Source organism: Pseudomonas sp. NPDC090203, assembly GCF_044746765.1.
Classification (GTDB): domain Bacteria; phylum Pseudomonadota; class Gammaproteobacteria; order Pseudomonadales; family Pseudomonadaceae; genus Aquipseudomonas; species Aquipseudomonas putida_AD.
In genome coordinates this window covers 1-112049 of sequence record NZ_JBIVCV010000001.1, presented here as the reverse complement: position 1 = coordinate 112049, position 112049 = coordinate 1, and the positions used below count along the sequence as shown (strand labels likewise).

The 112049-nt window shown below is 62.8% G+C and carries 95 protein-coding genes, 4 tRNA genes and 1 pseudogene; 59 read left to right on the top strand and 41 right to left on the bottom strand.

What is annotated here, in order from left to right:
• Window positions 1-134 precede the first annotated feature (134 nt).
• Window positions 135-1448 (bottom strand): ATP-binding protein, encoded by a 1314-nt coding sequence (locus ACIPO9_RS00500; protein ID WP_400778154.1) that lies wholly within the window; start codon window positions 1446-1448, stop codon window positions 135-137.
• Entirely contained in the window at window positions 1445-2185 is a 741-nt protein-coding gene (locus ACIPO9_RS00495; protein ID WP_400603534.1) for a response regulator, read from the bottom strand. Before ACIPO9_RS00495 ends, ACIPO9_RS00500 begins: the two co-directional genes overlap by 4 nt.
• Before the next feature lie 305 nt (window positions 2186-2490).
• Between ACIPO9_RS00495 and ACIPO9_RS00490 the strand changes: the two genes are divergently transcribed.
• The 5 genes from ACIPO9_RS00490 to ACIPO9_RS00470 all read left to right on the top strand — a co-directional run bounded on the left by ACIPO9_RS00490 (window position 2491) and on the right by ACIPO9_RS00470 (window position 9040).
• Entirely contained in the window at window positions 2491-2754 is a 264-nt protein-coding gene (locus ACIPO9_RS00490) for a DUF2790 domain-containing protein (protein ID WP_400603532.1), read from the top strand.
• Between the two features lie 212 nt (window positions 2755-2966).
• Entirely contained in the window at window positions 2967-4919 is a 1953-nt protein-coding gene (locus ACIPO9_RS00485) for a hypothetical protein (protein ID WP_400778152.1), read from the top strand.
• A gap of 268 nt (window positions 4920-5187) precedes the next feature.
• On the top strand, window positions 5188-6240 hold the full coding sequence (locus tag ACIPO9_RS00480) for a LacI family DNA-binding transcriptional regulator (RefSeq protein WP_400778150.1): 1053 nt from the start codon (window positions 5188-5190) through the stop codon (window positions 6238-6240).
• A gap of 178 nt (window positions 6241-6418) precedes the next feature.
• Window positions 6419-7579, top strand: coding sequence for a mandelate racemase/muconate lactonizing enzyme family protein (locus ACIPO9_RS00475; protein WP_400778147.1), 1161 nt, complete (start codon window positions 6419-6421; stop codon window positions 7577-7579).
• A 93-nt stretch (window positions 7580-7672) separates the two neighbouring features.
• The gene (locus ACIPO9_RS00470; protein WP_400778146.1) at window positions 7673-9040 is read left to right on the top strand and encodes an MFS transporter; all 1368 of its coding nucleotides are present in this window, start codon (window positions 7673-7675) and stop codon (window positions 9038-9040) included.
• A gap of 123 nt (window positions 9041-9163) precedes the next feature.
• Here ACIPO9_RS00470 and ACIPO9_RS00465 read toward each other — a convergent pair whose 3' ends face one another.
• The 3 genes from ACIPO9_RS00465 to ACIPO9_RS00455 all read right to left on the bottom strand — a co-directional run bounded on the left by ACIPO9_RS00465 (window position 9164) and on the right by ACIPO9_RS00455 (window position 12586).
• On the bottom strand, window positions 9164-9865 hold the full coding sequence (locus tag ACIPO9_RS00465; RefSeq protein WP_400778144.1) for a FadR/GntR family transcriptional regulator: 702 nt from the start codon (window positions 9863-9865) through the stop codon (window positions 9164-9166).
• A 65-nt stretch (window positions 9866-9930) separates the two neighbouring features.
• Window positions 9931-11244, bottom strand: a complete 1314-nt coding sequence (locus ACIPO9_RS00460; protein WP_274130270.1) for a C4-dicarboxylate transporter DctA — start codon at window positions 11242-11244, stop codon at window positions 9931-9933.
• Between the two features lie 283 nt (window positions 11245-11527).
• The gene (locus ACIPO9_RS00455) at window positions 11528-12586 is read right to left on the bottom strand and encodes an AraC family transcriptional regulator (RefSeq protein ID WP_400778142.1); all 1059 of its coding nucleotides are present in this window, start codon (window positions 12584-12586) and stop codon (window positions 11528-11530) included.
• 427 nt (window positions 12587-13013) lie between these two features.
• Between ACIPO9_RS00455 and eat the strand changes: the two genes are divergently transcribed.
• From eat to eutC, 3 genes are read left to right on the top strand one after another with little or no spacing between them, the layout of a single operon-like run.
• Window positions 13014-14366, top strand: coding sequence for an ethanolamine permease (eat, locus tag ACIPO9_RS00450; protein WP_400778140.1), 1353 nt, complete (start codon window positions 13014-13016; stop codon window positions 14364-14366).
• Window positions 14367-14393: 27 nt separating this feature from the next.
• Entirely contained in the window at window positions 14394-15785 is a 1392-nt protein-coding gene (locus ACIPO9_RS00445) for an ethanolamine ammonia-lyase subunit EutB (protein ID WP_400778137.1), read from the top strand.
• A gap of 21 nt (window positions 15786-15806) precedes the next feature.
• Window positions 15807-16625: an ethanolamine ammonia-lyase subunit EutC gene (gene eutC / locus ACIPO9_RS00440; RefSeq protein WP_400778134.1), complete on the top strand. Its 819-nt coding sequence runs from the start codon at window positions 15807-15809 to the stop codon at window positions 16623-16625.
• Between the two features lie 186 nt (window positions 16626-16811).
• Here the strand turns inward: eutC and ACIPO9_RS00435 are convergent, their stop codons facing one another.
• Together ACIPO9_RS00435 and ACIPO9_RS00430 are read right to left on the bottom strand one after the other, a co-directional pair.
• A complete protein-coding gene (locus ACIPO9_RS00435; protein ID WP_400778131.1) occupies window positions 16812-17966 on the bottom strand; it encodes a gamma-butyrobetaine dioxygenase in 1155 nt (384 codons plus the stop codon).
• A gap of 17 nt (window positions 17967-17983) precedes the next feature.
• Complete coding sequence (locus tag ACIPO9_RS00430; protein WP_400778129.1) at window positions 17984-18955, bottom strand: DMT family transporter; 972 nt, start codon at window positions 18953-18955, stop codon at window positions 17984-17986.
• A gap of 208 nt (window positions 18956-19163) precedes the next feature.
• Between ACIPO9_RS00430 and ACIPO9_RS00425 the strand changes: the two genes are divergently transcribed.
• Window positions 19164-20072: a LysR substrate-binding domain-containing protein gene (locus tag ACIPO9_RS00425; protein WP_400778127.1), complete on the top strand. Its 909-nt coding sequence runs from the start codon at window positions 19164-19166 to the stop codon at window positions 20070-20072.
• A gap of 12 nt (window positions 20073-20084) precedes the next feature.
• Here the strand turns inward: ACIPO9_RS00425 and argC are convergent, their stop codons facing one another.
• Window positions 20085-21008, bottom strand: a complete 924-nt coding sequence (gene argC / locus ACIPO9_RS00420) for an N-acetyl-gamma-glutamyl-phosphate reductase (RefSeq protein ID WP_400778124.1) — start codon at window positions 21006-21008, stop codon at window positions 20085-20087.
• 114 nt (window positions 21009-21122) lie between these two features.
• Between argC and ACIPO9_RS00415 the strand changes: the two genes are divergently transcribed.
• Window positions 21123-22007: a LysR family transcriptional regulator gene (locus ACIPO9_RS00415; RefSeq protein WP_400778121.1), complete on the top strand. Its 885-nt coding sequence runs from the start codon at window positions 21123-21125 to the stop codon at window positions 22005-22007.
• A gap of 184 nt (window positions 22008-22191) precedes the next feature.
• Here the strand turns inward: ACIPO9_RS00415 and ACIPO9_RS00410 are convergent, their stop codons facing one another.
• Window positions 22192-24324: a cytochrome-c peroxidase gene (locus ACIPO9_RS00410; protein WP_400778118.1), complete on the bottom strand. Its 2133-nt coding sequence runs from the start codon at window positions 24322-24324 to the stop codon at window positions 22192-22194.
• A 764-nt stretch (window positions 24325-25088) separates the two neighbouring features.
• Here ACIPO9_RS00410 and yghX point away from each other — a divergent pair.
• The 10 genes from yghX (at window position 25089) to ACIPO9_RS00360 (ending at window position 40213) form a co-directional block, all read left to right on the top strand.
• Window positions 25089-25976, top strand: coding sequence for a YghX family hydrolase (yghX, locus tag ACIPO9_RS00405; RefSeq protein WP_400778116.1), 888 nt, complete (start codon window positions 25089-25091; stop codon window positions 25974-25976).
• An 89-nt stretch (window positions 25977-26065) separates the two neighbouring features.
• The gene (locus tag ACIPO9_RS00400) at window positions 26066-27190 is read left to right on the top strand and encodes a saccharopine dehydrogenase family protein (RefSeq protein WP_400778113.1); all 1125 of its coding nucleotides are present in this window, start codon (window positions 26066-26068) and stop codon (window positions 27188-27190) included.
• Between the two features lie 54 nt (window positions 27191-27244).
• Complete coding sequence (locus ACIPO9_RS00395) at window positions 27245-28123, top strand: hypothetical protein (RefSeq protein ID WP_400778111.1); 879 nt, start codon at window positions 27245-27247, stop codon at window positions 28121-28123.
• A 560-nt stretch (window positions 28124-28683) separates the two neighbouring features.
• Window positions 28684-29916, top strand: coding sequence for a non-hydrolyzing UDP-N-acetylglucosamine 2-epimerase (gene wecB / locus ACIPO9_RS00390; RefSeq protein ID WP_400778108.1), 1233 nt, complete (start codon window positions 28684-28686; stop codon window positions 29914-29916).
• A 159-nt stretch (window positions 29917-30075) separates the two neighbouring features.
• On the top strand, window positions 30076-32286 hold the full coding sequence (locus ACIPO9_RS00385) for a cellulose biosynthesis cyclic di-GMP-binding regulatory protein BcsB (protein ID WP_400778106.1): 2211 nt from the start codon (window positions 30076-30078) through the stop codon (window positions 32284-32286).
• An 11-nt stretch (window positions 32287-32297) separates the two neighbouring features.
• Entirely contained in the window at window positions 32298-34418 is a 2121-nt protein-coding gene (locus ACIPO9_RS00380; RefSeq protein WP_400778105.1) for a glycosyl transferase family protein, read from the top strand.
• Window positions 34415-36382 carry a tetratricopeptide repeat protein gene (locus tag ACIPO9_RS00375; RefSeq protein WP_400778103.1) on the top strand — a complete coding sequence of 656 codons (1968 nt, stop codon included), beginning with the start codon at window positions 34415-34417 and terminating at the stop codon, window positions 36380-36382. The genes ACIPO9_RS00380 and ACIPO9_RS00375 overlap by 4 nt, the downstream gene beginning before the upstream one ends.
• 19 nt (window positions 36383-36401) lie before the next feature.
• Entirely contained in the window at window positions 36402-37247 is an 846-nt protein-coding gene (locus tag ACIPO9_RS00370) for a hypothetical protein (protein WP_400778102.1), read from the top strand.
• A gap of 279 nt (window positions 37248-37526) precedes the next feature.
• The gene (gene atzF, locus ACIPO9_RS00365; RefSeq protein ID WP_400778099.1) at window positions 37527-39344 is read left to right on the top strand and encodes an allophanate hydrolase; all 1818 of its coding nucleotides are present in this window, start codon (window positions 37527-37529) and stop codon (window positions 39342-39344) included.
• A gap of 161 nt (window positions 39345-39505) precedes the next feature.
• On the top strand, window positions 39506-40213 hold the full coding sequence (locus ACIPO9_RS00360; protein ID WP_400778096.1) for a GntR family transcriptional regulator: 708 nt from the start codon (window positions 39506-39508) through the stop codon (window positions 40211-40213).
• 53 nt (window positions 40214-40266) lie between these two features.
• Here ACIPO9_RS00360 and ACIPO9_RS00355 read toward each other — a convergent pair whose 3' ends face one another.
• Both ACIPO9_RS00355 and ACIPO9_RS00350 read right to left on the bottom strand, forming a co-directional pair.
• The gene (locus ACIPO9_RS00355; RefSeq protein ID WP_274130239.1) at window positions 40267-40470 is read right to left on the bottom strand and encodes a DUF2790 domain-containing protein; all 204 of its coding nucleotides are present in this window, start codon (window positions 40468-40470) and stop codon (window positions 40267-40269) included.
• A gap of 833 nt (window positions 40471-41303) precedes the next feature.
• The gene (locus ACIPO9_RS00350; RefSeq protein WP_400778093.1) at window positions 41304-42515 is read right to left on the bottom strand and encodes a CynX/NimT family MFS transporter; all 1212 of its coding nucleotides are present in this window, start codon (window positions 42513-42515) and stop codon (window positions 41304-41306) included.
• Between the two features lie 152 nt (window positions 42516-42667).
• On the opposite strand from ACIPO9_RS00350, the gene ACIPO9_RS00345 reads away from it, so the two are divergent.
• Window positions 42668-43474 carry a helix-turn-helix domain-containing protein gene (locus ACIPO9_RS00345; protein WP_400778091.1) on the top strand — a complete coding sequence of 269 codons (807 nt, stop codon included), beginning with the start codon at window positions 42668-42670 and terminating at the stop codon, window positions 43472-43474.
• A 143-nt stretch (window positions 43475-43617) separates the two neighbouring features.
• Here ACIPO9_RS00345 and ACIPO9_RS00340 read toward each other — a convergent pair whose 3' ends face one another.
• Window positions 43618-44745 (bottom strand): alkene reductase, encoded by a 1128-nt coding sequence (locus tag ACIPO9_RS00340; protein ID WP_274130233.1) that lies wholly within the window; start codon window positions 44743-44745, stop codon window positions 43618-43620.
• A 133-nt stretch (window positions 44746-44878) separates the two neighbouring features.
• Here ACIPO9_RS00340 and ACIPO9_RS00335 point away from each other — a divergent pair, with 133 nt between their 5' ends.
• A complete protein-coding gene (locus ACIPO9_RS00335; protein WP_400609989.1) occupies window positions 44879-45808 on the top strand; it encodes a LysR family transcriptional regulator in 930 nt (309 codons plus the stop codon).
• 45 nt (window positions 45809-45853) lie between these two features.
• Here the strand turns inward: ACIPO9_RS00335 and ACIPO9_RS00330 are convergent, their stop codons facing one another.
• Both ACIPO9_RS00330 and ACIPO9_RS00325 read right to left on the bottom strand, forming a co-directional pair.
• On the bottom strand, window positions 45854-46741 hold the full coding sequence (locus ACIPO9_RS00330; RefSeq protein WP_274130229.1) for a dihydrodipicolinate synthase family protein: 888 nt from the start codon (window positions 46739-46741) through the stop codon (window positions 45854-45856).
• Between the two features lie 26 nt (window positions 46742-46767).
• Entirely contained in the window at window positions 46768-47550 is a 783-nt protein-coding gene (locus ACIPO9_RS00325) for an aldolase (protein ID WP_274130227.1), read from the bottom strand.
• A 151-nt stretch (window positions 47551-47701) separates the two neighbouring features.
• Between ACIPO9_RS00325 and ACIPO9_RS00320 the strand changes: the two genes are divergently transcribed.
• Window positions 47702-48253, top strand: a complete 552-nt coding sequence (locus ACIPO9_RS00320) for a helix-turn-helix domain-containing protein (protein ID WP_274130225.1) — start codon at window positions 47702-47704, stop codon at window positions 48251-48253.
• A gap of 1 nt (window position 48254) precedes the next feature.
• On the opposite strand, the gene ACIPO9_RS00315 is transcribed toward ACIPO9_RS00320, so the two are convergent.
• From ACIPO9_RS00315 to ACIPO9_RS00290, 6 genes are all read right to left on the bottom strand, one after another.
• Window positions 48255-49172: an NAD(P)-dependent oxidoreductase gene (locus tag ACIPO9_RS00315; RefSeq protein WP_400609985.1), complete on the bottom strand. Its 918-nt coding sequence runs from the start codon at window positions 49170-49172 to the stop codon at window positions 48255-48257.
• 65 nt (window positions 49173-49237) lie between these two features.
• On the bottom strand, window positions 49238-50077 hold the full coding sequence (locus tag ACIPO9_RS00310) for an ABC transporter ATP-binding protein (protein WP_400778087.1): 840 nt from the start codon (window positions 50075-50077) through the stop codon (window positions 49238-49240).
• Window positions 50065-50868: an ABC transporter permease gene (locus ACIPO9_RS00305; protein WP_274130219.1), complete on the bottom strand. Its 804-nt coding sequence runs from the start codon at window positions 50866-50868 to the stop codon at window positions 50065-50067. Before ACIPO9_RS00305 ends, ACIPO9_RS00310 begins: the two co-directional genes overlap by 13 nt.
• 15 nt (window positions 50869-50883) lie before the next feature.
• Window positions 50884-51870 (bottom strand): ABC transporter substrate-binding protein, encoded by a 987-nt coding sequence (locus tag ACIPO9_RS00300; RefSeq protein ID WP_274130217.1) that lies wholly within the window; start codon window positions 51868-51870, stop codon window positions 50884-50886.
• A 368-nt stretch (window positions 51871-52238) separates the two neighbouring features.
• Window positions 52239-53882, bottom strand: a complete 1644-nt coding sequence (locus tag ACIPO9_RS00295) for a GMC family oxidoreductase (protein WP_400778084.1) — start codon at window positions 53880-53882, stop codon at window positions 52239-52241.
• Window positions 53883-54080: 198 nt separating this feature from the next.
• Entirely contained in the window at window positions 54081-55571 is a 1491-nt protein-coding gene (locus ACIPO9_RS00290) for an aldehyde dehydrogenase (protein ID WP_400778082.1), read from the bottom strand.
• Between the two features lie 281 nt (window positions 55572-55852).
• Here ACIPO9_RS00290 and ACIPO9_RS00285 point away from each other — a divergent pair, with 281 nt between their 5' ends.
• Window positions 55853-56758: a LysR family transcriptional regulator gene (locus ACIPO9_RS00285; RefSeq protein WP_400778079.1), complete on the top strand. Its 906-nt coding sequence runs from the start codon at window positions 55853-55855 to the stop codon at window positions 56756-56758.
• A 101-nt stretch (window positions 56759-56859) separates the two neighbouring features.
• On the opposite strand, the gene argE is transcribed toward ACIPO9_RS00285, so the two are convergent.
• The 3 genes from argE to ACIPO9_RS00270 form a co-directional block, all read right to left on the bottom strand.
• Window positions 56860-58032, bottom strand: coding sequence for an acetylornithine deacetylase (gene argE, locus ACIPO9_RS00280; RefSeq protein ID WP_400778077.1), 1173 nt, complete (start codon window positions 58030-58032; stop codon window positions 56860-56862).
• Window positions 58025-58699, bottom strand: a complete 675-nt coding sequence (locus ACIPO9_RS00275) for a DUF1028 domain-containing protein (RefSeq protein WP_400778075.1) — start codon at window positions 58697-58699, stop codon at window positions 58025-58027. The genes argE and ACIPO9_RS00275 overlap by 8 nt, the downstream gene beginning before the upstream one ends.
• Before the next feature lie 165 nt (window positions 58700-58864).
• A complete protein-coding gene (locus ACIPO9_RS00270; protein ID WP_400778073.1) occupies window positions 58865-60259 on the bottom strand; it encodes an aspartate aminotransferase family protein in 1395 nt (464 codons plus the stop codon).
• Between the two features lie 156 nt (window positions 60260-60415).
• Between ACIPO9_RS00270 and ACIPO9_RS00265 the strand changes: the two genes are divergently transcribed.
• From ACIPO9_RS00265 to ACIPO9_RS00250, 4 genes are all read left to right on the top strand, one after another.
• Complete coding sequence (locus ACIPO9_RS00265; protein WP_400778070.1) at window positions 60416-61021, top strand: TetR/AcrR family transcriptional regulator; 606 nt, start codon at window positions 60416-60418, stop codon at window positions 61019-61021.
• 147 nt (window positions 61022-61168) lie between these two features.
• The gene (locus tag ACIPO9_RS00260) at window positions 61169-62215 is read left to right on the top strand and encodes a class I SAM-dependent methyltransferase (protein ID WP_400778067.1); all 1047 of its coding nucleotides are present in this window, start codon (window positions 61169-61171) and stop codon (window positions 62213-62215) included.
• Between the two features lie 152 nt (window positions 62216-62367).
• A complete protein-coding gene (locus tag ACIPO9_RS00255; protein ID WP_400778065.1) occupies window positions 62368-63678 on the top strand; it encodes a flavin-containing monooxygenase in 1311 nt (436 codons plus the stop codon).
• Between the two features lie 66 nt (window positions 63679-63744).
• Complete coding sequence (locus ACIPO9_RS00250; protein ID WP_400778062.1) at window positions 63745-64179, top strand: RidA family protein; 435 nt, start codon at window positions 63745-63747, stop codon at window positions 64177-64179.
• 119 nt (window positions 64180-64298) lie between these two features.
• Here the strand turns inward: ACIPO9_RS00250 and ACIPO9_RS00245 are convergent, their stop codons facing one another.
• From ACIPO9_RS00245 to ACIPO9_RS00235, 3 genes are all read right to left on the bottom strand, one after another.
• Window positions 64299-64892, bottom strand: a complete 594-nt coding sequence (locus tag ACIPO9_RS00245; protein WP_400778059.1) for a TIGR00730 family Rossman fold protein — start codon at window positions 64890-64892, stop codon at window positions 64299-64301.
• 12 nt (window positions 64893-64904) lie between these two features.
• Window positions 64905-66341 carry a PLP-dependent aminotransferase family protein gene (locus ACIPO9_RS00240; protein ID WP_400778058.1) on the bottom strand — a complete coding sequence of 479 codons (1437 nt, stop codon included), beginning with the start codon at window positions 66339-66341 and terminating at the stop codon, window positions 64905-64907.
• 89 nt (window positions 66342-66430) lie between these two features.
• Window positions 66431-67045, bottom strand: a complete 615-nt coding sequence (locus ACIPO9_RS00235) for an FMN-dependent NADH-azoreductase (protein WP_400778056.1) — start codon at window positions 67043-67045, stop codon at window positions 66431-66433.
• A 198-nt stretch (window positions 67046-67243) separates the two neighbouring features.
• Between ACIPO9_RS00235 and ACIPO9_RS00230 the strand changes: the two genes are divergently transcribed.
• Window positions 67244-67696: a carboxymuconolactone decarboxylase family protein gene (locus tag ACIPO9_RS00230; protein WP_400778055.1), complete on the top strand. Its 453-nt coding sequence runs from the start codon at window positions 67244-67246 to the stop codon at window positions 67694-67696.
• 93 nt (window positions 67697-67789) lie between these two features.
• Window positions 67790-68110: a multidrug efflux SMR transporter gene (locus ACIPO9_RS00225; RefSeq protein WP_274130201.1), complete on the top strand. Its 321-nt coding sequence runs from the start codon at window positions 67790-67792 to the stop codon at window positions 68108-68110.
• A 185-nt stretch (window positions 68111-68295) separates the two neighbouring features.
• Here ACIPO9_RS00225 and ACIPO9_RS00220 read toward each other — a convergent pair whose 3' ends face one another.
• The 3 genes from ACIPO9_RS00220 to ACIPO9_RS00210 form a co-directional block, all read right to left on the bottom strand.
• Window positions 68296-68550 carry a hypothetical protein gene (locus tag ACIPO9_RS00220; protein ID WP_400609957.1) on the bottom strand — a complete coding sequence of 85 codons (255 nt, stop codon included), beginning with the start codon at window positions 68548-68550 and terminating at the stop codon, window positions 68296-68298.
• A 200-nt stretch (window positions 68551-68750) separates the two neighbouring features.
• Window positions 68751-70241, bottom strand: coding sequence for a DHA2 family efflux MFS transporter permease subunit (locus tag ACIPO9_RS00215; RefSeq protein ID WP_400778768.1), 1491 nt, complete (start codon window positions 70239-70241; stop codon window positions 68751-68753).
• A 49-nt stretch (window positions 70242-70290) separates the two neighbouring features.
• Window positions 70291-71346, bottom strand: a complete 1056-nt coding sequence (locus ACIPO9_RS00210) for an HlyD family secretion protein (RefSeq protein WP_400778052.1) — start codon at window positions 71344-71346, stop codon at window positions 70291-70293.
• A 385-nt stretch (window positions 71347-71731) separates the two neighbouring features.
• Here ACIPO9_RS00210 and ACIPO9_RS00205 point away from each other — a divergent pair, with 385 nt between their 5' ends.
• The 10 genes from ACIPO9_RS00205 (at window position 71732) to ACIPO9_RS00160 (ending at window position 77772) form a co-directional block, all read left to right on the top strand.
• Window positions 71732-72661 carry a hypothetical protein gene (locus ACIPO9_RS00205; protein WP_400778050.1) on the top strand — a complete coding sequence of 310 codons (930 nt, stop codon included), beginning with the start codon at window positions 71732-71734 and terminating at the stop codon, window positions 72659-72661.
• A gap of 78 nt (window positions 72662-72739) precedes the next feature.
• Window positions 72740-74221: a glutamate--tRNA ligase gene (gltX, locus tag ACIPO9_RS00200; RefSeq protein ID WP_400778047.1), complete on the top strand. Its 1482-nt coding sequence runs from the start codon at window positions 72740-72742 to the stop codon at window positions 74219-74221.
• Between the two features lie 234 nt (window positions 74222-74455).
• Window positions 74456-74531: transfer RNA gene (locus tag ACIPO9_RS00195), tRNA-Ala, on the top strand.
• Between the two features lie 85 nt (window positions 74532-74616).
• Window positions 74617-74692, top strand: a tRNA-Glu gene (locus tag ACIPO9_RS00190).
• Window positions 74693-74745: 53 nt separating this feature from the next.
• Window positions 74746-74821 (top strand) — tRNA-Ala (locus ACIPO9_RS00185).
• A gap of 52 nt (window positions 74822-74873) precedes the next feature.
• Window positions 74874-74949, top strand: a tRNA-Glu gene (locus ACIPO9_RS00180).
• A gap of 167 nt (window positions 74950-75116) precedes the next feature.
• Window positions 75117-75656, top strand: a complete 540-nt coding sequence (locus tag ACIPO9_RS00175) for a TetR/AcrR family transcriptional regulator (protein WP_274130197.1) — start codon at window positions 75117-75119, stop codon at window positions 75654-75656.
• A gap of 83 nt (window positions 75657-75739) precedes the next feature.
• Window positions 75740-76180: a thioesterase family protein gene (locus ACIPO9_RS00170; RefSeq protein ID WP_274130196.1), complete on the top strand. Its 441-nt coding sequence runs from the start codon at window positions 75740-75742 to the stop codon at window positions 76178-76180.
• A 74-nt stretch (window positions 76181-76254) separates the two neighbouring features.
• Window positions 76255-77214 (top strand): tRNA-dihydrouridine synthase, encoded by a 960-nt coding sequence (locus ACIPO9_RS00165; protein WP_274130195.1) that lies wholly within the window; start codon window positions 76255-76257, stop codon window positions 77212-77214.
• 114 nt (window positions 77215-77328) lie between these two features.
• Entirely contained in the window at window positions 77329-77772 is a 444-nt protein-coding gene (locus ACIPO9_RS00160) for an Hsp20 family protein (RefSeq protein WP_274130194.1), read from the top strand.
• Between the two features lie 148 nt (window positions 77773-77920).
• Here the strand turns inward: ACIPO9_RS00160 and ACIPO9_RS00155 are convergent.
• Together ACIPO9_RS00155 and ACIPO9_RS00150 are read right to left on the bottom strand one after the other, a co-directional pair.
• Window positions 77921-80008 (bottom strand): annotated as a pseudogene (locus ACIPO9_RS00155) (putative bifunctional diguanylate cyclase/phosphodiesterase); the annotation flags it as partial.
• Between the two features lie 87 nt (window positions 80009-80095).
• Complete coding sequence (locus tag ACIPO9_RS00150) at window positions 80096-80989, bottom strand: LysR family transcriptional regulator (RefSeq protein WP_400609946.1); 894 nt, start codon at window positions 80987-80989, stop codon at window positions 80096-80098.
• A 158-nt stretch (window positions 80990-81147) separates the two neighbouring features.
• On the opposite strand from ACIPO9_RS00150, the gene leuC reads away from it, so the two are divergent.
• The 4 genes from leuC (at window position 81148) to asd (ending at window position 85638) form a co-directional block, all read left to right on the top strand.
• Window positions 81148-82572, top strand: a complete 1425-nt coding sequence (gene leuC, locus ACIPO9_RS00145; RefSeq protein ID WP_400778045.1) for a 3-isopropylmalate dehydratase large subunit — start codon at window positions 81148-81150, stop codon at window positions 82570-82572.
• Between the two features lie 10 nt (window positions 82573-82582).
• The gene (gene leuD, locus ACIPO9_RS00140; RefSeq protein WP_400778042.1) at window positions 82583-83221 is read left to right on the top strand and encodes a 3-isopropylmalate dehydratase small subunit; all 639 of its coding nucleotides are present in this window, start codon (window positions 82583-82585) and stop codon (window positions 83219-83221) included.
• 141 nt (window positions 83222-83362) lie between these two features.
• Window positions 83363-84445: a 3-isopropylmalate dehydrogenase gene (gene leuB / locus ACIPO9_RS00135; RefSeq protein ID WP_400609942.1), complete on the top strand. Its 1083-nt coding sequence runs from the start codon at window positions 83363-83365 to the stop codon at window positions 84443-84445.
• A gap of 80 nt (window positions 84446-84525) precedes the next feature.
• The gene (asd, locus tag ACIPO9_RS00130; RefSeq protein ID WP_274130189.1) at window positions 84526-85638 is read left to right on the top strand and encodes an aspartate-semialdehyde dehydrogenase; all 1113 of its coding nucleotides are present in this window, start codon (window positions 84526-84528) and stop codon (window positions 85636-85638) included.
• Window positions 85639-86436: 798 nt separating this feature from the next.
• Here asd and ACIPO9_RS00125 read toward each other — a convergent pair.
• Both ACIPO9_RS00125 and ACIPO9_RS00120 read right to left on the bottom strand, forming a co-directional pair.
• Entirely contained in the window at window positions 86437-86763 is a 327-nt protein-coding gene (locus ACIPO9_RS00125) for a hypothetical protein (RefSeq protein ID WP_274130188.1), read from the bottom strand.
• Window positions 86764-86846: 83 nt separating this feature from the next.
• On the bottom strand, window positions 86847-87758 hold the full coding sequence (locus ACIPO9_RS00120; protein WP_400778040.1) for a LysR substrate-binding domain-containing protein: 912 nt from the start codon (window positions 87756-87758) through the stop codon (window positions 86847-86849).
• Window positions 87759-87877: 119 nt separating this feature from the next.
• Between ACIPO9_RS00120 and ACIPO9_RS00115 the strand changes: the two genes are divergently transcribed.
• From ACIPO9_RS00115 to pstB, 9 genes are all read left to right on the top strand, one after another.
• On the top strand, window positions 87878-89002 hold the full coding sequence (locus ACIPO9_RS00115) for an NAD(P)/FAD-dependent oxidoreductase (RefSeq protein ID WP_400778038.1): 1125 nt from the start codon (window positions 87878-87880) through the stop codon (window positions 89000-89002).
• Window positions 88992-89333: a (2Fe-2S)-binding protein gene (locus ACIPO9_RS00110; RefSeq protein WP_400778035.1), complete on the top strand. Its 342-nt coding sequence runs from the start codon at window positions 88992-88994 to the stop codon at window positions 89331-89333. Before ACIPO9_RS00115 ends, ACIPO9_RS00110 begins: the two co-directional genes overlap by 11 nt.
• Window positions 89326-90750 (top strand): FAD-dependent oxidoreductase, encoded by a 1425-nt coding sequence (locus tag ACIPO9_RS00105; protein ID WP_400778033.1) that lies wholly within the window; start codon window positions 89326-89328, stop codon window positions 90748-90750. The genes ACIPO9_RS00110 and ACIPO9_RS00105 overlap by 8 nt, the downstream gene beginning before the upstream one ends.
• A complete protein-coding gene (locus tag ACIPO9_RS00100; RefSeq protein ID WP_400778030.1) occupies window positions 90747-91103 on the top strand; it encodes a RidA family protein in 357 nt (118 codons plus the stop codon). The genes ACIPO9_RS00105 and ACIPO9_RS00100 overlap by 4 nt, the downstream gene beginning before the upstream one ends.
• Before the next feature lie 133 nt (window positions 91104-91236).
• A complete protein-coding gene (locus tag ACIPO9_RS00095) occupies window positions 91237-92013 on the top strand; it encodes an ABC transporter substrate-binding protein (RefSeq protein WP_274130182.1) in 777 nt (258 codons plus the stop codon).
• A gap of 405 nt (window positions 92014-92418) precedes the next feature.
• Window positions 92419-93435 (top strand): phosphate ABC transporter substrate-binding protein PstS, encoded by a 1017-nt coding sequence (gene pstS, locus ACIPO9_RS00090; RefSeq protein WP_274130181.1) that lies wholly within the window; start codon window positions 92419-92421, stop codon window positions 93433-93435.
• A gap of 73 nt (window positions 93436-93508) precedes the next feature.
• On the top strand, window positions 93509-94504 hold the full coding sequence (gene pstC / locus ACIPO9_RS00085) for a phosphate ABC transporter permease subunit PstC (protein ID WP_274130180.1): 996 nt from the start codon (window positions 93509-93511) through the stop codon (window positions 94502-94504).
• Window positions 94501-95379 carry a phosphate ABC transporter permease PstA gene (pstA, locus tag ACIPO9_RS00080; RefSeq protein WP_274130179.1) on the top strand — a complete coding sequence of 293 codons (879 nt, stop codon included), beginning with the start codon at window positions 94501-94503 and terminating at the stop codon, window positions 95377-95379. Before pstC ends, pstA begins: the two co-directional genes overlap by 4 nt.
• The gene (gene pstB / locus ACIPO9_RS00075; RefSeq protein ID WP_274130178.1) at window positions 95379-96158 is read left to right on the top strand and encodes a phosphate ABC transporter ATP-binding protein PstB; all 780 of its coding nucleotides are present in this window, start codon (window positions 95379-95381) and stop codon (window positions 96156-96158) included. Before pstA ends, pstB begins: the two co-directional genes overlap by 1 nt.
• A gap of 262 nt (window positions 96159-96420) precedes the next feature.
• Here pstB and ACIPO9_RS00070 read toward each other — a convergent pair whose 3' ends face one another.
• Window positions 96421-97353: a LysR family transcriptional regulator gene (locus tag ACIPO9_RS00070; protein WP_274130176.1), complete on the bottom strand. Its 933-nt coding sequence runs from the start codon at window positions 97351-97353 to the stop codon at window positions 96421-96423.
• A gap of 1159 nt (window positions 97354-98512) precedes the next feature.
• On the opposite strand from ACIPO9_RS00070, the gene ACIPO9_RS00065 reads away from it, so the two are divergent.
• The 4 genes from ACIPO9_RS00065 to ACIPO9_RS00050 all read left to right on the top strand — a co-directional run bounded on the left by ACIPO9_RS00065 (window position 98513) and on the right by ACIPO9_RS00050 (window position 100624).
• Window positions 98513-99313 (top strand): glucose 1-dehydrogenase, encoded by an 801-nt coding sequence (locus tag ACIPO9_RS00065; protein WP_400778028.1) that lies wholly within the window; start codon window positions 98513-98515, stop codon window positions 99311-99313.
• Window positions 99314-99325: 12 nt separating this feature from the next.
• The gene (locus ACIPO9_RS00060; protein ID WP_400778025.1) at window positions 99326-99535 is read left to right on the top strand and encodes a DUF2945 domain-containing protein; all 210 of its coding nucleotides are present in this window, start codon (window positions 99326-99328) and stop codon (window positions 99533-99535) included.
• A 148-nt stretch (window positions 99536-99683) separates the two neighbouring features.
• Window positions 99684-100178 carry a type VI secretion system amidase effector protein Tae4 gene (locus tag ACIPO9_RS00055; RefSeq protein WP_400778022.1) on the top strand — a complete coding sequence of 165 codons (495 nt, stop codon included), beginning with the start codon at window positions 99684-99686 and terminating at the stop codon, window positions 100176-100178.
• Window positions 100175-100624 carry a type VI secretion system amidase immunity protein Tai4 gene (locus tag ACIPO9_RS00050; protein ID WP_400778020.1) on the top strand — a complete coding sequence of 150 codons (450 nt, stop codon included), beginning with the start codon at window positions 100175-100177 and terminating at the stop codon, window positions 100622-100624. Before ACIPO9_RS00055 ends, ACIPO9_RS00050 begins: the two co-directional genes overlap by 4 nt.
• A 62-nt stretch (window positions 100625-100686) precedes the next feature.
• Here ACIPO9_RS00050 and ACIPO9_RS00045 read toward each other — a convergent pair whose 3' ends face one another.
• The 5 genes from ACIPO9_RS00045 to ACIPO9_RS00025 are packed head-to-tail and all read right to left on the bottom strand — an operon-like array spanning window position 100687 to window position 106671.
• Window positions 100687-102114 carry a DUF2723 domain-containing protein gene (locus ACIPO9_RS00045; protein WP_400778017.1) on the bottom strand — a complete coding sequence of 476 codons (1428 nt, stop codon included), beginning with the start codon at window positions 102112-102114 and terminating at the stop codon, window positions 100687-100689.
• 40 nt (window positions 102115-102154) lie between these two features.
• Window positions 102155-103135 (bottom strand): YbhN family protein, encoded by a 981-nt coding sequence (locus ACIPO9_RS00040; protein WP_400778015.1) that lies wholly within the window; start codon window positions 103133-103135, stop codon window positions 102155-102157.
• A complete protein-coding gene (locus tag ACIPO9_RS00035) occupies window positions 103132-103878 on the bottom strand; it encodes an SDR family oxidoreductase (protein WP_400609920.1) in 747 nt (248 codons plus the stop codon). The genes ACIPO9_RS00040 and ACIPO9_RS00035 overlap by 4 nt, the downstream gene beginning before the upstream one ends.
• 28 nt (window positions 103879-103906) lie before the next feature.
• Window positions 103907-105223, bottom strand: coding sequence for an FAD-dependent oxidoreductase (locus ACIPO9_RS00030; protein WP_400778014.1), 1317 nt, complete (start codon window positions 105221-105223; stop codon window positions 103907-103909).
• Window positions 105220-106671, bottom strand: a complete 1452-nt coding sequence (locus ACIPO9_RS00025) for a UbiA family prenyltransferase (protein ID WP_400778012.1) — start codon at window positions 106669-106671, stop codon at window positions 105220-105222. The genes ACIPO9_RS00030 and ACIPO9_RS00025 overlap by 4 nt, the downstream gene beginning before the upstream one ends.
• A gap of 316 nt (window positions 106672-106987) precedes the next feature.
• Between ACIPO9_RS00025 and norR the strand changes: the two genes are divergently transcribed.
• On the top strand, window positions 106988-108547 hold the full coding sequence (norR, locus tag ACIPO9_RS00020) for a nitric oxide reductase transcriptional regulator NorR (RefSeq protein ID WP_400778011.1): 1560 nt from the start codon (window positions 106988-106990) through the stop codon (window positions 108545-108547).
• A 115-nt stretch (window positions 108548-108662) separates the two neighbouring features.
• Here norR and ACIPO9_RS00015 read toward each other — a convergent pair whose 3' ends face one another.
• Entirely contained in the window at window positions 108663-110099 is a 1437-nt protein-coding gene (locus tag ACIPO9_RS00015; protein ID WP_400778008.1) for an MFS transporter, read from the bottom strand.
• A gap of 128 nt (window positions 110100-110227) precedes the next feature.
• Here ACIPO9_RS00015 and ACIPO9_RS00010 point away from each other — a divergent pair, with 128 nt between their 5' ends.
• Window positions 110228-111547, top strand: a complete 1320-nt coding sequence (locus ACIPO9_RS00010) for an Nramp family divalent metal transporter (RefSeq protein WP_400778006.1) — start codon at window positions 110228-110230, stop codon at window positions 111545-111547.
• A 64-nt stretch (window positions 111548-111611) separates the two neighbouring features.
• Here the strand turns inward: ACIPO9_RS00010 and ACIPO9_RS00005 are convergent.
• Window positions 111612-112049: transposase (locus tag ACIPO9_RS00005; protein ID WP_400778004.1), on the bottom strand; the 438-nt coding region annotated here is incomplete at its 5' end.

Here is a 112049-nt window from a genome sequence, read left to right as displayed (position 1 = left end):
CAAACAGTTCTGTAGGAGCGGGGGGGGGGGGGGGGGGGGGGGGGGGGGGGGGGGGGGGCCCCCCCCCCCCCCCCCCACCCCCCCCCCCCCCCCCCCCCCCCGCCAAGCCGTGCTGCTACGAGGTGAGGAGATACCTACTTCACACTCGCCGGCAAATCCAGCTGCGCGCACAGCCCGCCGCCTTCGCGGTTGGACAGGCTTAGCGAGCCGCCCAGGGCATGGGCCAGTTGCTGGGAAATCGCCAGGCCCAGGCCCGTGCCGCCGGTTTCGCGGTTGCGCGAGCTTTCCACGCGGTAGAAGGGCTTGAGCACTTCCGGCAGTTCCGCTTCGGCAATCCCCGGGCCGCGGTCGAGCACCTGAACTGCCAGACTTTGATCGGCATTGACCTGCACTTTGATTTCCGCTGCCCCGGCGAATTTCAGGGCGTTGTCGGTCAGGTTCACCAGCACTCGGCGCAGGGCGTGGGGCCGGGTCTGGATCACCGCGCCGGTCTTGCCGCACAGATCCACCTGCTTGTTCATGTCCTGATAGTCGAACATCAGGCTGTCGAGGAACGAGTCCAGGTCCACCCGGCGGCTGGCTTCGGTGGAGGTATCCATGCTGCGGGCATAGGCCACGCCTTCCTGCACCAGATGCTGCATCTCGCTGAGGTCGCTCCACAGTTTCTCTTTCTCGACGCCTTCATCCATGAACTCGGCGCGCAGTTTCATGCGGGTGATCGGCGTTTGCAGGTCGTGGGAAATCGCCGCGAGCAACTGCATGCGCTCCTTCACGTACGTGGCGATGCGCTGCTGCATGGTGTTGAACGCCACGGCGGCATAGGCCACTTCGGTAGGGCCGCTTTCGTCCAGGCGGATGCCCTCGCCGTTGGGGTCCAGGTTGTCCACGGCCTGTGAAAGCCTTGTCAGCGGGCGAATGGCCGTGCGCACTGCAAGCCAGGTGCAGATGCCCAGCACCACCAGTTGCGCGATCAACAGCAAGGGCAGCCACGGCGACAGCGGGCTGATTTCCGGACGCACGTCGATGGTCAGCGGCGTGCCGTCCTTGAGGGTCAGGTGTGCCTGATAGTGCGGGCGCACATCGGGAATGTCGTTGAAGGTCAGGGTGTATTCGCGGCCCAGGGTGGCCTGCATCGAGGACACCGATTTCGAGGCCTTGGCCATGTTCATCGTGGTGCCCGTCTGGCCCTTGCCCAGCATGTAGCTGTAGGTCGGGTGGGCGAAGCGCGGCAGCCAGTCCTGGCGCTCGTCGGCGGGCAGGCGTTCGAGCACCGCGACGGTGGTGGTCAGGTCCTGTTCGAGGTTGCCGAGCATCAGGTTCATCGCGCTTTGATAGCGCTCGTAGAACTGCAGGCCGAAGGACATGCCGTGGGCCAGCGCAAGGCTTATCAGGAAGATCAGCGAAAGCCGCGACGCGAGGGTGCGTGGCCAGCCGAAGCGCAGCTTCATACGGCGTCCCCGAGAATTTCCACGGCGTAGGTGAAGACGTAACCTTCGCTGCGAACCGTCTTGATGTAGGCAGGGTCCCGGGCGTCGTCCTGCAGGCGTTGACGCAGGCGACTGACCAAGAGGTCGATGGAGCGGTCGAACAGGTCGGCGTCGCGGCCCTGGGTCAGGTTGAGCAACTGGTCGCGGCTGAGCACGCGCTGCGGATGATCGAGGAAGGTGCGCAACAGGCGGTATTCGGCGCCGCTCAAGGTGACCACCGTGCCTTCGGCATCCAGCAGGTGGCGGGCAGTGGTGTCCAGCTTCCATTTGCCGAAGGCCAGCAGGCGCCCGGCTTCGGTGACGATCAGATTGGGCGGCAGCATGCGTGTGCGGCGCAGTACCGAGTTGATGCGCGCCAGCAGCTCGCGGGCGGCGAAAGGCTTGACCAGGTAATCGTCGGCACCCATTTCAAGGCCGATGATGCGGTCGGTTTCGTCGCTGCGGGCGGTGAGCATCAGCACCGGGGTGGTCTTGTGCTTGCCGGTGCGCAGCTCGCGGCACAACTGCAGGCCGTCGTCGCCGGGCATCATGATGTCCAGCACGATCAGATCCACGGGCGTGGACTCCAGGAACGAGCGCATCTGCCTGCCGTCGGCAACGACTGTGGTGCGCAGGCCGTTCTTCTTCAGGTAGTTGCCTACCAGTTCGCGGATCTCGCGATCGTCATCGACGATCAGAATGTGATCTACGTGCTCCATTGCCTCGACTCCCCGTATTCATTGACGTGTGACGCATCTTACCCAGCCGCGCACGGCTTGCGTGCCAGCTTTTGTATTGCACTGTATCTGGCACCGGGCCGCATACATCCGGATGCAAAAAGCGGATTTTTCAGCGGGAATGTATCGCTGTGTATCCAGGCAGCGCTATGACACTTAGTGATTACTTTCCGGCGTTTGGCGACACATCCGGGATACCTGCCGGGCGTTCAATGGGACCCATCGAGACAACGCACAGCGCCTCGAACCCATCACTGAATCAGCCCTTTGAAGACCCGGAGACGACCATGAACATGAAGACCCTCAGCATCGCCACTGTATTTGCCGCCCTGAGTTTCGGTGCCCTGTCGGCCCAGGCTCAGGACAGTGTTCAGGCGCACAATTTCATGTACGGCGAGCACCTGGACATCGCCCGTTCGCTGTCCACCGAAGTCGATGCCAGTCCTAACTGTGGTGTGGTCGGCAGCCATCTGAACTACGTCGATTCCCATGGCCAGAAGCAGACCCTGAACTACCTGACCGTGGCTCAGGGTTGCGCCAACGATAATTGATTCTGGTGGCGCATAAACTGTAGCAGCACGGCTTGCCGGCGGGGGCGTCCTTGAGATCGCTCCCGCCGGCAAGCGGTGCTGCTACGGGGCGGTGGGTCAGGACGCCGGCAAGCCGGACTGCTACGGGGTTATTCAGATCGGGGATCGGGACGTGGCGGCGCGTTTGGCCTATTATCCACGGCCTATGCGTATCCCTGGATAATCCTGCGCCAATGAGTTCCGATTTCGCGCCACCGCCGTCGCTGTTCCTGCCGCTGTCCGAAGACCCCCTCAAGGCCCTGATCGCGGGCGAGCCGCTGGACGACTTCCTGACCCAGGCCAGCCGTGCCCAGTTGGCGGCGCTCATGCTGTTGCTCAACTTCGAGGCCCTGGCCGCGCACGACACCCCCATCGAAAAACTGGAACGCATGCTCGACGACGTGATGCGCGCCGGGCAATCGATGGAGGAGGCCGGTGGCAGCCTCGCCGATCTGTTGCGCGGACGGTTCAGCGCTGAGCAGTTGGCAAAGGGCATGGCGCAACTGGAAGTGCTCGGCGTCAGCCTGCTCGAAGAACATGAGGTTCAGGATCAGGACTATCTGGACGCAGAAGGCCAGTGGGACTTTGGCTTTGGCAAGCGTCAGCAGCAAAAGCTCGAACCGCTGACCCGCGAGATCGTGCTGCCCACCGGTGATCTCTTGCGCCTGACCGATCAGCAGAGCCGGATCTTCGACGAATTCCAGGTCTGTCGCGACGAGTCGTTTCATCTGCAGGCCTATGCCGGCGTGGGCAAGACCTACCTGCTGGCCAAGTTCTTCGAAATGCTCGACCCGCGCACCACCTTGCTCATGGCGACCTTTCCGGCCCAGGTCGTGGCCTTGCAGGCGCGCATCCGCCAGAGCCTGCCCACCGGCACCCTCAATGCCTACACCTTCGGTCACGTTGCCAATCAGTTGCTCAACCGCGACCTGACCTCCCGAGGCTGGCGCAGCAGCGACATGCAGCGCACTGGCGCAAGCTCGCTGGTGGATGACCGGCAAGTGGCCCAGTGGCTGAGCCTGCAAGCGGTGGGCAAGCTTGCGCCCCGTGACGTCGCGCGGGTCTGCCGCAGCACGCTGCACAGCTATTGTCTGTCAGCCTCGAAGGACATCGAGGCGCGTCACCTGCCTTCGCTGGGTTACGCGGCCAATCAGGCGGACATCGCCATGCTGCTGGAATACACGCGCCTGTTGTGGCGTGAAACGGTTCGCCCGTCCGCACCGCATATTCGCCTGCCGATCCGCAACAGCCAGCGCATCAAGTTCCTGTCGTTGACCGACGAAGTGATTCCCGAACACTTCACCCATATCATCGTCGACGAAAGCCACGAACTGACCGCGCCCATGGTGCAGATCCTCGACCGCAGCCCGCAGGCGGTCATCACCCTGGGCGACGAACTCCAGCAACTGGGCGGCAGGACCCCGCGCCACAGCGGTTTCGTTCGCCAGCGCTTCATGACCCAGTCGATGCGTGCCGGGCGGCAGATGGCCGATGTCATCAACCCGCTGATCCAGTTGCACCCCAGCGACATCAAGGAAGGTTTCGTCGGGCGCGCGCCTTATCCGACGCGGATCATCGGGCACAGCGTCATGCCGATCCCGGAAAAACCCACGACGATTCTGGTGGCCAACGAATGGGGTCTGTTCGCCTGGTTCAAGCGCCTGACCGACGCCGGTGCGCGCCTGCAGATGCCGGCCAGCACCCTTGAGCAGCTGACCCTGTTCGTCAAAGGCCTGGACCAGTTGTACCGCGAGGACCTGCGCCCGCAACACCGGCTGATTTTCCGCTTCGCCTACTGGGACGCGCTGGCGACCGCCATGGGTGGCAGCCATGAGTTCAAGGCCGTCCACGAATGGCTGGGGCAGGGCAACCGCCTGGAGAACTTCGTCGAAACGGCGCAGCGCTGGTGCAGCGATCCGGCGGCGATCATTAAGCTGGCCAGGGTCGAAGACGTGAAGAACCAGGAGTTCGACACTGTGTTGCTGTCCCGCGATCTCATGCGCCCACCCCGCACAGGCTCGACCCACTCGATGGCCAGCGTCTGCTCCCTGCTCTACACCGCCAGCTCCCGCGCGCGTCACGAGTTGTTGTTGCCGGGGAACATGAGCGACTGGCTGCAGGATCTGGGGCGCCAATCCACCCCGTAGCAGTCCGGCAGTCGGCGCAAGGGCTCTTGTAGGAGCGCGCTTGCCCGCGAATACGTCGGACCAGGCGCCTCAACGGTGCCTGACCCACCGCCGTCGCGGGCAAGCGTGCTCCTACAGGTCCATGATCCCGGGATATCCACACGCCCCGTAGCAGCCGGGCTTGCCCGCGGGAGCGATCCTGCGGGCGCCGCGAACGTATTCGAGTGCTTGTCCCCTCAGGCTTTGTTAAATTCCCTTCCTTGCGTTCTCCCTGTCACCGGAACCCTTCATGCCGAAAAAACCAGGCAAGCCTGCCGGGCTCGCGTCGTCCACTGTGCCGAAGAAGGCCTCCAGCCTTACCTTGATCGATGTCTCGAAAGTCGCGGGTGTTTCGCCCATGACGGTGTCCCGGGCCTTGAACCGGCCTGATCTGGTGACCGAAGAAACCCGGGCCAAGGTGCGTGAGGCGGTGCGCCAGACCGGTTACGTGCCGAACATGATGGCCGGCAGCCTGGCGAGCAACAAAAGCCGGCTGGTGGCGATTTTCCTGCCGACCATCGCCAACTCGATCTTCGCCGACACCGTGCAGGCCCTGATGGACCGCTTGACCCAGGCCGGCTACCAGACCCTGCTGGGCCTGACCGGCTACGACCCCGATCAGGAAGAGAAGCTGCTCGAAGCGGTGCTGGGCCGGCGTCCCGACGGGATCGTGTTGACCGGCACCCTGCACACCGAATCCAGCCGCGCGCGCCTGGCCCAGGCCGGCATCCCGGTGGTCGAGGCGTGGGACTTGAGCGAAGACCCCATCGACATGCTGGTGGGATTCTCCCATGAGAAGGTGGGTGAAGAAACCGCCCGCCATCTGCTGGGCAAAGGCTACAAGCGCTTCTCCATCGTCGCCATCGGCGACCCCCGTGGGTTGCGCCGCTTGAACAGCCTGACCGCCGAACTCAAGAACCACGGCATCGACGATGTGCCGATGGAGGTCCTCGCGCCACCGGCCACCTTGCAGGTGGGCAGGGAAGGGCTGGCCGGATTGCTTGATCGTGGCGTGTCCACCGATGTGGTGGTGTGCAGTTCCGACACCGTCGCCCAAGGCGTACTGGCCGAGGCGGCGAGCCGTGGCCTGCGGGTGCCCGAGGATCTGGCGGTGATGGGTTTCGGTGACCTGAGCAGTGCCGCCCAGGTGTACCCGGCGCTCTCCACCGTGCGAGTCGATGGCAACCGCATCGGCCTGCAGGTTGCCCAGGCCTTGCTCGACCGTTTTCAGGACCACAGCTCAAGCGCCTCGGCCGTGCGGGTCGATACCGGGTTTACGCTGATCGACCGCGCCAGTACCTGATCCCCGATTTTTGCCTTCAGCCGACCAACGCACCCTTGAATGATTGCGCAATCAGTGTAAGATCCAGTCCATGGTGATCCGCTTTTCCCGTGCGATCGCCTTTTTTACCGACTCAGATGATTGCGCAATCATAGCCTTTCATTTTCACATGCGACACACAGATCAGGGGCGCGAATCCATGCTCGTACAACAAGAAAACAACCACAGCGGCGACAACGACCAGATCTCCTGGGTCCAGGTCTCGCTGGTATTCCTTCCGCTGGCCAACCCGATCAGCGACGCCAAGGTACTGACCGGGCGCCAGAAGCCCATGACCGAAATCGCCATTCTGGTGGCTGAAATCGAAACCAGAGACGGCCATCGCGGCCTGGGCTTCAGCTACTCCAAGCGCGCAGGCGGTCCGGGCCAGTTCGCCCACGCCAAGGAAATCGCCCCGGCGCTGATCGGCGAAAACCCCAGTGACATCGCCAAGTTGTGGACCAAGCTGTGCTGGGCAGGGGCTTCGGTCGGTCGCAGCGGCATGGCGACCCAGGCCATCGGCGCCTTCGATGTGGCGCTGTGGGATCTGAAGGCCAAGCGCGCCAACCTCTCGCTAGCGCGTTTGCTGGGCGCCCATCGCGACTCGGTGCGCTGCTACAACACCTCCGGCGGTTTCCTGCACACGCCGCTGGACCAGTTGCTGCACAACACTGACATGTCCCGGGAGAAGGGCATCGGTGGCATCAAGCTGAAAGTGGGCCAGCCCGACTGCGCCATCGACCTGCACCGCGTGGCGACCGTGCGCAAGCACCTGGGTGATGACTTCCCGCTGATGGTCGACGCCAACCAGCAGTGGGACCGCCCGACCGCCCAGCGCATGTGCCGCCGCTTCGAAGAATTCAACCTGATTTGGATCGAAGAGCCGCTGGACTGCTACGACGCCGAAGGCCACGCCGCACTGGCCCAGCAGTTCGACACGCCGATTGCCACCGGTGAAATGCTCACCAGCGTGGCCGAGCACGCCGAGTTCATCAAACTGCGCGGCGCCGATTTCCTGATGCCTGACGCCCCTCGGGTTGGCGGCATCACCCCGTATCTGAAAGTCGCGGCCATGGCCGAGCAGGCCGGTGTGATGCTCGCGCCGCACTTCGCCATGGAACTGCACGTGCACCTGGCGGCGGCGTACCCGACCGAGCCGTGGGTCGAGCACTTCGAGTGGATGGAGCCGCTGTTCAACGAACGCCTGGAAACCCGCGACGGCCGCATGCTGGTGCCGACCCGTCCGGGCCTGGGGCTGTCGCTCAGCGAGCAGGTCAAGGCCTGGACGGCACAGACCGTCGAGGTCGGTTCTCGCCCCTGACTGAACCCGGCAACAACCTTTGTGCATGACCGGGAGCGCCTCCTGTGGGGCGCTCTTGTGGCCGATCTATAACAACAAGATGAGGGCTTTCATGTGGAACATACCAACACCGCAAGTGCAGCCGCCCCGGCTGCCGCTGCTGCAACCGCCGTGCGCAGCAAGGTGCGTTTCGGCATTCTGGCGATGCTGTTCATCGTCACCGCAATCAACGTCGGCGACCGCGCCACGCTGTCGATCACAGGCTCTGCGCTAACCGAAGTGCTGGGCATCAACTCCGTCACCCTTGGCTATATGTTCTCGGCGTTCGCCTGGGCCTATGTGCTCGGGCAGTTGCCGGGCGGCTGGTTGCTCGACAAGTTCGGCTCGGTGCGGGTGTACGGACTGTCGCTGTTTCTCTGGTCAACCATCACCGTGGCCCAAGGCATGATCGGCTTCTTCTCGGTGCCGGTGGCCATCGGCACGCTGTTCGTTCTGCGCTTCCTGCTGGGCTTGATCGAGGCCCCGGTGTACCCGGCCAACAGCCGCATCGTCGCGGCGTGGTTTCCGTTGCAGGAACGCGGATTGGCGACGGTGATCTTCAACTCGTCGATGTACATGTCGGTCGTGTTGCTCGCGCCGGCCATGGGTTTCATCGCGCACCGCTACGGTTGGGAGCATGTGTACTGGTTCATGGGCGGGTTGGGGATAGTGGTCAGCCTGATCTGGTTCAGGTTCGTGAAAAACCCGACCGAGCATCCCTCGGTCAACCGCGCCGAGCTTGAGCACTTGCGTGAAGGCGGCGCTCAGGTGGACATGGACAAACCCAGGGAAAAGGGCGCGTTCGTGCCGCGTTTCTCGGACCTCAAGGTGCTGCTGAAAAGCCCGATGATGTGGTCGATTTACCTGGGCAAATACTGCGACACCTCGCTGCAGTATTTCTTCCTGACCTGGTTTCCGGTGTACCTGGTCAAGGGCCGCGGGCTGAACATCATGGAGGCGGGTGCCATCGCCGCGATCCCCGGTATCTGTGGCCTGCTCGGCGCGCTGTGTGGCGGGGCGGTGTGCGATTTCCTGATCCGCAAGGGCTTCTCGCTGTCGGTGGCGCGCAAGATTCCGCTGGTGTGCGGCATGACCATGGGTGCCACGTTGGTGTTCTGCAACTTCACGGAATCGATGTGGGTGGTGACGGCGCTGATGTCCCTGGCGATCTTCGGCAAGGGCGTGGTGGCGGTGGACTGGACGCTGGTGTCGGACACCTCGCCCAAGGAAATCACCGGCATGGCCGGCGGCCTGTTCAACATGTTCGGTAACTTCTCGGGGATCTTCACCCCGATCGTGATCGGCTACATCGTGCAGTCCACCGGATCGTTCTCCGGGGCGATGTACGTGGTGGCGGCCCACGCGCTGGTCGGGGCGCTGGCGTTCCTGAGCATGGGCAGCCTGCGGCGGCTGGAGTTGCAGCGTAAGGTGACAGGGGCTTGAGGTCACCCTCTATCCGTAGCAGCACGGCTTGCCGGCGGGGGCGGTGTGTCAGGCACCACAGATGTGACTGATCCACCGCTCCCGCCGGCAAGCCGTGCTGCTACGGGGCGTTGTGGCGTGAGGTCAATCCTGCCGTGGGATATCCAGCTCGATCTCCATGCGCTGGCCTTCCTGCAGGATATGTTCGCGCATCAGCTCACTGGCACCGGCGCTGTCCTTGTTGCGGATGGCGCGCACCAGCGCTTCGGTTTCCTTGAGCCGTGCGGCCAGGTGTTCCGGGGTGTTGCGCAGGGTTGGCGCGCATTGCTTGAGGGCCTGGCTGGTCTGCTGGACCATGTTGTGGAAGATCGGGTTGGACGTCAGCGCGAACAGCTGTTCATGGAAAGCGATGTAGGCATTGCTGCCCGATTCGCTGTCCTGGTCTTCCAGGGCATCGCGCATGTCCATCAGGGTCAGGCGCAGCTCGGCGATTTCCTTCTGGCTGATCGACTGCGCCAGCAGGCTGACGATGAAGGGCTCCAGCGTGTAGCGCAGCTGCATCACATCGGCCAGCGTTGCGTCGGCCACCCCGTTGGCGGCCATCGGCTGGGTGGTCTGAGCTGACGGCTCGTCCAGCACCACCACGCCTTTGCCCGGCATTGAGCGTACCAGGCCCAGGGTTTCCAGCACGATCACCGCTTCGCGCAGGCTCGGCCGGCTGATGCCCAGTTGTTCGGCCAGTTCGCGCTGGCCCGGCAGCATGTCGCCGGAGCGCCATTGCCCGCGGGCCAGTGCCGCCCGCAATTTTTCTACTACGCCGTTAACCACGGTCGATGAACTGGTCATCCTGTTGTTCCTGATCGGTCAGTGAAGCGTCAGAGGGCGTCTTGTGGACGCCCGCTGCGGGCGCTTCAGAATTCCTGTTGGTGAAGGGGATTGGGCGTTTTCTTCGCTTGAAAGACAAAGCCCTGTTTACTGGCCAATACGTTGTTGGCGCGTTTCACGTCGATGTCTCGCTCCCAGCGCGCAATGGCCACCGTGGCCACGCAGTTGCCGATGAGGTTGGTCAGCGCCCGGCCGATGCCCATGAACCAGTCTACGGCCAGCACCAGTACCAGGCCCACCACCGGAATCGCCGGCACGGCGGTCAGTGTTGCCGCCAGAATCACCAGCGCCGACCCCGGAATCCCGTGGGCGCCTTTGGAGGTAATCAACGACACCAGCAGGATCGTCAGCAGGTCGGTGAACGCCAGCGGCGTGCCGGTGGCATTGGCGATGAAGACGATGGCCAGGGTCAGGTAGATCGAGAAGCCGTCCAGGTTGAACGAATAACCGGTTGGAATCACCAAGCCCACGGTCGAGCTGCCGATGCCCATGTGCTCCAGTTTGCGCATGATCTGTGGCAGTACGGCGTCGGAGGAGGCGGTGCCCAGCACGATCAGCAATTCTTCGCGCAGGTACTTGAGGAACGGCAGGATTTTCAGCCCCGAGGCGCGCATCACGCCGCCCAGGATGATCAGCACGAACGCCGAGCAGGTGAGGTAGAACAGCGCCACCAGGCTGCCCAGGTGCTGCAGCGACTGCACGCCGTATTTGCTGGTGGTGAACGCGATGGCGCCGAACACGCCAATGGGCGCCAGGCGCACGATCATGCCCATGATGCGAAACACTACGTGGCTCAGTTCGTTGATCAGCCGCGAGATGCCGCTGGCCGACTCGCCCACCAGGTTCAGGGCGCTGCCGAACAGCACGGCGAACAGCAGCACTTGCAGGATGTTGTTGTCGGCAAAGGCGCCGATCACCGAGGTCGGGATCAGGTCCATGAGGAAGGTCGATGCGCCATGAATCTGCTTGGTGCGCTCGGTGAGGTCGCCCATGTCGGCCACGGAGAGCTGATCCAGGTGGATGTTGGCGCCGTTGCCCAGGCCCGTGCCGTAGGCGACGATCAGGCCGATCACCAGTGCGATGGTGGTCAGCACTTCGAAATACAGCACGGATTTGAGGCCGATGCGGCCGACCTTTTTCAGATCGCCTGCGCCGGAAATGCCGCTGACGACCACGCAGAACACGATCACCCCGATGAGCATCTTGATCAGCTTAATGAAGCCGTCGCCCAGGGGTTTGAGCTGCGAGGAGAATTCGGGGAGGGCCAGGCCGCAGATGATGCCGAGCATCAATCCGATGACGACCTGAAGGAATATCGAGCGGGAGCACCATTTAAGCATGATGAGGATCTCTAGTCGGTGTCCTGACCGGGCGCGGATGCCTCTGGCCGGACTTAATTATTGTGGTCTTACCGGTATGTCCAATGCAGGGTCAGTCTATGCGCTTATTCACGGTTTCAACAAGAGGGTGGCATGAAAGATCTTACCGGTCTGACCAGTGGTTGCGCCGCGACGTCTGTGTAGGAGCGCGCTTGCCCGCGAATGCGGTGGATCAGATAAGTAGACGCCCAATGACACACCGCCATCGCGGGCAAGCGCGCTCCTACAGGGGAAATGCGGTGGGTCAGATGGACGCAACTGCCCCGCGCCACTGCTTGGGACTCACCCCAAACCAGCGCTTGAACGCGCGGGAAAACGCGCTGGTTTCCGAATAGCCGAGCAGGGAGGCCAGTTGGGTGACGCTCATGTGGCCTTGCTTGAGGTGGGCGATGGCCGAGTCCTGGCGGATCTGGTCCACCAGTTGGGTGAAGCTCAGGCCCAGGTCGCGCAGCTTGCGTTGCAGGGCCCATTCGGACAGGCCCAGGTGATGGGCGATCTCGTCGAGCACCGGTTCGCCCAGGTGCAGGGTGGCGAGAATCGATTGGCGGGCGCGCTCCAGCAGAAGCGGCTCACCGCCGGTATCGCCCAACTGGCGAATGGCGTCCTTGATCAGCATCAACAGGATCGGATCGCTGCCGGGCATCGCCTTGCCGATGATATCCGCCTTGGGCACCAGCAGCGAATTGCAGCCCTGACCGAACAGCACGTCAGCGTGAAAGGCGTCGCGGTGTTCCTGCCAGTCTTGCGGGCGGCCGTGCTCGAACGCCACCTGACGCGGCGCCCAGTCCGGCCCCAGCACATGGCGCACCAGATTCAGCGCCATGCCCATGGTCAGTTCGGCATCCTGGCGCCGTTCGTTGATCGCGCCGTGGCGCACCTGATAGTCGAAGCGGTAACACTCGCCCTGATCCACCAGTTCGATCAGCGTGCTGTGCTGGTGGAAGGGGAAGGCCTGGGAAAAGTTGACCAGCGCATCTTCCAGCGTTGCCGAGCACAGGCCGATGTAGCCCAGCAGGCCCAGCGCCTGAGGCTGGAACTGCTGGCCGTAGCGCAGGCCGAAATTGTCGCAGCCGGTCTGGCGCGCCGCTTCTTCCAGCACCTTGCAGTAATTGGGCAGCGGCAGGCTCAGGGTCGGGTGCAGGAGTTGTTCGGGATCGATGCCGGAGCGGCCAAACACCCGATCCAGATCACCGCCATGTTGCACGATGAACCCGTCCAGTCCGTTGGCGGCAGCCGACAACACGCCGCGATTGCTCGCGGCTGCGGAGTTCGGTGCGCCCTGAGGAATGAGGTTCTGAAACATGGGAGTGAATGGCCTTCACGGTCTGTATGAATTTCATTCAAGCAAATGTCATACCTTGTTACTAAGTCGACGACCACTGTAGGAGCGCGCTTGCCCGCGACCGCGGTGTTCCTGCGGGCCATTTGTCCAGTGACACACCGCCGTCGCGGGCAAGCGCGCTCCTACAAACGGGCTGCGTGATATCGGCGACTGCTACCCATCCACCCACCTCCCTGGGTAGTCAGGTGCCAAATCGCCCGGCATTTCTGACCCGCTATAAAGCACGGCGCCTGATTCGTGCGCTGCCATGGCGCACCCCGGCCAACCAGCCGAAAAATTTGACCGCACAGGACAACCCGCGCGCTTTGCGGTCAAGCCTTGGCCAGCAATCCGTGGCTATTCTCGCTGTCAGCAACATTCCGTCATCTGGCTTGCGGGGTAAACACACATGACTGTTACACAACTCAAACCGACCTTGGGAACCCTGCACCTGTGGGGGCTGGCCGTGGGCCTGGTGATTTCCGGCGAGTATTTTGGCTGGAGCTACGGCTGGGGCGCGGCGGGGACGCTGGGCTTTCTGGTCACCACGCTGATGGTGGCGGTGATGTACACCTGTTTCATTTTCAGCTACACCGAACTGACCACCGCCATCCCACACGCCGGCGGCCCCTTCGCCTACAGCCTGCGTGCCTTCGGTCCTGCGGGCGGGATGATCGCGGGCCTCGCGACCCTGATCGAATTCGTCTTCGCGCCACCGGCGATTGCCATGGCCATTGGTGCCTACCTCAACGTGCAATACCCGTCCCTTGATCCGAGGATCGCGGCCATCGGCGCCTATTTCGTGTTCATGACTCTGAACATCCTCGGCGTCAGCATCGCCGCCACCTTCGAACTGGTGGTCACAGTGCTGGCGGTCGCCGAGTTGCTGGTGTTCATGGGCGTGGTTGCGCCTGGCTTCAGCTTCAGCAATTTCGTACTGGGCGGCTGGGCCGGTTCCGACACCTTCAGCCTGCCAGCGATCAGCGGCATCTTCGCCGCGATCCCGTTCGCGATCTGGTTCTTCCTCGCCATCGAAGGTGCGGCCATGGCCGCCGAAGAAGCCAAGGACCCGAAACGCACCATCCCTCGCGCCTATATCGCCGGCATCCTGACCCTGGTGGTGCTGGCCATCGGCGTGATGATCTTCGCCGGTGGCGTGGGCGACTGGCGCGCGCTTTCCAACATCAACGACCCACTGCCCCAGGCGATGAAAACCGTGGTCGGCAATAACTCCAACTGGATGCACATGCTGGTGTGGATCGGCCTGTTCGGCCTGGTCGCCAGCTTCCACGGCATCATCCTGGGTTACTCGCGCCAGTTCTTCGCCCTGGCTCGTGCCGGGTTCCTGCCGTCGAGCCTGGCCAAACTGTCGCGCTTCCAGACCCCGCATCGCGCCATCCTCGCCGGTGGAGTGATCGGCATCGCCGCGATCCTCAGCGACGGCCTGGTCAACCTGCAAGGCATGACCCTGACCGCGGCGATGATTACCATGTCGGTGTTCGGGGCTATCGTGATGTACATCATCAGCATGCTCAGCCTGTTCAAGCTGCGTCGCAGCGAGCCGAACCTGGAACGCACTTTCCTTGCGCCGGGTTACCCGATCGTGCCGGGCATCGCGCTGGTGCTGGCGGTGGTCTGCCTGATCGCCATGGTCTGGTTCAACGCGGTAATCTGCGGCATCTTCATCTGCCTGATGGCGGTGGGTGCGCTGTTCTGCAAAGTGGTACGCGGTCGCGAGTCGGTTGCAGCGGTCGCCGGTTAAACGCGAGTTGACGAAGGACGGGTGTGTATGAGCTTTTCCCATAGCATCGGTGGCATGGTCTGGCGCTTCGACAGCCTGCGCGAACTCATGGCCAAGGCCAGCCCCGCACGCTCAGGCGACTTCCTCGCCGAGGTCGCTGCCGCAAGCGATGCCGAGCGCGCGGCGGCACAGATGACCCTGGCCGAAGTGCCGCTCAAGCGCTTCCTCAACGAGGCGCTGGTGCCTTACGAGCAGGACGAAGTCACCCGGCTGATCGTCGACAGCCATGACGCCGCCGCCTTTGCTGCGGTCAGCCACCTGACCGTCGGCGGCTTTCGTGACTGGCTGCTGGGCGATGACGCCACCGAAGACAGCCTGCGCGCCCTGGCGCCGGGGCTGACCCCGGAGATGGCGGCGGCGGTGTCCAAGATCATGCGCGTGCAGGACCTGGTGCTGGTGGCGCAGAAGATCCGCGTGGTCACCCGCTTTCGCAACAGGGTCGGCCTGCGCGGGCGCATGTCGACCCGCCTGCAGCCCAACCACCCCACCGATGATCCGGCCGGTATCGCCGCCAGCGTGCTCGACGGCCTGCTCTACGGCAACGGCGACGCCATGATCGGCATCAACCCGGCCACCGACAGCATCAGCGCCATCAGCGAACTGCTGAAGATGCTCGATGGGGTCATCAGTCATTACCAGATTCCGACCCAGTCCTGCGTGCTGACCCACGTCACCTCTTCGGTGGCGGCGATCGAGAAGGGGGTGCCGCTGGACCTGGTGTTCCAGTCCATCGCCGGCACCGAGGCGGCCAACAGCAGTTTTGGCATCAGCCTGGAAATCCTCCGTGAAGGTTACGAAGCAGGCCTGAGCCTCAATCGCGGCACGCTGGGCAACAACCTGATGTACTTCGAAACCGGGCAGGGCAGTGCGCTGTCGGCCAACGCCCACCATGGCGTCGATCAGCAGACCTGCGAAGCCCGTGCCTATGCGGTGGCGCGGCATTTCAATCCATTCCTGGTGAACACCGTGGTCGGTTTCATCGGCCCGGAGTACCTGTACAACGGCAAGCAGATCATCCGCGCAGGCCTTGAAGATCACTTCTGCGGCAAGCTGTTGGGCGTGCCCATGGGCTGCGACATCTGCTACACCAACCACGCCGAAGCCGACCAGGACGACATGGACGTGCTGTTGACCCTGCTGGGTACCGCGGGGATCAATTTCATCATGGGCATTCCGGGTTCGGACGACGTGATGCTCAATTACCAGACCACCTCGTTCCACGATGCGCTGTATGCGCGCAAGACCATCGGCCTGCGCCCGGCGCCGGAGTTCGAGGAGTGGCTCACGCGCATGGATATCCTGCGTCAGGACGACGGCGGCGTGCGCCTGGGGCAGGGTGTGCCGCCGTTGTTCCGCAAGGCGCTGGCGCAGTTGAAGTAGCCGTTGAAAGAAGGATTGGCCATGAACGATGACAACAAGACGCCCGCCCAGCCCGACGCCTGGCGTCAACTGCGTTCCCTGACCTCGGCGCGCATCGCCCTGGGCCACGCCGGCACCAGCTTGCCGACGGCGGCGCAACTGGACTTCCAGTTTGCCCACGCCCAGGCCCGGGACGCCGTGCACTTGCCGTTCGATCACGCGGCCCTGAGTGAACAGCTCAAGGGGCGTGGGCGCGAGGTGCTGACCGTCCACAGCTCGGCGCCGGACCGCAACGTGTATCTGCAACGGCCTGATCTGGGGCGGCGTTTATCCGAGGAATCTGCGGGCCGTTTGCGTGAGTACGCACAGGGCCATGACCAGGGTTTTGACCTGGCGGTGGTGGTGGCCGACGGGCTGTCGTCCCTTGCGGTGCAGCGCCACAGCCCGGCCATGCTGGAGCGGATCGATGAACTGGCAACGGCCGAGGGCTGGAGCCTGGCGCCGGTGACGCTGGTGGAGCAGGGCCGGGTGGCGGTGGCCGATGAAGTGGGGCAACTGCTCAAGGCGCGGATGGTGGTGATCCTGATCGGTGAGCGGCCGGGGCTCAGCTCGCCGGACAGTCTGGGTCTGTATTTCACCTATGGGCCCAGGGTGGGCCTGAACGATGCGGCTCGCAATTGCATCTCCAACGTGCGGCTCGAAGGCATGAGCTATGCGATGGCGGCGCACAAGTTGCTGTACCTGATGCGCGAGGCCTGGCGCCGGCAGTTGTCGGGGGTGAACCTCAAGGACGAAGCCCAGGTGCCGGTGCTGGAAGCGGGTGAAGCCGAGCGGCCGGGGAATTTCCTGATTGGCCCGTGACACCTGCCATAGCCTGTCTCGTAGCAGCACGGCTTGCCGGCGGGAGCGGCGTGTCAGGCGCCACATGTGTAACTGACCCACCGCTCCCGCCGGCAAGCCGTGCTGCTACGGTTCCGAGGTGAATCCACATCCTACAGACACCCCCGTCCCGGTAGCAGCCGGGCTTGCCCGCGGGACGGTAGGCGCCTACCTCTGCAACACCAATATCCGCGACAACAACTCATCCCGATCCACATAACATCCCTGAAAATGCCGGGCGCCGCTGGCCGGGTCGAAGGCGTCGCGGGCGTGGAGGGTGCGGCGGTTGTCGAAGCACCACAGTTGCCCGGCCTCAAGCCGCTGGCAGAACTGGAAACGCGGCTGGCGGGTCATCTCGATGAAGCGCCGATACGCCCGGTAGTACGGCTGCATCAACTCAGGCGGCATGTTGAACGGCCCGCGCAGGAAGTTGGCCATGCGCACCTCGGCCACTTCGCCGCGGGCGTCCAGCGCGATCACCGGCGCCAGGCAGCGATAGTCGCTGTGGCGATCCTTGTTGCGAAACTCCACCGCCACCTCGCACAGCAAGCGATACGCCTGCGGATCTTCCTCGTGCAAGGCCTGGGCAATGGCGAAACCATCGACGAAACGGCTGTCGCCACCGCTGGCGTCATTGACCAGGCAATGCAGGAACTGCAACCCCGGCTGCAACTCGCGGGTCGGCAAGTCGCTGTGCAGCGGCAGGTTGAAAGCGGTGTAGGCGTTGCTGTCGGCGTTGGCCTTGGATTGCACGTTGAACAGCACGCCGAAGTTGCTCTCGCGGATGAACGAAATGCGCCTGGCCACCTGGCTCAATGAACCCGGTTCGGTGGGCACGCCGCGCACCTGGGTCAGCCCTGTGTCGCGCACGGCCAGCAGCCACTGGAGCAGGGTGGCGTCGTCTTCCATGACCGCCTGGTAATCGAACACCGGCAACTGAAAGCCTGCGACCCAGCGCTGTTTTTGTGGGCGGCTGGCCTCCCGGTCGGCGCGGGATTGGTCGTCATAGGCGTGGGCCCGCAGCCAGCCGGGGTCGAAGCGGCTGTGGTGCCCATCGTTCCAGCGCACGGACAATGCCCCGGATTCGTCGATTTCGGCGTGCTGCGCTGCGAGATTTTCCGCGACGTCAGCGATCTCGAATACCTGCTCGCGAGTCACGCTGTAGACGCACACCGGGCACGGGCAATTGTCCCGCAGCCACAGGTGGTGAAAGGGGCTGCGGCGCTGATCCGACCAGGTCACTTCGATCAGGTCCGGGTGCTGCTGCACGCTGAGCAAGGGGCTGATGAGCGGGTAGGTGCGGTAGTCGGCGATGGCGTTCATGGGTCAGGCTCCTGGGTTCACAGACAAGCGTTTGGGCAAGGGGCGGTGCGGGCTGGGCTCATGATGATTCGCACCGAATAGACGGCCCCGAACAGGATCAGCGCCAGGCCCAGGGCCTCGAAGGTGCTGGGGGCGCGGCCATGAAAAGCCAGGCCCAGGACGGTGGCGAAGAAGGACTCAAGGGCGATCAGTTGCCCCGACAGCACCATCGGCAGGCGGCGCGAAGCGTGGTTCCAGGCCCAGGCGCCGATCACCGAAGACAGCAGGGCGATCAGCCCGGCGCAGGCGTAAAGCTTGAGCGCGGCGGGTGTGGCGAATCCTTGAATCGGCAGCAGCAACAGGTCCCGCGACCAGGCCAGCGGGGTCAGCAGCAGCGCGGCAAGACCCGCGCCGATCATCATCAGGCAGGTCCAGGCGCCGGTGGCTCCGGTATGCAGACGCTCGACCGCTGTCTGGTTGACCACGCTGAACGACAACCACAACAGCACTGCGCCAAGGGAGAACCCGAGGCCGGTCCACAGGTGTGTGTGGGCGGCGGGCGCATCGGTGAGGACTTGCAGGTTGATGAGCACCAGGCCAAGGCACAGCAAGCCCAGCGGCATCGCCAACTGGCTCCAGCGCAGCGCACGGTTCTGCGCGTTGCCCAGCAGCGCTTGGAGCACCGGCACGGCGCCGATGAAAGCGGCAATCATCAAGGGCCCGCCGTAGATCACGCCACCGGCGATGCAACTGCTGTAGGCCAGATAACCAAGCGCGCCGAGAGCCATACCGGTCAGCCACTGGCTCACCTGCAAACCCCGCAGTTGCCGACGGTACAGCGGCAGGACAAAGGCGCCGAGCCCGCCGGCCATGACGAAACGCACCAGCATGAAATCCGCGATGCCGTAGCCTTGCAGCACATAGGGCGCGATGAAGTTGCAGGCCCAGCAGAGGGTGGCGATTACGGCGAAGGCGACGCCCTGGATGATGATCGAGCGGGGTGATGTCATGGAAGTACTCAGCGTCGTGGCGAGAATAACCCGTCGTAGCAGCACGGCTTGCCGGCGGGAGCGGTGTATCAGGCGCCGCATGTGTTGCCTGACACGCCGCCCCCGCCGGCAAGCCGTGCTGCTACGGGTATTTGCGTTGGGCTTATCTTGCTTGCGCCGGTGGCTGTGCTACAAATGATGTCTTCGTTTCGATGCATTACCAAATGTTATGAATAAGCTCGGTAAATCCCTGCCGCCACTGGCCAGTCTCCTGCCCTTCGAGGCGGCTGCGCGGCTGTTGAGTTTTTCCCGTGCGGCCGAAGAACTGAACCTGACCCAGGCGGCGGTGAGTCGGCAGATTCGTGCGTTGGAGGAAGACTTGGGCCTGGCCTTGTTTCAGCGCCGTAACCGGGCCGTGTTCCTGACAGACGCCGGGCGGGAGTTAAGCGTTACGCTGAGTAATGCGTTGCGCGATGTCGCCAACACCTCCGACCGCCTGCGCGGAACCGCTGGGCGCAACGAAGTGGTGCTGCTGTGTCAGCCCTGCGAGGCGTTTCACTGGTTGATGCCACGGCTGTCGAATTTTCATCAGCAGTACCCCGAAATCGAACTGAAGATGGTCACCTGGGCCCAGCCGCTGACCGACTTTCAGGGTTACTTCGACGTGGCGATGCAAAGCAGCAACCGTGACCACGGCCTGCACCCGCTGCTGTTCAACGCATCCGATGAAGTGTTCCCGGTGTGCAGCCCCACATATCTAAAAGGGCGCGAGGTGCCGATTGCGCTGGACCGGCTGGGCAGCCACACCTTGTTGCACCACGATGCGCAACCGGCCTATCAACTGGAATGGGACACCTGGCTCGCCGAGTTTGGCCACGAGCTGCCGCGCCAGGCGCGTGGGCTGGCTTTCGACAGCTATTCACTGATGCTGCACGCGGCGGTGGAGGGCCATGGCCTGGCGATGGGCTGGCGACGAACCTCCCAGCGCATGCTCGACAACGGCGTGCTGATCGCGCCCTTCGCCCAGAGCGTTCATCTTGAGCAGGCGCTGTCGGTCTATCGCCGCCACGGACAGGCTCGCCGGGAGGAGGCGAACCTGCTGGTCGACTGGTTGCGGGTCGAGCTGGGGCTTGGGTAATCGCTGATGGCCTCAGTGGCCGGCGATGAGTAAGTCCAGGTTCTGCACCGCAGCCCCGGCCGCGCCTTTGCCCAGGTTGTCGAATACCGCCGCCAGCAGCACGTGCCCGGCGTTTTCGAACACCATCAACCGCAGTTTGTCGGTGCCGTTCAGCACCCGCGGATCCAGGCCGGTCAAGGCGCCGGACTGCTCCATCGTCAGCACCTCGACGAACTCGCTGCCTGCGTAATGCTGCTCAAGGCATTGATGCAGCGTCGTCCCGCTCACGCCCGCTGGCAGCAGACGCAGTTGCAGCGCCACGGTCAGCACGATGCCCTGGCGAAACGAGCCGTAGGCCGGGATGAACACCGGGCGTTCGCTCAGGCCGCTGTACTGCTGGATTTCCGGCACGTGCTTGTGGGCCAGGCCCAGGCCGTAGATCTGAAAGGGCGTCGCCTGAGCCGCATCCGGCCCTTCGAACTCGTCGACCCCTGCGCGGCCCTTGCCCGAATACCCGGACACCGCGTTGATGGTGATCGGGTAGTCCTTCGGCACCAGACCTGCGACCAGCAGCGGGCGCAGCAGGCCGATGGCACCGGTCGGGTAGCAACCGGGGTTGGTGATGCGCGTGGCGTTGGCGATGGCCTGTTTCTGCTGGGCCCCCATCTGCGCAAAACCGTACACCCAGTCAGGGTCGGTGCGGTGTGCCGAGCTGGCGTCGATTACCCGCACGTTGGGGTTTTCGATGCTGGCCACGGCGGCGCGGGCGGCGTCGTCGGGCAGGCACAGTATGGCGATGTCACAGGCGTTGATCGCAGCGGCGCGGCTGACCGGATTCTTGCGCTGCTCGGCGGGCAGCGTGACCAGTTTCAGGTCGGTGCGGCCTTGCAGCCGCTGGTGGATTTGCAGGCCGGTGGTGCCTTGGTCGCCGTCGATGAAAACCACAGGAAGGGTCATGGTGGGTGCTCGTTGGAAGTGATCGATAGCGATCATCTTCAGGCAGAGGTTAAGATAGGAAAAGTTGAATTTAATAACGATCAGGTTCAGATTTTCTGAATCTTGAGGATGCCCATGCGAGAGATCAGCCTGGACCGTTTGCGCACGCTGGTGGCGATTGCCGACCATGGCTCGTTCGCCGAAGCGGCGCGTGTGCTGAACCTGGCGCCGCCGACGGTCAGCCTGCACATCGCTGACCTTGAGGCGCGGGTGGGTGGCAGCCTGTTGTCGCGAAGCCGCGGGCGGGTGCAGCCGTCGGCCATCGGCGAGACGCTCATCGAACGCGCCCGGCGACTGCTGGCCGATGCCGAACAGGCGCTGGAGGATGTCGAACGCCAGGTTCAGGGGCTCGCGGGCAGGGTGCGGCTGGGTGCGTCGACAGGTGTCATTGCCCAACTGATTCCCCAGGCACTGGAAACCCTGGAGCAGCAACACGCAGGGATCGACGTGCAGGTCGCTGTACTGACCTCCCAGCAGACCCTGCAGAAACTGGCCGACGGCAGCCTGGACATCGGCGTGATCGCCTTGCCCCAGGCACCGGTCAAGGGCTTGCAGATCCAGACCTGGCGCCGCGACCCGATCATGGCGTTCGTGCCGGCCCGCCGGGGATGCCCCGATCCGGTCACCCCGACCTGGCTCGCGGGGCAGCCGCTGATTCTCAACGACAGCACCACGCGGTTGTCCCGCCAGGTGGCGGAGTGGTTCGCCACCGAAGGGCCACAGCCGACGCCGCGCATCCAGCTCAATTACAACGACGCGATCAAAAGCCTGGTGGCGGCGGGGTACGGCGCCACGTTACTGCCCCACGAAGCGTCCACGCCGCTGCCCGACAGCCGGATCCTGATGCGAGCGCTGCAGCCGCCGTTGTGGCGGGAGCTGGGGATCGCCCATCGTGCGGGGGAAGTAGAGCGCTCGACGCGGCATGTGCTGGAGGTGTTGTGGGGGTTGGAGGCGTTGTAGGTTGGCTCTGGCTTTAGATGGCTACATGGATGCTTTTCAGGCCTGTCGCGGGCAAGCGCGCTCCTACATTTGTTGAAACGTGCCGCATTCTGGCACGTTGCAAAAGATGTAGGAGCGCGCTTGCCCGCGACCAGGCCCGAAGGGCATCAATGACCGCGAAGTGCTCGCGGTCGGCTTGGAACATCTACCGCAGATCGTTGACGAACGGCATCAACGGGCCATCGGTTGGGCGACGTCCGGTGGCGCCCACGGCGTTGAGCATGATTTCCTGATCCTTGGCCCGTGGTGTACTGGACTGGGCATCCACCGGCCGGGTGACCACGCTGTTTTCATCGCCGACTTCACCCTGGGCGATGGTCAGCGAAGGGTGGTCGAACGGCGCCTGTTCCCAGGCCACGCGCGGGTCGGTCAAGCCTACTTCCATGAACCGCACCAGCGCATCGATCTCGCTCGGGGTCAGTTCGAGGTTGGTCATGTCCGGGTCCAGATTGGACATGTTGTGCTGGTTCACGCTCGGATGGTCGAAGCCTGTGGTGTTGTTGGCGTCCTGGCCGCGACGGTCGCCGCCACGGTTGTAGAACTCCACCACCTGCTTGAGCGTGGAACGGCTGCCGTTATGGAAGTACGGGCCGGTCAGCGCGATGTTACGCAGGGTCGGGGTCTTGAACGCGCCGTCCACCGAATCGCGGAAGTTGACGTTGGGCTTGAGCGTGGCGTCGCACGGAATGGCCGGGCTCAGCGGCGCCTCGAACTTGCACACGTCCACGTCGAACGGATCCGGCACGTTCTGGCCCTGCAGGATGCTGTTGTACTGCCGGGTGAAAGACAGCGGGTTGCCCCACGGATCGCTGCCACCCACGGCCAGGTCTTCTTCGGTCGGGCGCACGCCGGTGTTGTAGAAACCGTTGTCGTACAGGGTGATGAGGTTGTCGGCCATCACCATCCGTTCGATGCGCTCACGTGGCTCCAGGCGCAGGCGGGTGGCGGCGTTGGTCAGCTCGGGGCCGGCATGGCAGGCCACGCATTTGCCCTTGCCGGTGAACAGGTTCATGCCTTCGATCTGCTGAGCGTCCATGGCCTGGGTGTTGCCGGCCAGATAGGCATCGAGCGGCGTCTGGTCAGACACCAGCGTGGCTTCGTACATCTGGATCGCCAGGCCAAAGAACAGCGAGAAGTTGGCTTCGATCTGCGGATAATCCACGCCGCCCAGGGACACCGGTTGGGTGGCATTCCACAGCCGTGGATGGAACGCGGCCTTGATCATGTCGCGGTAGGTCGGACGACGCACTGCCATTGACGACAGCATCGAGTCGTTGGTGGCGATGCGCTGGTGGCTGAGGACCAGGGAGTCGAGCATGCGCCGGCCGATGTCGGCGAAGTTGCGTCCGCCGCAGGACATTTCCACGCCGTTGCCGGGAGGGCCCACGGCTTGCGAGGCTGCCGAGGCGTCGTTGAGGGCCAGGCGAACCTTGGTGGCGACGGGGTTGCGTTCGGTGGTCACGTAGATGCCGGCGTCCGGGTCGCGGTTGCCGAACGGCGAGAAGCCGTTGAACACGTTGTTCGCCCGGCCGTCCCAGAAGTTGCGCACGTTGAAGGCGGCATTGATCACGCTCGGAGCATTGCGCCCAGTAGTGCGGCGCACGCTGACCTTGTTCACGGTGTACAGCGGGTCCATCTGTTGGGTGCAGCGGTCGAAACGCGGCTGACGCGGCCTTACGTAGCTGGCCTCGAACACGCCTGCCGAGCCCATCACATCGTCGGTCGAGTAGAGGATTGCCGAGTTGCGATCCAGCGGATCGGCCAGCACGTGGGTCGGGAAGTCGGTTTTCTTCATGGTGTAGTTCGGCCCGCCCTTGCCACCGGAAAGTGTGGTGTAGGAGGGCACGTCACCTGGAATGTTCGGCGCAATGAACGGCTTGTTGAACAGCGAGGCGACGTTGGGATTGGTATGGGCCGCGCCTGGGTTGAGCTGGTTGGTGATGCGGTGATCGACCCCCGCGTGGTAGTGGCAGGAGGCGCAGGCGGTGTAGCCGTCGCTGCCGAAATCCTGGTCCCAGAACATCGCCTTGCCCAGGCGAATGGCGGCATCGCGGTTGAGCACGAAGTCGCCCATCAGGTCGACCTTGCGCCCGCCCTCGGTGCCGGACGGGTCGGGCGGGGTGAGCCCGCGCATCGATTGCAGGGTAGGGATGTCCGCCGCCGGGCCCGGATCGACCACCGCCACCGGCGCCGCCGCGAAGACAGCAGGTGTAATCAGCAATCCGGCAATGAGGCCGCCGTTCAGACGCAAAGATCGAAAGCTAATCGGGTAATTCATGATCTGGGCACTCTCGATGAGTGATGGATGACAACTGTCGTTGTTGTTCTTGTAAAAACCGGGCGCAAAGAAACGGCGGTCAGCGTGAATGTCACGTCGACGATTAGTTGTTCGGCACGGTGCAAGTACTGTCTTTGAGGACAGAGGGCTGCTGAGGGTGACTGTAGCGCTGCCATAAAAAAATGGAAGATACATTTAGAAATATTTTTGAATAAAGTGATGGCCGGTAAGTGTTCGCTTCATGGCGTGTTAAATGCGGATCCAAGACCGGTGCTATTTAGGGCTTGTCCCCGAATGTTGGGGACGGTTTTGCCCTGATTTGGGGGTTGTCGGTGTTTGGCTAGTGATAGTAACTACATGATTTTTATGACGTTGGTCTTGAATCATGGGTGGGTTATGGAGTTGGCAAACAAATTGCTCACTACCCTGTCAGGTGGGCGTATTTCGTCCATGGATAGAGACGGATATATAAGCGGACTGGCAGTTTAGTTGTCAGTTTTAATGGATGTGCGCCGCAGTTGTGAAGTAGCGCTTGTGTGAAATCACACGGCGTTAGCTATGGCGTATTTATACAGGGAAGTGGGTCGTTACATTGCCACTCACGGTCGCATCGGACATTGGACGACTACCTGGATAATCCCCCTCCGTTGTAAAGAGCACGGTCAAGGTCACAAATCACTGCTTTAATGATTGTTCGTTGCTGCGCCTGCGAACCTGATCGTTTGCTGACGCCGCCTGTCGACAATCGATGAGGAAGTGCACCGATGACCCGTCTCACCGCCAAGGATTTCTCCCCTGAGCTGCTCGAACTCTACGATTACTACGTCCACGGCAAGATCAACCGCCGGGAATTCCTCGACCGTGCCGCGCTGTTCACCCTGGGCGGCCTGACTGCCACGGCGATCCTCGCTTCGCTGAGCCCCAACTACGCCCTGGCCGAGCAGGTCGAGTTCACCGACCCGGACATCCTCGCCGAGTACATTTCCTACCCCTCGCCAAAGGGCCACGGCCAGGTGCGCGGCTATCTGGTGCGTCCGGCCAAGGCGAGCGGCAAGGCGCCGGCGGTGCTGGTGGTGCATGAGAACCGTGGCTTGAATCCCTATATCGAAGACGTCGCCCGGCGCCTGGCCAAGGCCGGCTTCGTGGCGCTGGCGCCGGACGGATTGTCTTCGGTGGGCGGCTACCCCGGCAACGATGAGAAGGGTCGCGAGCTGCAACAGCAGGTCGATCCGGAAAAGCTGATGAACGATTTCTTCGCCGGCATCGAATGGCTGATGGCGCACAACGCCTCCACCGGCAAGGTCGGCATCACCGGCTTCTGCTATGGCGGCGGGGTGTCCAACGCGGCGGCCGTGGCCTACCCGGAGCTGGCCGCGGCGGTGCCGTTCTACGGGCGCCAGCCGAAGGCCGAAGATGTCGCCCGGATCAAGGCGCCGCTGCTGCTGCACTACGCCGAACTCGACAAACCCATCACCGACGGCTGGCCGGCTTACGAGCAGGCGCTCAAGGCAGCGGGCAAGACCTATCAGGCCTACGTCTACCCCGGCGTGAACCACGGCTTTCACAACGACTCCACCCCGCGCTATGACGACGCAGCCGCCCGCCTGGCCTGGGACAGGACGCTGGAGTGGTTCAACAAGTATCTGGCTTGAGGTCTGCACCGGGCTTGCGCCATCACCCGATATCAAAGAAGCTCCCGGGCTTGCAGTGAACAGAAGACCGGATTTCAGGGAAGCGCTCGATGGTATTCAGGGTGATGGTGGTGGGTGGCTACGGCAATTTCGGCAGCATCATTTGCCGACATCTGGCCGTCATGCCCAGTGTGCACCTGGTGGTGGCCGGCCGTGATGACAGTAAGCTGCGCAGCAAGGTCCAGGCGTTGCAGGCACTGTCTGGCAGCGACTGCGAGGGATGGTGCGGGGATGCCATGGGGCCGCAGCTGCCCTCGGCGTTGCGGACGCTGGGCATCGATCTGGTGATTCACACCGGGGGGCCGTTCCAGGGGCAGCCGTATTCGGTGGCGCTCAATTGCATTGAAGCCGGGGTGCATTACTGCGACCTCTCGGACTGCCGTGAATTTGTCTCCGGTATCAGCGTGCTCGATCGCCGCGCTCGCGAGGCAGGTATTGCGGTTCTCAGCGGTTGCAGTTCGGTGCCTTCGTTGTCTGCTGCCATCATCGACGAAAACCGCCAGCGTTTTCAGCGCATCGACACCATCGAGCACGGCATTTCTTCCTCGGCGAAAATGCCGGGGCTCTCTACCGTGCAGGGCGTGCTGGCCTATGCAGGCAAGCCGATCCGCCAGTTCAGGAACGGCCAGCCGCACTACGTGCCCGGCTGGCAGGACCTGACCCTGCGCAGGATGCCCGGCCTGGGCACCCGCCTGTTGGCCAACGTCGATGCGCCGGACATGGACATTTTCGTCGGGCGCTACGGCGCGCAGAACCTGTCGTTCAAGGCAGGCTCGGGGCTCAAGCTCGGCGGCCTGGCCAACTACCTGTTCGCCAGGGCCGCTGGTGCCGGGCTGATCAAGGATCGCTCGCGCTGGGCGGCACGCCTGCATCGGCTGGGCACGTATTTCGAGCGTTTCAGTGATCGCAAGAGCGCGATGTACATCGACGTCACGGGCATCGGCACCGATGGTCAGCCGCTGCGCATGACCGCGCAACTGACGGCAACCCGCGACAAGGGCCCGGAGATTCCCAGCTGCGCCGCCGTGGCACTGGCCAGCAAAATGTCCAAAGGTTATGTGCCGCAACCCGGCGCGCGTGCCTGTGTAGGAGAAATCACCGTCGAGCAATACATGACGGCGATCAACGAACCCGAAAACCTGGACCTGAGTGTGAGGTTTTTCCCTGACCGTTGAGCGGCATCGGATCGATGCGGGCGGTCATCCATGAACTGGAGTGTGTGAGTTTCGATGACGAGTGTGACGGGTGCAAAGCGTGGTGCTGTTCAAGGGGTGGTCAGAGGGGTGGCTGCGGTGTCGCTGCTGCTGTTGGCCACCGGCGGTTTTTTTGCCTGGCAGCATTTCGCGCCGGTCAGCGCCGCCACCGGCTGGGACTATAGGGTGGCCCATGACGATGTGCCGAAGGCCGCAGGCCTGGCCATCGATGAGCAGGGCAACCTTCTGGTGACCGAGGAGTTGCGCAAGAAGCAGGGCGCGATGCGCCGTATCGCTCCGGATGGCCAGCGCTCGCTGGTGCTCGATGGCCTGACCAAGCCTGACGGCCTGACGGCGTTCATGGGCGGTATTGCCTTCAGCCAGGAGACCGGCGATGCCCCGGTGTCGCTGCTCAAGGATGGCAAGGTGACCACGCTGTTCATGGCCAATGACGGCCAGGGCCTCAAGGCCGACGGGCCGCTGCTGTACGCCATCGAGGACCGCAAGGGCGATGGCCGGCTGATGCGTTACGACGCCAGGACCCAGGCCCTTGAGGTGCTCAGGGACAACCTGAGCGAGTCCGAGTCCATCGAGATCTGCCCGGGCAACAAGATGCTCTACACGGTCAAGGAGCAGGGCGTGGTGCGCCAGTTGAGCGAGGACAAGACTGACCCCGTGTATCTGGATGGCCTGAAGGAGCCGACCTTCCTGCTATGCGACGAGCGCGGGCTGTGGATCGTCGAGGACCAGACCCACCAGGCGCGCCTGTGGCTGCTGGACAACAGCGGCAAGTTGCAGGCCGTTCTTTCAAACCTGCGTGCGCCACAGGCGTTGTTGCCGACAGGCCCCGGTCACTATCTGCTGGCCGAAGGCGGGCGTAACCGGGTATTGGCGCTATCGTTCACGGGAAACTAACTGCATCCCGATGCCGTATCACTTCTGGTGGTGCGGCAAGTTAGCCCACGTGAGATTCCGTCTGTCATAAATATCCGATAGCGCGTGCAGCGCAATATAATCAGGACTAAAGTTGGATCCATGACGTCAATTTCCTGTTGTTGTCGTCGCAACTTTTGATGAGCAGCCCGCTGGGCGCGGGATGACAGTGGCACCAGTTGAAAGTTCCACGCTTTACACTTGAGTGTCAACTGGTGCACACTTCGTCACGTATCTGGAAGGCTCTGCAACGGGGCTTTTCCCCAGTAAAACTTTAGATTGACCTTCATTTTCGGCAAAAGTTTAGAAATGACATTAGTTGTTAAAATGGTTATAAAATCTTTTGCAATGTGATGTTTATCTGCTAATAATCCTTCCTGTTTCGGGCACTAAGGAATGTCCTGTCGTCACACTGAAGTGAAGATCGAATCAACTCTGCGATTACAGCCGTCCGACCATTACACCAACTTTCGAGCGACTTGAGCCCTTCCGGTACAAGTACGCTGCCGTGCGGCGCATGCAAATGCGCGGGAGAACTGTAAATGGCTCGAGCTCATCCAAGACTCAAAGTCCTGTCGATTTTCGGTACGCGTCCGGAAGCCATCAAGATGGCTCCACTGGTCAAGGCGCTGGCTGCGGAACCCGGAATCGACTCACACATCTGCATCACCGGGCAACACCAGACCATGCTCCAGCAGGTGCTGGACATGTTCGAACTCAAGGCCGATTACACCCTCGACGTCATGACCCCCGGGCAGACGCTCAACACCCTGACCGCTGCGCTGTACGCCGCCATCGATCCGGTGCTCGAACAGGTGCAGCCGGACAAGGTGCTGGTGCACGGCGACACCACCTCGGCACTGGTCGCGGCGATGTCGGCGTTTCATCGGCGCATTCCCGTGGCACACATCGAAGCCGGCCTGCGCACGGGCGATATCCACCAGCCGTGGCCGGAGGAGATGAACCGGCGCAACATCGACCTGATCTCCGATCACCTGTTCACGCCCACCGAAGCGTCGCGGCGCAACGTGCTGGGTGAGCGCTTGCAGGGCAAGTCGTTCGTCACCGGCAACACGGTGATCGACGCGCTGCAAATGACCGCCGAACGCATCGACCGCAATCGCCAGTTGCGCGTGGCGCTGGATCGCCAGTTCAACTTCCTGGTGCCCGGTCGCAAGGTGCTGCTGGTGACGGGGCATCGTCGGGAGAACTTTGGCGAAGGCTTCCTCGACATCTGCAAGGCGCTGCGCACCCTGGCCCGCCGCGATGACGTGCAGATCGTCTACCCGGTCCACCTCAATCCCAACGTGTTGGGGCCGGTCACCGAGCACCTCGGCGATCTGCCCAACGTGCACCTGATCAAGCCGCTGGACTACCTGTCGTTCGTGCGCCTGATGCAACTGGCCCATGTGATCCTCACGGACTCCGGTGGCGTGCAGGAAGAAGCGCCGTCCCTGGGCAAACCGGTGCTGGTGATGCGCGACGTCACCGAACGTCCCGAGGCCGTGACCGCAGGCACCGTGCGCCTGGTGGGGACCGATCCCGACACCATCGTGCGCGGGGTGTGCGAGCTGTTCGACGACGATGCGTTGTGGCGCCGGATCTCTCAGGCCGCCAATCCTTACGGCGATGGCAAGGCCTGTTCACGCATCGTCGATGCGCTGATGGGCCGGCCGGTGGACGAGTTCGTCGTGGAGCCGCCGGCAAGGCGACCCGCACCGACCGAGGCGCAACGCCCGGCCGCGCCACTGCGTTCGGTCTCCCGCCTGCATTAGCGGCGGCTGCGAACGCCGGGCCCGTCACTTCGGTCGCAGGCCCTGCCGGACATCTTGTGGGAGCGGATTCATCCGCGAAGAGGCCGGTTGGTCATGCCGACCGATGCCTGCGATTGCCGCTCTCCCACGCCACATTTGCTTTGACCGAGATCTGCCTGAATGAAGTCTTCCGTAACCGTTCCCACGGGGGCGTTGCACGTCCTCGCCTGCGGCATGAGCCTGCTGGCCGTCGCTCCAGCCTTTGCCGCCGAGAGCCCGTTGAGCCAGGCGATCAGTCGCCTGAACGCCGACACCCGTCAGCAGCGGGTCATCGAATTGAAGGACTTGGGCATCGACCGCCCGATCATCCTCAACGCCACCGACGCGCGCCGCGAACTGTACCTGCCGGTGCCGGCGGACGTGCCGCTGACCGATGCCACGCTGCACTTCGACGCCAGTTACCTCAATGGCGAATCCGGTCGCAACACGCTGCTGCTGTCGCTGGACGGCTACCCCGTGCGGGCACTGGGGCTGAACGAAGGCGAGGGCGATGCCAGCGCCACGCTGGGCGTCGACAAGGCGCCTCGCGACAGCGGTTCGGTGCGGTTGGGGATTGCCTGGTCGTCGATAATTTCCCGCATTCAATGCGAAGACGAACGCGCCATCGGCAACGTGCTGCGCATCGCACCGGATACGCGCCTGAGCTACAGCTTCGACGCCAGCCAGTTGCAGGATGTGGGTGCTGCGTGGAATGCGCTGCCGGGCAAACCGGGGATTCTGCTGGCGCCAGGCAAGCTGTCCACGGCCAGCTACGACGCAGCCTGGCGCCTGGGCGTGGCGCTGGAGCGCATCGGCAAGCAAGCGCGCATCGTGCAGTTCCCGCAGGTCAAGGACAGCATCGACCTCACCGGCGTGAGCATCCCGGCCGAGCTCAAACAGATTCCGGCCTTCGCCAGCCTCGACGGCAAGGGCCTGCACACTATCGACGATGCGGCGCAGATCGGCGCACTGCTGATGCTCGGCCAGACTCCCGCCTTCAATGCCGACCTTGCAGTCAGCGATCCGCAACTGCTCAAGGCGGTCAACGAGTCGCTGGATGCCTTGCAGGCCCAGGTACAAGGGCTCGATGCGGCGGCGGGCAATGCGTTCAATCAATGGCGTGAACGCCACGTCAACGGCGCGCTCGCCGCGACGGGCAGCGACAACGTGCGCCTGGCGATGCTGGGCGCGCACCCGCTGCTGATGATCAATCAGGACTCGGCGGGCAAGGCCATCGGCCTGTTCACTGCGGCCTGGAACAAACTCGCCCGCACGCGCCAGCTGACTGTGGGCGAAGAAGCCAACATGCCGCTCAGCGATGACGGCCGCGTGGCGTTGAGCCGTCTGGGTGGCAAGCCGGGCAGCGTCGACGTGCTGGCCAAGACCGACTGGAGCGCAAGCTTCCCCCTGGGCAGCGTGGCCTACGACGGGCGCATTCCGACCCACGCTGCGGTGGACGTTTCCGCAGCGCCCGGTGCATCCGGTACGCCGCCGATTGCCAGCCTGTTCCTCAACGATTACCTCATCGGCGCCATGCAGCTCGATGCCAATGGCCAGAAAGAGCGCATCGAAGCCCGCATTCCGCGCTACGCACTGGCGGCGCAGAACACCTTGCGCGTGTCGTTCCAGCGTCAGCCGGTCAGTGACCTGTGCCGCGAAACCCCTCAGGCGTTCCCGGTGGCGGTGTTGCCGAGCAGCCATGTGACTCTGGAAAAGAGCGCGCTGGACGGCGACTTTTCGGGCATGGCCGCACGCTTTGCCACGGGCGCCCAGGTGCTGATTCCCCAAAGCTATCTGGAGCGTCCGGCGGGCAGCCTGCCACAGTTGATTCGCGTCGCCAGCGCCAGCGGTGTGTCGCCGTTGCGCGCCGACCTCAAGGTCAGCGACGACGCTAGCACCGCGCTGTCGCCGGACACGTCATTTCTGGCCTTCGAAGTGCCGATCAAGGGCAGCGACGAATCGCTGCAGGTCGATGCCCAGGGCCATCTGCTGATCCATCACAAGGAGCAGACGTTGCTGGACCTCAAGTCGCTCAATCACCTGGCGGCGCTGCAGGTGGTCGAGTCCGGCAGCCAGCACGGCATGGTCTACCGCACCCTGGGCGGGCAGGCGCCGAACTTCGCACGGCCGGTGTTGCTGGAGCGCGGCAATGTCACGGTACTAGGGGACAACGGCCCGCTGACCACCTTCGACGCGAAAGACCCCACCGGCAGCCAGATGATCGATGACGATGAGCCCAAGGGCCTGGATGCGTGGCGCAAGCCCTCGGCGCTGTGGCTAATTCCCGCAGCCGTGATCGGTTTCCTCGTGTTGTTGCTGGCCGGCCGTCGCGCCCGTCGCAACCGTCAGTAACGGGAGCCGCGATGACCTCGCTTTATTGGCCGTACTGGCTGGCCCATTACTACAGCGCCCTTGAGGTCGCGACCATCGTGGTCGCGGCCATCATCCTGGTGTCGAGCCTGGATGACCTGTTCATTGACCTGTGGTACTGGGCCCGGCGCATCTATCGCAAGTTCACCGCCGAACGGCGCTACCGCCCGTTGACCGCCGAGCAACTGATTGCCCGCGACGAACAGCCGCTGGCGATCATGGTGCCGGCGTGGCTGGAATACGACGTCATCGCGCCGATGATCGAGAACATGGTCTCGACCCTGGACTACCAGAACTACGTGGTCTTCGTCGGCACCTACGTCAACGATCAGCGCACCATCGATGAAGTCGAGCGCATGCGCCGCCGCTACAAACAGCTGCATCGCGTGGAAGTGCCCCACGCCGGGCCGACCTGCAAGGCGGACTGCCTGAACTGGGTGATCCAGGCGATCTTCCTCTACGAGCAGACTCACGGCGTGCACTTCGCAGGAGTGGTGTTGCACGACAGCGAAGACGTGCTGCACCCGCTGGAAATGCGCCTGTTCAACTACCTGCTGCCGCGCAAGGACATGATCCAGTTGCCGGTGGTGTCGCTGGAGCGCAACTGGTACGAGTGGGTCGCGGGTACCTACATGGACGAGTTCGCCGAATGGCACGGCAAGGACCTGGTGGTGCGCGAGAGCATGACCGACAGCGTGCCCTCGGCGGGCGTCGGCACCTGTTTTTCGCGCCGGGCGTTGCAGGTGCTGGCCGACGAAACCAGTAACCAGCCGTTTAACACCGACAGCCTCACCGAGGACTACGACGTCGGTGCCAGGCTGGCCCGCTACGGCATGAGCGCGATCTTCGTGCGCTTCCCGGTGCAGTACCGGGTGCTGCGCAAATCCTGGTTCCGCGAGCCCTACGAATCGATCCTGGAAATGCCGCTGTGCGTGCGCGAATTCTTCCCTGACACCTTCCGCACCGCGTTCCGCCAGAAGGCCCGCTGGACCCTTGGCATCGGCCTGCAAGGCTGGGAGCAGATGGGCTGGAACGGCTCCCTGGCCAATCGTTACCTGCTGTTTCGGGACCGCAAGGGGATTGTCACCTCGTTCGTCAGCATCATCGCCTACCTGATCCTGGCGCAGTTGCTGGCGCTGATCGTGCTGCGCGCCAGCGGGCTGTGGAACACCAGCTTCCCGACACCGTTCGACACCAACGGCCTGGTGGGTTTCCTGCTGGCGGCCAATGGCGTCGCCTTGCTCTGGCGCATGGCGCACCGTTGGTACTTCACCACCATCATCTACGGCTGGCAGCATGGGCTGTTGTCGATGCCGCGCATGGTGATCGGCAACTTCGTCAACTTCATGGCTGCGGCCAGGGCGTGGCGGCTGTTCCTGGTGGGCAAGGTGCTCAATCGCAAGCTGGTCTGGGACAAGACCATGCACGATTTCCCCTCCACCGACCTGGTCGCCCGTGCTCCGCGCAAGCTGGGCAGCGTGCTGCTGTCGTGGCAGGCGATCAACGACGAGAAGCTGCAAAGCGCGCTGGACGAACAACAGACCCGGCAGATGCCCCTGGGGCGCATCCTGCTCAGCCGTGGCTGGCTCGACGACGAAACCCTGGCCGAGGCCATCGCCTTCCAGAACGATTTGCCGCGGGTGTTCGACATCGCCGCCAAGGTGTCGCCGCAGTCGTCGCTGGCTGATGAATTCTGCCTGCGCTGGCGCGTGGTGCCGCTGGCGCTGGACATCGACGGGCGCCCGGAAATCGCGGTCGCCAGCCCCTTGTCCGAAGACGGCCTGCAGCAGATCAGCGAACAGCTGGGCGTGGAACCGGTGCAGTTGATCGCCCGTGAAAGCGAGATCGTCGAGCAGTTGCGCAAGCTCGACGCAGTCGCCGGCCAGCCGCTACCGGCCGCGACGCCACTGCTGGGCGAGCTGCTGATCGATCAGGGCCTGCTGGATCGCCCGACCTTCAACCGCGCCATGCTCGGCTACCGCCCGCACATGCACGGCCGCATCGGCGACTACCTGGTGGACATCGGCGTGCTGTCGCGCGAGACGATCGAGCAGGCCGTGGCCCGGCAACACCGCCATTCTTCACCTGACGCACCCACGGAGCAGCCCTCATGAGACTTCCGATTTTTCTGAGCCTGAGCGTCCTGCCTGCGTTGTGCCAGGCCCAGTTCAACTCGACCACGCAACCGCAGATCCTGCCGCTGGCCCTGACCGGCCCGGCCTACGAGATCGCCAACCAGGCCTACGCCGCCTACAACGACAAGGACTACGACCTGGCGATTGCCAAGGCCGAGGAAGCCCTGCGTCAGCGCAGCGACGTGGATCGCTTGCGCAAGCTGATCCAGCTGGCCGAGCGCGACAAGGATCGGCGCGATCACCCTGAGCGCTACCCCGGCAACAAAAAGGGTTTCCAGAATGGCGACCGCTCCCTGCGCGCCTACGCCAACGGCGACTACGACCGCGCCGAGGAGTACGCCCGCAGGGCCATCGCCGAATCGCCCAAGAACCCCGATTACCGCATGATGCTGATCGAGGCGCTGCAGCGTCAGCAGCATCTGGATGAGGCGGAGCAGGCGATCAGCGACGCCGTTGCGGTGCTGGGTGAGACGCCGCAACTGAGCCGCCGTCTGCAGGCGGTTCACGAGCAGAGGGCGGTCAACATCGCCGCCGCCGGTTATGCGTCCCTGGCCCGTGGCGACAACGATGCTGCCGTCAGCTACGCCCGCGACGTGGTGCGCCAGTACCCTCAGGAAATCGCTTACCGCCGCCTGCTGGTCAGCGCCTTGATCGCCCAGGAGCAATACTCGGCGGCCCGTTCGGCGGCCACCGAGGCCCTGGCGCTCAAGGGCAACGACGCGACCCTGCTGGCTCAACGCGGCCAGATGCGCATGCGCTTGGGCGACAAGAGCGGCGCCCAGCAGGACTTCAGCCAGGCACTGGCGGTTGGTACGCTGCCATTGCGCGATCAGGCGTCGCTCTACGCGGCGCTCGGCCAGCCCAAGGAAGCTCTGGCACGCATGCAACAGGCCCGCGCCAAGGGCCAGCTCAAGCCCGGCGATGAGGTGCAGATCGCCTATTTCCTCAGCCAGGCCGGCGACGATAAAGGTGCGCTGGCGGAGTTCAAGCGTATCGATCGCAGCACAGGGCTGACTCCCAAAGAGACACAGGACGCCGCCTACAGCGCCATGCGCGCGCCGGACGACGTGCAGGCCATCTCGTATTTCAAACGGGTGCTGGATTATCAGCAGACCGGTGACTTGCAGATGCCCGATCAGCAGGTGTTCGACACCCGCCGCGCCGTCTCGGACCTGTCCCGGGTGTGGGGCGTGACCAACACCACGACCTACCGCGGCGCCAGTACCAGCAACGGTTTGAGCGGCGCGCCGAGCAGCAGCAATGACAGCTTGCAGAACAGCACCGAGGTGTTCTGGCGCCCCGAAGGCTATCGCAACGCGCGTTTCGTCGAGTTGTACGGGCGCGTCACCGATACCCTGTGGAACAAGGAAAGTGGCAACGACAAAGGCCTGGACGCCTTGCAGGGCGCGGTCGGGATCCGCATCAAGCCATTCACCGAATACAACGTCATGGCCGCGTTCGAGCGCACCTTTCCGTTGGCGGGCAGCAACGTCAGCGGCGACTGGCTGGTGCGCCTGGGCTACGGTTCGAGCATCGGCACCGACCTGCGGGTGGACAAGAAGAGCTGGTGGACCTCGCAGCTCTACGCCGAAGGCGGGCGTTACCTGCGCGACAAACGCAACTACTTCAACAGCGAGTGGCAACTGGGCCGCAGCATTCGCCTGGACAGCATCAGCCCAAGGCTGGTGATCTTTCCCCACGTGGTGGCGGCGGCCAACTACGACTCGAAAATGCACAGTCAGGTGGATGCCCTGGGGCGCAACCACACCTCATCGGACAGCGCCGGCGGCGCCGGTGTCGGGATCGGCGTGCGCTACTGGTTCCGCGAAACCAAACACAAGGCGCCGCAGTCCTACATCGACTTCTCCGTGCAGTACCGCGAGAAGATTTTCGGCGACGACAGCGCCCAGGGCGTGTTCGCCCGCATGACCTACTCGTGGTGATGGCTTGGACGGATCTGTGATGTCACGGCTGCTGAAGACTTCCCTCGCCGCGCTGTTGATCGGCGCGCTGGGGTTGGCAATCGATGCGCTGTACGAGTTGGGGCAGGGCATGCGCCCCGACATCGCCGGCATCGTCTGGCAGCCGGACAACGCCACCGTGGACATTCAGGGCGAGTGGGACACTCTTGGCGCCCACCAATTGCTGGTGCAGTGGACGGCGGTGGACGGCCAGTCATTCGTGGCCGGCTCCGGCCTGCCCGAGGTGCCGAAGTTGCCGGACTGGGCGCGCATTGCCAAAGAGCCCTGGGCGCAGGATGTGATCGTCGGGCTGGCGGGGTTTTTCAGTGAAAACCGCTCGCGGGACAACATCGAAGAGCTGGCCACGCTGTCCGAGCGCATGGCCAAGGTCAAGACGCCGCTAAACGTCACCGGCTGGTATTTCCCGGCCGAGGTCGACCCCAGCTGGACCCGCGCCAAAGAGCTGCCCGCGCTGCTCGCCCGCTTGCCCAGGCCGCTGTGGATCAGCGTCTACGACGGCGCCAACATCGGCCCCGAAGCCACGGCGGACTGGCTCAAGACCTGGCTGCCCGACGACATCGGCGTGTTCTTCCAGGACGGCGTCGGTGTGTATGCCCGCACCGCGCCTGTGGCCAGAACCTACGCCGACGCCCTGCGCAAGAAGCTGGGCAAGCAGCGGGTGAAGATCATCGTCGAAGCCTTCCGCCCACAAGTCGGCGGCGGCTTTCGCCCGGCCACGGTCGATGAACTCAAGCCACAGATCGCAGCGTATCGCGGCTATCCCCTGTACCTGTTCGACGGCCCGCATTATGTGACGCCCGAGGTGGTGCGGGGGCTGGGAAGGTAGTCCGGCACATACCTCTGTGAGAGCGAATTTATTCGCGAAAGATATTTCAAGCGACATAGATCTATCGGCAGTACCGGCCTCCCGCGAATGAATTCGCTCCCATAGGTCCCGAGTTGGCATTGGGCACCAAAACCACGCGTCGGTGCGCCATCAGCGGGCATTGCAGTCTGCATTTCATCTCGGAGCTGCGTTGAAACCCTTGAAAAATAACGCCTGAATTCCCGTGGCCCGGCTTTTGCTTTTGCAGGATTCAAACTTGGATACAAGATGGAATCCACCATGCAAAACGACCAACACCCGCAGTTCGGCTGGACCGTGAATGAATGGCTTGACGCCTATCGCAAGGACGGCCTGACGCCTGATGCGTTGCGGGATCTGCGCAAGGCCTACCCCGCACAGGACAACGCCTGGATCGCTTTGGTAACCCCCGCGCAACTCGATGCGCAACTGGCTGAACTGGCCCGGCGGCTGGACGCTGCGCAAGGCGATCTGGCGCAGTTGCCGCTGTACGGCGTGCCCTTCGCGATCAAGGACAACATCGACGCCGCCGACTGGCCAACCACCGCCGCCTGCCCCGAGTTTGCCTACACCGCCAGCCGCGATGCCACGGTCGTCTCGCGACTGCGCGCAGCCGGTGCGATCCTCATGGGCAAGACCAACCTCGATCAGTTCGCTACAGGGTTGGTCGGCACGCGCTCGCCTTATGGCGCGGTGCCCAACAGTTTCAATCCGGATTACGTCAGTGGCGGCTCCAGTTCAGGCTCCGCGTCGGTGGTCGCTCGCGGGCTGGTAGCGTTCTCGCTGGGCACCGATACGGCAGGCTCGGGCAGGGTGCCGGCAGGCTTCAACAACATCGTCGGGCTCAAGCCGACCAAGGGCCGTTTGCCCAATACCGGGCTGGTGCCGGCGTGTCGCAGCGTCGATTGCATCTCGGTGTTCGCGCTGACCGTCGAGGACGCCGAATGCGTGGCCGGGATCGCCGAAGGCTATGACGCCGAGGATGCCTATTCGCGCAAGAACCCGGCCAGTGCGCCGGTCGCGTTCAGTGCAGGGTTCAAGCTCGCGGTGCCGGACAGCCTCGAGTTCTTCGGCGACACGCAGAATCAGGCGGTGTACGAGCAGGCGCTGCTGACCTTGAGCAAGATGGGCGCCGAGATCAGCCGTATCGACTTCGCGCCGTTCAAGGCGTTGGCCGAGCAGTTGTACTTTGGCCCGTGGGTGGCCGAACGTACGGTGGCGCTTGAGCCGGTGCTTGCGAGCAACCCGGATGCGATCAACCCGGTGGTGCGCGGCATCGTCGAAAACGGCCTGGGGTACAGCGCCTGCGATGCCTACAAGGCGGAGTACCTGCGCGCCAGCTTGAGCCGCCAGATCAACGAGGCACTGGCGGGCTTCGATGCGCTGGTGGTGCCGACCTCGGCCACCATTCGTACCCTTGCTGAAATGGCCGAGGAGCCTGTGCGGTACAACTCGCAATTCGGCTTCTACACCAACTTCACTAACCTGGCCGACCTCTCGGCACTTGCCTTGCCGGCCGGGCTGCGGGCCGATGGCCTGCCTGCCGGCATCACCCTGATCGCCCCGGCCTGGCACGACACGGCGCTGGCGAGCTTTGGCAAACGCTGGCAGGCTCAACAAAACCTGACGATGGGCGCCACCGGGCGAGCGCTCCCGGCATGCAGGACTGTGGCCGCTGCGGCCAAAGGCAGCGTGCGTGTGGCTGTGGTCGGCGCGCATCTGACCGGCATGCCGTTGAATTTTCAGCTCACCGGCCGTGATGCGGTGTTGGTCGAACAGACCCTGACCGAGCGCGAGTACCGCCTCTATGCACTGCAGGGCACCGTGCCGCCCAAGCCGGGCCTGGCCAGGGCGCAGGGCGGGCAGTCGATCATCGTCGAGCTGTGGGATATTCCGCTGGCGCGCTTCGGTGAGTTCGTCGCCGAGATTCCCCCGCCGTTGGGCATTGGCAATCTCACCCTGATCGACGGGCGCACGGTGAAGGGCTTTATCTGCGAGCCCTGGGCGCTCGCCGATGCGCAGGACATCACGGCCTTCGGCGGCTGGCGCGCTTACATCGGGAGTTTGAATAAAGCCTGATCCGGCCTGATCCCCTCTCCGTAGCAGCACGGCTTGCCGGCGGGGGCGGTGTGTCAGGCGACGCAACTGCGACAGGTCGACCGCTCCCGCCGGCAAGCCGTGCTGCTACGGGGTATGGAGGTGACCGGTCATGTAAGGGAATTCATCATTCGAGAGCAAGCATGCAAATCGCTCCAGCGAAAAAAACCAGGGATCGCCCCGACAACATGGTTGAGGGGATCTATCGGCAACTCAAGGACGACATCTTCGAGTTTCGCCTGATGCCAGGTGATCGTTTCAGCGAGAGCGAGGTGGCCGAGCGCGTGCAGGCCAGTCGCACGCCGGTGCGTCAGGCGCTGTACCGGCTCGAACGCGAAGGCTACCTGTTGGTGCATTTTCGCAGCGGCTGGCAGGTGAGGGCGTTCGATTTCAATTACTTCGAAGAGCTGTATGACGTGCGCATCGTGCTGGAAACGGCAGCGCTGGCACGGCTGGGACAGATGGATCTGCAAGCCAACGAGCAGATCGAAATCCTGCGAGAGACCTGGCAGGTCTCAGAGAGCGAACGCTTGCAGGATGCCGCTCAGGTGTCGGCGCTGGACGAGCGCTTTCACTGTGCGCTGGTGGAGGCGGCGGGCAATGCGGAAATGGCGCGCATGCACCTGGAAATCACCGAGAAGATCCGCATCATCCGGCGTCTGGACTTCACTCAGGGGCCGCGGATCGAGGCGACCTACGTCGAGCACGGGCAGATTCTTCAAGCACTGCTTGAGCGCCGTGTCGAGCTGGCGCAGCAGTTGCTCAGAAGTCATATCGAGATCAGCAAGCAGGAGGTGCGCAAGATCACCTTGCACCGTTTGCATGTGGCGCGGGAACTGGCAGGAGGCTGAGGCTTTTGCGCCCGTTCCGAAGGTCGGATCGGGCGCGGTTTTTCAGGGCGGGTTCAGCCGTTCTGGTTGTGGCAGTTGTCGACGGCTTTCAGGTAGTCGAGCATCTGGGTCTTGCCGCTGCTGTCCTTGTAGGTGATGTGGCTGGTGACCAGGCCGCAGGTGGTGGTGTCTTGGGTGGCGGCTTCGGCGCGGGCGGCGAAGGTGCAGATGTTCAGAGCGGCGAACAGGCAGGCGGCGACGGTCAGTTTGGTGTTCATGTGTGTATCCTCAAGGTCGTGATGGGGTTTGCCGGGAGGCGCTGTGTGTGGCCTCGATGGAATGTATTTAACGCCGCCCGCGTATCCCGGATGTGTCGTGGCACGGGGGGTAAAGCAACGAAACGTATTGGGGGAGGGGGGCGATACACAGCGATACAAATCAGGTGGGGATGCGGCGCAGCAGCGCGCTCCTGCGTTTGCCCTGATCGTTCCCACGCTCCGCGTGGTAACGCAGTGTTTGACGCTCTGCGTCTTGGGGGACTTTGAGGTCGGGTGTATATCCGTTTCCGCGGTGGTTGGGGTTATGGGTTTCGCCCCTTACGGGCGACCTACTTTCTTTCGGGAAAGTAGGCAAACCATTTGCTCCTGGCTGGGGTCCTCCTTCGTCGGACTTCCCTCGACTCCGGCGCCGTTCCGGGGGCACGCCGTGATGGGCCGTCCCTGGCCCGCACGGCTTTCGCGGCTTCCTGCCGCTCATCCCCCTCCACGACGCCTGCGCTCGGCCTGGCGCCTTAACGTCGCGTTCGGCGGTGTCTGGGCCATCGCGTATGAAGATCAAGATCAAGATCAAGATCAAGATCAAGATCAAGATCTTAGGTTGAACCCCGACCCGTAGCAGTCCGGCTTGCCGGCGTCGGCGCCCCCAAAATCGCCACCGCCGGCAAGCCGGACTGCTACGCGTGAATGACCTCAACCTTGTAGGAGCGCGCTTGCCCGCGATGGCGTTGGTGCATCCGACACTTTTCCATCGAATTTACCGGCCATTCGCGGGCAAGCGCGCTCCTACGGTTCCGGGTATGGCAAGACCGCTCCCCCCGGCATGCCGTGTTGCCTCAAGCCACCGAAGCCTGCAGCTTCACCTCCCGCTCAGGCCTGAGCAGCGGCGTCACGCCGAGCATCGCCACCAGCACCCCAAACAACAATTCATACCCCAATCCATACCCACCAGTGACATCCCTCAACACCCCGAAACAGATCGGGCCCAGCGCCGCTATCAGGTAGCCAACGAACAACATGAACACCGTCCAGGCCCCCGCCTGCTCGGGGGTGGTGGCGTTGTCCAGCGGCAGGGTCATGGCCACGGTGAAGCCCATCCCCAGGCCAATGGCCGCGAGCACCACGTAAAGCGCTGGTGCCCAGTTCGGCGCAAAGGCCATCCCGGCGATGCCCAGCGCTGCCAGCAGTGTCGACAGGCCCACCAGCGCCCGACGGTCGTGAGCCTGGCCCGGAATCAACCCTGCGCCCACACTGGCAATCGCAAACACCGCCGTGAACATCCCCAGCAACACACCCGACGGCAGCGAGGTCACCCCGGTCTCGGACGATGCAGGCGCCAGCCAGGCGAACAGTGCGTACACCACGAACTGCCCGGCACCGAAGTTGAACGCCACCAGCCACGCCTGGCGATTGCCCCACGGCAGGCGTGCGCGCTGCGTTGCGGGTCTGGATGGCGCCGTGCGCGTGGCGAAGCGCCGGGCCATCCACCGCCAGCTGATGATCGCGGTGATGCACAAAACCGCCCAGATGCCGGCACCCACGCGCCAGTCCTGCGCCAGTTGCGAAACCGGTGCGGTGAAGACGGCCGCCAGCGTGGCGCCAAGGCTGAGCCCCGCCGCATAGATGCCCATGAACAGTGATGCACGGTGAGGGAAGTGTGCCTTGATCCAGCCACCGATCAGCGCCCCGGCAATGGCGATGCCGACGCTCGCCAGAAAGGTGCTGGCCAGCAGCAGAAATGGCCCCGGCGACAATGCTCGACATACCGTAGCCAAGCCGAGCAAGGCCAACGCCAGCACCACGCAACGGTCGATACCGAAGCGCCGCGCCAGGTCGGGCGCCATGAGCGCGAACACGGCCATGCACAGGTCAGGAATCGATGTGAGCAGTGCCGCCTGGGTGAAGCTCAGGTCGAAGTGCTGCTGGATTAGCAACAGGATCGGCCCGATGGACACGATGGCCGGGCGCAAGGCGATGGACAGGACCAGCAGGCCAATGACCGCTGCCAACGTATGCCGGGTGGCGGGTGAACCGGGTGACTTGCTCATGTGCAAACCCTCGTGCAAGTGATGAATGAGGGAAATGCTAATGATGGTTGGAATGCGACGAATGCCAGATATTATCGAGAAAGTGACAGATCTGCTTGACGGCATTCCCGAGGACGGGCGAGATATCCGCTGGCGACCGATGAGCCCCAAGCATGAAAAAACCCACCCCAACCCACGCCGTCAATGCCGGGCGCAGCGTCGACTATCAGGATTATCGCGACGTAGCGCGGCCGATGACCGTGCTGGTGCGCGATCAGCAGACCGGCGAATACAACGCGCCCCATGACCACCGCCACGGCCAGATCCTGTACGCCGCCAGCGGCATGATGCGCGCGGTGACCGAGGACGGCCTGTGGTTCCTGCCGCCCCGGCGGGCGCTGTGGATTCCGCCCGGGATCGTCCACGACCAGTTGATGCTCAGCCCCGTGCAGCTGCGCTCGGTGTACATCGAGCCGCATCTGGCCGAGGGCTTTGGTGACAGCTGCAAGATCGTCGAAGTCTCTGTCATGTTGCGCGAGCTGATCCTGGCGCTGGCCGACCAGCCTATCGAATACCCCCAGGAGGGGCGCAACGCGCACATCGTCGCCTTGATCCTCCATGAGATCGCCTCGGCGCAAAGCCTGCCGCTGCAAATACCCTGGCCCGTGGACCGGCGGCTGGTGACGGTGTGCAAGGCGATTCTGGAGCACCCTGAACAACCGCATTCGGTGGAGTTCTGGGCGGACAAGGTCGGCGCCAGTTCGCGCACGCTGATTCGGCTGTTCATCAAGGAAACCGGGCTGACGTTCCGGCACTGGGTGCAACAGGTCAGGCTGGCCACGGCCATCGACCGGCTGGAACAGGGACAGGCGGTGGGCAGGGTTGCGCGGGATCTGGGCTACGCCAGCCAGAGTGCGTTCAGTGCGATGTTCAGGCGGGTGATGGGGGAGTCGCCGAGGGAGTTTCTGTACCGGGAGTGATGGGGGGTAATCCAGCCGCTGGGCGTTGTCATCCGGTCTGCCAGCCTCCCGAAACCCCGTAGCAGCACGGCTTGCCGGCGGGGGCGTCGTCAAGATCGCTCCCGCCGGCAAGCCGTGCTGCTACGGATCGGTGATCTATTCGATCAGACTGCCGCGTACGGCGGATAGTCCACATACCCTTTGGCATCACCGCCGTAGTAGGTGTCGCGATCCGGCGTGGTCAGGGGCCAGCCGTTCTTCAGGCGGGCGACCAGGTCAGGGTTGGCGATGAAGGGCTGGCCGAAACCTGCGAGGTCGATCAGGCCGGCGTCCACCAGGTCCTGCGCGCGTTCCAGGGTCATGTCGCCGGCGAGGATCAGCGCGGTGTCGCCCAGTTGTTCCTTGCAGTGTTGCAGCAGGGTGCGCAGCGCCTGTTCCTGGGCGTCGGCGCCTTCCTGGGCGAGGAAGAAGTGCGACTGGTCCATGACGTGCACGTAGGAAATGCCGCGCTGGCTCATGCCGGCGCACAGCGCCGAGTAGGTTTCGTCGATTTCCGGATAGATCGGCATGTCGAACAGTTGGCCGTAGGGCGACACGCGAATCCCGACGCGATGAGCGCCGATCCGGGCGATGACGGCGTCGACCACTTCGAACACGAAGCGCAGGCGACCTTCCAGGGTCTGGGCCGAGTAGCGGTCGCTGCGATCGTTGATCAGCGGGTTGAGGAACTGCTCGATCAGGTAGCCGTTGGCACCGTGGATTTCCACGCCGTCGAAGCCCGCGTCGATGGCGTTCTGCGCGGCCTGGGCGAAGTCTTCGACCACGCGGCCGACTTCTTCGGTGGCCAGGGCACGAGGTGTCGAGGTCGCGACGAAACCGGGCTCGCCGTCATCGGTGTAGCCGAAGGCGATGGCGCCCTGGGCCGGTTTGTCGGTGGAGCTGACCGGGGCCTTGCCGTCGATCTGGATCGAGGTGTGGGACACGCGGCCCACGTGCCACAGCTGGGCGAACATGCGTCCGCCGACGCTGCGCACCGAGTCGGTGACCAGTTTCCAGCCTGCGATCTGCTCCTGGGTGAAAATGCCGGGGTTGAACAGATAGCCCTGGCCTTCGCGGGAGATCGGCGTGCCTTCCGAGACGATCAGCCCGGCGGTGCCGCGCTGGGTGTAATGCAGCGCGATCTGCGCGGTGGCGATGTCTTGCGGCGCCCGCGAGCGGGTCATCGGTGCCATGACGAAACGGTTGTTCAGGGTCAGGCCGTTGAGGTCATAGGGGGCGAACAGGTCGATCATAAAGGGGCTCCGGCTGCGCGATGGCAGGTGGTAATGAAGAATGCAGCGATGGTAGAAGCTTGCTGAAACAGCCACAATGCAGTGCATTCGCAAAAGACCATTGCGATTTCAGCAATCGCACGGGAGCCTCGGCATGCACCTCAAAGCCCATCGTTTCTTCGCCATGGTGGCCGTGACCGGCAGTTTCTCCGCCACCGCGCGGCACTTCCAGGTGCCGGCGTCTTCGGTTTCGCGCTTCATCGCAGCGCTGGAACGTGAAGTCGGGCAGCAACTGCTGTACCGCAACACCCGCGCCGTGACGCTGACCGAGGCGGGCGAGCGCTATTACCTGCAAATCCGCGAAGTGCTGGACCTGCTGGACGCTGCCGACGAGCAAGTCACCGGCAAGGGCGGCGGGATTCGGGGTCTGGTGCGGATCAATGCGCCGGTGGCGCTGGGGCATCTGCACATCGTCAAGCTGCTGGACGGCCTGTACGAGCGCTACCCGGAATTGACCGTGGAACTGACGGTGTCGGACGTCTACATCGACCCGGTGCAGGAAGGATTCGACCTTACCTTCAGGGTCGGGCATCTGCAGGATTCGGCGCTGATCGGGCGCAAGATCTGCGATCAGCATTTCGTGCTGTGCGCCAGTCCCGCCTACGTGCAGCGGTATGGCGAGCCGAAGACTCCCGAGGATCTGCGCAATCACCAGTGCCTGGTGTACAAGGGGTCGAGCGGGGCGCAGCGCTGGCATTTGCGCAAGTCCGCAGGGGGCGCGGCGCAGGTCATCGACGTCAACGGGCCGCTGCGCAGCAACAACGCGCAGGTGCTGGTGGAGGCGGCATTGGCGGGCAGGGGGCTGGTGTTTTTCCCCACCTGGCTGTTCAGCAAGGCGCATTTCACCAGCGGTGAACTGGTCAGGCTGTTGCCCCAGTGGTGCGGCTCGGTGGAAGAAATCCCCAGCCCCATTCACCTGATTTCCCCCGAGAACCGCCTGCGGTCGCAGAAGACCCGGGCGGTCTGGGATTACTTCCTGCAGGCGATTGGCTCGCCGCCGTACTGGGACGACCTGGGCAACTGAGCGTGCCGGATGCCCGACTCGTCAGCCGGGCATCCAGCCGCGCTGTCAGCGCAGGTCAGCCAGCAGTTTTTGCAGTTGCGAGCGCGCCTGTTCCTCGAGCGGGAACACCGGCAGGCGCGGGGCGCCGGCTTCCAGGCCGGTCATGCCCAGGCCGGCCTTGATCGTCGCCGGCAATCCGCCCTTGAGGATGAACTCCAGCATCGGCAACTGCCGGTAGAACGATTCCTGCGCCCGCGACAGATCGCCTTCGAGAATGGCGTCGTAGAGGTCGAGGTTGTGTGCGGCAATCAGGTTCGGCGCCGCGGTGCACCAGCCCTTGGCCCCGGCCACGAAAGCCTCCAGCGCCAGCGGGTTGCAGCCGTTGTAGAACGGTATCTGACCTTCGCCCAGTTGCTGCAATTTGTGCATGCGCTGGATGTCGCCAGTGCTCTCCTTGACCATGGTCACGTTTTCCACCGCACGCACGATCTTCAGGATCAGGTCCACCGACATGTCGGTGCCGCTGGTGGCCGGGTTGTTGTAGAGCATGATCGGCGTTGCGATGCTGTCGCCGATGGCCTGGTAGTGCTGCAGGATTTCCTTCTCGCTGAGCTTCCAGTACGAGGCCGGCAAGACCATCACCGCATCGGCGCCGCGGGCTTCGGCAAAACGGGCCCGCTGGATGGCCTTGGCGGTGGTGAGGTCGGACACGCTGACGATCACGGGTACCCGCTTGTTGACGTAGCCAGTGCTGAATTCGGCGACTTCCTGCCATTCGGCGTCGCTCAGGTAGGCGCCTTCGCCGGTGCTGCCCAGTGGCGCGATGGCGTGCACGCCGCCTTCGATCATGCGGTCGATGGAAGCGCCCAGGGCGGCAAGGTCAAGGCCGGTGCCGTCAGCGCTGAACGGGGTGATGGTGTAGCCGATGATGCCGTGGATATCAGGGGTAGACATGTGCAGTGCTCCAGATTTCGATGGGGTCAGGCGAGGCAGTCGACGTGCTGGCGCAGGGTGCGGCGCACGTAGTAATTGAAAGCGGCGGCGTGGCGTCGTGGCCGGGAAATCCAGTCATGGGCTTCGTTGCCAAGGGCAGGCGGGATGGGCTGGATTTCACCCGCCGACATCGCCAGTAACTGCAACCTGGCAGCGCGCTCGATCAGCACCGAAATCACGCAGGCTTCTTCCACGGTGCTCCCGGTGGACAACTGGCCGTGGTGGGAGAGCAGCACCGCGCGTTTGTCGCCCAGGGCGGCGGAGATGATCTCGCCTTCTTCGTTGCCCACCGGCACCCCGGGCCAGTCCTTGAGGAAGGCGCAGTCGTCGTAGAGCGGGCAAAGGTCCATGTGCGAGACGGCCAGGGGCACTTCGAGCATCGACAATGCAGCGATGTGCGTGGGGTGCGTGTGGATGATGCACTGCACGTCCGGGCGGGCGCGGTAGACCCAGGTGTGGAAGCGGTTGGCCGGGTTGGGCATGCCGTGGCCTTCGAGCACTTCGAGGTCTTCGTTGACCAGCAGCAGGTTGCTGGCGGTGATTTCATCGAAGCCCAGGCCCAGTTGCTGGGTGTAGAACGTGCCCGGTTGCTCGCCGCGGGCGGTGATCTGGCCGGCCAGGCCTGAGTCATGTCCGTTGTCGAACAGGATGCGGCAGGTCAGCGCCAGCTTCTGGCGGATCGTCCAGGTGTTGTCTTTTAACGTAGTATCCATCTTTGCGTTGGAACGCGAGATGAGGTGTTCTTTCGAGAGTTCCAGAGTGGTGGCCATTGCAGGGTCCTCTGCAGCTAAGGTCGGGGTCATTCGGGTGAAGGCCGGTGAGAGGGCTTTCAGGGTTTGAAATGACACAAAACAATCCTAATGACACAAAGTGTCATTGGCAATGCATAATTTTGCCGTTCGACGGAAAAAGTCTTTATCCATGTCCATTCGTTTGAAGCTGCTGCGCAAGAAAATGGGGGTCACGCTGGAGGCGTTGGCTGAAAGCTCCGGCATGACAAAGAGCTACCTGTCCAAGGTCGAGCGTGGCCTGAACACGCCCTCGATTGCCGCTGCGCTGAAGCTCGCCAAGGCCCTGCACGTCAATGTCGAGGACCTGTTCAGCGAGAGCGAGGCGAACATCGATGGCTACAGCCTGGTGCGCCACGACCAGCGCCGCCTGCTGACCAACAGCGAGCAGGGCTCAAGCTATGCGGTGCTGGCCCATCAGGTCAGTGACCGCAACCTGCTGCCGTTCATGATGTCGCCGCCCGCCGAATTCGCCGGCACCACCTTCAAGGAGCACGTGGGCGAGGAGTTTCTGTTCGTCCACGAAGGCCGCGTCGAGGTGGACTTCATGAACGAACGGGTGATTCTCGAACGCGGCGACGCACTGCACTTCAACGCGCAGAAACCTCACAGACTGCGCTCAGTGGGCGAGGTGCAGGCGCAACTGCTGGTGGTCGTGCACAGCGAGAAGGACGACGACGCCTGAGCTAAACCGGGTTGCGCCGTTCCTCGACCTCGGCCAGCACGGCCAGGTCTTTCTCGCCGTCGCCGTGATCGACGGCATCCTTGAGGTTGGCGCGGATCATGTCGGCGCTGGGCATCTGCACCGACACCTGGCTGGCGGCGGCGAGGATCAGGTCCACGTCCTTGAGGCCCAGCACGGCCTTGAATGCGGCGGGTTCGTAGCGGCGTTCACCGATCAGCGCGCCGTAGCCGGAATAGACCGGCCCGGTAAAGATGGTGCTGGACACCAGGTCCACCAGATCCGCCGATTTCAGGCCGTGGCGGGTGACCAGCACCGACGCCTCGCTCATGGCCTGCACCGCTGACACCAGCAGGAAGTTGGTCGCAAGCTTCATTGCATTGGCGGCGGAGGCTTTCTCGCCCAAGCGCCAGGTCTTGCGCCCGATCAGATCAAGCAGCGGCTGTACCTTGTCGATGGCTGTTTCAGGCCCGGCCGCGAGGATGTTCAGTTGCGCGGCAGCGGCGACATTGGGGCGGCCCATCACCGGTGCGGCGATGTACTCGACGCCTTGGGCCTGATGCAGCCCGGCCAGTTCGTCGGCGAAGGTGACGGCGATGGTCGCCAGGTTGACGTGGATCAGCGGCGCCTTGAGTTGCTTGAGCAACCCGGAATCGATCAGCACCGAACGCAGGGCCTTGTCGTCGGCCAGCATGCTGAACACCACGTCGGCAGCGAACGCCTGGGCCGGCTCGGCGACAGCCTGCGCGCCGAGTTCCACCAAAGGCTCAGTGGCCTTGGGCGAGCGGTTCCAGACCAGCAGTTGATGGCCGCCCTTGAGCAAGTTGGTGGCGATGGCCTGACCCATGTTGCCCAGACCCAGGAAACCGATTTTCATCCGATGTACCTCGTGAACGGCGAGAGTGATGCGCAACTCTAGCACTGCGAGGCATTACGCGCGGTCATACCAAAGTGTCGGAGAGGGCGCGTCCGTTGCGCCCGTCGGGTTCAATCCAGATGCTCTTCGGGGCCGTCGTGCAGCAGGTGGAAGATGTTGCGCTTCATGCGGATGAATTCCGGGTCCATGACCATGTCCAGGTTGCGCGGACGGCCCATGGGCACGTCGAGCACTTCCTTGATCCGGCCGGGGCGCGCGCCCATGACGAAGATGCGGTCGCCCAGCAGGATGGCCTCGTCGATGTCGTGGGTGACGAACAGCACGGTCTTCTTGCTGTGCTCCCAGACCTTGAGCAGCAATTGCTGCATGTGCAGGCGGGTCTGGCTGTCGAGGGCGCCGAACGGTTCGTCCATCAACAGGATCTGCGGGTCGTTGGCCAGAGCGCGGGCGATGGCCACGCGCTGCATCATGCCCCCCGACAGTTGCTTGGAGTAGTTGTCGGCAAAGCGCAGCAGGCCCACTTCGTTGAGGTAGAACTCGACGATCTCCTTGCGTTCGGCGGCAGGCATGCCACGGCGCTTGAGGCCGAACTCGATGTTCTTGCGCACGGTCAGCCAGGGGAACAGGGTGTAGCCCTGGAACACCATGCCGCGGTCCGCTCCGGGGCCGTCTACCTGCTGGCCGCCGACATAGATGTCCCCCGAAGTCGGTTCGGCAAGGCCTGCGGTGAGGTACAGAAGGCTCGACTTGCCGCAGCCCGACGGGCCAACCAGCACAGCGAACTGCTGGTCGGGCACATCGAAACTGACCTTGTCCAGCGCGGTGAAGGTGCTGCCCGATGGGGTCTTGTATTGCAGCGTGACGTTGTCCACCCGCAGACGCGGCGTGGCAGGCGCTGGCACTGGCATCGGCTGCAGACGGAGCGGTGAGGTTGCGGTTACTGAGCCCATGCGGCCACCTTCAGGCGAAGAAGTCGGAAAAGTTGATCGGTAATCAGGCCCAACAGGCCGATGACAGCGATCGCCAGGAAAATCACGTCAACCTGAAAGCCGCGCATGGCCTTGAGGCTCAGGTAGCCCAGGCCGCTGGAAGCCGCAACCAGTTCGGCCACCACCAGGTAGGTCCAGGCCCAGCCCATGGTCACCCGCAGGGTGTCGAGCACACCGGGCAGTGAGGCCGGCGCGATGACGTGCAGCACGGCATCGGTGCGGCTGGAGCCCAGGGTGTAGGAGGCGTTTATCAGGTCTTTGGAGATGCCCTTGGAGACGTCGGCAATCATCACCAGTTGCTGGAAGAACACACCGAAGATGATGATGGAGACACGCTGCTCCAGGCCGATGCCGATCCACAGGATGAACAGCGGCACGAAGGAGGTCACGGGCAGGTAGCGGATGAAGTTCACCAACGGTTCGAGAAACGCCTGCACCACCCGGAAGCTGCCCATCATCAGACCGATGGGTACGGCCACCACCGAGGAGATGATGAAGCCGACCATCACCACCTCGACGCTGGCCCACACGTGCGGCCCCAAGGTGCCGTCATGGGCCAGGCGCATGGCTGCGTCGAACACAGCCCCGGGCGTGGGCAGGAACATCGCCGGCACCACGCCGCCGTAGGAAAGGATCGCCCACAGGCCGATCAGCAGGGCCCAGGCCAGGCCGCTGGCGCTCCAGATCACCTGCACCGGCAGGCTGGTCTTGGGCGTGAGGCAGCGGTTGAGCCACGAATTGCGCTTGGACATGACGTGCTCCTGAAATTATTTCGGGCTGATGTAACGGTTGTCGACCAGCTCGTTGAAGCTGACGTTGAACGGCTTGCCCTGCAGCTCGCTGGCGGTTTCGTTTGCCAGCTTGATGACGTCCGCCGCATCGCCGCTGGTGCCGTTGCTGCCCAGCAGTTTTTCGCTCATGGCCTGGTCATAGAAGCGCACGCCCTTGGCCGCGGCTTCCAGCTCCTTCGGATCGGCCAGGTATCCACCGACGCCCTTGGCCATGATCGCGTAGGCCTCTTTCGGATGGTCCTTGGTGTATTGCACGGCCTTGTACAGACCGGCCACCAGGGCCTTGACGTCTTGTGGCTGTTTCTCGATGACCTCGCAGCTCAGGGCCACCACATCGACGATCACGCCGGGGGTCGAGCTGCTGTCCACCAGCACCTTGCCTTGCTGCTTGTTGCGCACGCCGGTCAGGTGCGGCTCCCAGGTCACGGCGGCAGGCACGCGCCCGGCGATGAAAGCGGTGGCGGCGTCGTCGGCGGTCATGTTCTGGATGGTCAGGTCGCTCATCTTCATGCCGGCGTTTTTCAGCAGGTAGTTGAGCCAGAATTGCGAGACCGAACCTTCGTTGACGGCCACGGCCTTGCCCTTGAGGTCTTTGAGGCTGGTCACGTCCTTGCCCACCAGCACGCCGTCGCCGCCGTGGCTTTCATCGAGTGCGGCCACGGCCTTGAAGCAGAATTGCGGGCGGTACTTGAGGATTTCATCGATGGTGGAGGCCGAGCCGGACAACTGGCCGGAGGCCTGGGCGGCCATGTACATCGAGGCCTCTTCGATGGTCGGCAGTTCGACGGTCAGGCCCTGTTCCTTGAAGTAGCCAAGGTCTTGAGCCAGGTACAGGGTGCCGTAGCCGACCCAGGTGGTATGACCGATGGACAGGGTGCCGGCCTGGGCGCCGCTGGCAATGCCGGCAGCCAGGGCCGTCACGGCCAGCGGACGCACACAACGCGATACGAAAGACTTGATCATGGAGCACTCCCGGATTGGTGTTTTTTAAAATCGTTATTCACGGGGCAGTGGGGCTAGACGCCAAAAACAGACAACGCTTGTGGCCTCTGACGGACCTTTTGCCTCTGTGGGGCGAAGTTGATGTTGGCCGATGTCGAGGGATAGGAAAATTAGTAAATATGTGGTCCCTGATGAGGAAAAAACTGGGGTAAAAATCGTGCGCGAAGGTGGGGCGAGAGCGGGTTGAAATGCCCCATAAACACGCGGTGTATGAAATTCTGGGGGAGCGGGCTTGCCCGCGATGGTGGTGGTTCGATCACCCTCGATGTATCAGACCGGACGCATTCGCGGGCAAGCCCGCTCCCACAGAAATTTTCATGAGTGACCTGTTACGGGGTTTGTGGCGCGGTGGCGAGGATGTGATTGTCGTGCGACGTGGCCGGGGATGCGGGGCGCAGGATGATGTGCGCGGCTTTCTCGCCGATCATGATGCACGACGCGTTGGTGTTGCCGCTGATCAGCGTCGGCATGATCGAGGCATCGACCACGCGCAAGCCCTGGATGCCATGCACCTTCAATTCGGGATCGACCACCGCCATCGAATCGGTGCCCATCTTGCAGGTGCCCACCGGGTGGAACACGGTGGCGGAGTAGTCGCGCACGTAGGTCATCAACTGCTCATCGGTCTGCACCTGCGCGCCGGGCAGCATCTCCTTGCCGCGTATCTCGTCGAACGACTGATCGGCGAGGATCTTGCGCGCAAGCTTCAACCCCTCCACCAATACCTTCGCGTCCTCGGGATCGGACAGGAAATTGAAGTCGATCACTGGCTTCCCATCCCGCCCCAGACGGATTTCGCCGATGCTCTTGGGGCGCAGCACGCAGGTGTGCACGGCATAGCCATGGCCCCATTCGAACAGCCGCCCGCGATGGCTGCGATAGCCCGGCACGAAGTGGAATTGCACATCGGGCAGCGAGTCAGCCAATGGCGTGCGGGCGAAGCCTCCGGCTTCAACGTAGTTGGTGGTCAGCCAGCCCTTCCTGCGCGCCACGTAACGCAACGGCGAGAGCAGAATGCTCGGCAGCGAGCCCAGGGAAAACCCCAGCGTCACCGGGCTTTTCGAGCGTACGGTCACCAGTCCGTCGAGGTGATCCTGCAGGTTCTTGCCGACGCCCGGCAGGTCATGCTCGACCCTGATGCCTGCGTTGCGCAGATCGCTCGCCGGGCCTATCCCCGAGGCCAGCAACAGACTCGGGCTGCCTAAGGAGCCTGCCGACAGAATCACTTCGCGCCGAGCCTTCAATGCCATCGGCTGACCGTCGCACACCACCTTCACGCCCTTGGCGACCCGTTGCTCGATCATCACCGATTGCACAGTGCAGTCGGTGATGATCGTCAGGTTAGGGCGCTCCAGCACGGGGGCGACGAACGCGCGATAACTCGACAGCCGTCGGGCGTTTTTCTGGGTGAGGTTGTAGAGGCCGCAACCTTCCAGATGTTCGCCGTTGAAGTCGTCGTTGTGCCGAATGCCCACCCGCTGCGCCGCCTTGACGAACAGCCGCGACACCGGATTGGGATCTCGCGCCGCCTCGACATGCAACTCGCCGGCGGTGCCGTGAAGACGCGGGTCCTGGCCCAGGCGGTTGTTCTCTGACTTCTTGAAGAACGGCAGCACGCCGTTCCAGTCCCAGCCGGGGCAACCGGCCTGTGCCCAGCGGTCGTAATCGCTGGCGTGACCACGGATGTAGATCATGCTGTTCATCGAGCTAGAGCCGCCCAGCGCCTTGCCACGCGGGGTGTGCAGGGAGCGGCCGTTGAGGTTTTTCTGCGGCGCCGAGAAGAAATTCCAGCTGTATTTGCGGCTCTTGTACAGCGTGATGGTCCCGGCGGGCGTCTGGATGCGCAGACTGTTGTCATGGCCGCCGGCTTCGATCAGGCACACGCGCACGGACGGATCCGCGCTCAGCCGGTTGGCCAACACGCAACCGGACGACCCGGCGCCGACGATGATGTAGTCGTATTCGGTGTTCATGGTGGGGTACTCGGAAGTTGAAACGCGCCGCCATTCGCGTAGCAGTCCGGCTTGCCGGCGACGGCGATCATGAGGCCGCCGACGCCGGCAAGCCGGACTGCTACGGGTATAGGTCGGACCTCAACCCTGTAGGAGCGCGCTTGCCCGCGACGGCGTCCTTGGGATCGCCGACGCCGGCAAGCCCGACTGCTACGGGGATTAGCGCAACTGAAACCAGGTGGTCTTCAATTGGGTGTATTTGTCGAACGAGTGCAGCGACAGGTCGCGGCCGAAGCCCGATTGCTTGCCGCCGCCGAAGGGCACGCAGACGTCCAGCGCGTCCACCGTGTTGACCGACACCGTCCCTGCATTCAGGCGGCTGGCCACGCGGTGGGCGCGGTTGAGGTCGTCGCTCCAGACCGACGCCGCCAGGCCGTAGATGTGATCGTTGGCCATCTGCACCGCCTGATCCTCATCATCGAACGGAGTGATCGCCAGCACCGGACCGAACACCTCTTCGCGAGACAGGCGCATGTCGCAGGTCACGCCGGTGAACAGCGTGGGCTGGATGAAATTGTCCGACCCGTTGATCGACACCCGATCACCGCCCGCCACCAACTGAGCGCCACTGGCGCCGGCATCGGTGATGTAATCCATCACCCGTGCCGCCTGAGTGGCGTCGACGATAGCGCCCATCTTGCTGGCCGGATCCAGCGGGTCACCGGGTTGCCATTGTTTGGCCTTGTCGATTATGCGCTCGACGAACTCATCGTGAATCGAACGCTGCACCAGCAGCCGCGAGTTCGCCGAGCAGACCTCACCCTGATTGAAGAAGATCCCGAACGCGGCCTTTTCGGCGGCCAGATCCAGGTCCTGACAATCGGCGAACACCAGGTTCGGGCTCTTGCCGCCGCATTCGAGCCACACCTGCTTGAGGTTCGATTGCCCGGCGTACTGCATGAAGTATTTGCCGACCTGGGTGGAGCCTGTGAACACCAGCGCGTCAACGTCCGGGTGTAGACCCAGGGCGCGACCTGCCTGCTCGCCCAGGCCCGTGACGACGTTGAACACGCCTTCGGGCACCCCGGCCTCCAGCGCCAGTTCGGCCAGGCGCAGAGCAGAGAACGGCGATTGCTCGGCAGGTTTGAGAATCACGCTGTTGCCCGCTGCCAGCGCGGGTGCGAGTTTCCAGGCGGCCATGTCCAGCGGGAAGTTCCACGGCACCACGGCGGCGATCACCCCCAGCGGCGCCCGGGTGATGGTGGCCAGGGTGCCGGGGCCGGTCGGCGCGACCTGATCGTAGAGTTTGTCCAGGCTTTCGGCGTACCAGGCGAACACATGGGCAGCGCCGGGCACGTCGATGTTGAAAGCGTCCATCACCGGCTTGCCCATGCTCAGGGAGTCGAGCAGCGCCAGTTCTGCACGATGGGCCAGAATCAGCTCGGACAAGCGCAGCAGCGTCGCCTTGCGCTCCCGTGGCTGCATGCGTGCCCAGGGGCCAGTGGCGAAGCTCTTGCGAGCGGCGCGCACGGCGAGGTCCACATCGGCGTCCGCGCAGGCCGCAACTTTGGCCAGCAGTGCGTTGGTGGCCGGGTTGATCACGGCGAAGGTCTCACCGCTCAGCGCCTGGTGGCTCTTGCCCGCGATGTTGGCCGTATCGATCAAGCGTTGGTTTTGTGCCAGGCGCTGCCAGCTTTTCAAGTCCGTCACTGCTCACTCCCCGATGGCCTCTGTGGGCCATGTCAGTTATCCGTGGTGCCGATAGTGGAGGATGTGGGGAGGCCAGGAAATGAGGAAAAATGTCTTCGCTATCGATAAAAAAACTCGCCAGTTACGCACTACGCTGGTGCTGTCGTGCACCACATTCTTACAGCAGGGCGGGGCAGGTTTTTTAGCCTCAATGGTGAGGAATTTGCTTGTTTCTCCCAAACCTCTGACGTCGCAGAATAACGCACGATCCGGGTCACGGTTCAATCAAGTTTGAGGTAGCAATGGCAGCCTACAACCTGCGACAACTCAAGTATTTCGTCACCACGGTGGAGTGCGGCAGCGTTGCCGAGGCTTCGCGCAAGCTCTACATCGCCCAGCCGTCGGTCTCGACCGCGATCAAGCACCTGGAAGAAAGCTTTGCCGTGCAGCTGTTCATCCGCCACCACGCCCAGGGGGTGTCGCTGACGCCCAGCGGCGCGCGCTTCTACCGCAAGGCGCAGGAGCTTTTGCGGGTGGCTCACGAGTTCGAACAGAATGCCCTGGCCGACAACGACGTGGTGGCCGGGCAGATCGACATCGGCTGTTTCGAGACCGTTGCGCCCTTGTATTTGCCGCGCCTGATCGCAGGCTTCAGGGACCGCTGGCCCGGGGTGGAAATCCGCATTCGCGATGGCGAGCAACAGGAGCTGGTGCAGGCGCTGACGTCGGGCAGCATCGACCTGGCGATTCTCTACGAGCACGATCTGGACAGCACCATCGACACCGTGTCGCTGATGGCGCCGCAGCAGCCCTACGCGCTGTTGCCCGAGGGCCATCGCTTCGCCCATCAGGCAAAGGTGTCGCTCAATGATCTGGTGCTTGAGCCCATGGTGCTGCTGGATGTGCAACCGAGCCGTACGTACTTCGTGAGCATCTTCGAAGAGCGCGGGCTGACGCCGCACATCCAGTTCAGCTCGCCGTCCATCGAGATGGTCCGGGGCATGGTGGGGCGCGGGTTTGGCTTCTCGATCCTGGTGACCCGGCCTACGTCGGACTACACCTATGACGGGCAGAAACTGGTGTGCGTACCGCTGGCCGAACAGGTCACCGGGTCGGGCCTGTCGGCCGCCTGGCTGCGCCGCGCGCAATTGACCAAGCCGGCGCAGTTGTTCGTGGATTATTGTCAGGAAGAACTGGCGCCGAAATGACCGACCACCGCAGCCCGTAGCAGCACGGCTTGCCGGCGGGAGCGGTGGATCATTCGATATCGCGGTGCCTGACACACCGCCCCCGCGGGCAAGCCCGGCTGCTACGGGATTGCGGGGGACTGGAGGCTTTCGATGATTCTCTGCAGCATCGCATCGCACGCCTCAAGCTGCGCGACGCTGACGAACTCGTCGGGTTTGTGGCCCTGATCCATGCTCCCTGGCCCGCAGACCACTGTCGCAATGCCGATGGCGTCGAACAATCCGCCCTCGGTGCCGAAGGCCACGGTGGTGAAGGCGTCCGAGCCGCAGAACTGTGCGATCAACTGCGCCGCCTGGCTGTTCGCATCGGTGGCCAGACCCGGATAGGCCGACAACTGCGTGAAGCGGATATCGGTTTCGGGGTGCACCGCCTGCATGCGCGGCAGCACCTGCTCTGTCGCGTATTGCTGCAATTGCCGGGCAACCTGCAGCGGATCGTCGGCGGGCAGGGCGCGCACTTCAAAATCGAAGCGGCAATCGGCAGGCACGATGTTCAACGCCTTGCCGCCGCTGATGACGCCCGTCTGCACGGTGGTGAAGGGCGGATCGAAGCGAGCGTCGTGCCGCTCAGGGCTGCGCAGCCCGGTGCCGATGCGCCCCAGTTCGCCGATCAGTTCGGCCGCGTATTCGATGGCATTCACCCCTTGGGGCGCGTACGCCGAATGGCAGGCCGCGCCATGCACGTCGCAGCGCATCGCCAGCTTGCCCTTGTGCCCGAGCACGGGCTTGAGTTCGGTAGGTTCACCGATGATGCACAGCAGTGGCTTGACCGGGCGCCGCTCAAGCTCGGCGAGCAGCGAGCGCACGCCCAGGCAGCCGACCTCTTCGTCATAGGACAGCGCAATGTGCACCGGCATCCGCAACGGCGCGGCGAGCAGGGCAGGCACCGCTGCCAGGACGCAGGCGATATAGCCTTTCATGTCCGCTGTGCCGCGTCCGAACAGCTTGCCGTCACGTTCGCTCAATTCGAACGGCGCCACCGTCCAGGGCTGACCGTCCACCGGCACCACATCGGTGTGGCCGGACAGCACGATGCCCGGACGATCCGCAGGGCCAATGGTGGCGAACAGGTTGGCCTTGCTGCGCGTGTCGTTGTAGATCAGCTCGCAGGGCACATCAAACTGCGCCAGATAATCGCGCACGAATTCGATCAGTTGCAGGTTCGACTCACGACTGGTGGTGTCAAAACCCACCAGGGTGGCCAGCAGTTCCTTGCTGCGGATGACGTCACTCATCGCCCGGCACGCCATAGCTCGGGGCCTTGGTCGGATCCAGTGCGCGGGTGATGTAGTCCTGCATCTGCGGGCGGTAGTCGGCCCACAACTGCGCGAGCTTGCCGATGGGGTCCTGGTCTGCCCAGTCGACGCGCAAATCGATGATCGGCCAGGTCAGCTCACCCACCACCACCAGGGCCGCCGAATGCACCGGGCCTGCTTCACCCCCGGCGGCCACCGCAGCCTGCATGGCTGCGATCAACCGGTCGGCGAGCTGGCCGCCGCTGTTTTCGAAGGTCTGCACCAGAGTTTCGATCACGGCGCGGTCAGCCAGCATGTTGCCTGCGCCTACGCATTGATCCCCTGAGATCGCGTTGTGCGTGCCCAGGGTCTGGCTGCCGCTGAAGTGCGCGGTCTGGCCCAGGTGGTCGATGGCGGTGAGCTGGCGAAACTGGCTGTAGCCATTGCGGGTCAGTGCCTGGTCCAGCGCCTGGGCGGGCGACAGGCCGCTCTCCATCTGATCCAGCACTTGCGGGCCGAGGGCCGGGAGGGTGATGTTCTGCGTGGCGACAGCGCCGACCCCAGGCCGCAGCCAGGGGCAGCGGGCGCCGACGGCAATGCTGGAGGAGCTGATGGCGATGCCCAGTTGACCGGTTTCGGCGCAGCGGCCGACGATGGAAAACGTCATGGTGTGTTCGTCCTGTTTCGTCCTGACCTGCCATCCCGCGCTCCGGCAGTGCAACTGAATCTGCCGGGGCGCGGAATGGGACATGGCTGCATTCTCCAGATGCGCTGGCGCCTGCGAAACGAGGTTTTTTGTGGAGCCTGATTACCTAAAAACTTCTCAGCAGGATTAAAGGCGGCCGTACTCCCGGGCGGTGCGGTCCACGGCGATGCGGGTCTTGTCCACCAGTTCGTCCAGCTCGGCACGGGTGGCGATCAGCGCCGGGGCCATGATCATGCGGCCCAGGGTCGAGCGGATGATGATGCCCTCCTCGAAACCAATGGTGCGGCAGCGCCAGGCGATGTCGTTCTCGTTGGCGAAGCGCTTGCGCGTGGCCTTGTCTTCGGCGAACTGCAACGCCGCCACCAGCCCCACACCCTGAACCTCGCCCACCAGCGGATGATTGCCGAACACCTCGCGCAGGCAGGTCTGCAGATACGGTCCGGTGTCGTTCTTCACTTGGGTGACCACGCCTTCGTCGCGCAGGGCCTTGAGGTTGGCGATGGCCACAGCCGCAGCCACGGGATGTCCGGAGTAGGTCAGGCCATGGGCGAACACGCCGCCTTTCTCCACCAGGGCCTCGGCCATGCGCCGCGACAGTATCAGGCCGCCCATGGGGATGTAGCCCGAGGTCAGGCCCTTGGCGATGGACAGGGTGTCAGGCTCGAACCCCAGGGCCTGGTGGGCGAACCACTCGCCGGTACGCCCGAAGCCGCCGATCACCTCATCGGCGCACAGCAACACGTCATATTTGCGGCAGATGCGCTGGATTTCCGGCCAGTAGGTCGCAGGCGGGATGATCATGCCGCCTGCGCCCTGGAAGGGTTCGGCGACAAAGGCGGCGACCTTGTCGGCGCCCAGTTCCAGGATCTTGTCTTCCAGTTGGCGAGCCGCGCGCAGGCCGAACTCTTCGGGGCTCAGGTCGCCCTCGTGGGCGAACCAGTAGGGCTCGTCGATGTGAGCGACGTCCGGGATGGTGCCGCCCATTTCATGCATGAACTTCATGCCGCCCAGCGCCGTCGCCGCCAGGGTCGAGCCGTGGTAACCGTTCCAGCGGCCAATCATGACCTTCTTCTCTGGCTTGCCCATCACCTGCCAGAACTTGCGCACGGTGCGGATCAGCACTTCGTTGGCCTCGGAACCGGAGTTGGTGTAGATCGCGTGGCTGTAGTGGGGCGGCAGCAGACTGAACAGCAGCTCGGACAGCTCGATCACCGCCGGGTGAGTGGTGTGGAAGAACATGTTGTAGTAGGGCAGTTGCTCAAGCTGGGCGCTGGCCGCCGCGGCCAGATCCTTGCGGCCATAACCCAGGTTGGTGCACCACAGGCCCGACATCCCGTCCAGATAGCGCTTGCCATCGTTGTCCCACAGCGCCAGCCGTTCGCCTCTGACCATCACGCGCGGGCCTTCTTCGTTGAGGGCTTTCTGGTCAACGAATGCGTGAATGTGGTGGGCGGCATCGGACGCCTGATAGTCGCTTGTGCTGCGGCTGCTGTTGCGTTCGGTATCAAGTTCGATGGACATGACGCTTCTCCTGGCTGACGGCGCCCTTCGGTAGGGGTGCGGGCTGTGTTGTGTAATAAGTTTTGTCAGCTAAAAATATTTTTGTAAAGAAAATATTTGTGGAGAAAAAGCGGATTCCGTAACCTGACCGCTACGATTCCCCATGCCAGAGCCCCCATGACCGGATTGCGAGAAAGGCAGAAAGAGCAGCGTCGCCACGACATCGCCCAGGCCGCCCTTGCCTTGTTCAAGGCCAATGGCTTCGCCGCCACGACCCTTGAGCAGATCGCCAGCCAGGCAGGGGTGTCGGCGCCTACGGTGGTGAACTACTTCGGCGGCAAGCAGGAGATCCTGCTCACACTGCTGAAGGCCCCGGACGAGCAGGCCATGAGCGAGGCGCGGGCCAACCTGGGTGAAAACTCAGACCCGCTGGAGGCCCTGTGCGAACTCGAAGGCCTGATGACGCGCTATCAGCTCCAGGCCATGCCGGCCTCGCTCTGGCGAGAGCTGGCGCCGTATCTGTTCACCGGCGAGTTGGCCGAAGCCTTCGGGCCATGGAACGCGGCGGTGGTCGAGGCTGCTCGGTCGTTGCTGGTGCATTTCCAGCAGTTGGGCAAGGTTCGCCCGTCAGTTGACGTCGAGGTCGCGGCGACCCTGTTCAACCAGTACGCCAACCTGGCCTTCATTCGTCTGGCGACCGAGGGCGAACCTGACCGCGAGGCCCACGCCAGGCACATGCGCAGTGTGTTGGGGTTGATCTGCCATGGCATGTTGAGCGAGTGAGCTGACCGCAGGTCTATGCTGCCTTCGCTCAGGGTCTAGACTTACAGGCCTTCCCCAACCGGGGCCAAGATCATCTGGCCACCGCCAGCAGCTTTCAGGTCCGCCAATGCCCGTGCCGACGATGGCCTTCCTACAGGAGGGCAGGAAATGGACGAGGCCAAACTTCAGGAATTCATGGGCAGGCTGGTGTCCGACATGGGCGCTGCGGCGATGCTCGCCAATGTCATCCTCGGCGACGAACTGGGGCTGTACAAGGCCATGGCCGACAGCCAGCCGGTGACACCCGACACGCTCGCCAGCCGCACCGGCTGCAACCCCCGACTGATCAAGGAATGGCTCAGTGCCCACGTGGCATCGGGCTACATGGAGCATCATGACGGGCAATTCGTGCTGCCCGAAGAACAGGCGCTGGCCCTGGCCATCGAGGATTCTCCGGTGTACGTCGCGGGCGGCATCATGGTGGTGGCGTCGATGTTCCACGACAAGGACAAACTGGTGGCCGCCATGCGCGGTGACGGCGCGCTGGCCTGGGGCGATCACCATCCGTGCATGTTCAGCGGCACCGAGCGCTTCTTCAGGCCGGGGTACAAAAGCTTTCTGGTCGGCCACTGGCTGCCGGCGCTGGACGGCGTGGTTGCCAAGCTTGAAGCGGGCGCGAAAGTGGCCGATATCGGCTGTGGCCACGGTGCCTCGACCATCGTCATGGCCAAGGCCTTTCCAGCCTCGCAGTTTGACGGCTTCGACTACCACGAGCCGTCCATCGCCACTGCCACGGACCGCGCCAGAGAAGGCGGTGTCAGCGATCGCGTGAACTTCGCCCAGGGCACGGCGAAGGATTACCCCGGCAAGGATTACGACCTGGTGTGCTATTTCGATTGCCTGCACGACATGGGCGACCCGGTCGGTGCAGCCAGGCACGCCTACCAGTCGCTGAAGCCGGACGGCACGGTGTTGCTGGTCGAGCCCTACGCCAATGACAGCCTCGATCAGAACATCAACCCCGTCGGGCGCCTGTTTTACGCCGCCTCGACCTTCATCTGCACGCCCAATTCGCTGTCTCAGGAGGTCGGCCTCGGGCTGGGCGCGCAAGCCGGTGAGACCCGGCTGCGTGGTGTGTTTGTCCAGGCAGGTTTCACCCACTTCAGGCGTGCGGCCGAGACCCCCTTCAATCTGATCCTGGAGGCGCGAAAGTAACGTTCAGGCAGAACGCCCGGCGCGAGGCTGCGTCGGGTGTGCGGCCCATCCCCCTAGCTTTTTCCTGCTCTGCGACGACAAAAATCATAATTTCGCTATCCCCTGATCCTGCACAGAATGCGCCCACACCCGCCTTCGTGAAGGACACAGGTATGACAGCTGCAAACATAGACATCGATACGCTCGTGGTAGGCGCAGGTCAGGCTGGCGTGGCCATGAGCGAGCACTTGAGCAAACTGGGCATTGCGCACCTGGTCCTTGAACGCAACCGGATTGCCGAAGCCTGGCGCACCGGGCGCTGGGATTCGCTGGTCGCCAACGGGCCGGCCTGGCACGATCGTTTTCCGGGGCTGGAATTCGACGACCTGAGTCCTGATGCCTTCGCGTCCAAGGAGCGGGTCGCCGCTTATTTCGAAGCCTATGCGCGCAAGTTCAAGGCGCCCATCCGCACAGGTGTCGAAGTGCGCAAGGTGACGCGCAATGTCGGTCGGCCAGGTTTCACGGTCGAGACGTCCGAAGGCGTGATTGCCGCCAGTCGCGTGGTGGTGGCCACAGGGCCTTTCCAGCGCCCGGTGATCCCGGCCATTGCCCCCAAGGACGAACGCCTGACGCAGATTCATTCCGCGCAATACCGCAACCCGCAGCAACTGCCCGAAGGCGCGGTGCTGGTGGTCGGGGCCGGATCTTCCGGAACGCAGATCGCCGATGAATTGCAGCGCGCCGGCAGACAGGTCTATCTCTCGGTGGGCCAGCATGACCGGCCACCGCGGGCCTATCGCAACCGGGATTTCTGCTGGTGGCTGGGGGTGCTTGGCGAGTGGGATCAAGCGGCGATGAAGCCGGGCAGGGAGCACGTGACCATCGCGGTCAGTGGCGCCCACGGCGGGCGTACCGTGGACTTTCGCGAGCTGGCCCAGCGCGGCATGAAGCTGGTGGGCGTGACCCGTTCGTTCGACAACGGCGTGGTCAGCTTTCAGCCGGACCTGGCCGAGAACCTGGCGCGGGGCGACGAAAACTACCTGGCCGTGCTTGACGCAGCCGATGCCTACATCGAACGCAACGGCCTGGACCTGCCCCTGGAGCCTGAAGCGCGCCGCGTGTTCCCGGATCCGGAATGCGTGCGCAACCCGCTGCTTGAACTGGACCTGGCCAAGGCCGGGATCACCACGATCATCTGGGCGACCGGCTTTGCCACGGACCATAGCTGGCTGAAGGTCGATGCGTTCGACGCCAAGGGCAAACCGCAGCACCAGCGCGGCGTGTCGACTGAACCCGGCATCTATTTCCTCGGCCTGCCATGGCAGTCGCGGCGCGGGTCGTCGTTTATCTGGGGCGTGTGGCACGACGCCAAATACGTGGCCGACCACATCGCCACCCAGCGCCAGTACCTGACCTATCGCGATGCAGCCGAGCGCAAGGCGCTGGAGGTTGTTCCAGTGGTGGCGTCCGTCGTCAGCGCCTGAATCTTGTCATCCGCGCTCATAGGTTAACCCCGGCGCGGCGATTATCACCTGTTCAAGGAATCTCACATGGCACAGCCGACCCATACCCGCATTCGCATGTTCAACACCAAGGAAACCTATCCCAATCAGTCGCTGGACAATGACCTTTGCCAGGCGGTTCGCGCCGGCAACACCATCTACGTGCGCGGCCAGATCGGCACCGATTTCGAGGGCAACCTGGTCGGCTTGGGTGATCCGCGTGCCCAGGCCGAGCAGGCGATGAAGAACGTCAAGCAGTTGCTGGAAGAGGCGGGCTCGGACCTGTCGCACATCGTCAAGACCACCACTTACATCATCGACCCGCGCTATCGGGAGCCGGTGTATCAGGAGATCGGCAAGTGGCTCAAGGGCGTGTTCCCGATTTCCACGGGGCTGGTGATTTCCGGGTTGGGGCAACCGCAGTGGCTGATGGAGATCGACGTGATCGCCGTGGTGCCGGATGACTGGCAACCGGCGCGCTGAGGTCTACGGGTGAGGCGTTCTCAAGATCGCTCCCGCGGGCAAGCCCGGCTGCTACGGAGTCGTGGAGGTAGGGTTCACAGCGGACCCGTAGCAGCGCGGCTTGCCGGCGGGGGCGTCCTCTAGATCGCTGCGCAAGCCGGATCGATCCATTTGTTCACGGTAGGGGCCTGCCACTGCTCAAGGGCGTCGAGCAATGCGCTGGGCTCGGCAGCGAAGATCAGCATCTCGCTGTGCTCGACCTTCATGAAACCTTCGCTGACCGAATGCGCGAGCAGGGTGCGCACCGGGGTAAAGAATTCATTGACGTTCAGGCAGCCCAAGGCTTTGCTGTGCTCGCCCAGTTGGGTCAGCGTGGCTACCTCGAACAGCTCTTCGAAAGTGCCAAGGCCTCCCGGCAGGGCGATGAAGGCGTCGGCACAGTCACTCATGCGGGCCTTGCGGCTGCGCATGTCCGGGGTGACTTCATGGCGGGTCAATCGGCTGTGCAGGTGCCCGAGTCCAAACAACCGCTCGGTGATGATACCGACCACTTCGCCGCCTTCGGCCAGTACCGTGTCGGCCATCACCCCCATCAACCCCTTGTCGGTGCCGCCGTAGACCAGGCGCAGGCCACGTCGGGCGATCTCCCGGCCCAGCGCTTGCGCCCCTTGGGCATACGCCGGGCTGAAACCGAAGTTGGAACCGGAAAATACTGCAATGCTCTTGAGGCTCATGATGATCCTTGCTCAGGGTTCGGAAGGGGTCTGTGACAGCAGCGCCAGAATGCGCTCGCCCAGTTGCTCGGCTGCAGCCTGCGATTCGATGTTGGCGAAGCCCAGCAACAGGCCTTGTGCCCTGGTGCTGGCGATGCTCCATTCACTCAGCGCCTCGGCATAAATCCCTGCCTGACGCAGGCGTTCGGCCAAGGCTATGTCGGACTGATCCCCGTTAAACCGCAAAATCAGATGCATGCCGCCGGGCTGTGCGTCGATCCGGATCTGCTCGCCCAACACGCTCTGCAGGCCTCTGGCCGTGGCCTCCCGACGCTCGGCGTAAAGCTTGCGCATGCGCAGGATATGCCGGGCGAAGTGCCCCTCGGTCAGGAAGGTGGCGACGATGGCCTGGGTCAGCTCCGGACAGTGGCCGAGAAACAGTTGACCGACCTGCTCGAAGCGTTCGACCAGTGCAGCAGGGACCACCAGATAGCCGATACGAATTCCGGGAAACAGCACCTTGCTGAAGGTTCCTGCGTACAGCACCCGTGCGTGACGGTCCAGGCTCTTGAGCGCCGGCAGCGGACGGCTGACGTAGCGGTACTCGCCATCATAGTCATCCTCGACAATCCAGGCGTCGTGCTCGCGGGCCCAGTCCAGCAGCGCCAGGCGGCGGGGCAGGGAAAGCGAAACGCACAGCGGACTCTGATGCGCGGGCGTCACCACGGCAGCCCGGGCCATGAGTGGCGCGCTCACGACCTGGGCGACGATCAGGCCGTCGCCGTCCACGGCGATCGGTACCGGCTGCATGCCCAAGTGGCCGAGCAATTGCCGGGTCGGCAGGTACCCCGGATCCTCGACGAACACTTTGTCGCCGGGTGTGAGCAACGCCTGAGCGATCAGTGTCAGGGTGTTGCGATAGCCTGCGGTCACGAATACCTGCGCCGAGGTGCAGTCGATGCCTCGGGACATATGCAGGTAACCGGCGATGGCCGTGCGCAGGGATTCCAGGCCATACGCGGTGGGGTGGGCCATGTCCTGCAAGCGGGTGGCGCGCACGCAGCGGGCGCCGATCTGCGCCCAGATCTTGCGCGGGAATGCATCCAGCGCCGGCACTGCCATCTGAAACGGGAGCAGTGGCGGCCTGTCCCGTACTGACGGGCTTTCGTAGGCAGCCCGGACCTGTTGCGATGCTTTGAGCACCTGTGAAGCCACGCCTGCGCTGACCACCGTCCCGGCCTGCCCGCGAGTCTGCAGGTAGCCTTCGGCGGTCAGCAGGGCATAGGCGGAATCGACGGTGCCCCTGGCCAGTCCCAGTTCCTTGGCCAATGCCCGGGCAGCAGGCACGCGCTCGCCGGGGCTGAGCACGCCTTCACCGATGGCGGTGCGAACGCGCCAGTAAATCTGCCGGTAGATCGGCTCCGTGGACGCAGGGTCAAGGGGCGAAAAACGCTGGGCGGACGATGTCATGGCGTACTCACAGGCGTGTCGTGGGCAGGCTGCACGGCATCCCATTGTGGGCGACCGGCACCGCTTGCGCCAATGCAGGCCAGTTTCGATCAGGCATATCGGGACGAGGCGAAGTGTGCGTGCAGTGCTTCATCGGCCTGGTTCCTGGCTTCGTCGATGGCCTGGGGTCCCATTGCGGTGCCTTGTACCGAGAAGAGTCTCAAATCGTGCAGGCCGATCATGTTCAGCACGTCGCGCAGATACGGCGTCAGGTAGTCCGGCTGTCGCGCACGTTCTCCGGAAAACCGCCCTCCGGACGCGATGGCGATGTACACGGGCCGGTCCGGCAGCAGGGCGGTCTTGCCTTGGGCGCTGATGGTGAACGTACGGCGCACCCGGGCAACGTGATCGATCCAGGCTTTCAGGGCCGATGGCAGGCTGAAGTTGTGCATCGGGGTACTGATGACCAGCACATCGGCCTGTTCCACCTCGGCGATAAGCTGGTCGGACAACGCCAGGGAACCGCCTTCTGACACATCGGCGGTGGACTGCTGGGACGTCGCGTAGCTGCCATCGACATGAGGCAGGTTCTCGCCGCCGACAAGCCGGGTTACCACCTGGGCCGACGGTTCGCGGTTCAACAGGCGCTCGATGATGTTGCGGGCCAGGCGACTGCTCTCGGACGCAGGTCCCCGGGGACTACAGCTTACGTGCAGGATGTTCATGTCTGACTCTTGATGGAGGTAAATCGGACCTACACGGTAAGCGGCCCATGCCCCAGCCAAAAGAGCCAAGAACCGACAGATCGACTGGGCCAAGTCCGGGCATCAATGGACCAGTCCGAAATGCAGATCTTGGACCTTTAGCGCTGGGCCAAGACACTCGAACATGGCGCCTCCATTCAGCCCCTTCGAGGCAATTTCATGAGCAATCGCATCAACTATTCCGCCGTGTCGCCAGACATCTACAAAGCCTTCGGCAACGTCTACGGTTCAGTGCTGCAGTGTGGGCTGGCCAAGGAACTGGTTGACCTGGTCTACTTGCGCGTATCCCAGATCAACGGCTGCGCATTCTGCATCGACATGCACTCCCGCGACCTGCTCAAGCAAGGCCTGAGCGTGGAGAAACTGGTGCTGGTGCCGATCTGGCATGACGCCGGCCAACTGTTCACCGCGCGTGAGCAGGTTGCACTGTCCTGGGCCGAAACCGTCACTCGCGTCGCCGAAACCGGCGTTCCGGATGCCGACTACCAGGCGGCGCTGGCCGAGTTCGGCGACAAGGGCCTGGCTGACCTGACCTATGCCATCGGCCTGATGAACGCCTTCAACCGCTTCGGCGTGGCTTTCCGCCCGGCACCGGCTGCGGTCAACGCCTGACACCTGGGTGATCGCACCGCCTGTGTGTGGTCACCGCACCTTCCATCGCTCGCCGGCATCGTGCCCGGCGGGTCGCCTTGCGGGTATACGAACATGGCATGGGTTTTACTGAGTCTGGCCGGGCTTCTGGAAATCGGATTTGCCCTGGCGATGAAAGCGTCTGAAGGCTTCACTCGCCTGACCCCGGCGCTGTTTACCGTGGGCGCAGGCGTTTCGAGCGTGATCATGCTGTCGATGGCTTTGCGCACGCTACCGGTGGGCACCGGCTACGCCGTCTGGACTGGCATCGGCGCGGCCGGCACCGCGATCGTCGGCATGGCCCTGCTCGGCGACAGCGCAGCTCCGTTGCGCGTGCTGTGCATCCTGCTGATTCTGGCGGGTGTTATCGGGTTGAAACTGGTGTCGGCGAGTTGATGGGGAAGGGGGGGCCGTGTTCACCGCATAACCCGTAGCAGTCCGGCTTGCCGGCGACAGCGATCTTGAGGTCGTCACGCCGGCAAGCCGGACTGCTACAGAGTCGCGCAGGTAGCGTTCACCGCAAACCCGTAGCAGCACGGCTTGCCGGCGGGGGCGTACTGGAGGTCGCCGCCCAAGCTCGATCAATACCGCTGAAATTGCGAACCGAACTCCGAGCGCACCTCGGCCACGGTTTCGGCGTTCTTCGCGTCGAAGGTCACCGATGCGGTCTGGAAGGCTTTCAGGTGATCGGCGCCATCAGCGGCGACCTGCTCCTGTGTGACCGGGGCGCTGATCTGGGCGCCCTGGTACTGCTTGAGGTGCTCTGCGCCATCGGCGGCAAACACGTTGGCGGCCAGGACAGACAGGGCGATGCTGAGAAGGATCTGACGTTTCATGGTGTGAACTCCTGCAATGGGTTTTCAAGGTTTGGTTAGCGTCGCCGTTGAAGTGGGCTGCGCTGTTCGACGTGCCTAGTAAACCGTGCAGGTGTATCGGGTCTGTGTCCGGGATCGGGCGTGAATGCGGGTGGATGTATCTCTGGAATGGCTGTACACAGAGCGATACAAAAAGCCCTGCGCACACCCCCATGGCTCCTTCAGTGGGCCTCACCCGCCTTGATCCCCACAGGCAATTTCTTGGTCAGCATCACCGCCACCATGCTGATCCCCAACGCCAGCGCGACGAAATGGAAGGCGTCGTTGTAGGCCATGATCGCGGCCTGTTGGTGGGTGATTTCGCTGAGCTTGCCCAGCGCAGCAGTTTCGTTGCCCAGGCGGTCGGTGAGTTGCGCCAGGCGTTCGGCGACCTGCGGGTTGGCCGGGGAGATGGATTCGCGCAGGTAGTCGAAGTAGGTCTTGGTCCGTGCATCGAGCAAGGTGGCCAGCAGCGCGATGCCGATGGCGCCGCCCAGGTTGCGCAGGATGTTGAACAGGCTGGAGGCCGAACCTGCGTCCTGAGGCTGGATGTAGGACGTGGCAATCAGCGAGATAGTGACCATGATCATCGGCTGGCCCAGCGCGCGGACGATCTGGATGTGGTTGAACTGCGGCCCGGCAAAGTCCGGGTTGAGCACCCCCGAGAGAAAGCTCGCTGCGCCGAACAGGCCGAACCCCAGCGTGCACAGCACCTTGGGCGGGATGATTTTCATCAATTGCGGCACCAGCGGGATCAGGAACAGCTGCGGGATCCCCATCCACATGATGACCTCGCCGATCTGCTGGGCGTTGTAGCCCTGAATCTGCGCCAGGTACAGCGGCAGCAGGTAGACCGAGCCGTACAATCCCACCCCCATGCCGACGCTGGAAATGCTCGACAGGCCGAAATTGCGATTGCCGAGGATGCCCAGGTTGATCAGCGGCCGGTCCTTGGAGAACTGGATAATCACGAAGGCGATCAGGCTGAGCAGGGCGATGCTGCCCAGGGTGACGATCAGGCTCGATTCGAGCCAGTCTTTGCGGTGGCCTTCTTCGAGAAACACCTGCAGGCAGCCCAATCCCACACCCAAGGTGACGATGCCGGCGTAGTCAGTGCTCTTGAGCAGCTCCCAGTGCGGCGCTTTCTTCTCCAGGCCGTACATCAGTCCCGCAATCATCACCAGCCCCGGTGGCACGTTGATGTAAAAGATGTACTCCCAGCCAAAGTTTTCCGTCAGCCAGCCGCCCAGGGTCGGGCCGATGGACGGGGCGAAGGTGGCGGTCATGGCGAACAGGGCCATGCCCTTGGCGCGATGATGTTCGGGCAGTTTGATGAGCGTCAGCGTGAACGCCAGCGGAATCAGCGCGCCACCGGTGAAGCCCTGCATGGAGCGGAATACGATCATGCTTTCCAGGCTCCAGGCCATGGAACACAGCAGCGACGAGGCCAGGAACCCGAGCGACACCCACACCGCCAGCCTGCGGGCCGAGAGCAACTGCACCAGCCAGGCGGTGAGCGGGATCATGATGATTTCCGCCACCAGGTAGGACGTGGAAATCCACGAGCCTTCTTCCAGGGTGGCTGACAGCGCGCCCTGAATATCCTTGAGCGAGGAGTTGGTGATCTGGATGTCGAGCACCGCCATGAAGGCGCCGAGCATCACGCTCATCACCGCGATCCAGTCGCGCCGGGTCGGTTCGCCGACCGGGCGGATCAGCTCGTCACCGGCCACTGTCGGCCTCGTGCGCAGGCTTGATGTCCACCGCGACGGTCACCGACATGCCGGGGCGAATCTTGCCGTGCAGCGGGTTGTCCGGCGCAAAGGTGAGCTTGACCGGTATGCGTTGCACGACCTTGGTGAAGTTGCCGGTGGCGTTGTCCGGCGGCAGCAGGCTGAACTGCGCACCGGAGGCTGCGAACAGGCTGTCGACCCGGCCCTGGATCGGCGTGCTGGGGAAGCTGTCGAAGGTCAGCTCGGCGCGCTGGCCGATCTGCATGTGTTCGATCTGGGTTTCCTTGAAGTTGGCCTGCACCCAGATGTCCTCGTCGGGCACGATGGACAGCAGGTAGGCGCCGCCCTGCACGTACTGGCCGTTGCGCGCGGCGCGCTGGCCGATCATGCCGCTGATGGGCGAGTGGATTTCAGTGCGACGGGAATTGATTTCAGCCTGGGCGAGATCGGCGCGGGCGCTGGCGATCTGTGCGTCCAGGCGCTTGATCTCGGCGCTCAGGGCCATCACTTGCTGGCGCTGCCCCTGGGCATCGGCCTGGGCCTTGCTGACCTGAGAACGGGCGACGCTGCTGTCGGCGGTCATGGTGGTGACCTGTGCTTCCGACACAAAGCCCGGCTTGCGCAGCTTTTGCAGGCGCGCCAGGTCAAGTTGCGTGCGCCCCAGGGTGGCCTGGTTGGCCTGCACCTGCGCGTCACTGGCGGCGATCAGGCTCGATTGCTGGGTCAGCTTGCTTTGTGCCTGCACCCGCTCGGCTTCACGGGTCGCGAGGGTGGCCTGGGCCCGTTCGACGGCCAGGCGGAAATCGTCCGGCTCCAGGCGCACCAGCAACTGGCCCTTGTCCACGTGCTGGTTGTCCTGCACCAGCACCTCGCTGACACGCGCCCCCAACTGGCTGGAAATCCGCGTGATCTCGCCCTGCACGTAGGCGTTGTCAGTGGTTTCGACGAACCGCCCCTTGAAATACCACTGGGCGAAAAAGGCGAGGGCGATCAGCAGGACCACCACGAGAAAGATGAACAGGCGGCGTTTGAGTTGGGCAGGCATGGTCGATCCGTCGAAGGCGGCAGGCAGGGAGCCAAAAGATGGATCATCAACGGGACGAGAGTTACCGGCAAGCGGCATTCACGCCGTTAATGGCTGGTAATCCGCTTCTCTCTGCCCTAGTAGTGGCCACTGACCGATGCACAGTCAGCGATAAGTTAAACATCCGTGTCACCCAGCCGCTTATTGAACTTTTGATCGCTGTAGCGCGGTTCAATGTTGTTAGAGTATTTCGCGATTAAAAAAGATTTCTAATTGCTAGAGGGTGATGAAACTCATCGTTTGCGTGTTGAAAACATGGGCTGACTGTCATTTCTGACAGTTGTGGTGCTGAACTAAGTGGGTGTAGTGTCTGGTTGGGTTAAATGGAATTTTCCGGAGCGATCAAATGACCAGATATCATATTGTGTTCTTGTTGTTGTTATTGGCAGGATGCGCAACTTCACCTGAGCCGTCATTGAATCAGGCGCCCGAAGTAAACAATGGGCCACAAGTGCTTGCCGATTTACGCCGCCTGTACGCAAGCGCCCCGGTCAATTGCGGATCAGACACACGGCCCGGCTTTCTGTGCAGCGGCATCATCATGCGGGATGCGGATTATTCAACCAGCTTTCACGCCTGGGATCCCAGCCCCACGCAAATTTCAAAAGGCGGCGTGTCATTTATCTATATCCGAAAAGACTCGAAGTTTCTGATGTATCCCGGCTTCACCAAAGGCTACATGATATACCCGGAGTTTGAACGGCCTACCAATAAGATGCCCTTGATGATTGAATGTCTGTTCCCCATGGACGGAGCAACCGATGTCAGAAAAGATCATGGTTGTGGGCGGTCTCCGAACTATGCAGACAGTGACCGCTGCCACAGATTGCAACCTGCGGTGAGCACTGCGCCTCAATGGGTCGCTCATTACTTAAAAGGCGGCGTCACTGACAGGTACCGTCACCAGTGTGCGTTCAGTGTGCCCGACAGCGCCAATCAGCATGCCGGACCCACCTTCAACACGGCATTGGCGTCAATGGCGCTATTGAACAGCCAACACCAGAATCAGTCATTCAACACCTGGAACGAGATGATGCTCAGAGTATGGGGGGCAGGCCTTGGCCACTCGCTTCCGATCAAGGCCTTCTGGTATCGCACCAACGGTCTGACCAATGGACTGGCGGACGGCCAACGTATTCAGCACGACTTTCTGTGTTCCGCGACGGGAGGGGGCGTACTGCTTCCTCTGATCAAAGTGCTGCCGCCGCGCACGCCCAGTGAGGATTTCCTTTTTGAGTACAACCAGGCCGATCAATCGACAGCACCGTGCAGGTAAAACCACGCGAACCGGCTAGAGTGCCAAGGGGTGGCCTGCTACCATCCGCCCCTTGATCCATTCTGCTCGAGATTTTTCATGACCACCGTTCGTACCCGCATCGCGCCATCGCCTACCGGCGACCCCCACGTTGGCACGGCTTACATCGCGCTCTTCAACTATTGCTTCGCCAAGCAGCACGGCGGCGAATTCATCCTGCGCATTGAAGACACCGACCAGCTGCGCTCGACCCGCGAGTCCGAACAACAGATTTTCGACGCCCTGCGCTGGCTCGGTATCGAGTGGAGCGAAGGCCCGGACGTAGGCGGCCCCCACGGTCCGTACCGTCAGAGCGAACGCGGCGACATCTACAAGAAATACACCCAGCAACTGGTCGATGCCGGTCACGCCTTCCCGTGCTTCTGCACCGCCGAAGAACTGGACCAGATGCGCGCCGAACAGATGGCCCGTGGCGAAACCCCACGCTACGACGGCCGCGCGCTGCTGCTGTCCAAGGAAGAAGTCGAGCGCCGCCTGTCCGCTGGCGAGCCCCATGTGATCCGCATGAAGGTGCCGAGCGAAGGCGTGTGCGTGGTGCCGGACATCCTGCGTGGCGAAGTCGAAATCCCCTGGGACCGCATGGACATGCAGGTCCTGATGAAGACCGACGGCCTGCCGACCTACTTCCTGGCCAACGTCGTCGATGACCACCTGATGGGCATCACCCACGTGCTGCGCGGCGAGGAATGGCTGCCGTCGGCGCCCAAGCTGATCCTGCTCTACGAATACTTCGGCTGGGAAAAGCCGGCACTGTGCTACATGCCGCTGCTGCGTAACCCGGACAAGAGCAAACTGTCCAAGCGCAAGAACCCGACCTCGGTGACCTTCTACGAGCGCATGGGCTTCATGCCCGAGGCGATGCTCAACTACCTGGGCCGCATGGGCTGGTCGATGCCGGACGAGCGCGAGAAGTTCTCGCTGCAGGAAATGGTCGACAACTTCGACCTGAACCGCGTCTCCCTGGGCGGCCCGATCTTCGACATCGAGAAACTGTCCTGGCTCAACGGCCAGTGGCTGCGCGAGCTGCCGGTTCAGGAGTTTGCCGCGCGCGTGCAGAAGTGGGCGTTCAACAGCGACTACATGATGAAGATCGCGCCCCACGTGCAGGGCCGTGTCGAAACCTTCAGCCAGGTAGCGCCGCTGGGCGGCTTCTTCTTTGCCGGTGGCGTGACGCCGGACGTGAAGCTGTTCGAGCACAAGAAGCTGTCGCCCGAGCAGGTGCGTCAGGTGATGCAGTTGATCCTGTGGAAGCTCGAATCCCTGCGTCAGTGGGAGAAGGACCGCATCATGGGCTGCATCCAGGCGGTGGTCGATCACCTGGAGCTGAAACTCCGCGACGCCATGCCGCTGATGTTCGCCGCGATTACAGGGCAAGCCAACTCCGTGTCGGTCACCGACGCGATGGAAATCCTCGGCCCGGACCTGACGCGCTACCGTCTGCGCCAGGCCCTGGACCTGCTGGGCGGCGTGTCCAAGAAAGAAAACAAGGAATGGGAAAAGCTGCTCGGCGCCATTGCCTGAGTGGTGAGCGCCCCTGTTGCCTCGCAGCCGTGCGCTGCGACAGGGGCGGCAACCCCCTGCTTTTCTTGGGGAAAGCCGGGGGAGGGCGGTAAGTGATTGTTATCCCGGAAATTTTTTTTGAAATTTGTTTAAAAAAAGTTTGACAGGTACCCGGGTCGCACTTAATATGCGCCCCGTCCACACGGCAACACGGAAAACACAGCGGCAACGCAGCGTGATCCGAGAGTGTAATGTGGGGCTATAGCTCAGCTGGGAGAGCGCCTGCATGGCATGCAGGAGGTCAGCGGTTCGATCCCGCTTAGCTCCACCAAATTAGAAGCTTCAAGGTTGGCTACACTGCCTTGAAGTTTGTACCGCGAATCGGAACCAGCGCCGATAGGGTACACAAGGGTTACGTCCCCTTCGTCTAGTGGCCTAGGACACCGCCCTTTCACGGCGGTAACAGGGGTTCGAGTCCCCTAGGGGACGCCACGTTTCACCGAGTGATGCCGCAAGGTTGATCTCCGCCGCGAGGCGCTAAATCTGGGGCTATAGCTCAGCTGGGAGAGCGCCTGCATGGCATGCAGGAGGTCAGCGGTTCGATCCCGCTTAGCTCCACCAATTTCGCCAGGGTTCGTTGTGTTGTTTGAACGAACCTGACAGAAGGTTTTGCGTCCCCTTCGTCTAGTGGCCTAGGACACCGCCCTTTCACGGCGGTAACAGGGGTTCGAGTCCCCTAGGGGACGCCACGATTACTCGCTCTGCGAGACCAAGGGTCATTCGATTATTGAATGGCCCTTTTGTTTTTCTGGGGTTTTAATTTCCCTGTCTCCCCCGATCCCGGGTCGTGGTGCACCTCCCTCTTGCCTTCCCCCATGATGCAGATAATATTACTGCCATCATCCGGGAGGCGGACATGAACGACAAAAAAGCACAAACCCGCGAACGTATCCTCGGTGCTGCCAGTGCGGCGCTGATCGCTCGCGGTCCGGTCGAGCCCAGCGTCAACGAAATCATGGGCGCGGCAGGGCTCACGGTCGGTGGCTTCTATGCCCATTTCGACAGCAAAGAAGCCTTGATGCTTGAGGCTTTCAATCAATTGCTCAGCGAGCGGCGCCAGATGGTCGCCACCATCGACGACCAGCTTCCGGGCGATGAACGCCGGGCCTTGCTCGCTGCCTTCTACCTCTCGCGCAAACACCGCGACGCCGAAGACCACGCCTGCCCGCTGCCGACGGCGATAGGGGAGATGGCGCGGCTGTCGGATGATTTTCGCGACGCCTTGGCCGAGCACATTGAACTGATGGTCGCGCAACTGGCCGCAAGCCCCGAAGAAACCGACAAGACCCTGGCCGATATCGCCCTGATGCTGGGCGGCCTGGCGCTGGCCCGTGCGCTGGGGCCGTGCGAAATGTCCGACCGGGTGCTGCGAGCGGCCAAGTCGGCCGTGCAGTAAGGCGTTAGCGACAGATCCGGGCCATCCACCAGCGCTTTTCGTTACACTGTCCGCCGAATCAATTCTTGAGGACAGGAGCGAGCATGGTCTGGGATCTGGCAACGCCATTCGTCATCGATCTGCAAGTGAGCGACGACGACATCGACGGATTGGGGCACGCCAACAATGCGGTGTACGTGACCTGGCTTGAGCGCTGCGCCTGGCGCCACTCGCAGCAGCTGGGCCTGGACCTGACCGAATATCGACGCCTGGACCGCGCCATGGCCGTGGTACGCCATGAAATCGACTACCTGGCCAGCGCCTATCTGGAAGATGAGCTGCAACTGGCCACCTGGATCGTCGATTGGGACCAGAAGCTCAAGATGACCCGTCGTTTCCAGCTCCGGCGGCCAAGCGACGGCGTGACGCTGCTGCGCGCGCAAACCACCTTTGTCTGCATCGAACTGTCCACCGGCAAGCCCAAGCGCATGCCGACCGAGTTCATCGAGGGCTATGCCCCTGCGCTGCAGATGGCCGTTTCCTGACGCCCGGCGCGTCGAGATCGTTTCCAATCGACGCGCCACTGCGTAAACTGCCGGACTTTTTTCGAGTGTGACCCATGCAAATTGCCCTGGCGCCGATGGAAGGCCTGGTCGACGACATTCTGCGCGATGTGCTGACTCAAGTAGGCGGCATCGACTGGTGCGTGACGGAATTCATCCGCGTCACCGAGCGGCTGTTGCCTGAGCACTACTTCCACAAGTTCGCCTCCGAATTGCTCACCGGCGCGAAAACCCGCGCCGGCGTGCCGCTGCGCGTTCAGTTGCTGGGTTCTGATCCTGTGTGCCTGGCGGAGAACGCGGCCCTTGCCGCCGAGCTGGGGGCGCCGGTCATCGACTTGAACTTCGGCTGCCCGGCCAAGACGGTGAACAAGTCCCGGGGTGGCGCGGTTCTGCTCAAAGAGCCGGAGCTGCTGCACTCGATCCTCAGCCATGTGCGCCGCGCCGTGCCTGCGCACATTCCGGTCACCGCGAAGATGCGCCTGGGCTACGACAGTACCGAACCTGCCCTGGACTGCGCCCGTGCCCTGGAAGCCGGCGGCGCCGAGCACATCGTGGTGCACGCCCGCACCAAGGTCGATGGCTACAAGCCGCCGGCGCATTGGGAATGGATCGGCAAGATCCAGGACGTGGTAAAGATCCCGATCATCGCCAATGGCGAGATCTGGACCGTGGACGACTGGCGCCGCTGCCGCGAGATCTGCGGTGCGCGGGACATCATGATCGGTCGCGGACTGGTGGCGCGCCCTGATCTGGGCCGGCAGATCGCGGCGGCCGAGGCGGGGCGTGAAGTCGTCGAGATGACCTGGCAGGAGCTGCAACCGCTGCTGCGGCATTTCTGGCTGCAGGCCATGGCCAAGATGACCCGCGTCCAGGCGCCGGGCCGGCTCAAGCAGTGGGTGGTGTTGCTGACCAAGAGTTACCCCGAAGCCACGGTGCTGTTCGATTCGCTGCGCCGGGAGACCGATTGCGAGCGCATCAGCCAGATGCTCGGCGTTACGCAGCCTGAGGCGGCCTGAGAAAATTTTTCATAGCGACTCTTGAAACAGAAGTGACCGTCCTTATCTAGGGATTACGCGATGCCGAAGTCGGGTCGCGGATACAAACACTTGCTGATTATTCAGGAGATTCACATGACTACCGCATTTTCCCTGGCTCCACTGTTCCGCTCTTCCGTGGGCTTCGACCGTTTCAACGACCTGTTCGAATCGGCCGCCCGTAACGAGTCGGCCAGCAGCTACCCTCCCTACAACGTCGAGAAACACGCAGATGACCAATACCGCATCGTCATCGCGGCTGCGGGTTTCCAGGAAGAAGACCTCGAGTTGCAGGTCGAGAAGGGCGTGCTGACCGTCACCGGCAGCAAGCGTGACAAGGCCGCCGAAGGCGTTACCTTCCTGCACCAGGGCATCGCCCAGCGCGCGTTCAAGCTGTCGTTCCGCCTGGCCGACCACATCGAAGTGCAAAACGCAGCGCTGGCCAACGGCCTGCTGAACATCGACCTGCTGCGCCTGGTGCCTGAAGAGGCCAAGCCAAAGCGCATCCAGATCAACGGCCAGAAAACCCTGGCGCATTGATTTCAGGTTGATACGAAAAAAGGCACCCTGCGGGGTGCCTTTTTTGTGCCTGCCCACTACCGACTGTAGGAGCGCGCTTGCCCGCGACCGCGGTGTGTCAGACGACAGATGCGTCACAGACACACCGCGGCCGCGGGCAAGCGCGCTCCTACAGGGGGTGTTTTCCACGCGACAACAACAACCCTTCAAACCCCGTCACGCTCAGGGGTTCGCTGAACAGAAACCCCTGATACAGATGGCAATCAAGCTGGGTCAGGAAATCCAGTTGCTCCTGTTGCTCCACTCCTTCGGCGATGATGGACAGGTTCAGGCTGGCGGCCATGGCGACGATGGCGCGCACGATCTCGGCGTCGTTGGGGTCGGTGGTGGCGTCGCGCACGAAGGACTGGTCGATTTTCAGCGCATCCACCGGTAGCCGCTTGAGGTAGGTCAGCGACGAGTAGCCGGTGCCGAAGTCGTCCATGGCGAAACTGACCCCCAGTTCCTTGAGCTGCAGCATCTTGGCGATGGTGTCGTCCAGATTCTGGATGACGATGCCTTCGGTGATCTCCAGCTTTAGCATGTCGCGGGGCAGTTCGCAGGTGCGCAGGCAGTTCTCGACGCGCTCGACGAAGTCGATCTGACGAAACTGCCTGGGGCTGATGTTCACGCACAGGTTGAAGTCATGGCCGTCGATCAGCCCCTTGCGGATCAGTTCGCCGCCGGTCTTGCAGGCCTCTTCCAGAATCCAGTTGCCGACCTCGAGGATCATGCCGCTTTCTTCCATGACCTTGATGAACTGGTTCGGCGGCAGGTTGCCCAGCACCGGATGCTGCCAGCGCAGCAGGGCTTCGGCGCCGACAATGCGGTTGCCGCGGGTGTCCACCTGGGGCTGGTAACTGAGGCTGAATTCGCCCCGGGCCTGGGCCTGACGCAGTTCGTTTTCCAGGCGCAGCCGGTCGCTGGCGGCCTTTTGCATGGTGTCGTGGAACATCTGCGTGGCGTTGCGCCCGGCATCCTTGGCGCGGTACAGCGCGATGTCGGCGCGCTTGAGCAGGTCGGCCGGGGTCGAGCCATGATCGGGAATCAGCGCCACGCCAATACTGGGCGTGACCTGCAACCGGTGCCCATCGAGAAACATGGGTTCGGCGAGCAGCTCGCGTAAGGTGTCGGCCAGACGCGCCACCTGATCGATCACCTCGTCGCGGGTGCCTTCCAGGCCGCTGATGAGCACCACGAACTCATCGCCGCCCAGCCGCGCGACGGTGTCTTCCATGCGCACGCTGGCCTCCAGGCGCGCGGTGATGATTTTCAGCACGCTGTCGCCCACCGGATGGCCGAGGGAGTCGTTGATGTGCTTGAAGTGATCCAGATCCAGAAACAGCAGGGCGCCGCGCAAGTCGTGGCGCTTGAGCAGGGCGATCTGCTGGCTCAGGCGGTCCATCAGCAGGGCGCGGTTGGGCAGGTTGGTCAGGGGGTCGTGGTAGGCCAGGTGCTGGATCTGCGCCTGGGCGTTCTTCAACTGACTGATGTCCCGCGCGGTAATCAGCAGGCAGGCGGTGTCGTTGAGCTCCAGCGGGTCGATGGACACGTCAACGGTGATGAGCTCGCCATTCTTGTTGCGCCCCAACAGCTCGCGGTTGCGCACCCGGCCATAGTCCTGGACTTCCTGAATCAACCGTTCGCGCTGGGTGATGTCGGCCATGATGACGAATTCGAACACCGTGTGGCCGATCACGTCGCTGGCGCTGTAGCCCGACAGCCGGGAGAAGCCGTCGTTGACCTCGATGTAACGCCCCGTGGCTTTCTCGGTGATGATGATGGCGTCCGGGCTTGAGTGAAAGGCCCGGGCGAATTTCTCCTCGCTGGCCTTCAGGGCCTGCTGCGCACGCTTGTGTTCGGTGGTGTCGATGAAAGTGCTGAGCAGGTACAGGCCGTCGCTCAGCTCGATCTTCTGGGTATACAGGGTGCAGTCATGGGCGCTGCCCTGGCGCCCCTGCCACTGGGTTTCCAGATTGGCCGGCAGCGGCGAGGCAAAGGTCTTGTCCAGCGCCAGCTGGCGTTGTGCAGGTTCCAGCCACAGGCCGATGTCGAGGGTGGTGCGGCCCACGCAGTCCTTGAGCGGCCAGCCAAAGGTCGTTTCGAAATGCCTGTTCGCATTGCAGATCAGCCCGTCTTCGAAGCGGGTCAGTAACACGACGTTGGGGCTGAGGTTGAAAAGAGTGGCGAAGTGTTTCTCCGACTCTTTTGCGGTCAGGGCCAGGCCGGTCAATTGAAACATCGAGTTGTCTGCGGTTGTGGGCATGTGATCACGAGCCTTGAAGGCATAAAGCCGGTAAGTCGATCAGTGAGCTTCACCGCTCAGGACATTCGCCTGGGCATCCAGCAGCGCCATGAACGCCTTTGCCGCGTTCGACAGCGTGCGTTCCGTGTGGACAATGTAGCCTAGCTCGCGGCGCAGCTGTATGCCCGGCAACGGAATACGTGCAACTTGTTCGTCCAGCATGGTTCTGGGCAGCACACTCCATGCCAGGCCGATGGATACCATCATCTTGATGGTTTCCATGTAGTTGGTGCTCATTGCGATATTGGGCTTGATCCCCTGGGCTTCGCACAGGCCACTGACGATGTGATGGGTGAAGGTGTTGCCGCCGGGAAACACCGCCGGATAGCCCGCGACATCGGCCAGGCTGACGTTTTCGATGTTGGCTAGCGGGTGCTCGGGGGCGGCCACGAATTCGAGCAGGTCGTCCCAGACCGCCACCGCCTTGACCGATGAGTGGGGCTGGGGTGCGAGGGTGATGACCGCAAGCTCGGCGCGGCCGTGGAGGATCTCGTCGTAGGCGACTTCCGAATCGAGAAACTCGATATCCAGCGCGACATTGGGGTAGGTGCGGGTGAATGTCCTCAATAGTGGGGGCAGGCGGTGCAGGCCGATGTGATGGCTGGTGGCCAGGCTCAGGCGCCCGGTGACCTCGCCGGTGAGGTTGGTCAGCGCCCGGCGGGTGTCGTCCAGCACGTTCAGAATCTGGTAGGCCCTGGGCAGCAGCGCCCGGCCGGCCTCGGTCAGGTTGATCTCGCGGCCCAGCCGGTCGAACAGGCGCACATTCAATTGTTGCTCAAGCCCTGCGATACGCTTGCTGATGGCCGGTTGGGTCAGGTGCAGGCGCTCGCCCGCTGCAGAGAAGCTGCCGGTCTCAGCGATGGCAATAAAGGCGTTGAGGTTGGCCAGGTCCATCTCGAATTCCTGTTGGTTATCCAAAGCATGAAAATTATGAATTTGAGTTATTTAAGCATATTCCATAGCATCTCCCTCACAAGCCAAGGGGTTTTTAAGAGATGTCATCGAGATGTCCGACCCAAGGCACAGAAACACGCTGATGAGGAAACCGTCTGATGGCTGGCAAAACGCTCTACGACAAGCTCTGGGATTCGCATTTGGTCAAACAGCGCGACGATGGCTCGGCGCTGATCTACATCGACCGTCATATCATCCATGAAGTGACTTCGCCGCAAGCGTTTGAAGGCCTGCGTCTGGCCGGTCGCAAACCTTGGCGCATCGACGCCAACATCGCGACCCCGGACCACAACGTACCGACCACCCCTGAGCGCAAGGGCGGCATCGAAGCCATTGCCGACCAGGTGTCGCGCCTGCAGGTCCAGACCCTGGACGACAACTGCGACGAGTACGGCATCACCGAATTCAAGATGAACGACACCCGTCAGGGCATCGTTCACGTGATCGGCCCGGAGCAGGGCGCCACCTTGCCGGGCATGACCGTGGTCTGCGGTGACTCCCACACCTCGACCCACGGCGCATTCGGCGCTCTGGCTCACGGTATCGGCACCTCCGAGGTCGAGCACGTGCTCGCCACCCAGTGCCTGGTCGCCAAGAAAATGAAAAACATGCAGGTGAAGGTCGAAGGCAAACTGCCGTTCGGCGTGACCGCCAAGGACATCGTCCTGGCCATCATCGGCAAGATCGGCACCGCCGGCGGCAACGGCCACGCCATCGAATTCGCCGGCAGTGCGATCCGCGACTTGTCCGTCGAAGGCCGCATGACCATCTGCAATATGTCCATCGAGGCAGGCGCCCGCGTCGGCCTGGTGGCCACCGATGAAAAGACCATTGCCTACGTCAAGGGCCGCCCGTTCGCACCGACTGCCGAGCAGTGGGATGCAGCGGTCGAAGCCTGGAAAGACCTGGTGTCCGACGACGACGCGGTGTTCGACACCGTGGTCGAGCTCGACGCTGCGCAGATCAAGCCGCAAGTGAGCTGGGGCACGTCGCCTGAAATGGTTCTGGCTGTGGATCAGAACGTGCCGGATCCTGCGAAGGAAACCGACCTGGTCAAGCGTGGCTCCATAGAGCGCGCCCTGAAGTACATGGGGCTGAGCGCCAATCAGGCGATCACCGACATCCAGCTCGATCGCGTATTCATCGGTTCCTGCACCAACTCGCGGATCGAAGACTTGCGCGCCGCCGCAGATATCGCCAAGGGCCGCAAGGTGGCTTCGACCATCAAGCAGGCGATCGTGGTGCCGGGCTCGGGCCTGGTCAAGGAACAGGCCGAGAAGGAAGGCCTGGACAAGATCTTCATCGAAGCCGGTTTCGAATGGCGTGAGCCAGGCTGCTCGATGTGCCTGGCGATGAACCCGGACCGCCTGGAGAGTGGCGAGCATTGCGCATCCACCTCCAACCGCAACTTCGAAGGCCGTCAGGGCGCCGGTGGTCGTACCCACCTGGTGAGCCCGGCGATGGCTGCGGCGGCAGCGATCAACGGTCGTTTCGTCGATGTTCGCACCATGAGCCAGCACTAAGGAGCCCAGCATGAAGCCATTTACCCAACACACCGGCCTGGTCGCTCCGCTGGATCGTGCCAACGTCGACACCGACCAGATCATTCCCAAGCAGTTTCTGAAGTCGATCAAGCGCACCGGTTTCGGTCCGAACCTGTTCGACGAGTGGCGTTACCTGGACGTGGGCCAGCCGTATCAGGACAACTCCAAGCGTCCGCTGAACAAGGAGTTCGTGCTCAACCACGAGCGCTATCAGGGCGCCAGTGTGCTGCTGGCCCGTGAGAACTTCGGCTGCGGTTCGAGCCGCGAGCACGCGCCGTGGGCGCTGGAAGAGTACGGTTTCCGCAGCATCATCGCGCCGAGCTACGCCGACATCTTCTTCAACAACAGCTTCAAGAACGGCCTGTTGCCGATCATTCTGAGCGAAAGCGAGGTTGACGAGCTGTTCAAGGCGGTCGAGGCGAAGGAAGGCTACCAGCTGAAGATCGACCTGCAGGCGCAGACAGTCACCGGCGAAGATGGCAAGGTGTACAGCTTCGAAGTCGACGCGTTCCGCAAGCACTGCCTGCTCAACGGCCTGGACGACATCGGCCTGACCCTGGTGGACGGCGACGCGATTGCAGAGTTCGAGGGCAAGCACCGCGCAGCACAACCCTGGCTCTTCCGCTGACGAGCAGCTTCAAGCTTTAAGCTACAAGCGGCAAGTTGTCCGTGGCGCGGCTGCTTTTTCTTGCAGCTTGCAGCTCGAAGCTTGCCGCTCCCGAGTCGGCTCCGTATATGGGGCCGACAGCAATTTTGAAACGAGGGTTTTATGAGCAAGCAGATTCTGATTCTCCCTGGTGACGGCATTGGTCCGGAAATCATGGCTGAGGCGGTCAAGGTGCTGGAACTGGCCAATGACAAGTACCAGTTGGGTTTCGAATTGAGCCACGACGTTATCGGCGGCGCTGCCATCGACAAGCATGGCGTGCCGCTGGCCGACGAGACCCTGGAGCGTGCCCGCGCTGCCGACGCCGTGCTGCTGGGCGCGGTGGGCGGCCCGAAATGGGACACCATCGAGCGTGACATCCGCCCAGAGCGCGGCCTGCTGAAGATTCGTTCGCAACTGGGCCTGTTCGCCAACCTGCGTCCGGCCATCCTGTACCCGCAACTGGCCGAGGCGTCGAGCCTGAAGCCGGAAATCGTTTCGGGCCTGGACATTCTCATCGTCCGTGAGCTGACCGGCGGTATCTACTTCGGCGCGCCACGTGGCACCCGCGAGCTGGAAAACGGCGAGCGCCAGGCTTTCGACACCCTGCCGTACAGCGAAAGCGAAATCCGCCGCATCGCCCGTGTCGGTTTCGACATGGCCCGCGTGCGTGGCAAGAAGCTGTGCTCGGTGGACAAGGCCAACGTCCTGGCTTCCAGCCAGCTGTGGCGTGAAGTGGTCGAGCAGGTCGCCAAGGACTACCCGGACGTCGAACTGAGCCACATGTACGTCGACAACGCCGCCATGCAGCTGGTCCGCGCGCCGAAGCAATTCGACGTGATGGTCACCGACAACATGTTCGGCGACATCCTGTCGGACGAAGCTTCGATGCTGACCGGTTCCATCGGTATGCTGCCATCGGCCTCGCTGGATTCGAACAACAAGGGCATGTACGAGCCTTGCCACGGTTCGGCGCCGGACATCGCGGGCAAGGGCATCGCCAACCCGCTGGCGACCATCCTCTCGGTATCGATGATGCTGCGTTACAGCTTCAATCAGCACAGCGCCGCAGACGCCATCGAGAAGGCCGTCAGCCTGGTTCTTGACCAGGGCCTGCGCACCGGTGACATCTGGTCCGAAGGCAATGCCAAAGTCGGTACGCAGGAAATGGGTGACGCCGTAGTCGCCGCGCTGCGCAATCTGTAATATCTCGGGCCCACTGCTGCAATGTCGAGCTTCGGCTCCGTGCAAGAAGGGGCCCCACTTTTAACTAAGGTGTAGTTGCGATGAAACGTGTAGGTCTGGTCGGTTGGCGCGGTATGGTTGGTTCCGTGCTCATGCAGCGCATGCTGGAAGAGCAGGATTTCGATCTCATTGAGCCGGTTTTTTTCACCACCTCCAACGTCGGCGGCCAAGGCCCGTCGGTGGGCAAGGACATTGCGCCGCTCAAGGATGCCTACAGCATCGATGAGCTCAAGACCCTTGACGTGGTACTGACCTGCCAGGGCGGCGACTACACCAATGAGGTGTTCCCCAAGCTGCGTGAAGCGGGCTGGCAGGGTTACTGGATCGACGCGGCTTCTTCCCTGCGCATGCAGGACGACGCGGTCATCATCCTCGATCCGGTCAACCGCAAGGTCATCGACCAGCAACTGGACACCGGTACCCGGAACTTCATCGGCGGTAACTGCACCGTCAGCCTGATGCTGATGGGCCTGGGCGGCCTGTTCGAAGCCGGTCTGGTCGAGTGGATGAACGTCATGACCTACCAGGCGGCATCCGGTGCCGGTGCGCAGAACATGCGTGAACTGATCAAGCAGATGGGCGCGATCAATGCGTCGGTGGCCGACGATCTGGCCAACCCGGCCAGCGCCATCCTGGACATCGACCGCAAGGTGGCCGAAGCCATGCGCGGCGACAGCTTCCCGACCGAAAACTTCGGCGTGCCGCTGGCCGGCAGCCTGATCCCGTGGATCGACAAGGAACTGCCGAACGGCCAGAGCCGCGAAGAGTGGAAAGGCCAGGCGGAAACCAACAAGATCCTGGGCCGCTTCAAGAGCCCGATCCCGGTGGACGGCATCTGCGTGCGCATCGGCGCCATGCGTTGCCACAGCCAGGCGCTGACCATCAAGCTGAACAAAGACGTGCCGATCACTGACATCGAAGGGCTGATCAGCCAGCACAACCCGTGGGTCAAGCTGGTGCCGAACACCCGTGAAGCCAGCATCCAGGAACTGAGCCCGACCTCGGTGACCGGCACGCTGAATATTCCGGTGGGTCGTCTGCGCAAGCTGAACATGGGTTCGCAGTACCTGGGCGCGTTCACCGTGGGTGACCAGCTGCTGTGGGGCGCGGCCGAACCGCTGCGCCGCATGCTGCGTATCCTGCTGGAGCGTTGATTCGCAAGGTTTGATGCCTAAACAGAAAAACCGCCCTCAGGGGCGGTTTTTTGTTTTCACGCCTCCACTCCGGCGCCACTCGGGGGCATGCCATGATGGGCCATCCATGCCCAGGACTGGTACGGATGTAGTCACCTCAACCCTGTAGTAGCGCGCTTGCCGCGATAGCGTCCACAAGATCACCGGCGCCGGCAAGCCGGACTGCTACGGATGACTTGTACTGGTCTTGTAGGAGCGCGCTTGCCCGCGATAGCGTCCACAAGATCGCCGACGCCGGCAAGCCGGACTGCTACGGATGTGCCTGACCTCACCCCTGTAGGAGTGAGCTTGCTCGCGATGACGCCTTTGAGATCGCTCCCGCCGGCAAGCCGTGCTGCTACGGGACGGTGTACAACCACGGCTTTTGATTTTGATCTTCGTGCGCGATGGTCCAGTCGACACAGGACGCGACGTTAAGGCGCCAGGCCGAGCGCAGGTGTCGTGCAGGGGGATGAGCGGCAGGGATGCCGCTAGCCGTGCTGGCCATGGACGGCGCTCAGATGGACGGGATGGCGTGCCCCCGGAACGGCGCCGGAGTCGAGGGAAGTCCGAAGGACCCCAGCCTGTCGCAGGGCTTTTTTGGTTACTTTTTCAGCTCTTGGAAAAAGTGACCCGCCGTAAGGGCGGAAGCCACCCTTCGCACCTCAGACACTACCGGATATACACCCGACAGCAGCGTCACCCAACAACGCGGAGCGTCTAGAGCAATGTTCCCACGCGGAGCGTGGGAACCAGCACCGGACCTGCAGCTACAGTTCCTTACTTGGCACCACTCCCACCACCCGAACCCGAGCTACCACCTGCACCACCGCCACTACCACCCATCCCGTTGCCATTACTCATCCCGCCACCCTGGCTGGTGCTGCCATTAGTGCCGTTATTCCCGCCCATGCCCTTGGTCCCAGGCGTGGAAGTCTTCGGTGAAGTCGTCGAGCCGTCAGTGTTCTGCCCCATGCTCGAACTCCCGGTACGCGGACTGTTGTTGTCCACCGGATCAGTAGGGCCGGTTGAGCCTGCGAATGCAGAACCCGCCGCAACACTCAGCAGGCCGGCAAGGGTCAAGGCAGTCAGTTTTTTGGTGATCATGATGTGAATCCCTTTTTGGTCATGGATACACATTGGTCTAACGTTCCCGCCCAGACGTGCAGTCATACCGACAGACGGTCAGCTCACGCCGTGAAGCGGTACGCCTTGGGCACATGACGCTCGATGAACGCCTGGGTGTGCTCCAGAAACGCCGTATGCAGCTTGGACACCGGACCGTGAACCGGCAGCAGCATCGCGAAATCCATCTCGATGGCAGGCTCGAACGGCTTGAACACGATACCGCTGCCACGATAATTCACGGCGCTCAGGGCATCGACCAGGGCAACCCCGAGCCCATGCTCGACGAATTCGCACATCGGCTGCGACAACTGGGTTTCCAGACGCAGTTCGCGCTCGACGCCATGGGCGGCGAAGATCGTGTCGATCTGCTGGCGCGAGCCGATGGAGTGGGGATAGGAGATGAACGCCTCGCCGCGCAGGTCTTCGGGCACGATCACCGGCTTCTCGCACAGCGAGTGGGAAGCAGGCAGGGCGCACAGCATGCGGGTGGCGATCAACTGTTCCGAGCGCGGGTTGGGGTAGGTGTTGGGCAGCACGATGATGCCCAGGTCGCAGCGCTGGCCGACCATCAGCTCGATCACCTGCGCCGAGGAGTGGACGACCAGGGAAACGTGCACCCCCTCGTGTTCGGCCATGAACGAGGCAATGACGCGGGGCATGAAGATCAGGCCCATGGCCGGGGCGCAGGCAATGTGCAACGAGCCGCGCTTGAGGCTGCGAATGTCCTGGGCAGTGCGGGCGATGCGTTCCACGCCGATCAGTGAGCGCTGCACTTCCTGGTACAGCGTCAAGGCTTCCGGTGTGGGCTGCAGCCGGCCCTTGACCCGGTCGAACAGCTCGAAGCCGATGTCCGCTTCAAGGCTTGCGATCAGTCGTGTCGCGGCGGGTTGCGAGATGTGCAGCATCTCGGCTGCACGGGTGACGGTCTGACCGAGAATCACTGCACGAAAAGCTTCCAGCTGTCGTAGATTCATCCTGAATTCCATAACAAAAGAACATGACCGGCAGACAATAAAGCATTTTTCACGCCATTGTCTGGCCACTAGGATCGGTGGTGTCGGAATTCACAGCCAGGCAGGCCGGGTAGTTGTACATGGACAAGACAGATGTAATTGTCGTCGGTGGCGGTTTGGTGGGTATGTCCATTGCGTATGGACTGGCCCTGGCCGGACGCCGCGTCACCGTGCTTGACGAAGGTGATGACGCATTGCGCGCCGCCCGTGGCAACTTTGGCCTGCTCTGGGTTCAGGGCAAGGGCTATCGCAACAGCCCGTATGCCAGTTGGACCCGTCAATCCGTGGCACTTTGGCCGCGTCTGAATGAACTGCTCCACGCTGACACCGGCATCGACCTGCACCTGCGTCAGCCTGGCGGCTTTCAGTTGTGCATGGACGATGCCGAGCTTGCCGAAGAAACCCGGCGCCTGAACTGGTTGCGCGATGCCTTTGGCGGCGCCTATCCCTTCGAATTGCTGGACCCCGCACAGTTGAAGAAGCGCCTGCCCGGTGTCGGACCGGGTGTCGTGGGCGCCTGCTATTCGCCCATGGATGGCCACGTCAACCCGCTCAAACTGCTGCGCGCATTATATGTAGCGTGCCGCGCCCGTGGCGTGGTCATCGTCAATGGCCAGAGCGTGAACGCCATCGACCAGTGCGTTAACGGGTTTGAAGTGCGCACCGCCGAACATCGCTTCAATGCCGAATACCTGGTGCTCGCGGCAGGGCTGGGCAACCGTCAGCTGGGCGCGATGCTCGGCATGGAGGTGCCGGTGCGGCCCAATCGCGGGCAGATCCTGGTTACCGAACGCTTGCAGCCGTTCCTGCATTACCCCACCACATACGTACGCCAGACTGACGAGGGCACGGTGCAACTGGGCGACTCGCTGGAGGCCACCGGCTTCGATGACCGCACCAGCAGCCCGGTAATGGCCGAGATCGCGGCCCGCGCCGTCAAATGCTTCCCGCGCCTTGAGAACGTCAGGATGGTCCGGGCCTGGGGCGCGTTGCGCGTGCTCAGCGCCGATGGCTACCCGATCTACGAAGCGGCCCATGACAGCCCCGGCGCGTTCGTCGTGACCTGCCATAGCGGCGTGACCCTGGCCGCCGCTCACGCCTTGCGGCTGGCGCCGTGGATCGCAGGCGAGCTTGACGAGCCGGCCATCGCACCCTTCAACCTGGCCCGTTTCAAGGATTTACGCGAGGTGCGCTATGCCCACTGACGCCTTGTTTCGCCGTATGCAGCAGAGCGGACGGCAGGTGCGCATCGAATTCGAAGGCCGGTCGTTGAACGTCCCGGCGGATATCTCGCTGGCCGCTGCGCTGTTGCTCCATGACATCGGCCACACCCGCGAAAGCGCGGTCAACGGCAGGCCCGGCGCGCCCTATTGCATGATGGGCGTGTGTTTCGAATGCCTGATGGAGGTCGACGGTCAGGCCAACGCACAGGCCTGTCTGATTGAAGTGGCGGACGGCATGTCGGTCCGTCGCCAGCGTGGGGCGCGGGATCTGATGATCGATCCGCAGCCGGACCAGGAGGTGGTCGATGAGTGATTCACGGGTGGACCTTATCGTCATCGGCGCAGGCCCTGCCGGCATAAGCGCGGCACTCGAGGCCGCAGCCCAGGGGCTCAAGGTGATATTGCTCGATGAGCAACGCCAGCCCGGCGGGCAGATCTATCGCAATGTCGGGCAGGCCGACGAGCGCATCCGCAAGATACTCGGCGCGGACTACAGGGCCGGCAAGCAACTGGTGCAGGCATTGCTCGCCAGTGAGGTGCGCTACGTGCCCAATGCCGCAGTGTGGCAGGTGACGGACGAGCATCGGGTGCATGTGCTGCTCAATGGCAATGCCCGGGTGCTGCAAGGTCGCCAGATCCTGATCGCCACCGGCGCCATGGAGCGGCCCATGCCCATCCCCGGCTGGACCTTGCCTGGCGTGATGACCGCAGGCGCCGGGCAGATTCTCTTGAAAAGCGCGGCGATGGTGCCCCAGGGGCCCGTGGTGCTGGCCGGCTGCGGGCCGTTGCTGTATTTGCTGGCGGTGCAGTACTTGCGCGCCGGGATTCACATCGAAGCCCTGGTCGACACCAGTGGCCGCCGCGAAGCCTTCAGGCACGGCCGGCAACTGCGCGCAGCACTGGCCGGCTGGCCGGATCTGCTCAAAGGCGTTTCGTTGCTGGCCAGGCTCAAGTGGGCGGGCGTGCGGCATTATCGCGCTGCGCGCAACTTGCGGATAGAGGGCGAACGGCGCGCCGAGGCGCTGAGCTTCGACAGCGAAGGGCAGTCGCACAAGGTCTGGGCCTCGCTGATTCTGCTGCATCAGGGCGTGGTGCCCAATACCCAGATCAGCCAGTCCCTGCGCGCTGAACACGCCTGGGACGAGCAGCAGCTGTGTTGGGTCGCTCGCCGTGACAGCTGGGGCGAAACCAGCGTTTCCGGGATTTTCATTGCCGGTGATGGCGCAGCGATTGGCGGTGCGAAGGCGGCTGCGAGCCAGGGGCGTCTGGCGGCGCTGGCCATCGCCCATCGCCTGCACAGGCTCGATGAACTGAAGCTGACCTCACTCGCCCAGCCCTGGCAGCGGCGGCTACGCCGACAAATCGCGGCGCGCCCGTTGATCGATGCCCTGTATCGCCCGCAATCGCCGAACCGCATCCCCGAGGACGACACCATCGTCTGTCGCTGCGAAGAAGTCAGCGCTGGCGCGATTCGCAGCTATGTCGACCTCGGCTGCCTGGGCCCCAATCAGACCAAGGCCTTCGGCCGCTGCGGCATGGGCCCTTGCCAGGGCCGGCAGTGCGGGCTGAGCGTCACCGAGATCATCGCCGAGCACCGCAAGGTCGCTGCCGGCCAAGTGGGTTACTACCGCATTCGTCCCCCTCTGAAACCCATCACCCTGGGCCAGATGGCGGGCGAGCGTGAGTTCGATCTGTCTGTTTTTTCACCCTTGAAAAGGATTCCGTCATGAGCACCCCGATTCAACGCATCGAAAGCAACCCACGCCTGAGCCGCAGCGTGGTGCACAACGGCGTGGCTTACCTGGCCGGCATCGTCGCCGCCGATTGCACCCAGGACATCCGTGGCCAGACCCGTCAGGTGCTGTCCCGTGTCGACGAGCTGCTGGCGGCCTCTGGCAGCGACAAGAGCCGCCTGCTCAGCGTGCAGATCTGGATGAAAGACATGACCGCCGATTTCGCCGGCATGAATGAAACCTGGAGCGCCTGGGTCGATGCCACCCAGACCCCGGCACGGGCGACCTGCCAGGTGCAGTTCGACGACCCTGAAATTCTCGTGGAGATCATCGTCACCGCGGCGCTTTAAGCGTTGCAGGGCAGGGCGTCGTCCTTCGGGAATCAAGAACGCCCGCCCACCGTTCACATTGCTGCTGCCATAACGGGCGCTGTCCTGAATCCCGGGGCGTGCCCGACCTGAACAACATCGTTTGGAGCTTTGCATGAACATCAAGACCCTCATTGGTACCCTGAGCCTGGCCTCTGTGCTGGCCTTCAACGCCCATGCCGCTGACGCCCCTCTGAAGCTGGGGATCGAGGCCGCTTACCCGCCATTCGCCTCCAAGACCGCCGACAACCAGATCGTGGGCTTCGACTACGACATCGGCCAGGCCCTCTGCGCCGAGATGAAGGTGAAGTGCGAGTGGAAGGAAAACGAGTTCGACGGGCTGATCCCGGCGCTCAAGGTGAAGAAGGTCGATGCGATCATCTCTTCGATGTCGATCACCCCTGAGCGGATGAAATCGGTGGACTTCACCAACCGCTACTACCGCATTCCGGCACGTCTGGTGGTGCGCAAGGACAGCGGCATCACCGAGGTTCCTGCCCAGCTCAAAGGCCTGCGCATCGGCGTGCAGCGTTCCACCAACTTCGAGCGCTACGTGACCGACAAATTCGTTCCCGCCGGTGCCACCATCGTCAGCTACGCCTCCCAGAGCGAAGTGTTCCTGGACCTGCTGGGCGGGCGCATCGACGCCACCATGGCAAGCTCGGTGGCTATCGACGAAGCGTTGCTGAAGAAGCCTGAAGGCAAGGACTACACCTTCGTGGGCCCTGCGTTCACCGAAGAACAGTATTTCGGCACCGGCATTGGCGTGGCCGTGCGCAAGGGCGATCCGTTGCAGGAGCGCTTCAACCAGGCCCTGGCCAGCATCCGTGCCAACGGCACCTACGCGAAGATCGAGAAAAAGTACTTCGATTTCGATATTTACGGGGAGTGAGGCAGGGGGCTTTCCACGCTCGATCAGCTTGGCTGCAAAACTTCGACACACTTAAGCGGAACGAGGTGTTCGTCAAATGACGGTGAATGTCCTGCAAGCCCCGCCAGCCGTGGCTTGCAAGAAACATAACTGTCATAAACAGGCGAAAAGTCACCTCTGAAATGCCCACTGAATGACGAAATGTGGCGCATTGCTATTAATTTCTCGAAAACTAGACAACCCCCGGTTTCTCCAATGAAACCGGGGGTTTTGCGTTTACAGGCTGTAGGAAATTGCCTACGAAAATATCCAGATTTGGCGGTCTGTCCCCGGACTGTCATCAAACAGAAATGTTTCGGGTTTTAAATCTGCATCGGGTCTTCAAGTGCGACCACAAATACACATTCTCTTTGTTGAGGTATTGCCGTGAATCTGCTGACAAAAACACGCCTGTCACTCCTGCTGGCTTCGATGGCCCTGTCCGGAATGGCACACGCTACGGACGTCACTGGTGCTGGTTCGAGCTTCGTGTTCCCAGTCATCTCCAAATGGGCGACCGAGTACAGCGCAAAATCCGGCAACAAGGTGAACTATCAGTCGATCGGTTCGGGCGGCGGTATCGCTCAGATCAAGGCAGCCACCGTTGACTTCGGTGCCTCCGACGCCCCTCTGAAAGCTGAAGACCTGCAGGCCAGTGGCCTGGGTCAGTTCCCAAGCGTCATCGGCGGTATCGTTCCAGTGATCAACGTTGAAGGCGTTGAAACCGGCAAGCTGGAACTGAGCGGCAAAGTCCTGGCTGACATCTTCCAGGGCAAAATCACCAAGTGGAACGATCCAGCGATCGTTGCGCTGAACAAGGGCCTGAAGCTGCCAGAAACCGCGATCACCGTGGTTCACCGTTCGGACGGTTCGGGTACTTCGTTCAACTTCACCAACTACCTGAGCAAAGTCAGCCCTGACTGGAAAGCAGGTCCTGGCGAAGGTTCGGCCGTTCAGTGGCCAGTCGGTGTGGGTGGCAAGGGTAACGAAGGTGTGGCTGCTTACGTGAAGCAGATCAAAGGTTCGATCGGCTACGTCGAATTCGCCTACGCCAAGACCAACAACATCTCCTACGCCAAGCTGGAAAACGCTGCCGGCAAGACCGTCGAGCCTAGCGCCAAATCGTTCGCCGCTGCTGCTGCCACCGCTGACTGGGCAAGCGCCAAGGACTTCAACCTGATCATGACCAACGCCCCTGGCGCTGAAGCATGGCCAATCACTGCGACTACCTGGATCATCATGTACAAGCAGCCGAAGAAGGCTGAAGAAAGCAAGGCTGCTTTCGACTTCTTCAAATGGTCCTTGGAAAACGGTCAGGCTCACGCCGAGTCGCTGGAATACGTACCACTGCCTAAAGAGCTGGTCGCCAAGATCGAAACCTACTGGAAGTCCGAGTTCAAATAAGAACTCGACGTTATCCGGCTTGCCCCTGTCACCGAGCGCTCGGTGACAGGGTTTCCTTTCGAGTGGACCCACCATGACTGAAAACACCCAATATATGTCCGCTGTCATTCCGGATGCGATTTCCGAGAGCGAAAAACGCGCGGCCCGCGATCACCGACACGACGCCTGGTTCAGGCGCACGATGATGGGAGCGGCTCTGTTGGTGCTGCTGTTGCTGGCGAGCATCGCCGGCTCGACACTCTGGGGCGGAGCCCTGGCGTTCAAGACTTTTGGTTTCGAATTTCTTACCAGTACTGAATGGGATGCGGTCAACGGCCACTTTGGCGCGTTGGTTCCGATCTACGGCACCTTGGTGACATCCTTTCTCGCGCTGCTGATCGCGGTTCCCGTGAGTTTCGGCATCGCGATTTTTCTGACTGAAGTGGCGCCGCCGTGGTTGCGGATGCCGATTGCCTCTGCCGTCGAACTGCTGGCAGGCATTCCTTCGATCATCTACGGCATGTGGGGCCTGTTCGTGTTCGGTCCGTTCATGGCGGCCTACCTGGCTCCGTGGATCAACGACAATCTGGGCGCACTGCCTCTGATCGGCCCGGTCTTCCAGGGCCCGCCTCTGGGTATCGGCATGCTGACCGCCGGTATCGTGCTGGCGATCATGATCATCCCGTTCATCACCTCGGTCATGACCGAAGTGTTCCGCACCGTTCCGGTGGCTCTGAAAGAGTCTGCCTACGCTCTGGGCGGCACCACCTGGGAAGTGGTCTGGGACATCGTCCTGCCGTATACCCGCACAGCGGTGGTCGGCGGTATCTTCCTGGGTCTGGGTCGTGCTCTGGGTGAAACCATGGCGGTGACCTTCGTTCTGGGTAACGCCCACAACTTCTCAGCGTCGCTGATGATGCCAAGCAGCTCGATTGCTTCGGTGATCGCCAACGAATTCAGCGAGGCCTACACCGACCTGCATCGTTCCTCGCTGATCGCCCTGGGCTTCCTGCTGTTTGTCGTCACCTTCATCGTGCTGGCAATTGCCCGTCTGATGCTGTCTCGTCTGTCGCGCAAGGAGGGTGTATGAGCAAGGTCGATAACGAAAACCTGTACCGGATGCGGGCGCTGAAAAACAAGCTCGCGATGGTGTTGAGCTGCGGCGCGACCCTGTTCGGTCTACTGTGGCTGGTGTGGATCCTGATCACCACCATCGTCAACGGTTTCCAGGCACTGAACCTGCGCCTGTTCACCGACATGACCCCGCCACCGGGCTCTGAGGGGGGGCTGGCCAACGCCTTTTACGGCAGCATCCTGATGTCCGGCATTGGCCTGTTGATCGGCACGCCTATCGGCCTGATGGCCGGCATCTGGCTGGCCGAGTTCGCTCGCCACACCAAGCTGGGTAACGCGGTTCGCTTCATCAACGACATTCTGCTGTCGGCGCCGTCCATCGTGCTGGGCCTGTTTGTCTACACCGCGGTGATCCTGCCGGTCAGTGCCTTGACCAACCACCAGGTCGGCTTCTCGGCATTCGCCGGTGCCCTGGCCCTGGCCCTGCTGGTGATCCCGGTCGTGGTGCGTACCACTGATGAAATGCTGCAACTGCAGCCGGCGACCATGCGTGAAGCCGCGCTGGCGCTGGGCGTACCGCAGTGGAAACTGACCCTGCAGATCGTCCTGCGTGCCGCACGTGCCGGCGTCGTGACCGGTATCCTGCTGGCCCTGGCCCGCATCACCGGCGAAACCGCACCGCTGCTGTTCACGGCATTCGGTAACCAGTTCTGGAGCGGCAACCTGCTCAAGCCGATCGCCAGCATCCCGGTCGTGATCTTCCAGTACGCCATGAGCCCGTTCGATGACTGGCATTCCCTGGCGTGGGCCGGTGCCTTGATCATGACTCTGTTTGTACTGGTGCTGAGCCTCAGCTCCCGTCTCCTTCTTTTGCGCAATAGGGCGTCCTGATGAACAACCTCTCTCTGGCCGACGAAAAAACCAAAATCCAGGTACGCAACCTCGACTTCTACTACAACGGCCACCAGTCGTTGAAGTCCATCAACATGAACATCCCCGAGAAGCGCATCACTGCGATCATCGGGCCTTCGGGTTGCGGCAAGTCGACCATGCTGCGTGTATTCAACCGCATCTACTCGATGTACCCGAAACTGGAAGCCAAGGGCGAAGTGTTGCTCAACGGCGAAAACATCCTGGCCCCTGGCTACTCGATGAACCGCCTGCGCAGCCACGTCGGCATGGTGTTCCAGAAGCCGGTGCCATTCCCGATGTCGATCTACGACAACATCTCGTACGCAGTGAAGCACCACGAGAAGCTGTCCCGTCGCGAGATGGAAGAGCGCGTGGAAGAAGCTCTGCGTGGCGCGGCGTTGTGGGATGAAGTCAAGGACAAGCTCAAGCAGAGCGCCCAGAGCCTGTCCGGCGGTCAGCAGCAGCGTCTGTGCATCGCCCGCACCATCGCCCTGCGTCCGCAGGTGCTGCTGCTGGACGAGCCGACCTCGGCCCTCGACCCGATCTCCACAGGTCGTATCGAGCAGCTGATCACCGAACTCAAAGAGCAGTTCACCGTGGTCATCGTGACGCACAACATGCAACAGGCGGCACGCTGCTCGGACTACACCGCGTTCATGTTCCTGGGTGAACTGATCGAACACGGCGACACCGACACCATCTTCACCAAGCCGACCAAGACCCAGACCGAAGACTACATCACCGGTCGTTTCGGTTAAGGCCGAACCCCAGCGACGGCAAGGACGCCGTCACCTGTAGCAGCCGGGCTTGCCCGCGGGACGATCATGATGACGACCCCGCTGGCAAGCTTTTTTGCTATTGGGACGGGTCCTGTGCGAGGTTGCCTGACCTGGATCTGTGGGAGCGGGCTTGCCCGCGAAGGTGGTGGATGGACCACCACCAAATCGTCAGTGCGGACGTATTCGCGGGCAAGCCCGCTCCCACAGATTATTGACCTTGCCGCCGGATTCCATGACTGGCTCAACCCAACGGGACAGGGGGCACGGTGCTGTGGTCGCCCATGAACTGTTCCAGCCGCTTGCGCAGCCAGCGCTCGGCAGGGTCGGTGTCCATCACGCTCAGCCAGACCATCGACAACTCCAGGTTCGGCGTGATGAACGGCAACGGCTCGCCCTTCAGCAATCCCGTCTTGTTCATCGCCAGGGTCAGGTGATCCGGCAGGTTGCACAACAGATCCGTCCCCTCCATCAACGCCGGCAACGTGCTGTATTGCGGCACCGACAGCACCGCCGTGCGCTTGCGCCCGATCGCTGCCAGCCACTCATCGGCGAAGCTTGAGATGTTCGCCACATGGGACACCACCACGTGGGGGCGCGAGCAGTATTCATCGAGAGTCAAGGGCTCGGGAGACTTGTCCGCCCGCACCACCATCGGCGCCACCGTGCGCAGCAGCTTGCGCTTGGCGTTTGCGGGCAATTCGCGGGTCAGGCAGACGCCCACCGTGATCTCGCCGGACATCAGCAATTCCGAGATATTCCAGTAGTTGACCTGTTTGATGACGATGACGATTCCCGGCGCCTCCTGGCGAATCGCCCGCAGCAGGGGCGGCAGCAGGCTGTATTCGACGTCGTCGGACAGGCCGATGCGGAAGGTCATGTCACTGCTGGCCGGATCGAAATCCCGGGTCAGGCTCAGGGCCACGGACATTGCGTCCAGCGCTGGCGAGAGGTGATTGATGATTTCGTTGGCGCGGGCCGTGGGTTCCATGCGATGGCCAACGCGGATGAACAGCGGGTCATTGAACAGTGCGCGCAGGCGATTGAGTGCAGCGCTGATGGTGGGTTGGCCGAGAAACAGTTTCTCGGCGGCACGGGTGACGTTGCGCTCCTGCATCAAGGTTTCGAACACCACCATCAGGTTGATATCGGCCTTGCGCAGTTCATTGCGATTCATAAAACGTCCCCGTTGCCGGCCGGTTTTTCAGCAGAACCGGCGAAATGATGGGTGACAGTTTATGGAGGGCGGTCTGCTGGCGTCCAGTGTGGGGTTGTGAACCCGCCGGTTTGATGATCGTTCCCACGCTCCGCGTGATGATCGTTCCCACGCTCTGCGTGGTAACGGCTGTCTTGACGCTCCGCGTCTTGGGTGACGCGTGGATTAGGCGCATATCCGTTCGCGGCGGTGATGCTGATTCACCTTTGCGCCCTTACGGCGCGTTACTTTGTTTCGGCAAAGTAACCAAACCATTTGCGACAGGCTGGGGTCCTTCGGACTTCCCTCGACTCCGGCGCCGTTCCGGGGGCACGCCGTCCCGTCCATCTGAGCGCCGTCCATGGCCAGCAAGGCTAGCGGCTTCCTGCCGCTCATCCCCCTCCACGACGCCTGCGCTCGGCCTGGCGCCTTAACGTCGCGTTCGGCGGCGCCTGGACCATCGCGCACGAAGATCAAAAGCCAGATCAAAATCTGATGATCGTTCCCACGCTCTGCGTGGTAACGGCTGTCTTGACGCTCCGCGTCTTGGGGTGATGCGCGGATGAGGCGCATATCCGTTCGCGGCGGTGATGCTGATTCACCTTTGCGCCCTTACGGCGCGTTACTTTGTTTCGGCAAAGTAACCAAACCATTTGCGACAGGCTGGGCCCGACTGCGTCGGGTTCCCTCGACTCCGGCGCCGTTCCGGGGGCACGCCGTGATGGGCCGTCCCTGGCCCGCACGGCTTTCGCGGCTTCCTGCCGCTCATCCCCCTGCACGACACCTGCGCTCGGCCTGGCGCCTTAACGTCGCGTTCTGCGGCGCCTGCACCATCGCGTACGAAGATCAAGATCAAGATCAAGATCAAGATCAAGATCAAAATCTAAAACACGCCACCGTCCCGTAGCAGCACGGCTTGCCGGCGGGGGCGTACTCAAAATCGCCCCGCCGGCAAGCCGTGCTGCTACGGGTGTGTCACTTCGATCCTGTAGGAGCGCGCTTGGTCTGGGCCGCATTCGGACGATGGCGGTCGTAAGATCACGCCCACCGCCAAGCCGAGCCGCGACGGTGGGAGTTTTCTGAACTTAGGTTGAGCGCCATCAGTCAGCATCTACACGCTCATCACAAGGCTGAATACCCCATGCAGATTTCCTTGAAGGGCCAGGTCGCGCTGGTCACTGGTGCCAGTTCCGGTCTTGGCGCGGCGGCGGCGAAGGGGCTGGCGGACTCCGGTGCGGCGGTGGTGGTGAATTTCCATTCCCAGGCCGGGCCTGCTGAAAAGCTCGTCGATGAAATTCGCGCAGCCGGTGGCCAGGCGATTGCCGTGGGCGCCGATGTCTCGAAGGAAAAGGAGGTCGAGCAGCTCTTCGAGAAAACCATCGAGGCATTCGGCAGGCTCGACATCCTGCTGGCCAATTCCGGCCTGCAACAGGACGCCGCCGTCGACCAGATGACCCTGGAACAATGGAACACGGTCATCAACGTCAACCTCACCGGCCAGTTCCTCTGCGCCCGCGCGGCGTTGCGCCAGTTCGCCACGCAAGAGATCCGTCCCGACATTTCCCGCGCCCTGGGCAAGATCATCCACATGAGCTCAGTGCATCAGGTCATCCCCTGGGCCGGTCACGTCAACTATGCGGCGTCCAAGGGCGGGGTGGATCTGCTGATGCGCAGCATCGCTCAGGAAGTCGGCGAGCGGCGCATCCGCGTCAACAGCATCGCACCGGGCGCCATCCGCACGGCGATCAACACCAAGGCCACCTCTGGCGACGCTGAGAACAAGCTGCTCAAGCTGATCCCCTATGGCCGGGTCGGCGAGCCCGAGGATGTTGCCAACGCGGTGGTCTGGCTCGCCAGCGATGCCTCCGATTACATACACGGCGCAACCTTGTTCATTGACGGCGGCATGAGCCTCTACCCAGGCTTTCGCGACAACGGTTGAAGGAGCAGCATCATGAGTCACGCATTCAAGAAGGGCGACCACGTGCGGTGGAATTCCGATGTCGGGCATGTGGTGGGCGTCGTCACCCGGGTGATCACCCACGATGTCGAATTCATGGGCCGCCAGCGCCACGCCTCCAAAGAGCAGCCGCAGTACGAAGTCAAAAGCGACAAGACCGGCCACCTGGCGATGCACAAGGAGGAGGCGCTGGAGAAGGTTTGACCGGATGTGGGATTTGATAAATGGCGTTGTAGGAAGATATATCGCGAGAGTGTAAGTCCTCTCCTGATTTTTTCTCGCCTCTTTTGCACGCCCAGATGCTTGATAGGTTGTCGGCTCTATCAATGTTCAGCATCAAGGATGGCCGACAATGCGACCCCTTTTCAGTTTTGCCTGGGCAGCATCTCAACGAATCTATGACCCTTCCAATTCAAGCGCTAAAGTCGCGCAGATGATTGGCGGAAACGTAGCGTTCAACATCGACAGCCCTGATCCAGCACTGCGGTGGACCAATACTTGCGCGGTCCGTATGAGTTACATCTTGAATGAATCCGGTATGGTGATCCCACCCATTCTCAAAGAGACAGTTTCCGGTGCAGACAAACGGCAGTATTTCTACCGGGTCAGGAATCTGATCACATTTCTCGAAAGGCGTTGGGGGCAGCCCGAAATCATCAAGTATCCGACGTCTTCAGAGAGCATGGGGGATAGGAAAGGCCTGATACTTTTTGAAATTTCAGGATGGTCTGATGCGCAAGGCCACGCGACGTTGTTTAACGGACGTACTTGCTACGACCACTGCTACTTCAACCAGCCAGAGGCTCTGTACCGCACGGACAAGGCAAATTTCTGGAGCTTGCGATGAACAAGCGCTGGACTGTCGTCTTGAGCGTTTTGATGATCGGGGTCGGTACTTCTGTCTCGTCGGCTTCGGATCAGATCAGAAACTCCCCTCAAGCAGGTGGAAGGACTTACGCCCAAAATTACCGGGATATGGTTCTGGCTACTTGTATCGCCACTGCCTACAGAGGTGATGCCGATGCTGCCAAAGACGCGGGCAGTAGCGTGAGTGCGTTGCGAGACTGGACTTACTACGACATTGACGAGGCCTCGCACGCTATTCATGACCTGGTGAAGGATTATCTGGATCGTGACTATCACAACCCCGTTGTGGAGGCGGAAGTAAAGGGCGTTCGATTCGATCTGCTGAAGTGTCTGGATCTCTATCACAGTGACGAGTTAAAGGGGCAAGTCCAACGCTGGGTTTCTCCTCCGGATCATACCTATCGGCAAGACAACCCTGCTCCCTGACATTCGAAAGACTCACACGCTTATGCCTGTCATTTACTCCGAGGCACAAGCGTGTTGTTTTTTTATTTCAAGCGCAACTCAAACCCCACCGCCATCGCCTGCAGGTCGAACCTGTCCGCGACCCCTGCGCAGTAGCTGGTGCGCGCCAGGTAGGCGCCCGGGCCCTTGAGGTAGGCGTCGATGTTGGCGACTTCTTCGCACAGTTCGAAGGTGCGGTCTTTGAGCAAGCCGCTGGCCTGGGCCGAGCGCAGTGCGCCGTTGGGGGTCCAGTCGGCGATGATGAGGGCGCCCTGGGGGGCGGATTTTTCGTAGCTCATGACGAACTGTTCGGCGGAGCGATCCGGCAGGTAGGGGGCCATGAAGTAATGAATGTCGTCCCTGAACGGCAGTGCCTCCTTGTGGGTGGGCAGTCCGATCAGGCCGCTGGCGTACACCGCGAACACGCTGAGGATCACCGCGGGTGCGCCGAGGGGCGAGGCGTTGAGCAGCGGCGCGGCGCGGCGTGGCAGCAGGGCGTGCAATTGCATCACGCCGATGATGCTGAGCAGTACCGCGCCGGGCAGGAAGAAGGTGAAGCGGTCGGTGACGTTGTAGGACACCGCAAACACGAAGTTCATCATCGCCGCCACCCACAGCAGCCGCAGTTTCGGGTTGCGCGGGAGCAGCACCAGCCCGAGCACCTGCGGGCCGAGCAGGGAGAGCAATAGCAGGCCGACGGAGTTCTTCTCGTGCCACATGTCGTCGAAGCGGAACAGCGAACCCTGCCAGCTCTGTTCGGTGGTCTTGTCGGGGATGCCGATCAGGTAACGATGGCCGATGTCGATCAGGCCCAGACCGTTTTGCAGCTCATGGTAGATGCCGGGGAAGGCCACGCTGAAGCCCAGGGCAAAGCCGGGCAGGGTGATGAGCGTTCGAGCCTTGTATTGCCAGACCAGTTGTACGTAGAGCGGGAACAGCACGATGAAGGTGAGCTGATGAATCGCCCCGGCCAGCCCCGTGAGCATGCCGATCAGAAACAGCCTGGGCAGCACACCAAACCGCGACTGCGGGTCCAGGTGCAGCATGTAGGCGAGTGTCACCAGCAGTGTGTGCAGCAGGTACACCTCGGCCTTGGTCGATACCCAGAACACGCAGTGGCAGAGGATTGCGGCGGCGGCGCAGAGCAGGGCGATCTGCGGGTTGGCGCCGGCGTTCTTCGCCAGCCGGTAGACGGCCCAGGCCAGCGGAATCAGCAGCAACGAGTTCATGAAGCTGAGCAACAGCGGCCCGAACGCCGAGAACAGCGCCGTGGTGACGAACAGGTACAGCGGATGATCCAGCGGCCCCAGGGTCTGGCTGAAGTAGTTGCCCTGGGACGCGTCGGCGAGAAACATGCCGTTGTCCATCCACTGGATCGGCCCGCTGGACGCATGAAAACTGGCGAGGATCGCGCCGATCACCAATAACAGCGGTATCACCACCGACGCCCGCATCCTGACTTCTGCCACCATGAAATGCACTCCTGTCCCTGTTCGCGCGTTGTTGTGAAGGTTATCGAGCGGCCTGCGGTTCGGGCGCGTTTGCGCCTTTGAGCCGCAGCAGCATCACGGCGCCGATGGCCACGGCGAACCACAGCGTGGCCAGGCGAATCAGTACGGTGGCGGCCACGGCGTCGGCGCCGTTCATGCCCTTGTAGACCAGCAGCCCGACCATCACCGCTTCCGCGCCACCCAGCCCGCCAGGCATGAAACTCACCGCGCCTGCGAGCATCGCCAGCGCGTAGACGAACACCGCAAAGGTGAGCTCGATGTCAGCGCCCATCCATTGCAGAATCCAGTGAAAGGCCACGGCCTCGGCACTCCAGGCCACCACGCTGAGCAGCGTCAGGCCAAGCATCAAATGAAGGCGATGGCATTGCTGGGCGTGCCCCAGCACTTGCAGCAGATGGCGCAGCAGGCTGGTCACCTTGCCGCCTTCGACGGGAATCATCAGGGTCAGCCGAGCCAGCAGCCGGCGCTGGGACAGCACCAGTAATCCGATCATCACCAAAGCGACACCCACCACGATCATGGGCATCGCCTCCGGGTACAGCGACAGGCCAAACAGGGTCAGCAGCACCACGGCGAACAGATCCGACAGCCGCTCGCTGAAAAACGCAGCAAAGCTCTGCGGCCAGGGCACGCCCCAGCGTTTGAGCAGCACCCCGCGCAGGGCTTCGCCGGCCTTCCCGGGGGTGGTGGTCAGGGCGAACCCGGCCAGATAAATGCTCAGGCTCGGCCGCCACGGCATGGGGTACCCCAACACCTTGAGGTAGCACTGCCAGCGCAGGAACCGCAAACCGTAGTTGATGCCCGACATCGCCAGCGCGATGACGATGCCCAGCAGCCCGACTTTGCCGACCGCCGCGCCCACTGCCTGCCAGCCGCCCCACAGGGAAAAACCCAGATAGCCCAGGGCCGAGCCCACCACGGACAGGATCACCGCCCTATAGCGCCAGCCCGACAAATGCAGCGCGGCGGGTTCGCTGTTCACAGGTTCAGCCTCTTGAACACCGGCTGCGGGATCGAGCGGATGACCAGCATGATCAGCCCCCAGAAACCCGGCGCGTACAGGGTCGGCACCTTGTTGGCGATGCCCTTGACGATGCGTTGGGCGACCTGTGCCGGCTGCGCCAGGAGGGCCGCGGGCAGCGACAGGCCTTGGGTCATGGGCGTGTCGACGAAGCCCGGCTTGATGGTGGTCACGTGGACGCCGACCTTGAACAATCGCGCCTGCAGCCCTTCGCAATAGGTTGAAACCGCCGCCTTCGCGCTGCCATAGAGGTAGTTGGAAGGGCGCCCGCGATCGGCCGCCACCGAGGAGATAATCGCCAGGCTGCCGCAACGCTGGGTCTCGAACTGGTTGGCCAGGGAGGTCAGCAGCGCGATCACCGAGGTGCCGTTGTTGGCGAACTCGCGCAGGGCCAGATCGACGTCACGCTCGCAGGCTTTCTGGTCGGGCAGGGTGCCGTGGGCGATCAGCGCGATGTCGATCTGCCCCAGTGCCGTCAGGCAGCGCCCGAGCATCAGGGGATGAGCCTGGATGTCGGTGGCGTCCATCTCGTGCAGCGTGACGTTCTTCGCCCCCCGGGACTTGAGGTCGGCGGCGGTCTGCTGGAGCTTGTCGACGTTGCGCGCCACCAGGAAGAAATCGCTGCCTTCGCTGGCCCAGAGACGGGCGCAGGCGCTGGCGATGGCCGAGGTGGCACCGATGATCAAGACTTTCTTGGTGTTCAATCCATTCGCTCCTTCATGAACAGCTCCTTTATGCCAAGACGCGGCGCCAGAACCGGGACATCAGCGCGGGGTCACGCAGCGCTTCGAGCTGCTCCCACGCGGGGTAGGCGCGACGAAAATCCGCGCCCGTCATGTGCGCATCCTTGGCCGGATACAACCGGCCACCCGCGGCCCGGACAATCTCGTCCAGACGCGGGAAAACCACGCTTTGCAGGTGTTCGCTCTGGGGGAAATCCAGGGCCAGGGACGTGCCCGGCATCGGAAACGACAGCAGGCCAGGCGAGCGTATGTCGCCGCAGCGCTTGAGCACGGCCAGGAACGAACCCAGGCCGGCTTCGGCGATGGCCCGCAGCAGTTCGCCCATGGCCGCTTCGGCATTGGCGCCGGGGATCACGCACTGATACTGCTGGAAGCCCTGGCGGCCATAGATGCGGTTCCAGTGCAGAATGCGATCCAGCGGGTAGAAAAACGGTTCGTAGGCGCTGCGGCCCAGGGTTCGCTGGGCGGGATGCAAACGCCAATAGAGGTTGTTGAAGGCCCCCAGCGACAGGGTGTTGATCAGCGAGACCGGTGGCGTGACCGGCATGCTGAACCTGGCCCGCTGGCCGGTTTCCAGCGAGCCGTACTGCGCATGGTCGCCGACGATGAACACGCCGCGCCCGGTGTTGGCACCCTTGGCCAGGCAGTCGATCCAGGCCACGCTGTACTCGTGCTTTTCATCCAGCTCATCGGACAGCGCGAAGAACTCGGCCAGATTGGCAAAGCGCACGGTGGTGGTATCGATCTGGCTGGCGCGGATGGGCATCAACTGAATCTGCGCCCAGTGCACGATACCGGTCAGGCCCAGCCCGCCGATGGTGGCAGCGAACAGCGAGGTGTTGCTGCTCGCCGAACAGGTGATTTGCGCCTGGCCGTGACGCAGCAAACCGAAACTGCGTACATGTCGGCCAAAGGTGCCGCGCACATGGTGATTCTTGCCGTGCACATCGTTGGCGATGGCGCCGCCCACCGTGGCGAACTGGGTGCCGGGTGTCACCGGCAGGAACCAGCCGCGGGGGATCGCCACCTTCAACACCTCCGCCAGCGTGATGCCGGCCTCGACCTTGAGCAGGCCATGCTCCCAGTCGGCTTCGATCAGCCGATCCAGCGAGCGCATGTCCAGCACTTCGCCGCTGGCGGCCAGGCAGCTGTCGCCATAGCTGCGGCCGTTGCCGTAGGGCAGACTGCTGGCGTGGTCGTCCACCACGCGCTGCAAGTGCGCCGGCAGATCGTCCAGCCATACGCAACGGTGACCGTGCTGCGGGGCGCGGGGGAAGCGGCCCCATGAATACAGGTCGGTGCTCATGCGGCAATCCAGAACATCAGCAGGAACACCGCGCCGATCATCTGGCTGATGCGATCACGGATGGCGAACACCACCGGGTCTTCGTTCATCTCGCCGCGGTGGGTGAGCATCCAGACCCGGGTCACCCAGAACAGCAGCAGCGGGCAGGCCAGCCAGATGACATGGGGCGTGACGTACAGCTCGGTGGTCTTCACATCCTGGATGTACAGCGCCAGCACCATCACCGCCAGGTAGCCCGAGGAGGCGCCGAGCGAGGCGATCATGTCCAGGTCACCGGGGTAGTAGCCGCGCCCTCGGGCCAGGGTCGTGACTTCCCGGACCCTGGCATCGCGCAGTTCGGCATAGCGCTTGACCATGGCCAGGCTCAGGAAGATGAACATCGAGAAGGCCAGGATCCAGAAGGTCAGCGTCAGGCTGAATGCCGCGACCCCGGCGATGATGCGCGCGGTGTAGAGCATCGCCAGGACGATCACGTCCACCGCCATCAGCCGCTTGAGCTTGAGCGAATAGGCCAGTGTCACCACGTAGTAGGCTGCCATGACCGCCGAGAACTGCCAGGGCAGCAGGGTCAGCGCCGCACCGAAGGCCAGGATCAGCAGCGCCGGCACGGCGATCAGCCCGGCCTTGATCGACAAGCGTCCGCTGGCGAACGGTCGGTTGCATTTGGTCTTGTGGTGGCGGTCGTCGCCCAGGTCCAGCATGTCGTTGAGGATGTAAACGCTGGAGGCGCACAGGCCGAAGCAGAAAAACGCAAACACGCCGTCGCGCATCAGCTCGAATTGGGTAAAACGGTGGGAGGCCAGCAGCGGCACGAAGATCAGCGCATTCTTGAGCCACTGGTGCAGGCGCATCGCCTTGCGCCAGTCGCGCAGTTTGATAGTGTTGGTGTGCAACGTCGGCTGGACTTCGCTCATGGCGCTGACCCGCGATTCGACACCGCGATCAGGGTTGACTACATGGGCGTTGCGCGACACTTTCCAGATCGGCAGGTCGTCCCTGGAGTTGCCGACGTAGTCGAAACCACCTTCACCAAAGTGGGCAACTAACAGGTCGCGCTTATTATTACCGGACAAGTTTCGGTTGGCGTTGGAGGCCAATACCAGATCGAAGAGTTGCAGGTGTTCGGCGATGCGTTCGGCCAGGCTTACATGGCTTGCCGTGGCCAGCACGATCATCCGCCCGCTGGCCTGTTCGGTCTTGATCATCTCGATGACTTGGGCATCGTAGGGCAGCACTGAGACGTCAATCCAGGTCTCCAGCGCCAGCCCTTCCTTGAGCGCAGCCTTGCCCCGGAGCAGCCAGCCCAGCAGCTTGAACACCTTCAGTGGCTGGCTCCTGATGAAAGCCATCGCGGTTTCCATCAGAAGATCGGTGCGCAGCAGCGTGCCGTCCAGATCCACCACCAAGGGGGGGAAGTCCTCTAGAGCTCGTCCCTGAATTCTTGCCATATCGAGTGCTCCGTTCGAGTGCATCTCGAATATAAACAAAATATTTCCGGTAAAGACTTAATTAAATCAAAGTGCGTCAGTAACTACGGCAACTGCTTGGCGCCAGAATTAAATAGTCAACTCAATATAATGTTCGACTACGGGCGTTTCAGGCATGAAACAAACCGCGCCGGTTAGTTGGCGACCGGTTGATGGCGCGCCTGTGGTGATGCGCAGCATTGCGCCCAACGCTCTGTTGTAGTCTTTCGAGGGGCACTGTGGTCATAATGACCGCATTTTCCGCGACGCGATCCGGATCATTACGCCCGGAGTCTTCATGACTAACCCTTTGCTGTTGGCGCTGGTTCCACTGGTTGCCGACCTGTCCCGCGAGCTGCCGGATGACGAACGCTATCGCCGCCTGCTGCGAGCCTTGCGCCAATTGCTGCCGTGCGATGCGGTGGCGTTGCTCAAGCTTGAAGACGATGTGCTGGTGCCACTGTCGGTCGAAGGCCTGAGCCCCGACACGGTGGGGCGCAGGTTTCGTCTGGGCGAGCATCCGCGGCTGGACATCATCCTGCAGCACCGCGAGCCGACCCGCTTTTCCACCGACTGCGACCTGCCTGACCCCTATGACGGGCTGGTGGACGGGGTGCACGGGCATCTGGAAGTTCACGATTGCCTGGGCTGTCCGCTGTACGTGCAGGACACATTGTGGGGCGTGATCACCCTTGATTCGCTGAACCCGGCCAGCTTCGGCAGCGTCGACCTGGACAACCTGCAGGCTTTCGCGAGCCTGGCGGCGGCGACGGTCATGGCCAGCGAGCGGATCAATCAACTGGCGCGCAATTTCGAAGACCAGCGGCAACTGGCCGAGGTCTACAAGCGCGCGGCGGGCGGGCGAGGGCCTCGGGAGCTGATCGGTCAGAGCGCGGTGCATCGTCGTTTGCAGCAGGAAATCCAGTTGGTGGGCAACAGCCCGCTCACAGTGCTGATCACCGGGGAAACCGGGGTCGGCAAGGAACTGGTGGCCGAGGCGATTCACCTCAGTTCACCTCGGGCGCAGAAGCCGCTGATCAGCCTCAACTGCGCGGCACTCCCGGAACTGTTGGTCGAGAGCGAGCTGTTTGGCCACGTCAAAGGCGCGTTCTCGGGGGCGGTGAGCGGGCGCAGCGGCAAGTTCGAACTGGCCGACGGCGGCTCGATTTTTCTCGACGAGGTGGGGGAGTTGCCACTACCGGTGCAATCCAAACTGCTGCGGGTATTGCAGAGCGGGCAACTGCAGCGGGTGGGTTCCGATCAGGAGCACCGGGTGGACGTGCGGATCATCGCCGCGACCAACCGCGATCTCGCCGAAGAAGTGCGTGCCGGGCGGTTTCGTGCTGACCTTTACCATCGCTTGAGCGTCTACCCGCTGGTGGTGCCGCCGTTGCGTGAGCGTGGGCGCGATGTGTTGCTGCTGGCGGGCTATTTTCTGGAGGAAAACCGTGCGCGCATGGGCCTGCGCAGCCTGCGCATGAGCAGCGAGGCGCAGAAGGTGCTGGTGGCGTATCCCTGGCCGGGCAACGTGCGGGAGCTTGAGCACCTGATCAGCCGTGCGGTGCTCAAGGCGCTGTCGGCCCACCCCGAGCGGTCGCGCATTCTGACCATCGAGGCGCCGATGCTGGGGCTCGATGAAGAGGTGCGGATCGATGCGGGGCCTGTGTCTGTGGCGGGGCTTGCGTCACCGGTGGTAAGGCCTGGGGAAGGGCTGAAGGAAACCGTCGATGCCTTTCAGAAGGTGCTGATTGAAGATGCGCTGGCTCGGTATCAGGGCAAATGGGCCGAAGTCGCCCGGGAGCTGAATGTGGACCGGGCCAACCTCAGTCGGCTGGCGAAACGGTTGGGAATTCGTTGAGGAAGAGCGACCTCACACCGTAGCAGTCCGGCTTGCCGGCGCTGGCGTCCTTGAGATCGCCGTCGCGGGCAAGCGCGCTCCTACAGGGTGTTCATCGATCTGCGTAAACGGCGGCTCACCGATGAGCAATGTCCTCCAGCGCCAGGTTGCGGGTCCTGGGCCCGAACGCGCCGATGGTGATGATCACGATCAGCATGCTGACGACGATAAAGGTCAGCACCCCCGGCGTGCCGAAGTGGTCGAGAAACAAGCCGATCAGCAAGCTGCTGAACACCGTCGACAGTCGGCTGAACGAATAGCAGAACCCCACCGCCCGGGCGCGGATGTTGGTGGGAAACAGCTCGCTCTGATACGAGTGATAGCTGAAGCTCAGCCAGGCATTGCAGAAGGTGATCATCACCCCGCAGACAATCAGCCCCACCGGCGTGGTCTGCTGCGCGAAGAGGGTACCGAAGATCATGGCGCCCAGGGCCGAGCCGACAATCTGCCACTTGTTCTCGAAACGGTTGGCGAATTTCACGAACAGCAACGGCCCCAGCGGGTACGCCAGGGTAATGATGAACGCATACGCCAGGCTGTGGGTCACGCTCACGCCCTGGCCGGACAGCAGCGCCGGCAGCCAGTTGCCGAAGCCGAAGAAACCGATGGCCTGGAACACGTGGAAGACGATCAGCATCAGGGCGCGACGGCGATAGGGCGGCTGCCAGATATCGGCGAAACGCCCTTTGCCTTCGACCGCAACGTTGTGGGTTTCCGGCATGTCCAGCGCCTTGCCATGGTCCTTGATGCAGCGGGCTTCCAGGTCATCCATGATCTTTTCCGCTTCGGCAAAGCGCCCGTGCTGCGCCAGCCAGCGCGGCGACTCCGGCAGGCGCGAGCGCAGCCACCAGATGAACAGCGCGAACACCGCGCTGGCGATCACCACGAAGCGCCAGCCGCTGTAGCCGAACGGGTCTTGAGGCACCAGCCACCAGGACATCAACGCTACCGCAGGCACCGACAGAAACTGCACGAAAAACGCAAAGGCGAACGCCGAGCTGCGCATGCGCTTGGGCACCAGTTCCGAAAGATAGGCGTCGATGGTCACAAGCTCGATCCCTAAGCCGATGCCCACCAGAAAGCGCATGCAGATGATGCCCAGGGCCGAGGTCTGCAGGCCCATCAGCACGGTGGCGACGGTGTACCAGACCAGCGCGAAGGTGAAGATCGCCCGCCGGCCGTACCTGTCGGCGATGGGGCTGAGCAGGCTGGCGCCCAGGAACAGGCCCAGGAAGGTCGCCGAGGCGAACGCGGCCTGGTCGGAGAAGCCGAACACACCTTCGGCGCCGGTGGCGAACAAACCGGCGCGAATCAACCCGGGGCTGATGTAGGCGGTCTGGAACAGGTCGTAGAGTTCGAAGAAGCCGCCGATGGACAGCAACGCCACCAGTTTCCACAAGGTGGCGACAGCGGGCAAGCGGTCGATACGTGCCGAAATGTGCGCGGCGCGCACCGGGTCCAGGCCGTCGGCCGGTGAATGTGCAGGGTCAGAGGAGGGGGAAAGGGCAGACATTATTGTTTTCCGATTCTTTTTTCGAAACCGTGGGACCCCGCATGTTAGAGCTTTTGAATAGATTCAAGACAAAATATTTCCGTGCGAGGTAAGCTTCAGGGCTGATCGCAATCACTTCCCGGATCCCCGTGAAATACAGACTCCCGACCACGGCCACCGCGCCGTTCTGCCCCTCGGCGGTGACCGACAGCGTCGCCATTCCGGCCAATGCCTCGTTCCTGCGCAAGATGATGCTGTTCGTGGGGCCGGGTCTGTTGGTCTCCATCGGCTACATGGACCCCGGTAACTGGGCAACGGCCATCGAAGCCGGCTCGCGCTTTGGGTACGCGTTGCTGTTCGTGGTGGTGCTGGCCAGCCTGTCCGGCATGGTGTTGCAGAACCTCTGTTCGCGGCTGGGCATCGCGACCGGGCGCGACCTGGCGCAATTGTCCGCCGAGCGCTACGGCCGCCGGGTGGGCATGGGCCAGTGGATTCTGGCGGAGCTGTCGATCCTGGCCACGGACCTTGCCGAAGTGCTGGGCGCGGCCCTGGCGTTTCATCTGCTGCTGGGGGTGTCGATCACCACCGGCGTGGCGCTGACCGCGTTCGACACGGTGATTGTCCTGGCCTTGCAGGGGGCCAACTTCCGCCGCCTGGAAGCCATCGTGCTGGGCCTGATCGCCACCATCGCCACCTGCTTTTTCATCGAGCTGGTGCTGATCAAACCCTTCTGGCCGGACGTCGCCGCAGGGCTCAAGCCCTCGTGGGACGTGTTGAGCAATCAGGAGCCGCTGTACATCGCCATCGGCATTCTCGGGGCGACGGTCATGCCCCATAACCTGTACCTGCATTCGTCGGTGGTGCAGACCCGGGTCAACGGTTCATCCGTTGAAAGCAAGGCCAGCGCGATTCGCTATGCGCGGGTGGACACCATTGCCTCCCTGAGCATGGCGCTGGTGATCAACGCGGCGATCCTGATCCTGGCGGCGGCTGCGTTCCACGGCACGGGGCATGCCGATGTGGTGGAAATCCAGGACGCTTATCACCTGCTCGATCCGCTGGTGGGCGGCGCGCTTGCCAGTGTGCTGTTCGGCGTTGCACTGCTGGCGGCGGGGCAGAGTTCGACTTTTACCGGCACCATCGCCGGTCAGGTGGTGCTCGAAGGCTTTCTCAACGCGAAGATTCCTTGCTGGCAGCGACGCCTGATTACCCGGGCACTGGCACTGATTCCGGCGCTGGCAGGGGTGATCTGGTTCGGCGATGGCGCGGTGGGCAAGATGCTGGTGCTCAGTCAGGTGGTGTTGAGCCTGCAACTGCCGTTTGCGCTGTGGCCGTTGATTCGCTTTACCAGCGACAGGCAACTGATGGGCCCCTTTGCCAATAACGCTGTGACAAAAGTGCTGGCGTGGGGCTTGTTCAGCCTGATCTCGGCGGCCAACGTGGCGTTGCTGGTTTTCTGGGTGAATTGAACAGGGCCCGGATCCCACCTGTAGCAGCACGATGCTGTGAACACCCACCTCGCTGTGGGAGATTCTATGGTTGAGGGCAAAGTTTTTTAGCCCTCTTTCCTGCCTGGTATGCGTCCTTGTTCTGCATCAGGGAAAATGCGACGCGGGCGAGCTTGCGAGCCAGAATCACCAGTGATTCAGTCGTAGCCTTACCCTCGCTCCGATAATGTTCATACACATCTTTCCAAGCGGTCGAGCGACTGGCTGACATCGAGGCGTTATGCAGCAAGCGCCGCGTCTCGGAGCAGCCTCGTTTGGTTAAGCGGCGACGTCCCGTTTTCTGACCCGAATCAGACACCCGCAAGTCCATCCCCAGAAATGCGACAAAGGCATCGCTGTTCTTGAATTCACCCCGGATAAAAGCCATTACTAAGGCAGTAGCGGTCAGAAAACCAATGCCTTCAATGGACCGGCAACGTGCAATTTGCTCAAGCAGTCCTGCTTCCTGAAGTAACTCCTTGAG

Excerpts from the sequence above, each read along its gene's own strand:
- ACIPO9_RS00065 (WP_400778028.1), top strand. The coding sequence starts at position 98,513 with ATGCAGATTTCCTTGAAGGGCCAGGTCGCGCTGGTCACTGGTGCCAGT.
- ACIPO9_RS00240 (WP_400778058.1), bottom strand. The coding sequence starts at position 66,341 with ATGACATCGTCCGCCCAGCGTTTTTCGCCCCTTGACCCTGCGTCCACG.
- wecB (WP_400778108.1), top strand. The coding sequence starts at position 28,684 with ATGGCTCGAGCTCATCCAAGACTCAAAGTCCTGTCGATTTTCGGTACG.
- ACIPO9_RS00395 (WP_400778111.1), top strand. The coding sequence starts at position 27,245 with ATGACGAGTGTGACGGGTGCAAAGCGTGGTGCTGTTCAAGGGGTGGTC.
- ACIPO9_RS00415 (WP_400778121.1), top strand. The coding sequence starts at position 21,123 with ATGCGAGAGATCAGCCTGGACCGTTTGCGCACGCTGGTGGCGATTGCC.
- ACIPO9_RS00210 (WP_400778052.1), bottom strand. The coding sequence starts at position 71,346 with ATGCCTGCCCAACTCAAACGCCGCCTGTTCATCTTTCTCGTGGTGGTC.
- argE (WP_400778077.1), bottom strand. The coding sequence starts at position 58,032 with ATGAGTGACGTCATCCGCAGCAAGGAACTGCTGGCCACCCTGGTGGGT.
- ACIPO9_RS00170 (WP_274130196.1), top strand. The coding sequence starts at position 75,740 with ATGGTCTGGGATCTGGCAACGCCATTCGTCATCGATCTGCAAGTGAGC.
- ACIPO9_RS00270 (WP_400778073.1), bottom strand. The coding sequence starts at position 60,259 with ATGTCCATCGAACTTGATACCGAACGCAACAGCAGCCGCAGCACAAGC.
- ACIPO9_RS00475 (WP_400778147.1), top strand. The coding sequence starts at position 6,419 with ATGCTCGTACAACAAGAAAACAACCACAGCGGCGACAACGACCAGATC.
- ACIPO9_RS00480 (WP_400778150.1), top strand. The coding sequence starts at position 5,188 with ATGCCGAAAAAACCAGGCAAGCCTGCCGGGCTCGCGTCGTCCACTGTG.
- ACIPO9_RS00495 (WP_400603534.1), bottom strand. The coding sequence starts at position 2,185 with ATGGAGCACGTAGATCACATTCTGATCGTCGATGACGATCGCGAGATC.
- ACIPO9_RS00220 (WP_400609957.1), bottom strand. The coding sequence starts at position 68,550 with ATGAAACGTCAGATCCTTCTCAGCATCGCCCTGTCTGTCCTGGCCGCC.
- ACIPO9_RS00345 (WP_400778091.1), top strand. The coding sequence starts at position 42,668 with ATGAAAAAACCCACCCCAACCCACGCCGTCAATGCCGGGCGCAGCGTC.
- ACIPO9_RS00095 (WP_274130182.1), top strand. The coding sequence starts at position 91,237 with ATGAACATCAAGACCCTCATTGGTACCCTGAGCCTGGCCTCTGTGCTG.
- ACIPO9_RS00410 (WP_400778118.1), bottom strand. The coding sequence starts at position 24,324 with ATGAATTACCCGATTAGCTTTCGATCTTTGCGTCTGAACGGCGGCCTC.
- ACIPO9_RS00260 (WP_400778067.1), top strand. The coding sequence starts at position 61,169 with ATGGACGAGGCCAAACTTCAGGAATTCATGGGCAGGCTGGTGTCCGAC.
- norR (WP_400778011.1), top strand. The coding sequence starts at position 106,988 with ATGACTAACCCTTTGCTGTTGGCGCTGGTTCCACTGGTTGCCGACCTG.
- pstC (WP_274130180.1), top strand. The coding sequence starts at position 93,509 with ATGACTGAAAACACCCAATATATGTCCGCTGTCATTCCGGATGCGATT.
- ACIPO9_RS00425 (WP_400778127.1), top strand. The coding sequence starts at position 19,164 with ATGAATAAGCTCGGTAAATCCCTGCCGCCACTGGCCAGTCTCCTGCCC.
- pstB (WP_274130178.1), top strand. The coding sequence starts at position 95,379 with ATGAACAACCTCTCTCTGGCCGACGAAAAAACCAAAATCCAGGTACGC.
- leuC (WP_400778045.1), top strand. The coding sequence starts at position 81,148 with ATGGCTGGCAAAACGCTCTACGACAAGCTCTGGGATTCGCATTTGGTC.
- ACIPO9_RS00115 (WP_400778038.1), top strand. The coding sequence starts at position 87,878 with ATGGACAAGACAGATGTAATTGTCGTCGGTGGCGGTTTGGTGGGTATG.
- ACIPO9_RS00150 (WP_400609946.1), bottom strand. The coding sequence starts at position 80,989 with ATGGACCTGGCCAACCTCAACGCCTTTATTGCCATCGCTGAGACCGGC.
- ACIPO9_RS00060 (WP_400778025.1), top strand. The coding sequence starts at position 99,326 with ATGAGTCACGCATTCAAGAAGGGCGACCACGTGCGGTGGAATTCCGAT.
- atzF (WP_400778099.1), top strand. The coding sequence starts at position 37,527 with ATGCAAAACGACCAACACCCGCAGTTCGGCTGGACCGTGAATGAATGG.
- ACIPO9_RS00370 (WP_400778102.1), top strand. The coding sequence starts at position 36,402 with ATGTCACGGCTGCTGAAGACTTCCCTCGCCGCGCTGTTGATCGGCGCG.
- ACIPO9_RS00055 (WP_400778022.1), top strand. The coding sequence starts at position 99,684 with ATGCGACCCCTTTTCAGTTTTGCCTGGGCAGCATCTCAACGAATCTAT.
- ACIPO9_RS00245 (WP_400778059.1), bottom strand. The coding sequence starts at position 64,892 with ATGAGCCTCAAGAGCATTGCAGTATTTTCCGGTTCCAACTTCGGTTTC.
- ACIPO9_RS00100 (WP_400778030.1), top strand. The coding sequence starts at position 90,747 with ATGAGCACCCCGATTCAACGCATCGAAAGCAACCCACGCCTGAGCCGC.
- gltX (WP_400778047.1), top strand. The coding sequence starts at position 72,740 with ATGACCACCGTTCGTACCCGCATCGCGCCATCGCCTACCGGCGACCCC.
- ACIPO9_RS00015 (WP_400778008.1), bottom strand. The coding sequence starts at position 110,099 with ATGTCTGCCCTTTCCCCCTCCTCTGACCCTGCACATTCACCGGCCGAC.
- ACIPO9_RS00275 (WP_400778075.1), bottom strand. The coding sequence starts at position 58,699 with ATGACGTTTTCCATCGTCGGCCGCTGCGCCGAAACCGGTCAACTGGGC.
- ACIPO9_RS00380 (WP_400778105.1), top strand. The coding sequence starts at position 32,298 with ATGACCTCGCTTTATTGGCCGTACTGGCTGGCCCATTACTACAGCGCC.
- asd (WP_274130189.1), top strand. The coding sequence starts at position 84,526 with ATGAAACGTGTAGGTCTGGTCGGTTGGCGCGGTATGGTTGGTTCCGTG.
- ACIPO9_RS00205 (WP_400778050.1), top strand. The coding sequence starts at position 71,732 with ATGACCAGATATCATATTGTGTTCTTGTTGTTGTTATTGGCAGGATGC.
- ACIPO9_RS00445 (WP_400778137.1), top strand. The coding sequence starts at position 14,394 with ATGAGCTTTTCCCATAGCATCGGTGGCATGGTCTGGCGCTTCGACAGC.
- ACIPO9_RS00230 (WP_400778055.1), top strand. The coding sequence starts at position 67,244 with ATGAGCAATCGCATCAACTATTCCGCCGTGTCGCCAGACATCTACAAA.
- ACIPO9_RS00310 (WP_400778087.1), bottom strand. The coding sequence starts at position 50,077 with ATGGGCTCAGTAACCGCAACCTCACCGCTCCGTCTGCAGCCGATGCCA.
- ACIPO9_RS00355 (WP_274130239.1), bottom strand. The coding sequence starts at position 40,470 with ATGAACACCAAACTGACCGTCGCCGCCTGCCTGTTCGCCGCTCTGAAC.
- ACIPO9_RS00320 (WP_274130225.1), top strand. The coding sequence starts at position 47,702 with ATGTCCATTCGTTTGAAGCTGCTGCGCAAGAAAATGGGGGTCACGCTG.
- ACIPO9_RS00500 (WP_400778154.1), bottom strand. The coding sequence starts at position 1,448 with ATGAAGCTGCGCTTCGGCTGGCCACGCACCCTCGCGTCGCGGCTTTCG.
- ACIPO9_RS00110 (WP_400778035.1), top strand. The coding sequence starts at position 88,992 with ATGCCCACTGACGCCTTGTTTCGCCGTATGCAGCAGAGCGGACGGCAG.
- ACIPO9_RS00435 (WP_400778131.1), bottom strand. The coding sequence starts at position 17,966 with ATGAACGCCATCGCCGACTACCGCACCTACCCGCTCATCAGCCCCTTG.
- ACIPO9_RS00485 (WP_400778152.1), top strand. The coding sequence starts at position 2,967 with ATGAGTTCCGATTTCGCGCCACCGCCGTCGCTGTTCCTGCCGCTGTCC.
- ACIPO9_RS00335 (WP_400609989.1), top strand. The coding sequence starts at position 44,879 with ATGCACCTCAAAGCCCATCGTTTCTTCGCCATGGTGGCCGTGACCGGC.
- ACIPO9_RS00165 (WP_274130195.1), top strand. The coding sequence starts at position 76,255 with ATGCAAATTGCCCTGGCGCCGATGGAAGGCCTGGTCGACGACATTCTG.
- ACIPO9_RS00460 (WP_274130270.1), bottom strand. The coding sequence starts at position 11,244 with ATGCTTAAATGGTGCTCCCGCTCGATATTCCTTCAGGTCGTCATCGGA.
- ACIPO9_RS00330 (WP_274130229.1), bottom strand. The coding sequence starts at position 46,741 with ATGTCTACCCCTGATATCCACGGCATCATCGGCTACACCATCACCCCG.
- ACIPO9_RS00455 (WP_400778142.1), bottom strand. The coding sequence starts at position 12,586 with ATGTTTCAGAACCTCATTCCTCAGGGCGCACCGAACTCCGCAGCCGCG.
- ACIPO9_RS00375 (WP_400778103.1), top strand. The coding sequence starts at position 34,415 with ATGAGACTTCCGATTTTTCTGAGCCTGAGCGTCCTGCCTGCGTTGTGC.
- ACIPO9_RS00175 (WP_274130197.1), top strand. The coding sequence starts at position 75,117 with ATGAACGACAAAAAAGCACAAACCCGCGAACGTATCCTCGGTGCTGCC.
- ACIPO9_RS00430 (WP_400778129.1), bottom strand. The coding sequence starts at position 18,955 with ATGACATCACCCCGCTCGATCATCATCCAGGGCGTCGCCTTCGCCGTA.
- ACIPO9_RS00400 (WP_400778113.1), top strand. The coding sequence starts at position 26,066 with ATGGTATTCAGGGTGATGGTGGTGGGTGGCTACGGCAATTTCGGCAGC.
- ACIPO9_RS00050 (WP_400778020.1), top strand. The coding sequence starts at position 100,175 with ATGAACAAGCGCTGGACTGTCGTCTTGAGCGTTTTGATGATCGGGGTC.
- ACIPO9_RS00160 (WP_274130194.1), top strand. The coding sequence starts at position 77,329 with ATGACTACCGCATTTTCCCTGGCTCCACTGTTCCGCTCTTCCGTGGGC.
- eutC (WP_400778134.1), top strand. The coding sequence starts at position 15,807 with ATGAACGATGACAACAAGACGCCCGCCCAGCCCGACGCCTGGCGTCAA.
- ACIPO9_RS00125 (WP_274130188.1), bottom strand. The coding sequence starts at position 86,763 with ATGATCACCAAAAAACTGACTGCCTTGACCCTTGCCGGCCTGCTGAGT.
- ACIPO9_RS00250 (WP_400778062.1), top strand. The coding sequence starts at position 63,745 with ATGGCACAGCCGACCCATACCCGCATTCGCATGTTCAACACCAAGGAA.
- leuB (WP_400609942.1), top strand. The coding sequence starts at position 83,363 with ATGAGCAAGCAGATTCTGATTCTCCCTGGTGACGGCATTGGTCCGGAA.
- ACIPO9_RS00025 (WP_400778012.1), bottom strand. The coding sequence starts at position 106,671 with ATGGCAAGAATTCAGGGACGAGCTCTAGAGGACTTCCCCCCCTTGGTG.
- ACIPO9_RS00490 (WP_400603532.1), top strand. The coding sequence starts at position 2,491 with ATGAACATGAAGACCCTCAGCATCGCCACTGTATTTGCCGCCCTGAGT.
- ACIPO9_RS00360 (WP_400778096.1), top strand. The coding sequence starts at position 39,506 with ATGCAAATCGCTCCAGCGAAAAAAACCAGGGATCGCCCCGACAACATG.
- ACIPO9_RS00295 (WP_400778084.1), bottom strand. The coding sequence starts at position 53,882 with ATGAACACCGAATACGACTACATCATCGTCGGCGCCGGGTCGTCCGGT.
- ACIPO9_RS00030 (WP_400778014.1), bottom strand. The coding sequence starts at position 105,223 with ATGAGCACCGACCTGTATTCATGGGGCCGCTTCCCCCGCGCCCCGCAG.
- ACIPO9_RS00465 (WP_400778144.1), bottom strand. The coding sequence starts at position 9,865 with ATGACCAGTTCATCGACCGTGGTTAACGGCGTAGTAGAAAAATTGCGG.
- ACIPO9_RS00265 (WP_400778070.1), top strand. The coding sequence starts at position 60,416 with ATGACCGGATTGCGAGAAAGGCAGAAAGAGCAGCGTCGCCACGACATC.
- ACIPO9_RS00105 (WP_400778033.1), top strand. The coding sequence starts at position 89,326 with ATGAGTGATTCACGGGTGGACCTTATCGTCATCGGCGCAGGCCCTGCC.
- leuD (WP_400778042.1), top strand. The coding sequence starts at position 82,583 with ATGAAGCCATTTACCCAACACACCGGCCTGGTCGCTCCGCTGGATCGT.
- argC (WP_400778124.1), bottom strand. The coding sequence starts at position 21,008 with ATGACCCTTCCTGTGGTTTTCATCGACGGCGACCAAGGCACCACCGGC.
- ACIPO9_RS00305 (WP_274130219.1), bottom strand. The coding sequence starts at position 50,868 with ATGTCCAAGCGCAATTCGTGGCTCAACCGCTGCCTCACGCCCAAGACC.
- ACIPO9_RS00340 (WP_274130233.1), bottom strand. The coding sequence starts at position 44,745 with ATGATCGACCTGTTCGCCCCCTATGACCTCAACGGCCTGACCCTGAAC.
- eat (WP_400778140.1), top strand. The coding sequence starts at position 13,014 with ATGACTGTTACACAACTCAAACCGACCTTGGGAACCCTGCACCTGTGG.
- ACIPO9_RS00300 (WP_274130217.1), bottom strand. The coding sequence starts at position 51,870 with ATGATCAAGTCTTTCGTATCGCGTTGTGTGCGTCCGCTGGCCGTGACG.
- ACIPO9_RS00385 (WP_400778106.1), top strand. The coding sequence starts at position 30,076 with ATGAAGTCTTCCGTAACCGTTCCCACGGGGGCGTTGCACGTCCTCGCC.
- ACIPO9_RS00285 (WP_400778079.1), top strand. The coding sequence starts at position 55,853 with ATGGCAGCCTACAACCTGCGACAACTCAAGTATTTCGTCACCACGGTG.
- ACIPO9_RS00325 (WP_274130227.1), bottom strand. The coding sequence starts at position 47,550 with ATGGCCACCACTCTGGAACTCTCGAAAGAACACCTCATCTCGCGTTCC.
- ACIPO9_RS00045 (WP_400778017.1), bottom strand. The coding sequence starts at position 102,114 with ATGGTGGCAGAAGTCAGGATGCGGGCGTCGGTGGTGATACCGCTGTTA.
- ACIPO9_RS00225 (WP_274130201.1), top strand. The coding sequence starts at position 67,790 with ATGGCATGGGTTTTACTGAGTCTGGCCGGGCTTCTGGAAATCGGATTT.
- pstA (WP_274130179.1), top strand. The coding sequence starts at position 94,501 with ATGAGCAAGGTCGATAACGAAAACCTGTACCGGATGCGGGCGCTGAAA.
- ACIPO9_RS00235 (WP_400778056.1), bottom strand. The coding sequence starts at position 67,045 with ATGAACATCCTGCACGTAAGCTGTAGTCCCCGGGGACCTGCGTCCGAG.
- ACIPO9_RS00070 (WP_274130176.1), bottom strand. The coding sequence starts at position 97,353 with ATGAATCGCAATGAACTGCGCAAGGCCGATATCAACCTGATGGTGGTG.
- ACIPO9_RS00255 (WP_400778065.1), top strand. The coding sequence starts at position 62,368 with ATGACAGCTGCAAACATAGACATCGATACGCTCGTGGTAGGCGCAGGT.
- ACIPO9_RS00120 (WP_400778040.1), bottom strand. The coding sequence starts at position 87,758 with ATGAATCTACGACAGCTGGAAGCTTTTCGTGCAGTGATTCTCGGTCAG.
- yghX (WP_400778116.1), top strand. The coding sequence starts at position 25,089 with ATGACCCGTCTCACCGCCAAGGATTTCTCCCCTGAGCTGCTCGAACTC.
- ACIPO9_RS00350 (WP_400778093.1), bottom strand. The coding sequence starts at position 42,515 with ATGAGCAAGTCACCCGGTTCACCCGCCACCCGGCATACGTTGGCAGCG.